Annotated in this window: 102 protein-coding genes, 1 tRNA gene and 5 pseudogenes (2 of these 108 only partly in view); 45 read left to right on the plus strand and 63 right to left on the minus strand. The window is 73.5% G+C overall.

What is annotated here, in order from left to right:
* Positions 1-122 carry the 5' end (the start) of a M20/M25/M40 family metallo-hydrolase gene (locus AC0VYN_RS25020; protein WP_475532777.1) on the minus strand. Its footprint begins 1,204 nt before the window's first position, so only the first 122 of its 1,326 coding nucleotides appear in the window; its start codon is at positions 120-122; the stop codon falls past the left edge of the window.
* A 186-nt stretch (positions 123-308) separates the two neighbouring features.
* Between AC0VYN_RS25020 and AC0VYN_RS25025 the strand changes: the two genes are divergently transcribed.
* A tRNA-Leu gene (locus AC0VYN_RS25025) sits at positions 309-396 on the plus strand.
* A 69-nt stretch (positions 397-465) separates the two neighbouring features.
* The gene (locus AC0VYN_RS25030) at positions 466-840 is read left to right on the plus strand and encodes a YchJ family protein (RefSeq protein WP_475532778.1); all 375 of its coding nucleotides are present in this window, start codon (positions 466-468) and stop codon (positions 838-840) included.
* A 14-nt stretch (positions 841-854) separates the two neighbouring features.
* Here AC0VYN_RS25030 and AC0VYN_RS25035 read toward each other — a convergent pair whose 3' ends face one another.
* The gene (locus AC0VYN_RS25035; protein ID WP_385472687.1) at positions 855-1,556 is read right to left on the minus strand and encodes a FadR/GntR family transcriptional regulator; all 702 of its coding nucleotides are present in this window, start codon (positions 1,554-1,556) and stop codon (positions 855-857) included.
* Between the two features lie 137 nt (positions 1,557-1,693).
* On the opposite strand from AC0VYN_RS25035, the gene AC0VYN_RS25040 reads away from it, so the two are divergent.
* The gene (locus AC0VYN_RS25040) at positions 1,694-2,221 is read left to right on the plus strand and encodes a gluconokinase (protein WP_475532779.1); all 528 of its coding nucleotides are present in this window, start codon (positions 1,694-1,696) and stop codon (positions 2,219-2,221) included.
* A 115-nt stretch (positions 2,222-2,336) separates the two neighbouring features.
* Complete coding sequence (locus tag AC0VYN_RS25045) at positions 2,337-3,734, plus strand: GntP family permease (protein WP_475532780.1); 1,398 nt, start codon at positions 2,337-2,339, stop codon at positions 3,732-3,734.
* Between the two features lie 96 nt (positions 3,735-3,830).
* Here the strand turns inward: AC0VYN_RS25045 and AC0VYN_RS25050 are convergent, their stop codons facing one another.
* Positions 3,831-5,375, minus strand: coding sequence for an APC family permease (locus AC0VYN_RS25050; protein WP_475532781.1), 1,545 nt, complete (start codon positions 5,373-5,375; stop codon positions 3,831-3,833).
* 32 nt (positions 5,376-5,407) lie between these two features.
* Positions 5,408-6,358, minus strand: a complete 951-nt coding sequence (locus AC0VYN_RS25055) for a hypothetical protein (protein ID WP_475532782.1) — start codon at positions 6,356-6,358, stop codon at positions 5,408-5,410.
* A 286-nt stretch (positions 6,359-6,644) separates the two neighbouring features.
* Here AC0VYN_RS25055 and AC0VYN_RS25060 point away from each other — a divergent pair, with 286 nt between their 5' ends.
* The 3 genes from AC0VYN_RS25060 (at position 6,645) to AC0VYN_RS25070 (ending at position 8,175) form a co-directional block, all read left to right on the plus strand.
* Positions 6,645-7,184, plus strand: a complete 540-nt coding sequence (locus tag AC0VYN_RS25060; RefSeq protein WP_475532783.1) for an NUDIX domain-containing protein — start codon at positions 6,645-6,647, stop codon at positions 7,182-7,184.
* Between the two features lie 287 nt (positions 7,185-7,471).
* Entirely contained in the window at positions 7,472-7,864 is a 393-nt protein-coding gene (locus AC0VYN_RS25065) for a YidH family protein (RefSeq protein ID WP_475532784.1), read from the plus strand.
* Positions 7,861-8,175 carry a DUF202 domain-containing protein gene (locus tag AC0VYN_RS25070; RefSeq protein ID WP_475532785.1) on the plus strand — a complete coding sequence of 105 codons (315 nt, stop codon included), beginning with the start codon at positions 7,861-7,863 and terminating at the stop codon, positions 8,173-8,175. Before AC0VYN_RS25065 ends, AC0VYN_RS25070 begins: the two co-directional genes overlap by 4 nt.
* Here the strand turns inward: AC0VYN_RS25070 and AC0VYN_RS25075 are convergent.
* Entirely contained in the window at positions 8,172-9,128 is a 957-nt protein-coding gene (locus AC0VYN_RS25075) for an NADP-dependent oxidoreductase (RefSeq protein ID WP_475532786.1), read from the minus strand. The two genes, AC0VYN_RS25070 and AC0VYN_RS25075, sit on opposite strands and share 4 nt — an antisense overlap.
* 210 nt (positions 9,129-9,338) lie before the next feature.
* Between AC0VYN_RS25075 and AC0VYN_RS25080 the strand changes: the two genes are divergently transcribed.
* The 3 genes from AC0VYN_RS25080 to AC0VYN_RS25090 are packed head-to-tail and all read left to right on the plus strand — an operon-like array spanning position 9,339 to position 11,995.
* A complete protein-coding gene (locus AC0VYN_RS25080; RefSeq protein ID WP_475532787.1) occupies positions 9,339-10,364 on the plus strand; it encodes a phosphotransferase family protein in 1,026 nt (341 codons plus the stop codon).
* A gap of 6 nt (positions 10,365-10,370) precedes the next feature.
* Positions 10,371-11,588: an acyl-CoA dehydrogenase family protein gene (locus AC0VYN_RS25085; RefSeq protein WP_475532788.1), complete on the plus strand. Its 1,218-nt coding sequence runs from the start codon at positions 10,371-10,373 to the stop codon at positions 11,586-11,588.
* 14 nt (positions 11,589-11,602) lie between these two features.
* Positions 11,603-11,995, plus strand: coding sequence for a LysR substrate-binding domain-containing protein (locus AC0VYN_RS25090; RefSeq protein WP_475532789.1), 393 nt, complete (start codon positions 11,603-11,605; stop codon positions 11,993-11,995).
* On the opposite strand, the gene AC0VYN_RS25095 is transcribed toward AC0VYN_RS25090, so the two are convergent.
* Genes AC0VYN_RS25095 through AC0VYN_RS25105 form a run of 3 tightly spaced genes read right to left on the minus strand, consistent with a single transcriptional unit; the run spans position 11,934 to position 14,987 of the window.
* Positions 11,934-12,527 (minus strand): TetR/AcrR family transcriptional regulator, encoded by a 594-nt coding sequence (locus AC0VYN_RS25095; RefSeq protein ID WP_385472760.1) that lies wholly within the window; start codon positions 12,525-12,527, stop codon positions 11,934-11,936. The genes AC0VYN_RS25090 and AC0VYN_RS25095 overlap by 62 nt on opposite strands.
* 25 nt (positions 12,528-12,552) lie before the next feature.
* Positions 12,553-14,223, minus strand: coding sequence for a class I adenylate-forming enzyme family protein (locus tag AC0VYN_RS25100; RefSeq protein WP_475532790.1), 1,671 nt, complete (start codon positions 14,221-14,223; stop codon positions 12,553-12,555).
* A complete protein-coding gene (locus tag AC0VYN_RS25105) occupies positions 14,220-14,987 on the minus strand; it encodes an SDR family oxidoreductase (protein ID WP_475532791.1) in 768 nt (255 codons plus the stop codon). The genes AC0VYN_RS25100 and AC0VYN_RS25105 overlap by 4 nt, the downstream gene beginning before the upstream one ends.
* 160 nt (positions 14,988-15,147) lie before the next feature.
* Here AC0VYN_RS25105 and AC0VYN_RS25110 point away from each other — a divergent pair, with 160 nt between their 5' ends.
* Entirely contained in the window at positions 15,148-16,401 is a 1,254-nt protein-coding gene (locus tag AC0VYN_RS25110) for an exo-beta-N-acetylmuramidase NamZ family protein (RefSeq protein WP_451627817.1), read from the plus strand.
* 16 nt (positions 16,402-16,417) lie between these two features.
* Here AC0VYN_RS25110 and AC0VYN_RS25115 read toward each other — a convergent pair whose 3' ends face one another.
* A complete protein-coding gene (locus tag AC0VYN_RS25115) occupies positions 16,418-19,225 on the minus strand; it encodes a penicillin acylase family protein (RefSeq protein ID WP_475532792.1) in 2,808 nt (935 codons plus the stop codon).
* Positions 19,226-19,460: 235 nt separating this feature from the next.
* On the opposite strand from AC0VYN_RS25115, the gene AC0VYN_RS25120 reads away from it, so the two are divergent.
* Complete coding sequence (locus AC0VYN_RS25120) at positions 19,461-20,063, plus strand: hypothetical protein (RefSeq protein ID WP_475532793.1); 603 nt, start codon at positions 19,461-19,463, stop codon at positions 20,061-20,063.
* 82 nt (positions 20,064-20,145) lie between these two features.
* Positions 20,146-20,880, plus strand: a complete 735-nt coding sequence (locus AC0VYN_RS25125; RefSeq protein ID WP_475536980.1) for a 3-keto-5-aminohexanoate cleavage protein — start codon at positions 20,146-20,148, stop codon at positions 20,878-20,880.
* Between the two features lie 87 nt (positions 20,881-20,967).
* On the opposite strand, the gene soxR is transcribed toward AC0VYN_RS25125, so the two are convergent.
* A complete protein-coding gene (gene soxR, locus AC0VYN_RS25130; RefSeq protein WP_385470733.1) occupies positions 20,968-21,486 on the minus strand; it encodes a redox-sensitive transcriptional activator SoxR in 519 nt (172 codons plus the stop codon).
* A gap of 141 nt (positions 21,487-21,627) precedes the next feature.
* Between soxR and AC0VYN_RS25135 the strand changes: the two genes are divergently transcribed.
* Positions 21,628-22,089, plus strand: a complete 462-nt coding sequence (locus tag AC0VYN_RS25135) for a MaoC family dehydratase (RefSeq protein ID WP_475536981.1) — start codon at positions 21,628-21,630, stop codon at positions 22,087-22,089.
* A gap of 4 nt (positions 22,090-22,093) precedes the next feature.
* On the opposite strand, the gene AC0VYN_RS25140 is transcribed toward AC0VYN_RS25135, so the two are convergent.
* The 3 genes from AC0VYN_RS25140 to AC0VYN_RS25150 all read right to left on the minus strand — a co-directional run bounded on the left by AC0VYN_RS25140 (position 22,094) and on the right by AC0VYN_RS25150 (position 24,328).
* Positions 22,094-22,741 carry a TetR-type transcription factor C-terminal domain-containing protein gene (locus tag AC0VYN_RS25140; RefSeq protein ID WP_475532794.1) on the minus strand — a complete coding sequence of 216 codons (648 nt, stop codon included), beginning with the start codon at positions 22,739-22,741 and terminating at the stop codon, positions 22,094-22,096.
* An 83-nt stretch (positions 22,742-22,824) separates the two neighbouring features.
* On the minus strand, positions 22,825-23,115 hold the full coding sequence (locus AC0VYN_RS25145) for a YiaA/YiaB family inner membrane protein (protein WP_385470729.1): 291 nt from the start codon (positions 23,113-23,115) through the stop codon (positions 22,825-22,827).
* Between the two features lie 61 nt (positions 23,116-23,176).
* Positions 23,177-24,328: an acyl-CoA dehydrogenase family protein gene (locus tag AC0VYN_RS25150; protein ID WP_475532795.1), complete on the minus strand. Its 1,152-nt coding sequence runs from the start codon at positions 24,326-24,328 to the stop codon at positions 23,177-23,179.
* A gap of 103 nt (positions 24,329-24,431) precedes the next feature.
* Here AC0VYN_RS25150 and AC0VYN_RS25155 point away from each other — a divergent pair, with 103 nt between their 5' ends.
* The 3 genes from AC0VYN_RS25155 (at position 24,432) to AC0VYN_RS25165 (ending at position 26,841) form a co-directional block, all read left to right on the plus strand.
* The gene (locus AC0VYN_RS25155; RefSeq protein WP_475532796.1) at positions 24,432-25,073 is read left to right on the plus strand and encodes a TetR/AcrR family transcriptional regulator; all 642 of its coding nucleotides are present in this window, start codon (positions 24,432-24,434) and stop codon (positions 25,071-25,073) included.
* A 46-nt stretch (positions 25,074-25,119) separates the two neighbouring features.
* A complete protein-coding gene (locus tag AC0VYN_RS25160) occupies positions 25,120-25,833 on the plus strand; it encodes an ArsR/SmtB family transcription factor (RefSeq protein ID WP_475532797.1) in 714 nt (237 codons plus the stop codon).
* 63 nt (positions 25,834-25,896) lie between these two features.
* Complete coding sequence (locus AC0VYN_RS25165; protein ID WP_475536982.1) at positions 25,897-26,841, plus strand: DMT family transporter; 945 nt, start codon at positions 25,897-25,899, stop codon at positions 26,839-26,841.
* Here AC0VYN_RS25165 and AC0VYN_RS25170 read toward each other — a convergent pair.
* From AC0VYN_RS25170 to AC0VYN_RS25210, 9 genes are all read right to left on the minus strand, one after another.
* Positions 26,838-27,935 carry a Zn-dependent alcohol dehydrogenase gene (locus AC0VYN_RS25170; protein ID WP_475532798.1) on the minus strand — a complete coding sequence of 366 codons (1,098 nt, stop codon included), beginning with the start codon at positions 27,933-27,935 and terminating at the stop codon, positions 26,838-26,840. The genes AC0VYN_RS25165 and AC0VYN_RS25170 overlap by 4 nt on opposite strands.
* 20 nt (positions 27,936-27,955) lie before the next feature.
* Positions 27,956-29,344: an aldehyde dehydrogenase family protein gene (locus tag AC0VYN_RS25175; RefSeq protein WP_475532799.1), complete on the minus strand. Its 1,389-nt coding sequence runs from the start codon at positions 29,342-29,344 to the stop codon at positions 27,956-27,958.
* Positions 29,345-29,466: 122 nt separating this feature from the next.
* Positions 29,467-30,804: an ABC transporter ATP-binding protein gene (locus AC0VYN_RS25180; RefSeq protein ID WP_475532800.1), complete on the minus strand. Its 1,338-nt coding sequence runs from the start codon at positions 30,802-30,804 to the stop codon at positions 29,467-29,469.
* A gap of 502 nt (positions 30,805-31,306) precedes the next feature.
* A complete protein-coding gene (locus AC0VYN_RS25185; protein WP_475532801.1) occupies positions 31,307-31,498 on the minus strand; it encodes a hypothetical protein in 192 nt (63 codons plus the stop codon).
* Between the two features lie 34 nt (positions 31,499-31,532).
* Positions 31,533-32,822 carry an MFS transporter gene (locus AC0VYN_RS25190; protein WP_475532802.1) on the minus strand — a complete coding sequence of 430 codons (1,290 nt, stop codon included), beginning with the start codon at positions 32,820-32,822 and terminating at the stop codon, positions 31,533-31,535.
* A 60-nt stretch (positions 32,823-32,882) separates the two neighbouring features.
* A complete protein-coding gene (locus AC0VYN_RS25195) occupies positions 32,883-34,337 on the minus strand; it encodes a CitMHS family transporter (protein ID WP_475532803.1) in 1,455 nt (484 codons plus the stop codon).
* A gap of 164 nt (positions 34,338-34,501) precedes the next feature.
* Positions 34,502-36,739, minus strand: a complete 2,238-nt coding sequence (locus AC0VYN_RS25200; RefSeq protein WP_475532804.1) for a molybdopterin oxidoreductase family protein — start codon at positions 36,737-36,739, stop codon at positions 34,502-34,504.
* 121 nt (positions 36,740-36,860) lie between these two features.
* Entirely contained in the window at positions 36,861-37,478 is a 618-nt protein-coding gene (locus AC0VYN_RS25205; protein ID WP_475532805.1) for a TetR/AcrR family transcriptional regulator, read from the minus strand.
* Positions 37,475-38,086 carry a hypothetical protein gene (locus AC0VYN_RS25210; protein ID WP_475532806.1) on the minus strand — a complete coding sequence of 204 codons (612 nt, stop codon included), beginning with the start codon at positions 38,084-38,086 and terminating at the stop codon, positions 37,475-37,477. The genes AC0VYN_RS25205 and AC0VYN_RS25210 overlap by 4 nt, the downstream gene beginning before the upstream one ends.
* Before the next feature lie 161 nt (positions 38,087-38,247).
* Here AC0VYN_RS25210 and hmgA point away from each other — a divergent pair, with 161 nt between their 5' ends.
* From hmgA to AC0VYN_RS25225, 3 genes are read left to right on the plus strand one after another with little or no spacing between them, the layout of a single operon-like run.
* Positions 38,248-39,564 (plus strand): homogentisate 1,2-dioxygenase, encoded by a 1,317-nt coding sequence (hmgA, locus tag AC0VYN_RS25215; protein WP_475532807.1) that lies wholly within the window; start codon positions 38,248-38,250, stop codon positions 39,562-39,564.
* Positions 39,565-39,591: 27 nt separating this feature from the next.
* A complete protein-coding gene (locus tag AC0VYN_RS25220) occupies positions 39,592-40,341 on the plus strand; it encodes a GntR family transcriptional regulator (RefSeq protein ID WP_475532808.1) in 750 nt (249 codons plus the stop codon).
* 22 nt (positions 40,342-40,363) lie between these two features.
* Entirely contained in the window at positions 40,364-41,521 is a 1,158-nt protein-coding gene (locus AC0VYN_RS25225) for a type ISP restriction/modification enzyme (RefSeq protein ID WP_475532809.1), read from the plus strand.
* Positions 41,522-41,528: 7 nt separating this feature from the next.
* Here the strand turns inward: AC0VYN_RS25225 and AC0VYN_RS25230 are convergent, their stop codons facing one another.
* The 3 genes from AC0VYN_RS25230 to AC0VYN_RS25240 all read right to left on the minus strand — a co-directional run bounded on the left by AC0VYN_RS25230 (position 41,529) and on the right by AC0VYN_RS25240 (position 43,524).
* On the minus strand, positions 41,529-42,101 hold the full coding sequence (locus AC0VYN_RS25230) for a hypothetical protein (protein ID WP_475532810.1): 573 nt from the start codon (positions 42,099-42,101) through the stop codon (positions 41,529-41,531).
* Complete coding sequence (locus tag AC0VYN_RS25235; protein WP_475532811.1) at positions 42,098-42,412, minus strand: hypothetical protein; 315 nt, start codon at positions 42,410-42,412, stop codon at positions 42,098-42,100. Before AC0VYN_RS25235 ends, AC0VYN_RS25230 begins: the two co-directional genes overlap by 4 nt.
* 407 nt (positions 42,413-42,819) lie before the next feature.
* Positions 42,820-43,524, minus strand: coding sequence for a TetR/AcrR family transcriptional regulator (locus tag AC0VYN_RS25240; RefSeq protein WP_475532812.1), 705 nt, complete (start codon positions 43,522-43,524; stop codon positions 42,820-42,822).
* Positions 43,525-43,587: 63 nt separating this feature from the next.
* On the opposite strand from AC0VYN_RS25240, the gene AC0VYN_RS25245 reads away from it, so the two are divergent.
* Positions 43,588-44,532, plus strand: a complete 945-nt coding sequence (locus tag AC0VYN_RS25245; protein ID WP_475532813.1) for an ATP-binding cassette domain-containing protein — start codon at positions 43,588-43,590, stop codon at positions 44,530-44,532.
* On the plus strand, positions 44,529-45,338 hold the full coding sequence (locus tag AC0VYN_RS25250) for an ABC transporter permease (RefSeq protein ID WP_475532814.1): 810 nt from the start codon (positions 44,529-44,531) through the stop codon (positions 45,336-45,338). The genes AC0VYN_RS25245 and AC0VYN_RS25250 overlap by 4 nt, the downstream gene beginning before the upstream one ends.
* Positions 45,339-45,495: 157 nt before the next feature.
* Here AC0VYN_RS25250 and AC0VYN_RS25255 read toward each other — a convergent pair whose 3' ends face one another.
* The 3 genes from AC0VYN_RS25255 to AC0VYN_RS25265 all read right to left on the minus strand — a co-directional run bounded on the left by AC0VYN_RS25255 (position 45,496) and on the right by AC0VYN_RS25265 (position 47,229).
* Positions 45,496-45,762, minus strand: a complete 267-nt coding sequence (locus AC0VYN_RS25255) for a hypothetical protein (protein ID WP_475532815.1) — start codon at positions 45,760-45,762, stop codon at positions 45,496-45,498.
* 115 nt (positions 45,763-45,877) lie between these two features.
* Complete coding sequence (locus AC0VYN_RS25260; RefSeq protein WP_475532816.1) at positions 45,878-46,690, minus strand: anti-sigma factor; 813 nt, start codon at positions 46,688-46,690, stop codon at positions 45,878-45,880.
* A complete protein-coding gene (locus AC0VYN_RS25265) occupies positions 46,687-47,229 on the minus strand; it encodes a sigma-70 family RNA polymerase sigma factor (RefSeq protein ID WP_475532817.1) in 543 nt (180 codons plus the stop codon). Before AC0VYN_RS25265 ends, AC0VYN_RS25260 begins: the two co-directional genes overlap by 4 nt.
* A 220-nt stretch (positions 47,230-47,449) precedes the next feature.
* Between AC0VYN_RS25265 and AC0VYN_RS25270 the strand changes: the two genes are divergently transcribed.
* Entirely contained in the window at positions 47,450-49,102 is a 1,653-nt protein-coding gene (locus tag AC0VYN_RS25270) for a serine/threonine-protein kinase (RefSeq protein WP_475532818.1), read from the plus strand.
* Here the strand turns inward: AC0VYN_RS25270 and AC0VYN_RS25275 are convergent.
* Positions 49,072-49,878, minus strand: a complete 807-nt coding sequence (locus AC0VYN_RS25275; RefSeq protein ID WP_475532819.1) for an SGNH/GDSL hydrolase family protein — start codon at positions 49,876-49,878, stop codon at positions 49,072-49,074. The two genes, AC0VYN_RS25270 and AC0VYN_RS25275, sit on opposite strands and share 31 nt — an antisense overlap.
* 619 nt (positions 49,879-50,497) lie before the next feature.
* On the opposite strand from AC0VYN_RS25275, the gene AC0VYN_RS25280 reads away from it, so the two are divergent.
* The 5 genes from AC0VYN_RS25280 (at position 50,498) to AC0VYN_RS25300 (ending at position 55,124) form a co-directional block, all read left to right on the plus strand.
* A complete protein-coding gene (locus AC0VYN_RS25280; protein WP_451686852.1) occupies positions 50,498-51,325 on the plus strand; it encodes a glycosyltransferase family 2 protein in 828 nt (275 codons plus the stop codon).
* Entirely contained in the window at positions 51,322-52,332 is a 1,011-nt protein-coding gene (locus tag AC0VYN_RS25285; protein WP_475532820.1) for a glycosyltransferase family 2 protein, read from the plus strand. Before AC0VYN_RS25280 ends, AC0VYN_RS25285 begins: the two co-directional genes overlap by 4 nt.
* A 7-nt stretch (positions 52,333-52,339) precedes the next feature.
* Positions 52,340-53,140 (plus strand): polysaccharide deacetylase family protein, encoded by an 801-nt coding sequence (locus AC0VYN_RS25290; protein ID WP_475536983.1) that lies wholly within the window; start codon positions 52,340-52,342, stop codon positions 53,138-53,140.
* Between the two features lie 84 nt (positions 53,141-53,224).
* Entirely contained in the window at positions 53,225-54,319 is a 1,095-nt protein-coding gene (locus AC0VYN_RS25295) for a DUF5925 domain-containing protein (protein WP_385468955.1), read from the plus strand.
* Between the two features lie 16 nt (positions 54,320-54,335).
* Entirely contained in the window at positions 54,336-55,124 is a 789-nt protein-coding gene (locus AC0VYN_RS25300; RefSeq protein ID WP_475532821.1) for a DUF72 domain-containing protein, read from the plus strand.
* A gap of 80 nt (positions 55,125-55,204) precedes the next feature.
* On the opposite strand, the gene AC0VYN_RS25305 is transcribed toward AC0VYN_RS25300, so the two are convergent.
* The gene (locus AC0VYN_RS25305; RefSeq protein WP_475532822.1) at positions 55,205-55,573 is read right to left on the minus strand and encodes a GntR family transcriptional regulator; all 369 of its coding nucleotides are present in this window, start codon (positions 55,571-55,573) and stop codon (positions 55,205-55,207) included.
* Between the two features lie 164 nt (positions 55,574-55,737).
* On the opposite strand from AC0VYN_RS25305, the gene AC0VYN_RS25310 reads away from it, so the two are divergent.
* Positions 55,738-56,238, plus strand: a complete 501-nt coding sequence (locus AC0VYN_RS25310; RefSeq protein WP_475536984.1) for a ribonuclease FAU-1 family protein — start codon at positions 55,738-55,740, stop codon at positions 56,236-56,238.
* Here the strand turns inward: AC0VYN_RS25310 and AC0VYN_RS25315 are convergent.
* Positions 56,219-56,866, minus strand: a complete 648-nt coding sequence (locus tag AC0VYN_RS25315) for a class I SAM-dependent methyltransferase (protein WP_475532823.1) — start codon at positions 56,864-56,866, stop codon at positions 56,219-56,221. The two genes, AC0VYN_RS25310 and AC0VYN_RS25315, sit on opposite strands and share 20 nt — an antisense overlap.
* 112 nt (positions 56,867-56,978) lie before the next feature.
* On the opposite strand from AC0VYN_RS25315, the gene AC0VYN_RS25320 reads away from it, so the two are divergent.
* A complete protein-coding gene (locus AC0VYN_RS25320) occupies positions 56,979-57,113 on the plus strand; it encodes a hypothetical protein (RefSeq protein ID WP_385468943.1) in 135 nt (44 codons plus the stop codon).
* Between the two features lie 277 nt (positions 57,114-57,390).
* Entirely contained in the window at positions 57,391-58,401 is a 1,011-nt protein-coding gene (locus tag AC0VYN_RS25325) for a lytic polysaccharide monooxygenase auxiliary activity family 9 protein (RefSeq protein WP_475532824.1), read from the plus strand.
* Between the two features lie 78 nt (positions 58,402-58,479).
* On the opposite strand, the gene AC0VYN_RS25330 is transcribed toward AC0VYN_RS25325, so the two are convergent.
* Both AC0VYN_RS25330 and AC0VYN_RS25335 read right to left on the minus strand, forming a co-directional pair.
* Positions 58,480-59,343 (minus strand): esterase/lipase family protein, encoded by an 864-nt coding sequence (locus AC0VYN_RS25330; RefSeq protein ID WP_475532825.1) that lies wholly within the window; start codon positions 59,341-59,343, stop codon positions 58,480-58,482.
* A gap of 172 nt (positions 59,344-59,515) precedes the next feature.
* Positions 59,516-59,962: a MarR family winged helix-turn-helix transcriptional regulator gene (locus tag AC0VYN_RS25335; protein ID WP_475532826.1), complete on the minus strand. Its 447-nt coding sequence runs from the start codon at positions 59,960-59,962 to the stop codon at positions 59,516-59,518.
* 97 nt (positions 59,963-60,059) lie between these two features.
* Between AC0VYN_RS25335 and AC0VYN_RS25340 the strand changes: the two genes are divergently transcribed.
* On the plus strand, positions 60,060-60,434 hold the full coding sequence (locus AC0VYN_RS25340) for a cupin domain-containing protein (protein ID WP_475532827.1): 375 nt from the start codon (positions 60,060-60,062) through the stop codon (positions 60,432-60,434).
* 12 nt (positions 60,435-60,446) lie between these two features.
* Here the strand turns inward: AC0VYN_RS25340 and AC0VYN_RS25345 are convergent, their stop codons facing one another.
* A complete protein-coding gene (locus AC0VYN_RS25345; protein WP_475532828.1) occupies positions 60,447-61,415 on the minus strand; it encodes a DNA polymerase Y family protein in 969 nt (322 codons plus the stop codon).
* Positions 61,412-64,951: a DNA polymerase III subunit alpha gene (locus AC0VYN_RS25350; protein ID WP_475536985.1), complete on the minus strand. Its 3,540-nt coding sequence runs from the start codon at positions 64,949-64,951 to the stop codon at positions 61,412-61,414. The genes AC0VYN_RS25345 and AC0VYN_RS25350 overlap by 4 nt, the downstream gene beginning before the upstream one ends.
* Positions 64,952-65,116: 165 nt before the next feature.
* Between AC0VYN_RS25350 and AC0VYN_RS25355 the strand changes: the two genes are divergently transcribed.
* Complete coding sequence (locus AC0VYN_RS25355; protein WP_475532829.1) at positions 65,117-66,175, plus strand: ABC-2 transporter permease; 1,059 nt, start codon at positions 65,117-65,119, stop codon at positions 66,173-66,175.
* 66 nt (positions 66,176-66,241) lie between these two features.
* On the opposite strand, the gene AC0VYN_RS25360 is transcribed toward AC0VYN_RS25355, so the two are convergent.
* The 3 genes and pseudogenes from AC0VYN_RS25360 to AC0VYN_RS25370 all read right to left on the minus strand — a co-directional run.
* Positions 66,242-67,324 carry a S1 family peptidase gene (locus AC0VYN_RS25360; RefSeq protein WP_475532830.1) on the minus strand — a complete coding sequence of 361 codons (1,083 nt, stop codon included), beginning with the start codon at positions 67,322-67,324 and terminating at the stop codon, positions 66,242-66,244.
* A gap of 391 nt (positions 67,325-67,715) precedes the next feature.
* A complete protein-coding gene (locus AC0VYN_RS25365; protein WP_385467949.1) occupies positions 67,716-68,627 on the minus strand; it encodes a S1 family peptidase in 912 nt (303 codons plus the stop codon).
* Between the two features lie 210 nt (positions 68,628-68,837).
* A pseudogene (locus AC0VYN_RS25370) lies at positions 68,838-69,209 on the minus strand (DUF1684 domain-containing protein); the annotation flags it as partial.
* 9 nt (positions 69,210-69,218) lie between these two features.
* On the opposite strand from AC0VYN_RS25370, the pseudogene AC0VYN_RS25375 reads away from it, so the two are divergent.
* Positions 69,219-69,971: pseudogene (locus tag AC0VYN_RS25375) on the plus strand (ABC transporter substrate-binding protein).
* A gap of 7 nt (positions 69,972-69,978) precedes the next feature.
* Here the strand turns inward: AC0VYN_RS25375 and AC0VYN_RS25380 are convergent.
* The gene (locus AC0VYN_RS25380) at positions 69,979-71,145 is read right to left on the minus strand and encodes a DUF5685 family protein (protein WP_475532831.1); all 1,167 of its coding nucleotides are present in this window, start codon (positions 71,143-71,145) and stop codon (positions 69,979-69,981) included.
* 293 nt (positions 71,146-71,438) lie between these two features.
* On the opposite strand from AC0VYN_RS25380, the gene AC0VYN_RS25385 reads away from it, so the two are divergent.
* On the plus strand, positions 71,439-71,876 hold the full coding sequence (locus AC0VYN_RS25385; protein ID WP_385467977.1) for a cell division protein SepF: 438 nt from the start codon (positions 71,439-71,441) through the stop codon (positions 71,874-71,876).
* 39 nt (positions 71,877-71,915) lie between these two features.
* On the opposite strand, the gene AC0VYN_RS25390 is transcribed toward AC0VYN_RS25385, so the two are convergent.
* Positions 71,916-73,106, minus strand: a complete 1,191-nt coding sequence (locus AC0VYN_RS25390; protein ID WP_475532832.1) for an acyl-CoA dehydrogenase family protein — start codon at positions 73,104-73,106, stop codon at positions 71,916-71,918.
* A 130-nt stretch (positions 73,107-73,236) separates the two neighbouring features.
* Positions 73,237-74,841 carry an MFS transporter gene (locus tag AC0VYN_RS25395; protein WP_475532833.1) on the minus strand — a complete coding sequence of 535 codons (1,605 nt, stop codon included), beginning with the start codon at positions 74,839-74,841 and terminating at the stop codon, positions 73,237-73,239.
* Between the two features lie 261 nt (positions 74,842-75,102).
* On the opposite strand from AC0VYN_RS25395, the gene AC0VYN_RS25400 reads away from it, so the two are divergent.
* Complete coding sequence (locus tag AC0VYN_RS25400; RefSeq protein ID WP_475532834.1) at positions 75,103-76,293, plus strand: glycosyltransferase family 39 protein; 1,191 nt, start codon at positions 75,103-75,105, stop codon at positions 76,291-76,293.
* A gap of 237 nt (positions 76,294-76,530) precedes the next feature.
* Positions 76,531-77,547: a phosphatase PAP2 family protein gene (locus AC0VYN_RS25405; RefSeq protein WP_475532835.1), complete on the plus strand. Its 1,017-nt coding sequence runs from the start codon at positions 76,531-76,533 to the stop codon at positions 77,545-77,547.
* Between the two features lie 96 nt (positions 77,548-77,643).
* On the opposite strand, the gene AC0VYN_RS25410 is transcribed toward AC0VYN_RS25405, so the two are convergent.
* Complete coding sequence (locus AC0VYN_RS25410; protein WP_475532836.1) at positions 77,644-77,859, minus strand: I78 family peptidase inhibitor; 216 nt, start codon at positions 77,857-77,859, stop codon at positions 77,644-77,646.
* A gap of 698 nt (positions 77,860-78,557) precedes the next feature.
* Here AC0VYN_RS25410 and AC0VYN_RS25415 point away from each other — a divergent pair.
* Both AC0VYN_RS25415 and AC0VYN_RS25420 read left to right on the plus strand, forming a co-directional pair.
* Positions 78,558-79,340, plus strand: coding sequence for a hypothetical protein (locus AC0VYN_RS25415; RefSeq protein WP_475532837.1), 783 nt, complete (start codon positions 78,558-78,560; stop codon positions 79,338-79,340).
* A 65-nt stretch (positions 79,341-79,405) separates the two neighbouring features.
* Positions 79,406-79,720: a hypothetical protein gene (locus tag AC0VYN_RS25420; RefSeq protein WP_385467996.1), complete on the plus strand. Its 315-nt coding sequence runs from the start codon at positions 79,406-79,408 to the stop codon at positions 79,718-79,720.
* 63 nt (positions 79,721-79,783) lie between these two features.
* On the opposite strand, the gene der is transcribed toward AC0VYN_RS25420, so the two are convergent.
* From der to aroH, 5 genes are all read right to left on the minus strand, one after another.
* Complete coding sequence (der, locus tag AC0VYN_RS25425) at positions 79,784-81,262, minus strand: ribosome biogenesis GTPase Der (protein ID WP_475532838.1); 1,479 nt, start codon at positions 81,260-81,262, stop codon at positions 79,784-79,786.
* A gap of 58 nt (positions 81,263-81,320) precedes the next feature.
* A complete protein-coding gene (locus AC0VYN_RS25430) occupies positions 81,321-81,923 on the minus strand; it encodes a lysophospholipid acyltransferase family protein (RefSeq protein WP_451628980.1) in 603 nt (200 codons plus the stop codon).
* Positions 81,924-81,985: 62 nt separating this feature from the next.
* Entirely contained in the window at positions 81,986-82,681 is a 696-nt protein-coding gene (cmk, locus tag AC0VYN_RS25435) for a (d)CMP kinase (RefSeq protein WP_385472144.1), read from the minus strand.
* Between the two features lie 122 nt (positions 82,682-82,803).
* Positions 82,804-83,889, minus strand: coding sequence for a prephenate dehydrogenase (locus AC0VYN_RS25440; protein WP_475532839.1), 1,086 nt, complete (start codon positions 83,887-83,889; stop codon positions 82,804-82,806).
* On the minus strand, positions 83,886-84,248 hold the full coding sequence (gene aroH / locus AC0VYN_RS25445; RefSeq protein ID WP_475532840.1) for a chorismate mutase: 363 nt from the start codon (positions 84,246-84,248) through the stop codon (positions 83,886-83,888). The genes AC0VYN_RS25440 and aroH overlap by 4 nt, the downstream gene beginning before the upstream one ends.
* Before the next feature lie 142 nt (positions 84,249-84,390).
* Here aroH and AC0VYN_RS25450 point away from each other — a divergent pair, with 142 nt between their 5' ends.
* Positions 84,391-84,789: a Rieske (2Fe-2S) protein gene (locus AC0VYN_RS25450; RefSeq protein ID WP_475532841.1), complete on the plus strand. Its 399-nt coding sequence runs from the start codon at positions 84,391-84,393 to the stop codon at positions 84,787-84,789.
* 23 nt (positions 84,790-84,812) lie between these two features.
* Positions 84,813-85,511 (plus strand): nucleotidyltransferase domain-containing protein, encoded by a 699-nt coding sequence (locus AC0VYN_RS25455; protein ID WP_475532842.1) that lies wholly within the window; start codon positions 84,813-84,815, stop codon positions 85,509-85,511.
* A gap of 6 nt (positions 85,512-85,517) precedes the next feature.
* Here AC0VYN_RS25455 and AC0VYN_RS25460 read toward each other — a convergent pair.
* The 11 genes and pseudogenes from AC0VYN_RS25460 to AC0VYN_RS25510 form a co-directional block, all read right to left on the minus strand.
* Positions 85,518-86,331, minus strand: a pseudogene (locus tag AC0VYN_RS25460) (ADP-ribosylglycohydrolase family protein).
* Positions 86,328-87,047 (minus strand): NUDIX hydrolase, encoded by a 720-nt coding sequence (locus tag AC0VYN_RS25465; RefSeq protein WP_475532843.1) that lies wholly within the window; start codon positions 87,045-87,047, stop codon positions 86,328-86,330. Before AC0VYN_RS25465 ends, AC0VYN_RS25460 begins: the two are co-directional and overlap by 4 nt.
* A 71-nt stretch (positions 87,048-87,118) precedes the next feature.
* Positions 87,119-88,234 (minus strand): pseudouridine synthase, encoded by a 1,116-nt coding sequence (locus AC0VYN_RS25470; RefSeq protein ID WP_475532844.1) that lies wholly within the window; start codon positions 88,232-88,234, stop codon positions 87,119-87,121.
* Positions 88,234-88,888: pseudogene (scpB, locus tag AC0VYN_RS25475) on the minus strand (SMC-Scp complex subunit ScpB). Before scpB ends, AC0VYN_RS25470 begins: the two are co-directional and overlap by 1 nt.
* Before the next feature lie 5 nt (positions 88,889-88,893).
* The gene (locus AC0VYN_RS25480) at positions 88,894-89,904 is read right to left on the minus strand and encodes a segregation and condensation protein A (RefSeq protein ID WP_475536986.1); all 1,011 of its coding nucleotides are present in this window, start codon (positions 89,902-89,904) and stop codon (positions 88,894-88,896) included.
* A 417-nt stretch (positions 89,905-90,321) separates the two neighbouring features.
* Positions 90,322-90,891 (minus strand): hypothetical protein, encoded by a 570-nt coding sequence (locus AC0VYN_RS25485; protein ID WP_475532845.1) that lies wholly within the window; start codon positions 90,889-90,891, stop codon positions 90,322-90,324.
* Positions 90,876-92,006, minus strand: a complete 1,131-nt coding sequence (locus AC0VYN_RS25490) for a ParA family protein (protein ID WP_475532846.1) — start codon at positions 92,004-92,006, stop codon at positions 90,876-90,878. The genes AC0VYN_RS25485 and AC0VYN_RS25490 overlap by 16 nt, the downstream gene beginning before the upstream one ends.
* Positions 92,007-92,418: 412 nt before the next feature.
* Positions 92,419-93,535 (minus strand): annotated as a pseudogene (ald, locus tag AC0VYN_RS25495) (alanine dehydrogenase).
* 143 nt (positions 93,536-93,678) lie between these two features.
* Positions 93,679-95,706, minus strand: a complete 2,028-nt coding sequence (locus AC0VYN_RS25500) for a tetratricopeptide repeat protein (RefSeq protein WP_475532847.1) — start codon at positions 95,704-95,706, stop codon at positions 93,679-93,681.
* Positions 95,707-95,881: 175 nt separating this feature from the next.
* Positions 95,882-96,517: an NUDIX domain-containing protein gene (locus tag AC0VYN_RS25505; protein ID WP_475532848.1), complete on the minus strand. Its 636-nt coding sequence runs from the start codon at positions 96,515-96,517 to the stop codon at positions 95,882-95,884.
* An 84-nt stretch (positions 96,518-96,601) separates the two neighbouring features.
* Positions 96,602-98,251 carry a CTP synthase gene (locus tag AC0VYN_RS25510; RefSeq protein ID WP_385468307.1) on the minus strand — a complete coding sequence of 550 codons (1,650 nt, stop codon included), beginning with the start codon at positions 98,249-98,251 and terminating at the stop codon, positions 96,602-96,604.
* 533 nt (positions 98,252-98,784) lie between these two features.
* Between AC0VYN_RS25510 and AC0VYN_RS25515 the strand changes: the two genes are divergently transcribed.
* The 4 genes from AC0VYN_RS25515 to AC0VYN_RS25530 all read left to right on the plus strand — a co-directional run bounded on the left by AC0VYN_RS25515 (position 98,785) and on the right by AC0VYN_RS25530 (position 105,237).
* Positions 98,785-100,587, plus strand: coding sequence for a glycoside hydrolase family 15 protein (locus AC0VYN_RS25515; RefSeq protein ID WP_475536987.1), 1,803 nt, complete (start codon positions 98,785-98,787; stop codon positions 100,585-100,587).
* A 231-nt stretch (positions 100,588-100,818) separates the two neighbouring features.
* On the plus strand, positions 100,819-101,937 hold the full coding sequence (locus AC0VYN_RS25520) for an MFS transporter (protein WP_475536988.1): 1,119 nt from the start codon (positions 100,819-100,821) through the stop codon (positions 101,935-101,937).
* Between the two features lie 153 nt (positions 101,938-102,090).
* Complete coding sequence (locus AC0VYN_RS25525; RefSeq protein ID WP_475532849.1) at positions 102,091-103,473, plus strand: FAD-binding oxidoreductase; 1,383 nt, start codon at positions 102,091-102,093, stop codon at positions 103,471-103,473.
* Positions 103,474-103,539: 66 nt separating this feature from the next.
* Positions 103,540-105,237 (plus strand): PucR family transcriptional regulator, encoded by a 1,698-nt coding sequence (locus tag AC0VYN_RS25530; protein WP_475532850.1) that lies wholly within the window; start codon positions 103,540-103,542, stop codon positions 105,235-105,237.
* Here AC0VYN_RS25530 and AC0VYN_RS25535 read toward each other — a convergent pair.
* The 5 genes from AC0VYN_RS25535 to AC0VYN_RS25555 all read right to left on the minus strand — a co-directional run.
* Entirely contained in the window at positions 105,234-106,382 is a 1,149-nt protein-coding gene (locus AC0VYN_RS25535) for a glycosyltransferase family 4 protein (protein WP_475532851.1), read from the minus strand. The genes AC0VYN_RS25530 and AC0VYN_RS25535 overlap by 4 nt on opposite strands.
* A gap of 185 nt (positions 106,383-106,567) precedes the next feature.
* Complete coding sequence (locus tag AC0VYN_RS25540; RefSeq protein WP_475532852.1) at positions 106,568-107,332, minus strand: hypothetical protein; 765 nt, start codon at positions 107,330-107,332, stop codon at positions 106,568-106,570.
* Between the two features lie 195 nt (positions 107,333-107,527).
* Positions 107,528-109,246, minus strand: coding sequence for a DNA repair protein RecN (recN, locus tag AC0VYN_RS25545; protein WP_475536989.1), 1,719 nt, complete (start codon positions 109,244-109,246; stop codon positions 107,528-107,530).
* A gap of 163 nt (positions 109,247-109,409) precedes the next feature.
* Entirely contained in the window at positions 109,410-110,315 is a 906-nt protein-coding gene (locus AC0VYN_RS25550) for an NAD kinase (RefSeq protein WP_385468327.1), read from the minus strand.
* Positions 110,312-111,102, minus strand: partial view of a hemolysin gene (locus tag AC0VYN_RS25555; protein ID WP_475532853.1) — the 3' portion only. It continues 25 nt past the right edge of the window; 791 of the gene's 816 nt are visible here — the last part of the coding sequence; its start codon lies off the right edge, out of view — the gene reads right to left on this strand; its stop codon occupies positions 110,312-110,314. Before AC0VYN_RS25555 ends, AC0VYN_RS25550 begins: the two co-directional genes overlap by 4 nt.

The following is a 111,102-nucleotide window of genomic DNA, read 5'->3' on the forward strand; positions in this document are numbered from 1 at the left end:
TTGCGCTCGCCGGGGCCCGAGTGGTCGCCGTAGTTGCTGGTGTCGATCCGGATCAGCTCGCGGCAGAGGTCCACGACCTCGTCCTCACCGGTGACGCTCCTGGCCGTGTCCGACTCGCTCACGTGCTTCCTCCCGCTGTCACTGCTGGTGGGTCCCCCTCATCCTCCCCCTCCGGCCGTCCGGGCCCAAGACGGGACCCGGCCCGTCACACGCCGTTCACGCCGGAACGGGGGGTGATCGGACACCTCCGAAAGCCTGGTAATGTTTACGTCGTCGCCACGGGGAACACCCCGCGCGGCAGACACCTTGTCCGGGTGGCGGAATGGCAGACGCGCTAGCTTGAGGTGCTAGTGCCCTTTATCGGGCGTGGGGGTTCAAGTCCCCCCTCGGACACCAGAAAGACCCCTGCTGAGCAGGGGTCTTCTGCTTTTCCGGGAGGGCGCCCGAGCGGGCACAATGGCCGCCATGACCACGCGTTCCTGCCCGTGCGGGCTGCCCGAGGCGTACGAGAAGTGCTGCGGCCGTTTCCATGCCGGGGCGGCGTCCGCGCCGAGTGCCGAGGCGCTGATGCGTTCGCGGTACAGCGCCTTCGTGGTGGGCGACGCGGGATACCTGCTGCGGACGTGGCATCCGCGGACCCGGCCGGCGCGTCTCGACCTGGACCCGGGGACGCGGTGGACCGGGCTGGAGATCCTGGACACGACCGACGGGTCCGCGTTCCACTCCAGTGGCACGGTCATCTTCCGCGCCTCCTACCGCGGCGGCTCACTGCACGAGCGGAGCCGGTTCGAGCGGGTCGACGGGGCGTGGGTGTACGTCGACGGGGAGTTCCTCGCCTGACCCGCCCGGTCCCGCTACGGCGCCAGGATGTCCAGTTCCTCGAGCGCGCCCACGGTGATCTCGCGGGTCAGCCGCTCGGCGCGCTCGGCGTCCCGCGCGCGGACGGCCTCGGCGACCTGGACGTGCAGGGTGACGGCGGCCGGGTCGGGGTCCTCGAACATCACGTCGTGGTGCGTGCGTCCGGCCAGGACCTCGGCCACGACACCGCCGAGCCTGGCGAACATCTCGTTGCCGGACGCGGTGAGGACCACGCGGTGGAAGGCCACGTCGTGGAAGAGGTACCCCTCCAGCTTGTGGCCGCGTGAGTTCGCCACCATGCCGAGCGCGCACTCCGTCAGCTCCGCGCACTGCTCCGGGGTGGCGTGCCGGGCGGCCAGTCCCGCGGCGACCGGCTCGATCGCCGAGCGCAGCACGGTCAGCGAGCGCAGCTGGCGCGGCCGGTCGGCGCCGGCCAGGCGCCAGCGGATGACCTGCGGATCGTAGACGTTCCACTCGCACTCGGGCAGGACGGTCACGCCCACGCGGCGGCGCGACTCGACCAGGTGCATGGACTCCAGCACGCGGACGGCCTCGCGCATCACGGAGCGCGACACCTCGAAGCGCTGTGCCAGCTCGTCGGTGCGCAGGACGCTGCCCGCCGGGTATTCGCCCGCGGTGATCGCGGGGCCGAGGGTGTCCAGTACGCGGCCGTGCAGCCCCCGGCCCGGTGTGCTCATGCACTCAGCGTACGGGGCAGATCACCCGAACAAAAAGTCAGACTTATACGTCACAGACTCTTGAATTTGTCGTACCTAATGGGTTTCAGTTGCGTCGACATCACGTGTCGACGAAGACAGCAGACAGCGAGAGTGCGATGCAGCAACTGCACACCCCCCATGTCGTCGTGGTCATGGGCGTAGCGGGCACCGGGAAGACGACCATCGGCCCCCTGCTCGCGGCCCGGCTCGGCGTGCCCTACGCCGAGGGCGACGACTTCCACCCGCCGGCCAACATCGCCAAGATGACGGCCGGGACCCCGCTCACCGACGAGGACCGTTGGCCCTGGCTCGACGCCATCGGCGGCTGGGCGCACGGGCGGGCCGGGCTCGGCGGGGTGGTGAGCAGTTCGGCACTGAAGCGGTCGTACCGCGACCGGCTGAGGGACGCCGCTCCCGGTGTCGTCTTCGTCCACCTCACGGGCAGCCGCGAGCTGATCGAGGACCGGATGTCGCACCGTGCCGGGCACTTCATGCCGACGGCCCTGCTCGACTCCCAGTTCGCCACGCTCCAGCCGCTGGAGCCGGACGAGGCGGGGGCCGCGGTGGACGTCGCCGGCAGCCCCGAGGAGATCACCGAACGGGCGGCCGACGCCCTGAAGGCCCTCCCCCAGCCGGCTCCGTGACCCGGCGGCCCGGCAGCGGGCCGCTTCCCCCCACGACCTCCCCCGGGGCCGTGCCGCCGCAGGTGCGCACGGCCCCGCCCTCCCCCTGAATCCCCATCACCGCAAGGGAACCACCGTGACCAGACTCAGCGTCGAGATGCTGGCAGCGGACACCGTCGAGCCGATCACCTCGGCCGGCCATGCCCAGCTGGGCATCGCCGTGCTGTTGGGCATCGCCGTCATCGTCCTGCTCATCACCAAGTTCAAGTTGCACGCCTTCCTGTCCCTGACCATCGGGACGCTGGCGCTCGGCGCGTTCGCCGGGGCTCCGCTGGACAAGGTGATAGCCAGCTTCACCACCGGCCTCGGCTCGACGGTCGCGGGCGTCGGCGTCCTGATCGCCCTCGGCGCGATCCTCGGCAAGATGCTCGCCGACTCCGGCGGCGCCGACCAGATCGTGGACACCATCCTCGCCAAGGCGAGCGTCCGGTCGATGCCGTGGGCGATGGTGCTGATCGCCTCCGTCGTCGGGCTGCCGCTGTTCTTCGAGGTCGGCATCGTGCTGCTGATCCCGGTCGTCCTGATGGTCGCCAAGCGCGGCAACTACTCCCTGATGCGCATCGGCATCCCGGCGCTGGCCGGTCTGTCCGTGATGCACGGCCTGGTCCCGCCGCACCCCGGCCCGCTGGTCGCGATCGACGCGGTCGGTGCCAACCTGGGCGTGACCCTGGCGCTCGGTGTCCTGATCGCGATCCCGACGGTGGTCATCGCCGGCCCGGTGTTCTCGAGGTACGCGGCCCGCTGGGTGGACGTCCCCGCCCCCGACCGCATGATCCCGCAGCGCGCCTCCGAGACGCTGGACAAGCGCCCGAGCTTCGGCGCCACCCTCGTCACGATCCTGCTGCCCGTCGTGATGATGCTGGCCAAGGCCCTGGTCGACATCGTCGTCGACGACCCCGACCACCTGGTGCAGCGCGTCTTCGACGTCGTCGGTTCGCCGCTGATCGCCCTGCTCACCGCCGTGATCGTGGGCATCTTCACGCTGCTGCGGCCCGCCGGGTTCGCCAAGGACCGGGTCTCGGGCCTGGTGGAGAAGGGACTCGCGCCCATCGCGGGCATCCTGCTGATCGTCGGCGCGGGCGGCGGCTTCAAGCAGACGCTGATCGACTCCGGCGTGGGCCAGATGATCCTGGAGATCTCCAAGGACTGGTCGATCCCGGCGCTGCTGCTGGCCTGGCTGATCGCGGTGGCGATCCGGCTGGCGACCGGTTCGGCGACGGTGGCGACCGTCTCGGCGGCCGGCCTGGTGGCGCCGCTGGCGGCCGACATGTCGACGACCCACGCGGCCCTGCTGGTCCTGGCCATCGGTGCCGGTTCGCTGTTCTTCAGCCACGTCAACGACGCCGGCTTCTGGCTGGTGAAGGAGTACTTCGGCCTGAACGTCGGCCAGACCATCAAGACCTGGTCCGTCATGGAGACGATCATCTCGGTGGTCGCGGGCGGTCTGGTCCTGCTCCTGTCCCTGATCATCTAGGGGTACGAAGGCCGCGCCCCGCCCGGCCACGACGACGGCGCCCGTTCCCGGTCCACCGGGGCGGGCGCCGTCGTCGTGCCGTGCGGGGCGCGCGGCTCAGGACAGCGTGTCGGCCGCCTTCTCGAGCTGGAACGCCTCGTTGCCCAGGCCGATGCGGGCGTGCCGCTCGGGGGCGCGGGCGCGCAGGACCAGGCCCTGCGCGAGGCCGCCGGCCGCGGCGAGGCCGATGATGCCGGGCAGGGCCCAGCTCAGGGCCGAGCCGGGGCCGGCGCCGACGAGGACGTCGAAGTCCTTCACCGTGTACCCGGCGATCACCAGCAGGGCGAGGCCCGCGACGGCCGAGGTCACGAGGCGCACGCCCTGTGCCCCGGCGGCGCCGCGCCGCACGAAGAAGGCGACCACGGAGAACGAGGCCGCGGCCATCAGCACGATCACCCCGAGGGCGCCGATGTTGCCGCCCCAGGTGAACAGGTGCAGGACCGGCTCGGTCGGATCCCCGGCCGGCTTGTCGTCGGCGATCGCGAAGCCGACGACCACGACGGCGGACACGGCGGTCTGGAGCAGCGAGCCGGTGCCGGGCGCGCCGCTGCTGCCGCTGGTGCGTCCGAAGGCGGCGGGCAGCAGCCCTTCCCGGCCCATGGCGAAGGCGTACCGGGCGACGACGTTGTGGAAGCTGAGCAGGGCCGCGAACATGCCGGTCACGAAGAGCACGTGCAGGACGTCGGTGAAGGTGCCGCCGAGCCGGGACTCGGTGAGGAAGAAGAGCAGCCCCGCGCTCTGCTCCTGCGCGGTGCCGACGATTTCGTCGGGGCCGGTGGCGACGGTCAGGGCCCAGCTGCTGAGCGCGAAGAAGACGGCGACGCCGCCGACGGCGAGGAACATCACGCGCGGCACCAGGACGTGCGGCCGGCTGGTCTCCTCGGCGTACACGGGTGCCTGCTCGAAGCCGAGGAAGGCGGCGATGCAGAAGCAGAGCGCGGTCCCGACGCCGGCCCCGGTCAGAGTGTCCGGGTCGAACGCGTGCAGCGACAGGCCCTGGGCGCCCGGGTCGGCGACGGCGGCGATGTCGAAGACCACGACGAGCACGACCTCGATGAGCAGCAGCACGCCCAGTACCCGCGCGTTGACGTCGATCTTCAGCCAGCCCAGGGTGCCGACCGCGAGCACGGCCAGCAGCGCCGGGATCCACCAGGCGACCTCGAGGTCGGCGTAGGTGGCGAGGAGGCCGGAGACCTCGAAGCCGAAGATGCCGTAGATGCCGACCTGGAGAGCGTTGTAGGCGACCAGCGCGACCAGGGCGGCGCCCGCGCCGGCGGTGCCGCCGAGGCCGCGGGAGATGTACGCGTAGAAGGCGCCCGCGTTGTGGACGTGGCGGCTCATCTCGGCGTAGCCGACGCTGAACAGGATCAGCACCACGCCCAGGATCACGAAGAGCAGCGGCTGCCCGACGATGCCCATCACCGCGAACGTGGTGGGCATGACCCCGGCGACCACCATGAGCGGGGCGGTGGCGGCGAGGACGGACAGGAGCAGGCCCCCGGTGCCCAGCCGGTCCGCGCGCAGCGCCCGCTCCTGCCCCTTGAAGGTGCTGATGCCGCCGTCGCTCGTTGGTCTGCTCGTGCGTGAACTGCCCGTGGTCATGGGGACCGTCCTCACTGTGGGGTGCGGGGATGTCAGGTGGTGCCCAGCGCGTCGGCGCGGGCGGCGCGGAAGGCGGGGTGGGGGTCGCGGTCCGGGTACGACCACGGGGCGGGCGTGGCGTGCTCGCCGATGCGGTGGAACAGGGCGGCGGCCTCGGCGCCGCGGCCCTCGCAGGACTTGGCGTGCGCGAGGAAGTTGAGGTCGACCAGGCGGCGGGGGTGGCCCTCCTGTTCCCACTCCAGCCACCAGTCGAAGGCCGCCTTCATCACCTGCCGGGCGCGCCGGCCGGCCCAGTGGCCGGACGCCCTCGGGTCGGCGGACTCGTGTCCGGCGGCGGCCAGCACGCGGTAGCGCTCGGCGTGCGCGACCACCGGCAGGACGGCGAGCGGGGAGTCGGCCGGGGCCTGTTCGGCGGCCCAGCCGGCGAAGTCGTAGGCCTCGTGGAGCGGGTCCGGGCCGTCGGCGCCGCGGCGTTCGGCGAGCCGGGCCACCATCAGATGGTGGGCGTGGTGGTGGTCGGCGTACCGCCCGCGCACCTGCTCGAAGGCGCGGACGACGTCCTCGTCCGCGCCGAGCGTGCGTTCCAGCAGGAGCAGTCCGAGCCAGGGGGTGGGGTCGCCGGGGACGAGTGCGGCGGTGTCCCGGCATGCCTCCCGGACCCGGCCCGGCTTCTCCTTCCCGCGCAGGGCGCGGTGGACGAGGGCCAGGGAGAGCAGGACGGCGGCGTCGGTGGAGTCGGGCTCGGCGAGCAGCCACTCGCGGGCCCAGGCGGCGCAGTGGCGCTCCTGGGCGAGGACGGTGACCCGGTGTCCGCGGCGGTCCCAGTCGTCACCCGTGTGGACGAGCAGGGAGCGGGCCGACTGCCAGCGCCCCTGGGTCAACGCGGTGCGCGCGGTGACGAGTTCGGCGTCGTCGAGGGCCTCGTCGAAGGACTGTGCCGCGCGTCTGCGGCCTCGGCCGAGGGGAGGCGGGGGTGGGGGCACCGCGGGAACTTCCTCACGCGACCCGGTGGGTCGTGGTAGCCGGTTTGCCATGAACTGATCACGCACAGCAAACCGGCAGCCGAGGCCGGCCGTCAAGGCCCGCAGGTCCGTTACACGCGTCAACTGGCGTTACTGGAGGGGCACTTGTCGCCCCGACCACGGCGTCAGGGCAGCGCGCGCCACCCGGATGCAATGCATCCGGCGATGCGGCAGGGCACCGGCGAGCACGGGCCGGCGCGGGATCCGCGGCGGCGCCGACCCCGACGGCCGCTGCTTGGATGAGGGCATGAGCGCTGCTGACGAGATCCTCGACGTCGTCGACGAGAACGACCGCGTGACCGGACGGGCCCGGCGGGGCGACGTGTACGCCCGGGGGCTGCGGCACCGGTGCGTGTTCGTGCGGGCCCGGGACACGCGGGGCCGCGTCTTCGTCCACCGCCGCACGCCGACGAAGCTGGTCTTCCCGTCCCTGTACGACATGTTCGTCGGCGGGGTGGTGGGCGCGGGTGAGTCGTACGACGACGCGGCGTTGCGGGAGGCGGAGGAGGAGCTGGGGGTGGCGGGGCTCGCGCGGCCGGAGTTCCTCTTCAAGTTCCTGTACGACGACGGGGCCGGGCGGACGTGGTGGTCGGCGGTGTACGACGTGCGCTGCACGTCCCAGGTGTCCCCTCAGGTGGAGGAGGTGGAGTGGTGGGGGTTCCTGGAGGAGGCGGAGGTGGAGCGGCGTCTGCTGGAGTGGGAGTGGGTGCCGGACGGGGTGGCGGCGTATGCGCGGCTGCGGGGTGGGCTTGGGGGTGGGGCACGGGGCTCGGCACTGCCGGGGTGACGGGCGTGGGTGCGGGCGGGTGGGGCGTGGTGCGGGCGGGTGGGGCGTGTGGCCCGGCGCTGCGAGGTGCCTCCCTCACTCTCGGCTTCGCTCGAGCGGGGGGACCCCCACCGCCCACCCGTGCCGCCCTGGGGGCACCTCCCAGGCCGTTCAGGCACTGGGGGAGGCACGACTGCCCGCAGCTGCGCGGGACGGCTGCGTGCAGCTACGCGGGACGGCTGCGTGGGGCGGCTGTCGGCCGTGCCCTTGCGGGATGTCGTGCCGGCGTCGGCCGGTAGGGTCCCCGGGTGATCGCATTCGTACGGAACCTCCGGCTCTGGTTCTCGCCCGAGGAGGTGCGGCAGGAGGGCGTGACGCCCGACTACCGGTTCTCGCTGGCCAACGAGCGCACCTTCCTGGCCTGGCTGCGCACCGCCCTCGCCCTGATCGGCGGCGGCTTCGCGGTGGACCAGTTCCTGCCCGACCTGCGCTGGGGCTGGCGGGTCGGACTCGCCCTCGCGCTCCTCGCGGCCGGCGTCCTGTGCTCCCTGCGGGCCGTCAACCACTGGGTGCGCTGCGAGCGGGCCATGCGCCGCGGCGAGGACCTCCCCGTCTCCCGCTTCCCCACGCTGCTCGGCCTGGTGGTCGCGGTGGTCGCCCTCGTCATGGTCGTCGTGGTCCTCGCCGGGTGGGAAGGATGACCGCACCGGACCGCGACCCCGGGCTCCAGCCCGAGCGCACCCGGCTCGCCTGGCGCCGCACGACCCTGTCCGGCACCGTCGTCGCCGTGCTCGCCGCGAAGGCCGCGCTGCACGACGGCCCGACCCCTTCCTCGGTCGTCGCCACGGCGCTGTGCTGCGCGCTCTGGCTGGTCTTCCTGGCCATCGCGCACCGCCGCATCCGCGCCCTCGCCGCGGCGGGCACCCCCCGGGTCGTCGCCCCCGGCAACGCCGCGGCGGCCGCGCTGTGCACGATGGGACTGGCGGTGTGCGGCGCGTTCCTCGTCCTCTAGGACGCGTCCGGCGCCCCGTCCGCCTCCCAGTCCACCGTCACCACGATCTTCCCCCGCGTCCGCCCCTCCTCGTTCCGCCGGTAGGCGTCCGCCGCCCGCTCCAGCGGGAACGTCTCCGACACGTGCACCGCGACCACCCCCTGCTCCGCCAGCTCGGTCAGCCGCAGCAGGTCCTCGGCGTCGGGGCGTACGAAGAAGTACCGCCCGCCGTAGTCGACGGCGTCCGGGTCGGCGATCGACACCAGGCGGCCCTCGGTGGCCAGCAGGTTCGCCGAGGTCCGCAGCGTCTCGCCGCCGACCGTGTCGAACACCGCGTCCACGCCCTCGGGCGCCAGCCCCCGCACCCGTTCGGCCAGGCCCTCCCCGTACGACACCGGCTCCCCGCCGAGCCCCCGCACGTAGTCGTGGTTGCGCTCACTGGCCGTACCGATGACCCGCGCGCCCAGGTGCCGGCCCAGCTGGACGGCGATCGAGCCGACCCCGCCCGCGGCGGCGTGCACGAGAACGGTCTCGCCGCGCTTGACCCGCAGGGCCTTCACCAGGACCTGGTAGGCGGTCAGGCCGGCCAGCGGGAGACCGGCCGCCTCCTCGTAGGAGAGGTTGCGCGGCTTGCGCGCGAGGGTGCGCACGGGTGCCGCCACGTACTCGGCGAAGGTGCCCCGGGAGAGGAAGTCCTCGCGGACGTAGCCGATCACCTCGTCCCCGACGGCGAACTCGGTGACGGCCGCGCCCGGCTGCACGACGACCCCCGACACGTCCCAGCCCGGGACCACCGGGAACACCGGTTCGAGGAGTGCGTCGAGGTGGCCCTCGCGGCACTTCCAGTCCACCGGGTTGACGGCGGCGGCCCGCACCTTCAGCAGGACCGCGTCCGGACCCACCCGCGGATCGCGGACGTCTCCGTACTCCAGCACCTCGGGGCCGCCGTACCGTGCGTAGCTGATCGCCTTCATGGCTTCGACCCTCCGGGGTGCAGGGACGCCACGCAAGCGGAACGGCCGGATACGCACCGATCACGCGACACCCGTGTGGCGGCCCGCCCGGCGGTGACCGCGGGGACGGCCGCTAGGGTGGCCCCGGTCACGTTCCGCTCGCCCACTGGACGCCATACCGACCGGTCGGCATCATGAGTCGGGTATTCTTCGTCTGCCCGAGGAGCGTCCATGAGCCCCGACCACCCGCCCGGACTCGATCTCGACCGGTTGCGCACCCTGCTCGACCGCGAGCGGCCCGGTCTGGTGACCGGCCCGCTGTCCGGCCGGCTGATCGAGGGCGGACGGTCGAACCTCACCTACGCGGTGTCGGACGGCACCTCCCGGTGGGTCGTGCGGCGCCCCCCGCTGGGCCACGTGCTGGCCACCGCGCACGACATGAGGCGCGAGCACCGGGTGATCAGCGCCCTGCACCCGACGGACGTGCCGGTGCCACGCCCGGTGCTGCTGTGCGAGGACGAGGAGGTGCTCGGAGCGCCCTTCTACGTCATGGAGTTCGTGGACGGCGTCCCCTACCGCACCGCCGAGCAGCTCGCCCCCCTCGGACCCGAGCGCACCCGGGCGGCCGTGCTGAACCTCGTCGACACGCTGGTCGGGCTGCACGCGGTGGACCCCGTCGAGGTGGGCCTAGACGACTTCGGCCGGCCCGAGGGCTTCCTGGACCGCCAACTGCGCCGCTGGGCCAAGCAGCTCGACGCCTCCCGCAACCGCGACCTGGCCGGCATCGACGAACTGCACGCCACGCTCGGCCGGGAACTGCCCCGCTCCCCCGCGCCCACGGTCGTGCACGGCGACTACCGCCTCGACAACGTCCTGATCGGCGGGGAGGGCGACGGGATCCGGGCGATCCTCGACTGGGAGATGTCCACGCTGGGCGACCCGTTGACCGACCTCGGGCTGCTGGTGATGTACAGCAGCCCGCTCGGCCTGCCCGACTCCCCCGTCTCCACCACGGCCCAGGCGCCCGGCCACCCCGCCCCCACCGAGCTGATCGAGCGGTACGCCGCGCGCTCGGGGCGCGACGTGACCGCGGTGGCCTGGTACACGGCGTTCGCCTGGTTCAAGCTCGCCGTGATCCTGGAGGGCATCCACTACCGCTACACGCTGGGCCAGACGGTCGGCCGCGGCTTCGACCGCATCGGCGAACTCGTCCCCGTCTTCATCGAGCACGGCCTGACCACCCTTCAGGAAGGCTGATCCGTCATGGACTTCGCGTTCGACGCACGCACCGACGAACTCCGCGCCAGGCTGCTCGCCTTCATGGACGAGTACGTCTACCCGGCCGAGCGGACCGCCCACGAGCAGCGCGCCCGGCTCGCCTCTCCCTGGGACACCCCGCAGGTCGTGGAGGACCTCAAGGCCGAGGCCCGCCGTCAGGGCCTGTGGAACCTCTTCCTGCCCGACGCCGAGCACGGGGCGGGCCTGACCAACCTCCAGTACGCGCCGCTCGCCGAGATCACCGGCCGCAGCCCGCAGCTGGCGCCGACGGCGACGAACTGCGCGGCGCCCGACACCGGGAACATGGAGGTGCTGGCCCAGTTCGGGGACGAGGCGCAGAAGAAGCAGTGGCTCCAGCCGCTGCTCGCCGGGGAGATCCGCTCGGCGTTCGCGATGACCGAGCCGGACGTGGCCTCCTCGGACGCCACGAACATCACCACGCACATCGAGCGCGACGGCGACGAGTACGTCGTCACGGGCCGCAAGTGGTACATCTCCGGGGCGATGAACCCGGACTGCCGGATCTTCATCGTGATGGGCAAGACGGACCCGGACGGCGAGGACATCCGCCGCGAGCAGTCCATGGTGCTGGTCCCCAGGGACACGCCCGGCGTGACCGTCAACCGGGCGATGCAGGTCTTCGGCTACGAGGACCACTACCACGGCGGCCACGCCGAGGTGACCTTCGACCACGCGCGCGTGCCGGTGTCGAACCTGATCGGCGAGGAGGGCGGCGGCTTCGCCATCGCCCAGGCGCGGCTCGGTCCCGGCCGGATCCACCACTGCATGCGGCTGATCGGCATGGCCGAGCGGGCCATCGAGCTGATGTGCCGGCGGGCGACCTCCCGCACGGCCTTCGGCAAGGCGCTGGCCCAGCAGGGCGTCGTGCAGAACTGGATCGCGGACGCGCGGGTCACCGTCGAGCAGCTGCGGCTGCTGGTGCTCAAGACCGCCTGGCTGATGGACACCGTCGGCAACCGCGGCGCCCACACCGAGATCCAGGCCATCAAGATCGCCACTCCGCGCGCGGTGGTCGGCATCCTCGACCGGGCGATCCAGCTGCACGGCGCGGGCGGCGTGAGCCAGGACTTCCCGCTGGCCGAGCTGTACGCCGGCGCCCGCACGCTGATGCTCGCCGACGGCCCGGACGAGGTGCACCAGCGCTCGCTGGCGCGCCGGGAGATCAAGAAGTACGTCCAGTAGCCGCCGGAGCAGTGGTGGTCCGCGCGCCCAGGGACCTCGCCGAGGAGCCGTTCGTCGACTTCCGCGCGGGCACCGGCCTGGAGACGGCGGTGCGGCGGCTGGCGGCGCACTGCGGCCTGGAGCGCCGTATCACCTGTGATGTCACCCAGATCGGGCTGCTGGTCGATCTGGTGCGGGCCGGGATCGGGGTGGCGTTCGTGCCGCGGCGGATCGGCGAGCGGGCCGGACTGCCGTGCGTGGCCGTCCGGCAGCCGGAGCCGGGCCGTACGGTCGTGCTGGCCGGGCGCGGGCCGCGGCCGCGCAATTCCGCGGCGGCGGCCCTGGCCGATCACCTCACGGGCAGGCTCACGGACGCAGCGCCCGCAGCAGCAGGTCGGCCAGGTGGTCGGCCACTTCCTGCGGGCTGAGCGGGCCGTCGGGGCGGTACCAGGTCGACAGGTGGTGCACGGAGCCGAAGTGGTAGTCCACGACGAGGTCGGCCGGGACCTCCTTGGTGAAGACGCCGGCCCGCTGGCCCTCCTCGATGAGCGCCCGGAAGCGCTCGTGGTAGCGCCGGCGCTCGGCGCGGACCTGCTTGTTCTTCTCCGGGCTGAGCTGGTGCATCGAGCGGAAGAAGATCGACGCGTCGTCGAGGTTGTCGATGGTGGTGACGACCACGTCGGCCGCCGCGTCGCGCACCCGGTCCTCGACCGGCCCGTCGGAGTCCGCGTAGGCGTCCAGGCGCTCCTGCTGGAGGCGCAGCACGCGCGCGTACACCTCGTGCAGGAGGTCGTCCTTGGAGCCGAAGTAGTGGTACAGCGCGCCCTTGGTGACGCCGGCCGCCTCCACGATCTCCTGCACCGAGGTGCGGTCGTAGCCCTGCTCCGCGAAGAGCCGGGTGGCGGCGGCCAGGAGCCGCTGCGGCACCGGAGTGCCGTCCCCGTCCGTGGTCCTGGGCACTGCCGTCACCTGCCTTTCCGTTGTCTCACTGTCCGTCGTCGTGCGTACGGGAACGCAGTTCCCGACGGAGGATCTTCCCACTCGCCGTCTTCGGCAAGTCGGTCAGGATCTCCACCTGACGCGGGTATTTGTAGGCGGCCAGTCTCTCCTTGCAGTACGCGGCCAGCGCATCCGGGTCGGTGTCGGCGCCCGGCCTCAGGCTGATGTAGGCCTTGACCGTCTCCCCGCGGTACCCGTCGGGCACGCCGACGACGGCGGCCTCGCGCACCGCCGGGTGGGTGTAGAGGACGTCCTCGACCTCGCGCGGCCAGACCTTGAAGCCGGACGCGTTGATCATGTCCTTCTTGCGGTCGACGACGTAGAGCCAGCCCCGGTCGTCCATGAAGCCGATGTCGCCGGTGCGCAGCTCGCCGCCGGGGAAGGTCTCGGCGGTGGCGTCGGGACGGCGCCAGTAGCCGGGGACGACCTGCGGGCCGCTGACGACGATCTCGCCCTGCTCGCCGAACGGCACCTCCTCGCCCCGGTCGTCCAGGATCCGGACGACCGTCTCGGGGCCGGGGACGCCCACGGCGAGGGTCCCGGAGACCGGGTCGACGGGTGCCTCGAGGTGGGGCGGTACGGAGGCGCAGGGCGCGGTGCACTCGGTGAGCCCGTAGCCGTTGCGGATGTACGGGCCGAAGCCCGCGCGGAACTTCTCCACCAGTGCGGGCGGCAGGGGGGCGCCGCCGGAGGAGATGTTGGCGAAGGACGCGAAGTGCTCGCGGGTGACGGAGGGGTGGGCGGCCAGCGCCATGAAGGCGGTGGACGGGCCGACCGTGTAGTGCGGCCGGTGCTCGGCGAACGCGTCCAGGACGACGCCCGCCTCGAAGCGGTACGCCAGGACGAGCGTGCCCGCGCTGTTCAGGCAGGCGCCGAGCTGGCAGACCATGCCGGTGATGTGGAACAGCGGAGCCAGCGCGAAGTACACCGGCGCCTCGGGCAGGCCGAGGCCGGTGCGCTGCCGCTCGGCGTTGTACATGATGTTGCGGTGCGTGTTGGTGGCGCCCTTGGGCGTGCCGCTGGTGCCCGAGGTGTAGCTGATGAGCGCGGTGCCGGCGGGCTCGGGGTCGCGGTCCCCGGGCGCCTTGTGGCCGGCGCGGGCCACCTCGGTGAGGTCGTCGGCGTCGGTGGCCGGCGGCAGCCGCTCGAAGGTCAGCACGCGGGCGTCGCCCCTGGTCTGGAAGTCCAGCTCGCAGGCCGTGAGCACCGTCCGCACCGGCGAGCCGGCGGCCGCCTCGCGCAGGTAGCCCTTCCAGGCCCGGTCGGAGCAGACCAGGGCGGCCACCTCGGCGTCGCGCAGGACGTGGCCGACCTCTCCCGACTTGTACATGGGGTTGACGGGCACGACGACCGCGCCCGCCTTCCAGGCGCCGAGGACGGCGAGCACGAAGTGCGGGGAGTTCTGCAGCAGGACCGCCACCCGGTCGCCGCGCTCCAGGCCGCGGGCGGTGAGGTGCCCGGCGACGGAGTCGCTCAGCTCGTCGGCCTCGCGGTAGGTCAGGCGGCCGTCGAAGTAGGCGAGGAAGGCGCGGTCGGGGGCCTCGGCGGCGGCCCGGCGCAGGCTGTGCACCAGGGAGGCGTCCGGGTCGAGCGGGACCTTCTGGACGTCGGTGAGGAGGTCCAGCCACGGCTTGGCCGCGTAACGGGAGCCGGTCATCGTGCCGTCGCCTCCCACTGCCGCTGGAGGCGGTTCATCCCGCGCAGCCAGCGGTCGGGTTCGGCCGCGCGGGCCTGGTAGTACTCGGCGACCTCGGGGTGCGGCAGGATCAGGAAGCGGTCGTCCTCGATGCCCTTGAAGAGGGCGTCCGCCACCTCCCCGGGCTCGATCGCGGTCGGGGCGAGCACCAGCTCGCCCGCGCTGCCGCTCGCGGTCAGCATGTCGGTGCGCACGCCCTGCGGGCAGATCGCGTGGACCTTGACGCCGCGGTGGCGGTACGTGAGGGACAGCCACTCGGCGAAGGCGTAGGCGCCGTGCTTGGTGACGCTGTAGGGGGCGGCGCCGATCATGGTGAGCAGTCCGGCCGCCGAGACGGTCGAGACGAAGCGGCCGGCGCCGCGCTCCAGCCAGCCGGGGAGCAGTGCGTGGGCCGCGCGCACGTGGGCCATGACGTTGACGTCCCAGGCGAGGGCCCAGACGGACTCCTCGGCCGCCTCGGAACCGCCGGATCCGACCCCGGCGTTGGCGCAGTAGACGTCCACCGTGCCGCCCAGCGCGTCGCGGGCCTCGGTGATGATCGCGGATGCGTCCCCGGGGACCGCGATGCCGCCGATCTCCTCGGCGACGGCCTTCGCCCGCCCGGCGTCGAGGTCGTTGACGACGACCCGGGCGCCCTCGGCCGCGAAGCGGCGGGCCAGCGCGGCGCCGATGCCGCCTCCTGCCCCGGTGACGACGACTCCGGCATCCTGCACGGCTTCCACCATCGGTCTCCTTCGACACGGCTCGGGCGCTGCCGGACGCCAGACTAACCAGTCGGTATGCCGGGCGGAAGAGGTGAACCGCGGTTCGCGTCGTTCCCCGGGGCGGGGGGCGCGGGTTAGCGTGCGTGCGCATGACACCCGCCGCGATCACGGAGGTCACCGCATGACGCTGTCCAGACGGAACCTGCTCGCCACCACGGCCGCGGTGGCGGCCACCGCCACGGCCGCCACCGCCGGGCCGGCCCAGGCCGCCCCCTCGGGCGGCGGACGCCGGCTGCGCACCGGGTTCGAACGACTGGCCGACGACGGCTACGCCCTGCTCGAGGGCGAGCGGGTCGGCATCGTCACCAACCCCACCGGCATCACCCGGGACGTGCGCCACATCGTGGACGTGATGCACGCCGACGGGCGGGTGAACCTGACGGCGGTCTTCGGTCCCGAGCACGGCTTCCGCGGCACCGCTCAGGCGGGCGGCTCCGAGGGCCGTTACGACGACCCGGCGACCGGGCTGCCCGTCTACGACACGTACCTGAAGAGCGGGCAGCCGCTCGCCGACGTCTTCACGGCGTCCGGCGTGGACACCGTCGTCTTCGACATCCAGGACGCGGGCGCGCGTTTCTACACGTACATCTGGACGCTGTACGACTGCATGGAGGCGGCGCGGCTCGCGGGCAAGCGGTTCGTGGTGCTGGACCGGCCGAACCCGGTGACCGGGCGGGCGGCCCTGGGGCCCGTCCTGCACGAGGAGTTCGCCACCTTCGTCGGGCGGCGGCCGATCGCCCAGGCGCACGGCATGACCGTCGCCGAGCTGGCGCTCCTGTTCAACGGCGAGTTCCTGCCGTCGCCCGTGCCGCTGGAGACCGTCACGATGACGGGCTGGAAGCGGTCGGAGTTCTACGACGCCTCCGGGCTGCCCTGGGTACCGCCGAGCCCGAACATGCCGACCCCGGAGACGGCTCTGGTCTACTCGGGCACGTGTCTGTTCGAGGGCACGAACCTGTCGGAGGGACGCGGCACCACCCGCCCGTTCGAACTGCTCGGCGCGGAGGGCGTCGACGGGCGCTGGGCCGCCGCGGCGAACGAACTCGGCCTGCCCGGCGTGCGGTTCCGGGAGGCGTACTTCGCGCCCACCTTCTCCAAGTTCCAGGGCAGGACGGTCGGCGGCGTGCAGCTCCACGTGCACGACCGGGCCGCCTTCGACCCGGTACGCACCGGGATCGCGCTGCTGGTGACCGCCAGGCGGAGCTGGGACGGCTTCGCCTGGCGGCCGGACAACTGGATCGACAAGCTCACCGGCTCCACACAGGTGCGCACGATGATCGACGCGGGCGCGGACACCGACGAGGTGGTGGACGGCTGGGAGCGGGAACTGGCGGCGTTCCGCAGGACGCGCCGCCAGTACCTCCTCTACCGCTGACCGCGGTGCCGGCCGGTCACCTGTGGGACGTGAACTCCACGACCTGCTGGTAGGTCGGCCGGTTCTGCCAGCTGATGCCGCCGTGCTTGATGCCGCCGAGGGTACGGTGGATCACCGAGTCGGCACACCACTGGTCGCCCGCGGAGCAGTTGTCGTCGCCCGGGTAGACCTGGGCGGGGGTACGGCCCGCGGCCTCCTTCAGGGTGGAGACCAGGGCGTCCCTGCAGGCGGCGAGGTCGCCCCCGCCGCAGTACCGCCGCGCCAGCGGGCCCTTGACCGGCTCGCCGAGCACCGACCGGACGTCCTTGTCGACGTAGCTCCACCAGCCGTACTGGAAGGCGCTGCCGGCGTGGGCCCCGGTCGGGCCGTGGCCGGCGGACGGCGACTCGTCGACGGGCAGGTTGCGGGTGAAGGCGGTGTAGAGGTCGCTGCCGAGACCCGGCTCGAACTCGGCCTTCACCAGCAGCGGCCACCAGGCGTCCAGGGTGCGGATCGCGTCGGCGTGGGCGTACTTCTTCGCGCCGGCCGAGGTCTCCGTGCGCAGGGCACCCGCCGCCAGCCACCCCTTGAGCCGGTCCACGGCCGTCCTGGCCGCGGGGTCGGTCACCGGCGTGGACTCGATCACCTTCAGCAGGCCGGGCACCACGTCCTCGGCCCGCAGGTCGGCGAGGCCCGCCTCGGCCATGGCCTTCACCAGCGCGGCCCGGGTGACGCCCCCCTGGGCGACCAGTCTCCTCACCCGGTCGTCGAGGAGATCGCCGCGGTGGACCGAGCCGTTGCCCCAGGAGGCGGCCGGGTAGTCCTTGGCCTGCTTGTTGTTCCAGGAGATGTAGTAGTCCTGGTCGACGGAGCGGGGGTGGGCCGACGCGGGCGTGTAGCGGGCGGTGTTGGCCGCCGGGTCCCAGCCCTGCCACTCGTACGCGTCGCGCGCCCAGACCGGGAACTCGGCGTCGACGCCGTTCGCCCGTACCGGGTTGTCGCCGCTGTTGTAGTACGCGGTGTGCTCGGAGTCGGCGTAGAACCAGTTGAAGGTGTAGTTGATGTGCTGCACCGCGCTCTGGAAGCGTTCCGGGCCGTCGACGTAGTCGGGGTCGTTGAGCATCTGGAAGCCGATGATCGAGTCGGCCTCGTGCAGGTAGGACGAGCGCAGCGTGGTGTAGGCGACCTTCTTGCCGCCGACCGTCGCGCGGTGCTCCACGGGTCCGTACTTCGTGCGCCAGACGCGCATCGTGTAGGAGCCGGCCGCGGTGCCGTCGGCGACGGTCGGCTTCCAGGCGTTCCGGCGCTCGATCTTCTCCATCGGCGTGCAGGTTCCGCGGTAGAGGTAGTGGTAGTCGTCCTGGCACAGCTCGACCGCGTAGGTGTCGATGATGTCCTGGCCGGAGGTGGTCGCGCTCCAGGCGTAGTCCTGGCCGCGGCCGAGCTCGACGTACATGCTCAGGCCCGCGAAGGAGGCGCCGCGGGCACTCAGGCCCGGTCCCTGGAGTTCCTGGAGCATGAGCAGCTGGGGCGCGAAGTAGCCGGTCTGCGGGCCGAACACGGCGACCGGGTCGCCGCTCGCGGTGTGCTTCCCGCTGACGACCAGGGCGTTGGACATGCCGCGCCGGGCCGAGGTGACGGCCGCGTCGGCCGCCGTGGCGGTGGCGCCGGTCGCGCTCGCCGCGCCGGCGCTGCCGGTGCGGTCGTACACCAGGGGCTCCGCCCGCACCGAGCCCTCGTCCGGGAGGGCGCGGCCCTGGGGGGCGTCGGGGCGGGGCAGGTACGGGAAGCTGCCGTCCTGCTGGGTGAGGACAGCCTCGGGGTCGTTGCGCTGGCGGAAGGACTCCCAGACCTTGGTGCCCTCGGCGACGCCGTACTTCTCCTGGGCGGCGAGCAGCGAGAGGGCGTTGTTGACCTCGCCGCCGCCTCCGGCGCCGAAGAGGGAGCCGATGACGGAGGCCAGGGCGATCAGGTCGGTGCGCCGGAAGGGCTCGATGGTTCCCGCGTTGGTGATGGCGTCCTTGTGGCCGGTCAGGACGTACTCGCCGGGGAAGTAGCGGCCCTTGTCGGAGGCGTCGATGTAGGCGTTGACGCCGGCGACGTAGGCGTCCACGTCGGCGAGGGCCTGCTCGCCGCGCTCGCCGGCCTTGGCGGCGGCGCTCTCGATCTGCGCCTCCAGGTCGGCCTCGGTGTAGGGGGCGCTGCGCCAGAACTGCTGCTCCAGCCCCTGGTTGGCGGGGGCGCCGCCGGCGAAGGACGTCAACTGGCCGCGTCCGACGTGCCGGAAGAGGTCCATCAGCCAGAGCCGGTCCTGGGCCGCGGCGTAGCCGGCGCCGAACTCGGTGCCGTAGCGGGTGGTGCCGGTGATGTGCGGCACGCCGGTCCTCTTGTCGCGGACGATCGTGACGTCGGCGCGTCCGGCGGGGCGGAGGGTGGAGGCGACCTGGTCGGCGGGGACGCCGAAGGAGGCGTCCCCGAAGAAGGTGTTGATCTTGTCGTTGGTGAGGCCGGAGTAGCCGGAGGCCAGGTTCGCGTAGGGGCCGAGCTGGTCCTCGGCGTGCGCGGGCTGGGTGCCGAAGGCCTGGTTGAGGAGGATCTGGGCGAGGGTGGCGTTGCCGTTCTGGCCGGGCGGCAGGATGTCCGAACACCGTCCGCCGCAGTGGTCGTCGGCCGCCGCCCGCACGGCCGTGGGGGTGGTGGTACCCGTGCCGGCGGCCACCGCGGGGGAAAGCGGCGACAAAAGACCGGCGATGAGGGCGCATAGCGACGCGCTCTTCAGGAACCCGTGGAAGCCGCGGGGAGTTCTCAGTCTGTCAAGGGCGTTACGTGGGGTGCGCCGTTGCATGGCAGCTCCTCCCGACAGGGGTGGGCCCGGACGTTACCGCCGGTATCCCCGAGTTGGAAGATGAACATGCGTCAGTTTTCGAAGAGGTTGCGATCGGCTGGTGGGAGGTGTCGGAAATCGGAGGGAGCCGAATCGCGTGTCGATACGTCTACTCGGTGACGTCGGGAGGGCGACTCCCCACGACGACACCGAAGTGACCGAAGTACAGGTGCAGGTGTGACGGAGGTGCAGGGCGATGGCCGGTTTCCGGAGTCTGGCGAGACAGGTCCGAGATCCACGGTGCGACCTGGCGCTACGGCGCTACTCGCTGCGCAAGTGCCTTGAGCGGTTCGCCCCTTACGGGCACAGGGCGACCTGGGACCATCTGTGCTCGCGGGCCGGCTTCGGCCCCGAGGACCGCTCCCCCGACCCGGCGCGGCTCGTGGCCGCACTGGAGGAACTGGAGGAGGCCCGTTCGGTGTGGCTCGCCTACGAGGTGGAGTTCGCCGAGCGGCGCAGGAAGGAGAAGCACGACGGTCTGCGCAGGCCGGGAAGTGTGGACGACTGGCACCGGCTGACCTGGGGCGGTTTCGGGGTGGCCTGGTGCGACGACCCGAGGCTCCATCCCGACGGGCCGCTGGCGGAGGTGCTGCGCCGGCTCATCTCGGCCCTGGAGCGCGAACCGGGAGTGGTGTGCCCGGTGTGCGACGGGGACCGGCTGGTCTGGAGGTACGACCTGGACCACGAGCCGTCGACGGGCCCGGTCTGCACCGACTGCGGAATCCTGGTGCCGCGGCCGGTGCTGACGCCGGAGGCCCTGGCGGACGCCCGGCGTGAACGGCTGCTGATGTCGGCGTAGTGGCCGAGGGGGTGCGCCGGTGACGCCGCACCCCCTGCGGCCCGCGGGCGCCGTCCGCGGCGCCCGGATTCCTGGGGGAACGGTGCAGGTCTGTGTGAACGGTGCCCGCGGGGCCGCCGACGGCGCGGTGGTGCCGCTGACGCCGGAGGCGATGGCGGACGCCGTGGCCGGGGCGGTGGCCGCCGGGGCCACGGACGTCCACGTCCATCCCAAGACCCCGTGCGGGCAGGACACGTTGTCGCCGCGGGTGCTCGCGGTGACCCTGGAGGCGGTACGGGCGCGGCTGCCGGCACCGGTGCCGGTGGGGGTGACCACGGGGGCCTGGGCCGAGCCCGATCCGGACGCCCGGGCCGCGCGGGTGCGGAGCTGGGAGGCACTGCCCGACCACGCCTCCGTCAACTGGCACGAGCCGGGCGCCGAGACGGTCGCGGCCGCGCTGATCGAGCGGGGGGTGGGCGTCGAGGCGGGCGTCTGGTCCGGCACGGACGGCGCCGAGCGGTTCGCGCGCTCGCCGCTGGGACCGAGGGTGCTGCGGGTACTGGCGGAGGTCACGGACCCCGGCGCCGGGACCGCGGAGGCGTCCGCGCGGGCCCTGCTGTGCGGCCTGGGCACGGCGCACGGCCGCCCGGTGCTGCTGCACGGCGAGGACGGCGGCGCCTGGCCGGTGCTGCGGCTGGCCGGCCGGCTGGGCCTCGCGACCCGCGTCGGCCTGGAGGACACCCTGCTCCTGCCGGACGGCCGGCCCGCCCGTTCGAACGCCGAACTGGTCGGGGCGGGCCTCGCCGAGTGGCGGACGGCCCGGCGCCGCGGGGCGTGAACCGGGCGGGACGCGGCGGACGCGGATGCGGCATCCCGCGGCCGGGCCACCCCCGCGCCGTACCCCGGGAACACGTGTCGGGCGGGGTCAGTCGCAGCACGCCGGGTCGGGCGCCGGCGCCTCGCGGTGGCCGGCCGGCCCCGTTCCGTTCTTCCGTTCCACCAGCAGGCGGGAGCCCGCGCGGCTCACGCCGAAGGCGTCGTCGGGGTTGGACAGGACGCAGGTCTCCAGGGACAGGCAGCCGCAGCCGATGCAGTCGGTGAGGTGGTCGCGCAGCCGGTTCAGCTGCTTGATGCGCTCGTCCAGCTCGGAGCGCCAGGCCTGCGAGAGCCGCGCCCAGTCCTCCTCGGTGGGCGTGCGTCCCTCCGGCAGCTCGGCCAGCGCCTCCCGGATCGTGGCGAGCGGGATGCCGACCCGCTGCGCGGCCCGCACGAAGGCGACCCGGCGCAGCGCGTCGCGGCTGAAGCGGCGCTGGTTGCCCGAGGTGCGGCGACTGCTGATCAGGCCCTTGGACTCGTAGAAGTGCAGGGCGGAGACGGCGGCGCCGCTGCGGGCGGCGAGCTGACCGACCGTGAGCTCGTGGATCTTCTCGGGAATCTGAGGCACTCCCCAGACCCTACCCACCCGCTCACCCGGCGGTCCGTTGACATGGGCGTCACGGACCACCATGCTAAGCAGTTGCTTAGCATGGTCGAGCAGGCACTGGACGAACAGGGCCACGACACCTTTGACGCGGGAGGCCGGGACATGGCAGAGCCGAGGATCTTCACATCCGCCGACGACGTGAAGGCGGCGGTGGGCGAGCGGCTGGGGTACACCGACTGGCTGGAGGTCGACCAGAAGCGGATCGACCTGTTCGCGGAGGCGACCGGCGACCACCAGTGGATCCACGTGGACCCGGAGAAGGCCGCCGCGGGCCCGTTCGGCACCACCATCGCGCACGGGTACCTGACCCTGTCGCTGCTCCCGCTCTTCGGACCGCAGCTGATCAGGGTCGAGGGCGTGAAGATGGGCGTCAACTACGGCACCAACAAGGTCCGTTTCCCCTCCCCCGTCCCGGTCGGCTCACGGCTGCGCGCCACGGCGGCGATCACCGGCGTCGAGGACGTCAAGGGAGGGATCCAGGTGGCCGTCGCCTTCACGGTGGAGCGCGAGGGCGGCGACAAGCCGGTGTGCGTCGCCGAGTCCGTCTCGCGCTACTACCTGTGAGCCGCTACCGCGCCTGAGCGGCGCCGGGCTCCTTGGCCCGCACCATCCGCAGCACGAGGTCGGCGTAGAGCGCGCCGACCTCGTCGGGCGTGCGGGGGCCGTTCACGTTGAACCAGCGGGCGACGTCGATGCACAGGGAGAGCACGGCGAGCGTCGTGCCCTGCACGTCCGCCACCTCGAACTCGCCCGAGGCCACACCCTCCTCGATGATGCCGCGCACCTCGGCGTCGACCTGGCGGCGCAGCGCGACGATCTCGGCACGGGCGTCCGGCCCGAGCGCGTCCAGCTCGTACTGCACCACCCGGGCGGTGGTGCGCCGCCCGGCGTGCCAGCGCACGAAGGAGCTGACGGCGTCGGCGAGCCGTTCCGTGGCGCTGCCCTCGCCCTCGGCCGCCGTGCGCAGGATGCCGAGCGCCCGGTCGTGGCCGATCCGGCTGATGCGGTGGAGCAGCTCTTCCTTGGTCTTGTAGTGGATGTAGAGCGCGGCCGGGCTCATGCCGGCCCGCCCGGCGATGTCGCGGGTCGTGGTCGCGTGGTACCCGCGCTCGGCGAAGGCCTCCACGGCGGCGACCAGCAGTCGCCGGGCCGCGTCGGGCGTGACCTCTTCCCACGGCTCGGTGTCGCCGCCCGCCGTCTCGGCCGCCGTACTCATCGCTTGTTCGCCCCTCTCGGTGACAGGAGCTCCACCATACCGCCGAAGCTGAGCGGGCGCTTAGGGGCGCCCTGCGGCGCACGTCACCCCAGCTTCTCGAAGGGGTCGTGCTCGGCGAGGAGTTTCTCCAGCCGGGCCTGGTCGACCCGGCTGACGATCTGCCCCGCCTCCTGCCGGTCCCGGATGATCTTCGCCAGGGTGAAGGCGGACGTGACGAGGTACAGAACGGCGATGGCGAGGAAGGCGCGCACCCAGGCGTCGGCCTGGAGGTTGTAGATGCCGATGGAGGTGGCGATCATGGCGACCGCGAACGAGGCGACGGCCTGTCCGTAGAAGGCGGCGGTGCTCTGCTGCTTGACCGGTGTGTCACTCATGGGGACAAGCGTCGGCGGATGTGGCCGCGGCCACATCCGCCGACGTACTCAGGTCGGGTACTCAGAAGGCCGAGACGCCCGTCAGCGCGCGCCCGATGACCAGTTTCTGGATCTGGCTGGTGCCCTCGTAGAGGGTCATCACGCGGGCGTCGCGCAGCAGCTTGCCGGCCGGGTACTCGTCGATGTAGCCGTAGCCGCCGAAGACCTGGAGCGCGTTGTTGGCGGCGCGGACGGCGGCCTCCGAGGCGAAGAGCTTGGCCTTGGAGGACTCGAGGGCGAAGGGCCGCCCCCGGTCGATCAGGTCGGCGACCCGCCAGGTCAGCAGCCGGGCCGCGTCCACGTCGAGGGCGATGTCGCTGATCAGTTCCTGCACCAGCTGGTGGTGGGCGATGGTCCTGCCGAACTGCTCGCGTTCGCCCGCGTACCGCACGGCCGCGTCCAGGGCGGCCTGGGCGATGCCGACGCAGCCGGCCGCGACCGACATCCGCCCCTTGGCGAGCGCCGACATCGCGACCGAGAAGCCCTTGCCCTCGGGGGCCAGCATCGCGGAGGCGGGGACGCGGACGTCCTCCAGGACCAGTTCCGCGGTGGCCTGTCCGCGCAGCCCCAGCTTGCCGTGGATGGTGCGGCGGGTCAGGCCGGGGGTGTCGGTGGGCACCAGGAAGGCGGAGACGCCCTTGTGGCCGGGGGCGTCGGTGGAGCGGGCGAAGAGCAGGACGACATCGGCCCAGGTGCCGTTGGTGATGAACATCTTGGTGCCGTTGACGACGTAGTCGTCGCCGTCGCGGACCGCGCGGGTGGACAGGTTCCCGGCGTCCGACCCGGTGCCGGGTTCGGTCAGGCCGAAGCAGCCGACGTACTCGCCGGAGGTCAACCCCGGCAGCCAGCGGCGTTTCTGCTCCTCGTTCCCCCAGGCGGCGATCGTCTTGGCGACCAGCCCGAGGGAGACGGAGACGACCCCGCGCACGGAGCTGTCGCCGCGCCCCAGCTCCTCCGTCACCAGGCAGTACGCGAGGTGGTCGCCGCCGGAGCCGCCGTACTCCTCGTCGACGGTGAGCCCGAGGAAGCCGACCTCGCCGAGTTTCCTGACGATGGACCGGTCCACCTCCTCGGCGCGGTCCCAGGCGACGACGTGGGGGGCGATCTCGCGCTCCACGAAGTCCCGGGCGAGCTGCCGTACGGCGGTCTGCTCCTCGCTGAGCTCCAGGTTCATGACGGGTCACCCCACAGAAGACGGATCCGGGCGGCCGTACCTCGAAAGCCGGACATTTAAATTAGCACTGCTAGTTTACGGCCGCAGCCCTACTATGTGCGCCATGGCCCGACCGCGCAAGCCCCTGCTCAGCACCGACCGGATCGTCGAGACGGCCCGCGCGCTGGTGGACGCGGAGGGCCTCGCCGCCGTCTCCACGCGCCGGCTCGCCGCGGAACTGGGGGTCAGCGGGCCCTCGCTCTACAACCACTTCCGCACCAAGGACGAGATCCTGGAGGCCGTCGCCGACTCGGTCAGCGCGCAGGTCGACCTGTCGATGTTCGAGGACGGCCGGGACTGGCGGACCGCGCTGCACGACTGGGCCGTCTCCTACCGGGCGGCCCTGCGGGACCACCCCAACATCGTCCCGGTGCTGGCCCACGGGCCCGGCCGCCGCCCGGCCGCCCTGCGCCTCGCGGACGCCGTCTACGGGGCGATGGTCGCGGCGGGCTGGCCGCCGGCCCAGGCCACGTCCATCGGCGCGCTCATGCGGTACTTCGTCATGGGCTCCGCGCTCGGCTCCTTCGCGCGGGGGTTCCCGGACGACGCCGGCGCCTACGATCCCGCCGACTATCCCCACCTCGGCAAGGCGCACCTCCTGGCCGAGCAGCAGGAGAAGATCGACGAGCGGGCCTTCGAGACCGGCCTGACGGCCCTGCTGGACGGTCTGGCGCGGCAGTACGAGCAGGCGGCGCCGGACGCGTGAGGACACTTCGGCGCCCGCCGACATGTCCGTGCCGCATCCTGGACGCATGACCGACAAGGACGGCGAGGCGCCCGGACTCGCGCGGCTGGCCGGGCTCATCGCCGACGAGACCCGGGCCGCCTGCCTGCTGGCGCTGCTCGACGGGCGGGCGTGGACCGCGGGCGAGCTGGCCCGGCACGCGGGCGTCGCCCCGTCGACGCTCAGCGAGCACCTCGGCAAGCTCGTCGCCGGCGGCCTGCTCACCGAGGAACGCCAGGGACGGCACCGGTACGTCAGGCTGGCCGACGAGCGGATCGCGCACCTCGTCGAGGACCTGGCCGCGCAGGTCGCGCCCGAGGCGGCGGCCCGGCGTCCGCGCACCCTCCGCGCGTCGAGCGCCGGGTCGGCGATGGCCCGCGGGCGCACCTGCTACGACCACCTCGCCGGGCGGCTCGGGATCACGGTCACCGACGCGCTGACCGGGCGCGGGCTGCTGCGCCAGGACACCGGCTTCGCGCTCACCGACGCGGGACTCGGCTGGTTCGACGCCGCCGGGATCCGCCTCGACCGCACGAAGCGCCGCCCGCTGGCCCGGGCCTGCCTGGACTGGACCGAACGCCGCCCCCACCTCGCGGGCGTCGCGGGCGCGGCCCTGTGCCGGCACGCCCTGGACGCTGGCTGGTGCGTGCGCATCGGCTCGGAGCGGGCGGTCAGGGTGACACCGGCCGGCGAGGACGCGCTGTCCGATCTGCTGGGCATCGACCCGTCGGCGCTGCGCTGAGCGCGCTCCCCGTCCGGAATCCGCCGGTCCCCCGCCTCCCGCCCTCCTAGCCTCTGGAGCATGATGAGCACCGCCCCGTCCCGCCGTGCCGGACTTCTCGCCGCAGGCGCCGCCACGGTCACCGTCGTCCTGTGGGCCTCCGCCTTCGTCTCCATCCGCAGCGCGGGCGAGGCCTACTCGCCTGGCGCGCTGGCGCTCGGGCGGCTGCTGTCGGGCGCGCTGACGCTCGGGGCGATCTGCCTGGTGCGCCGGGAGGGGCTGCCGCCCCGGGCGGCCTGGCGGGGGATCGCGATATCCGGGCTGCTGTGGTTCGGCTTCTACATGGTCGTCCTGAACTGGGGCGAGCAGCAGGTGGACGCCGGTACGGCCGCCCTGGTGGTGAACGTCGGGCCGATCCTCATCGCGCTGCTGGGCGCCCGGCTGCTCGGGGACGCGCTGCCGCCGCGGCTGGTGACGGGGATGGCGGTGTCGTTCGCCGGAGCGGTGACCGTGGGCCTGTCGATGTCCGGCGAGGGCGGTTCCTCGCTCTTCGGGGTGGTGCTGTGCCTGCTGGCGGCCGTGGCGTACGCGGGCGGGGTGGTCGCCCAGAAGCCGGCGCTGGGCCGGGCGAGCGCGCTCCAGGTGACGACGTTCGGGTGCCTGGTCGGGGCGGTGCTCTGCCTGCCGTTCGCCGGACAGCTGGTGCGGGAGGCGGCGACGGCGCCCGCCTCCGCGACGCTCAACGTGGTCTACCTGGGCGTGTTCCCGACCGCCCTGGCGTTCACGACGTGGGCGTACGCCCTGGCCCGGACCACCGCCGGCCGGATGGGGGCGACGACCTATGCGGTGCCCGCCCTCGTCGTCCTGATGTCGTGGCTGGCGCTCCGCGAGGTGCCGGGGCCGCTGACCCTGGCGGGCGGGGCGCTGTGCCTGGCGGGCGTGGCGGTGTCGCGGTCCAGGATGCGCGCGGCGGCGGCTCCGGAGCCGGGCGGGGCCCCGGAGCCGCGCCCCGCGGACGCGAGGCGTTAGAAGATCACCAGCGCCCGGCCGCCCTTGCCCGCCAGCATGTTCTCGAAGGCCGCCGGGATGCCGTCCAGGGCGATGCGTTCCGTCACCAGGGTTCCCAGGTCCAGCCGGCCGGTGCGGATGTGCTCGGCCAGCACCGGGAGGTCCCGGGCCGGGTCGGCGTTGCCGTAGACGCAGCCGGACAGGGTGCGGCCCCAGTGGAAGATCTCCAGGGCGTTGAAGGTGACCTGCTGGTCCTTGCCGCCGATGCCGACGACCGTGGTGCGGCCGCCGCGCCGGGTGGAGTCCCAGGCCGTCCGGATGGTGACCGCGCGGCCGGCGCACTCGACGGCCGCGTCGACGCCCTGCTTGCCGGTGAGGGCGCGGATCTCGCGGGCGGTGTCGTCGGAGGCGACCAGGTAGTCGGTGGCGCCGGCGGCGCGGGCCAGTTCCTCCTTCTCCGGGGAGACGTCGACCGCGACGATCGTCGGGGCGCCCGCGATCCGGGCCGCCTGGAGGGCGGCGAGGCCCACTCCCCCGACGCCGAACACGGCGACCGTCTCGCCCTCCCGGACCCGGGCCGAGTGGTGGACGGCGCCGTACCCGGTGAGCACGGCGCAGCCCAGCAGGGCGGCGTCGGTGAGCGGGACGCCGTCCGGGCTGGGCAGGACGCAGGACGCGGACACCACCGTCTCCTCGGCGAACGCGGCGACGTTCAGGCCGGGGTGCAGGGCGGTGCCGTCGTCGGCGCGGTGGGCGTGCGTGTTCGCGGCGCCGGCCAGGGCGTCGGCGCACAGCCAGACCTCGCCGAGCGAGCAGGGGTGGCAGGTGCCGCAGGACGGGGCCCAGTTGAGGACGACGCCGTCGCCGGGCGCGACCTGTGTGACGCCCTCGCCGACGGCGACGACGGTGCCGGCGCCCTCGTGGCCGAGGACGGCGGGGAGCGGCACGCGCATGGTGCCGTTGGACAGGGACAGGTCGGAGTGGCAGACCCCGGCGGCGGCGAGCCTCACCCGGACCTGGCCGGGGCCCGGCTCCGGCAGCTCGATCTCGGTGACCTCCAGCGGGGAGCCTACGGCGGGTACGACGGCGGCGCGGACAGCGGTACGGACGGTCATGAGGTGGGCAACTCCCCTGACTAGAACTGGAGGGACTTGGTCTGGAGGTACTCGGTGAGGCCGTGCGCGCCCAGTTCGCGGCCGACGCCCGACTGCTTGTAGCCGCCGAAGGGGGCCAGCGGGTTGAAACGGCCGCCGTTGATGTCGACCTGGCCGGTGTCCATGCGACGGGCGAAGGCGACGGCCTCCGCCTCGTCGGCGGCCCAGACGGCCCCGGCGAGGCCGTAGACCGTGCCGTTGGCGATCCGCAGGGCGTCCTCCTCGTCCTCGTAGCGCAGCACGCACAGGACCGGCCCGAAGATCTCCTCCTGGGCGACGGTCATGTCCTCGGTCACATCGGCGAGGACGGTCGGGCGGACGTACCAGCCCTGCTCGCGCGGGGCCTCGGGGCCGCCCGCGACGAGGCGCGCGCCCTCGGCCACGCCCTTCTCGATGTAGCCGCGCACCCGCTCCCACTGCCTGGCGTTGACGACCGGGCCGATCCGGTCGCCGTACTTCGCGGCGGCCTCGGCGGCCAGCTCGACGGCCTCGTCGTACTGGTCGCGGTGGACCAGCATGCGCGTCCAGGCGCTGCACGTCTGACCGGAGTTGGACATGACGTTGGCGACGCCGACGTTCACGGCCTCGGCCAGGTCGGCGCTCGGCAGGATCACGTTGGCGGACTTGCCGCCGAGTTCGAGGGCGACCTTCTTGACGGCGGCGCCGGCGATCGCGCCGATCCGGCGGCCGACGGCGGTGGAGCCGGTGAAGGAGACCAGGTCGACGTCGGGGTGCTCGGCGAGGGCCTGGCCGGCGACCGGGCCGAGGCCGGTGACCAGGTTGAAGACGCCCGCCGGGACGCCCGCCTCGTGCACCGCCTCGGCGAAGAGCCGGGCGGTGAGCGGGGTGTCCTCGGCGGGCTTGAGGACGACGGTGCAGCCGGCCGCGAGCGCCGGGGCGACCTTGGCGACGATCTGGTGGAGGGGGTAGTTCCACGGGGTGATGGCGCCGACCACGCCGATCGGCTCGTGGTGGACGACGGAGTTGCCGACCTTCTCCTCGAAGGCGTACGTCGCCGCCAGCTCGGCGTAGGAGCCCGCGACCGCGATCGGGGCGCCGGCGTGCACGGCCTGCGAGAACTTCAGCGGTGAGCCGAGTTCCGCGGTGACGGTCCCGGCGATCTCGTCCTTGCGGGCCACCAGCACGTCCCGCAGGGCCGCCAGCCGCGCGGCGCGTTCGGCGGGCGGGGTGGCGGCCCAGCCCGGCAGGGCGGCGCGGGCGGCCCGTACGGCGGCGTCCACGTCCAGGGCGGTGCCGGCGGGGACCGTGCCGATCACCTGCTCGTCGGCCGGGTTCACGACGTCGATCGTGTCCCGTCCGTCGGCGGGGCGCCAGGCTCCGTCGATGTACATGCCGTCGTGTGCCTTCATCGCGTTCCTTCCGGGCGGGCCTCGTCGTCCGGCCCCAAACTAGCGCCGATAGTTTTACGGCACCAGAGGCGGCCACCATGGTGGCGCGGCTCACCCTCCTGGAGGGCCGGCAGCGGCCGGAATCACTCCTCCAGGTCCGGCAGCCGGGCCGGGTCGGGGCAGATCCGTTCGCCGTACTGGTCGAAGACGAACAGGTGGGCGAGGTCGACGAGGAGGGGCACCTGCATGCCGTGGCGGAGGTGGATGTCGGGGGTGGTCCGGACGATCAGGTCGCCGGGCAGACGGCCGTCGGGGGCGGTGACCGCGGGTCCGGGTTCCGGCGGCTCGTCCAGGGCGACCACGGGACCGGCGCGCAGAGCGCCCGCCCGCTCCCTCAGCCGGCCGAGGACCGTGCCGTCGCGGCGGCGGCGGCCCGCGGGGCGTGCGGCGGGCCGCGGAGCCTCCAGGTCGGGGACGACGGCGGGCCGGGAACCGGTGTTGAAGTGGACGAGGACCTCGTGGCCCTGGAACTCGACGTGTTCCACCAGGCCGGTGAGCAGCACCTCGCCGGGGCGGGCGGAGGCGGGGTCGGCGATCCGGACGGCCTCCGACCGCAGGCCCACGATGACCTCCCGGCCCTGCTGGACGCGGAGCAACTGGTGGTCCAGGGACAGCGGTTCGGGCAGGCGCAGGAACTGCTTGCCCAGGCTGACGGTCATCGCCCCGTCGAGCGGGGCGCGCACGAGGCCGCGCAGCAGATTGATGCGCGGGGTGCCGATGAAGGCGGCGACGAAGACGTTGCGCGGCAGGGCGTAGACGGTGCGCGGGGCGTCCACCTGCTGGAGCACGCCGCCGCGCAGCACGGCGACCCGGTCCCCGAGGGACATCGCCTCGGACTGGTCGTGGGTGACGTAGACGGTGGTGACGCCCAGTTCGCGGGTCAGCCCGGTGATCTCGGCGCGCAGGTGGTTGCGGAGTTTGGCGTCGAGGTTGGACAGGGGCTCGTCCATCAGGAAGGCGGTGGGCCGGCGGGAGATGGCCCGGCCCATGGCGACGCGCTGGCGTTCACCGCCGGAGAGCTGGGCGGGGAAGCGGTCGAGGAGTTCCTCGATGCCCAGCATCCGGGCGGTGGCGTCCACACGGGGGCCGTGGTCGGCCTGGGGTGCCTCGACGCGCAGCGGGAAGCCGATGTTCCCTCGGGTCGTCATGTTGGGGTACAGGGCGAAGTTCTGGAAGACCATCGCCATGCGCCGTTCGGCGGGGAGCAGGTCGTTGGCGTACGCGCCGTCGAGCAGCAGTCTGCCCTCGGTGATCTCCTCCAGTCCGGCGATCATGCGCAGCAGGGTGGACTTGCCGCAGCCGGAGGGGCCGAGCAGGACGAGGAACTCGCCGGGCGCGATGTCCAGCGACAGCCGGTCCACCACGCGGACGCCTCGCGCGTAGGTCTTGCTCACGTCGTGCAGGGAGATGGCGCGTGTCATGGGGTGCCCCCCGGGGGCTCACTGGCGCTGGGACTTCGTGGACGGACACCCCGTACGGGACGCACGGGGCGTGTGAGTCACGGAAGTTAACGGACTGTGCGCGGCCGGGGAAGACACCGGACCGCATCTCACGCGAGCGTCCGTCCAGTGAGAAAGCGGACGGCCGGATTCGGGGCGGGGGGCGTCTCAGGAAGTGATCAGGGCGGAGCACACGGGGAGTTGTGCCCCGTGGCCGGCCCCACCGGGACCGTGCGCCGCGACGGCGCGACGGCGGGCCATCGGGCCTGGTCCTCCCTGCCCCGTGCGACCGGCGGGCCGGGCCCGCGCCGCGGCGGTGCGCGCCCGGGAGCGGGAGCCGTCCCGGCCCCGCACGGCCGGGCGATCAGCCCACCCCGCGGCTGCGGAGCCGTCCGGCGCGGCGCTGCCGCCAGGGCCTGCCGTTTGGATCATGCCGGCCCGGGCGCACCGTCCGTCCCAGCCGGCCTGATCCAGACGACAGACCCTAGTCGTCCGCGCCGCCGCTCCGGCCCGGGCGGGCGCCCGGGCGCCGCGAGGTGCGGACCAGTTCGCCCGCCGCCAGGGTCGCCGCGGCGACCACCCTGGTCCAGCGGGGGCCTCCCCGCGCGGCCAGGACGACGCAGACGCATCCTCCGGCGACCAGCAGCAGGACGCCGGTCAGGACGAGTACGGCCATGGTTGCTCCCCCGATCCCCTGATGGTGACCGTCATCATCTCCCCCGGTCCGGCGGACCCGCGCACCGGCCACCGCCCCGACCCGCCGTCCGGCGTGCCGTACGGCGCGACGGCCGGCCCCGGGCGGGGCCGTCGGCAGCGGACGTGCGCTCGGGCGCCGGCCCGGCCGGGGAGCGCAGGGCGACACCCGAGGACAGCAGGAGCAGCGCGCCGAGCATCACGAAGGGCGCGGCCACGCCCGCGACACCGGCGATCAGACCGGCCGCTGCCGGCGCGGCGACCTGGCCGAGGCGGTTGCCGGTCAGGCGCAGGGCGAGGGCGGTGGAGCGGGCCCCGTCGGGGGCGGCCTGGACGACGGTCGTCATGGACAGCGGCTGGCCGACGCCCAGACAGAAGCCGAGGACGGCGAGCATCACGCCCAGGGCCCACACCGGCACCGGCAGCGCGACCCCGGCGCACAGCACGGCCGCCAGCAGACAGGTCACCGTGAGCAGGACGGTGCGGCCGAGCCACCGCAGGAGGGGCGTCAGCACCAGCCGGCAGGCGATCGTGGCCGCCGCGCGCAGGCTGAGCAGGACGCCGATCACGGCCGGGGAGATGCCCCGGTGCTCGCCGACCACCGGGAGGTAGGCGGTGAGGATGTCGGTCGCGGACAGCACCGACAGGCTGATCAGGATGCCCGCGGGCACGCCCCGGGCCCGCAGGATGCCTCCCACCGGGACGCGCGGCCCCTGCTCCCGGCGGGACCCGGCGGCCGCCGGGTGCTCGATGCGCCACAGCGACGTGAACGCGACCGCCGCGCCCGCGCCCGCGACGACCAGGGCGAGCGCGCTGCTGCCCGCCATGTCCGGGCCGCCGATCAGGGCGCCGGCCGCGACGGGCCCGACCAGCTGGCCGAGCGAGGCGCCGATGGTGAAGTGGCCGAAGTTGCGGTCCTGTTCGTGCGGCGCGGACTGGCGGGCGACCAGCGACTGCGCGCCGATGACGAAGCAGAGGTGGCCGAGGCCCATGACGCCGCTCCACAGCGCCATCGCCCACAGCGACCCGGCGACACCGCTCAGCGCGCAGCCGCCGGCGATGAGCACCACGCCGGCGGGCAGCAGCGGGGCGCAGCGGCCGTGGTCGGTGCGGCGGCCCAGCGGCACGGCCGCGAACAGCGGCAGCAGCGCGTACACGCCGGCGATGACACCGATCGCCCGCTCGTCCGCGCCCAGGGCGAGGGCCCGGTAGGAGACGGCGGGCCGGGCCATCGACACCGCCCCCTGCGCGAAGCCGAAGGCGATGACGAGGCGGAGCAGCCAGCCGCGGTTCCCACCGGGCGTCATGGTCGTGTCCTTCCTGGGCGTCCGGCCCCCGCACACGGTCGGCGGGAGCCGGGCCGATGATCAGATGATGCCGAACAGGATGCCCGCCGCGAGGATCACCAGGCTGGTCAGGACCGCCCACTTCACGACGAACCGGGTGTGGTCGCCGAACTCGACCTTGGCCATGCCGACCAGGACGTACACGGCGGGGACGAGCGGGCTGGACATGTGCAGCGGCTGGCCGACGATCGAGGCGCGGGCGATCTCCAGCGTCGACACGCCGTGCGCGTGGCCGGCCTCGGCGAGCACCGGCAGGACGCCGAAGTAGAAGCCGTCGTTCGACATGAAGTAGGTCAGGGGCAGGCTCAGCAGGCCGGTGACGAGCCCCATGTGCGGGCCCATGCCGTCGGGGATGGTGTCCACCAGCCAGTTGGCCATGTGGTCGACCATGCCGGTGCCGGTGAGGACGCCGGTGAAGACGGCGGCGGCGAAGACCATGCCGGAGACGTTGAGGACGTTGTCGGCGTGGGCCGCGATCCGGGCCTTCTGGTCGGGGATGTGCGGGAAGTTGACGGTGAGGACGAGTGCCGCGCCGATCAGGAACAGCACCGGGATCGGCAGCAGCTCCATGATCATGGCGGTCAGCAGGGCGACCGTGAGCAGCGCGTTGAACCAGTACAGCTTGGGGCGCAGGGTGGCGCGGTGCGGGTCCAGGCCCTGGAACGTGTCGTCCGCCTCGCCCGCCCCCGCGGCCGGGCCGCCGGCATCCGCGGACGCCCTCCCGACGCCGGTGCCGGTACCGACGCCGGCACCGGCACCGGTGCGGGACGCGCCGTCCGGTCCCGTGCCGGCCGCCGCACCCGCGCCGACCAGCACCGTCTCGCTCTCGTCCTCCCGCACCGGCGCCTCGTCCAGCGTCAGGGTGCCGAGCCGCCGGCGCTCGCGCACACCGAGGACGTAGGCCAGGACGACGACCGCGGCCAGGCCCACGGCCAGGGCCGGGATCATCGGCACGAAGATGTCGGTGGCGTCGACCTTCAGCGCCGTGGCGGCGCGGGCGGTGGGGCCGCCCCAGGGCAGGGTGTTCATCACGCCGTTGGCCATCGCGGCGACACCCGTCATCACGACCAGGCTCATCTTCAGCCGCTTGTACAGCGGGTACATGGCCGAGACCGTGATCATGAAGGTGGTCGAGCCGTCGCCGTCCAGGGAGACGATGGCGGCCAGCAGCGCCGTGCCGACGACGATCCGCATCGGATCGGCCTTGCAGAACTTCAGGATCGCCCGGACGATCGGGTCGAACAGCCCGACGTCGATCATCACTCCGAAGTAGACGATCGCGAACATGAGCATCGCCGCGGTGGGGGCGAGGCTGGACACGCCGTCGATGACGTAGTCGCCCAGATGGGCGCCCTTGCCGACGAACACGCAGAACAGCGCGGGGATCAGCACGAGCGCCGCGATCGGCGACATCTTCTTCATCATGATCAGGACCAGGAAGGTCGCGATCATGGCGAAGCCGAGGATGGTCAGCATGAATGGATACCTAACGTTCGCCCTTGAACATCCCACCGGGGCAGGCGGTGCGAGCGACGTTAGGTGGCGCGAAGCCGCGTTAACAAGACGTTGACATGCGAGCAATAAGCGCAAAACTCCAGGTCACAGCTTTGCTCAGGTCGGGGGTCAGGTCAGGGGTCGGGTCAGGGCCGGGCCGTCGGGGTGAGCTCGACGGGGATGCCGTTGAGGACCGCGTTGCCCGAGAGCGGGTCCAGCAGGCTGCCGTCGAGGAGCTGGTTGACGTTGACGCCGGGGTCGCCGGCGGCGTGGGTGAGGCGGGTGCCGGGCCGGTCGTGGCCCCAGCCGTGCGGGAGGCTGACCACGCCCGGCCGGACCGTGTCGGTGACCTCGGCGGGGGCGGTCACCTCTCCCCCGGCGCCCTTGACGCGGACCGGCTCCCCGTCCCGCAGGCCCAGCCGGCCGGCGTCGTCGGGGTGGACGTGCAGGGTGCAGCGGTTGGAGCCGCCGGTGAGGGCGGGGACGTTGTGCATCCAGCTGTTGTTGGACCTCAGGTGGCGCCGGCCGACCAGGAGGAGCCCCTCGGGGCGCTCGTCCATGGCGCGCCTCAGACGCGGCAGGTCGCCGGCGATCGGCGCGGGGAGCAGCTCCACCTTCCCGCTGCGGGTCCTCAGCGGCTGCGGCAGGCGCGGGCGCAGCGGACCGAGGTCGATGCCGTGCGGGTGGGCGAGCAGCCGGTCCAGCGTCAGCCCGTCGGGGCGGGCGCCGAACCCGTCGCCGTAGGGGCCGAGGCGCAGCATCATGTCCAGCCGCCGCTCGGGGCCGTCGACGCCGGTGAGGCGGGCGGCGAGGTCGCGCGGGTCGCGCCCGTGGACGGGAGAGTGCGGGTCCCGTACGGCCTTGCCGAGGGTCTGCTCGATCACCATGGCGTCGACGGCGGCGGGATCGGCGCCGTGCCCGCCGGAGACGGCGAGCACCAGCCGGGCCAGGATCTCGGTCTCGGCCGTCCGGCCGGGTTCGAGGGGGACGGCGGGCCGGGTGTAGCGGACCTGGTTGCGCACGGCGAGGCCGTTGAAGGCGAAGTCGTGGTGCGGGCTCTGGGCCGGCGGGGGCGGCGGCAGGACGACGTGGGCGTGGCGCGAGGTCTCGTTCAGGTACGGGTCGACGCTCACCATGAAGTCCAGCGAGGCCAGCGCCTTGTCGAGCCGGTCGCCGTCGGGAGCGGACAGCACGGGGTTGGCGGCGACCGTGATCAGTGCGCGGACCGGCTCGCCCTCGCCGGTCGCGGTGTCGATCTCCTCGGCGAGGGCGGACAGCGGCAGCTCGCCCTTCGCCTCGGGGTGTCCGCTCACCCGGGAGTGCCAGCGGCCGAGCGCGAAGCCCCGGCCGGGCCCGGCGGGGCGCGGGGTCCGGTCGGTGGCGGCCTGCGGGAAGAGGGCACCCCCGGGCCGGTCGAGGTTGCCGGTGAGGACGGTGAGGACGTCCACGAGCCAGCTGGCGAGGGTGCCGTGCGGGACGGTGCAGCTGCCGATGCGGCCGTAGACGGCGGCGGTGGGGGCGGCGGCGAGTTCGCGGGCGAGGGCACGTGTCGTCCCGGCGTCCACGTCGCAGGCGGCGGCGACGGACTCCGGAGTGAAGTCCCGTACCGCGTCGGCCAGTTCAGCGACGCCCTCGACGTGCGGCGCGAGGGCGCCGAGATCCACCAGGCCCTCCTCGTACAGGACGTTGGCCATCGCGGCGAGGAGCAGGGCGTCCGTGCCCGGGCGGATCGCCACGTGCCGGTCGGCGAGCTTCGCGGTGCGGGTGCGGCGCGGGTCGACGACGGTGAGGGTGCCGCCGCGGGCCCTGAGGCCTTTCAGCCGGCCGGGAAAGTCGGGCGCCGTGCACAGACTGCCGTTGGACTCCAGCGGGTTGGCGCCGATGAGGAGCAGGTGGTCGGTGCGGTCGAGGTCGGGCACCGGGATGGCGCCCGCGTCACCGTACAGCAGGCCGCTGGAGACGTGCTTGGGCATCTGGTCGAGCGTGGAGGCGGTGAAGAGGCTGCGGGTGCCGAGCGCGCCGAGCAGGACCGGCGGGTAGAGGGCGCCGGCCACGGTGTGCACGTTGGGGTTGCCGAGGACGATGCCGGCGGCGTGCGGTCCGTACCGTTCGACGACGGGGCGGATGCCCGCGGCGACCGCGTCGAACGCCTCCTCCCAGGTGGCCTCGCGCAGCTCGCCGTCCCGGCGCACGAGGGGTGCGCGCAGCCGGTCGGGGTCGGCGTCGAGGGCGCCGAAGGAGGCCCCCTTCGGGCAGATGAACCCGCGGCTGAAGACGTCGTCGCGGTCGCCGCGGGCGGCGGTGACCCTGGTGCCCTCGACGGTCAGGGTCAGGCCGCAGGTGGCCTCGCACAGGGGGCAGATACGCAGGGCGGTGCGGGACACGGGTCCTCCCGGAGGACGGCGGCGGTGACGCGCGGACGTGGAACCTCGGGGCGAGCATACCGACCGGTAGGCATGACGGGGAGACCTTGGCGGAACACGGCGGCGACGGCCTTGCCGCGCGTCAGTCGAGCACGCGCCCCAGATACGCCGCCAGCAGCTCCCGGGCCTCGCCGATGATCGCCTCGTCGCCGTCCGGCGCCATCCGGAAGGCGAGCTGGACGAGGGTGTCGGCGGTCTCCACGGCGACCAGGAAGGCGCGGCGCAGGTCGTCGTCGGGGTGGCGGCCGAGGTAGCCGGCGAGCAGTTCGGTGACCCGGTCGGCGACGCGGTGGTTGGGCTCGGCCTGGCGTCCGCCGACCGGTATCTGGTTGCCGAAGTCGACCAGGGAGAAGCCGGGCGCGGTCCGCTTCATCGCCAGGTACTCGTCGAGCACGGCGTCGAGGGCGTCCCGCCAGCCCCCGTCACCGGCCTCCGTCAGCCGCTCGGTCACGCGTTCGGCGTAGCGCTCGAGGTTGCGCTGCGCCAGAGCGTCGGCCATCTGCCGCTTGTTGCCGAAGAAGCGGTACACCGAGCCGATGGGGACGCCGGCGCGCTGGGCCACGGCCCGGGTGCTCAGCCCGTCGTAGCCGACCTCGTCGAGGAGGGTGGCGCAGGCGTCGAGGATCCGGGTCAGCCGTTCGGCGCTGCGCCGCTGCACGGGGGCACGACGGAGCGGGGTCGCGTGGGGCACGTGCGTCATGATGCCTTTCCGCCACGGTCCGGGGAACCGTGGACTCCGGTACCCGGCCGGACGGCGGCGGGCGGGGCCGCGTCCTCGCGGAGCGCGGGTTCCGTGGCCCCGGTCGGCTCCGCCTCCGAGGCCGTGATGTCCGCCGTGCTCTCCACCGGCTCACCGTCGACGGCCCAGACGGTGCCGTCGTCGGCGTACAGGCGTGCGGTGACGTGGTGGGTGCCGCGCGGGACGAGTTCGGCGGTGAGGCGGTACCGGGGGCCGCGCAGGACGGTGACGAGGTCCCCGTCGACGAAGAGGTGCGCCACACCGCGGCCGGCCACCGCCGCGGCCTCCGTGCCGGGCGGCGAGAACCGGAACTCGCGGACGGTCAGCCGGACGTCCCAGGTGTCGTCCGTGTCGGGCTGCACCTCGATGCCGACCTCGGGCACCCGCCCGGCGTCCGCCTCCCGGTAGCGCCGGCCGCCCTCGTCGGTGTCCTCGAGGAGCCGGCCCGCCGACGTCGGCGACACCCCGGCCTCCGGCCTTTCCCCGCCACTGGAGCCGCAGCCCGCGGATCCGGTCAGCAACAGGACACAGACCGCGAGCGCGGCGGCTGCTTCCCGCGTCCACGACATGCCGGGAGAGTAGAACACCGGTCCGACGGTCCGGATCCCCCAGAGGTCTGGTTCCGGTCATCGTCCCCCAGGAGGAGGACGAAGGTCCGCTCGCCCTCTTGCGCCCGGGAAACCGCAATCCTACGGTGACGCATAGGAATCAGATTGCGAGGGAGCGATCAATGAGCGGGGACGCGCGGAAGACCGCGGAGGGCCTGACCTACCTGTCCGGCTTCGGCAACGAGCACAGTTCGCAGGCCGTTCCGGGGGCCCTCCCCGAGGGCCGGAACTCGCCGCAGCGGGCGCCCCTGGGGCTGTACGCCGAGCAGCTCAGCGGCTCGGCCTTCACGGAGCCGCGGGCGCACAACCGGCGCTCGTGGCTGTACCGCATCCGCCCGTCGGCCGCGCACCCGGCGTTCACCCGGACCGGCAACGGCGCGCTGCGCACCGCGCCGTTCACCCAGTGCGTGCCGGACCCCAACCGGCTGCGGTGGAACCCGCTGCCCGAGCCCGAGGCCGGGACGGACTTCCTGGCGGGCCTGTGGACCCTCGGGGGCAACGGCGACGCGACCCAGCGCACCGGCATGGCCGTCCACCTGTACCGCGCCGACGCCTCCATGGAGCGTGTCTTCAGCGACGCCGACGGCGAGCTGCTGATCGTGCCGGAGCGCGGCGGCCTGCTGCTGCGCACCGAGTTCGGGCTGCTGCACGCCGAGCCGGGCCACGTGGCGCTGATCCCGCGCGGGGTGCGCTTCCGCGTGGAGCTCCTCGACGACGACGCCCGCGGTTACGTCTGCGAGAACTACGGCGCCCCCTTCCGCCTGCCCGACCTCGGCCCGATCGGCGCCAACGGCCTCGCCAACGCCCGGGACTTCCGGGCGCCGGTCGCCGCGTACGAGGACGTGGAGGGCCCGGTGGAGGTGGTCAACAAGTACTGCGGCAACCTCTGGACGGCCGTCTACGACCACTCCCCGCTCGACGTGGTCGCCTGGCACGGCAACCACGTGCCGTACGTCTACGACCTGCGCCGCTTCAACGTGATCGGCACGATCTCCTACGACCACCCCGACCCGTCGATCTTCACGGTGCTCACCTCCCCGTCCGACACCCCGGGTCTCGCGGGCGTCGACTTCGTGGTCTTCGCGCCGCGCTGGCTGGTGGGCGAGGACACCTTCCGGCCGCCGTACTTCCACCGGAACGTGATGAGCGAGTACATGGGCCTCATCGAGGGCGCCTACGACGCCAAGGCCGAGGGGTTCGTGCCGGGCGGCGGCTCGCTGCACAACATGATGTCGGCGCACGGCCCGGACCGGGAGACCTTCGACCGGGCGAGCGCCGCCGAGCTGAGGCCGCAGAAGATCGACGACGGGCTGGCGTTCATGTTCGAGACCCGGTGGCCGGTGAGCCTGACGCCCCAGGCGACCCGCGCCGAGCACCTCCAGCAGCGCTACGACGACGTCTGGCAGGGACTGGAGCGCCACTTCCGCCCCTTGCACTGAGGATTCCCCTAACGGTACGGATGGCCCGTGACCTCCTTCGCCCCGGACTCCATCGTCCTGAACCGCAAGCTGCCGCTCTGGTACCAGGTGTCGCAGTCCCTGCGCGCCTCGATACTCGGCCGCTCGCCCCGGGACCCGCTGCGCCTGCCCACGGAGGAGCAGCTGGCCGGGCACTACGGGGTGAGCGTGCTGACCATGCGGCAGGCGCTCAAGGAGCTGGAGGACGAGGGCCTGATCACCCGCCACCGCCGGCGCGGCACGTTCATCGAGCCGCACGTCCGGCGGGGCGCCCCCGTGCGGCTGCTGGGCTCGGTGGACGCCATCGTGGCCCAGCAGTCCGGCATGAAGGCCGAGCTGCTGGGCCACGGCACCGCTCCCGTGCCGCCCGAACTCGCCGAGTACTTCCCGGACCTGGCCGAGGCGGCGACGTACCACCGGCTGCGCTGCGACGAGAAGACCGGCGAGCCCACCAACCACGCCCGCAACTACATCCGTCCCGAACTGGCCGCCCGCATCGACCCGGACGACCTCGCGCGGTGGCCGATGACCAAGGTGCTGCGGGACGTGGTCGGCATGGACATCAGCCGGATCACGGACACCGTCGAGGCCCGGCTCGCGGACCCGGAGACGGCGCGGCTGCTCGAGGTGCCGCTGCTCAGCCCGATCCTGCACTACACGGGCATCACCTACGACACGGCGGGACGGGTGCTGGACGTGGCCGTCATCCACTACCGGGGGGACCGCTTCTCCTTCACGGTCACCCTGGACGCCACGTGAGGACGCGGCGCGCCGTCGTACGATGCCCGGCGTGACGCACGACGACGCTCCGCCGCCGGCGGACCTCATGCCGTGGTCCGTCGCACCGCCGCGGCTCGGCCGGGGGTGGCCGGCGGCCCCCGACCCGGCGTCCCCGAGGGCCCGCTGGGACGCCCTGGTGAAGGCGGAGGGACCCGCCCGCGAGGCCCTGTTCCAGCCGACGCGCTCGCGCACGCTGCACACGGCGGTCGGGCAGCTGCCGGGCACGTCGGGTGGCACGGAACGGCTGGCGCGCGCCTCGGGCCCCTGCCCGGAGCCCGTACGGGTGCTGCGGGCGCCCTTCGACGAGCAGTGGCTGATTCCCGACCACCGGCTGATCGACGCGGCCCGTCCCGAGCTGTGGCGGGTGGCCGACGAGCGGCAGGTGTTCGTCGTGGAGACGTCCGACGCCGCCGGCCCCCTCCTGCTCGCGACCTCGCTCCTGCCCCTGTTCGGTCCGGCCCGGGTCCGCCCGCTGCACCGGCGTCCCGGCGGGGCCGAGCCGAACCTGGCCCCCGGGCTGCTGGACCACCTGGCCGGCCGGCTCGGGCTGCGCCCCGGCCCGCTGGACGTGCTGGCGTGGATGGTGGCGGCCGTCCGTCCCGGCCCCGTGGTGCCGCTGACCGCCGACCCCGCGCAGTGGGAGCACGGCGTCTCGCTGGGCCGCCGCGCGCTGTGGCTCATGCGCCGCGACGGCGAGCGTCCCAAACTGCCCGGCGGACGCCGCCCCTACGTCCGCGCCCCGCTGCCCGCGCGCCCGCTGACCCTGCGCTACGACCGGGACGAGGAGGCTTTGCACCTCGACGAGGGCCGCGTCTCCCCCGTGCCGTCCGGCGCCTGGGACTTCGAAGTGGGCGGGGTGCGGGTCCTGGAGCAGTGGTTCGCGGCCCGCACCGCCGAGGGCGAACCGGGCACGCTGGCGGCGATCCGCCCGGCCGGCTGGCCGCAGGCCTGGACGTCCGAGCTGCTGGAGCTGATCACGGTCCTCGCCCTGCTCGCCGAGCTGCGCCCGCGCTGTGCGGAGCTGACGGTGACGGATCCGGTCACGGCCACGGAACTGCACGCCGCGGGCGTGCTGCCGGCCCCCGAGTCCTCCCGTGGACCGGCCTCGGTCCTGGACGGCCCGGAGGAGGGCCCGGAGGGTCAGCTGGCGTTGCTGTAGGGATCGGTCACCGCTCCGGCAGGACGGTCTCCTCGTCGGTGAGCCGCTCGAAGCAGGCCTCCTCGGTGACCGTGGCCGTGGAGCGGACGTAGCCCCGGGCATAGGTGTGCCGGGCGTCGAGCACCCACCCCTGCTTCCTGAGCGTGGCCATCGCGTAGGAGCCGCCCCCGCTCAGTGCCGCTTCCTCCGGAGCCGAGGTCTCCTCCCAGCCACGGGCGGTGAGCTGGGCCAGCACGGCGTTCCACCGCGCAAGCGGCCCGTCGCCGGCGTCGTCCCCCGCGCCTTCGGACGACCAGGACACCACGCAGGGCGCCAGTCGTGCCGCGAGGCCGGCCCGCGTCCGTTCCGTCCCGGTGAAGCCCGCCCGCACCTCTCCTCCGGGAAGTCCGGCGGCCACGACGGCCCCGTCCAGGTCCCGCTGCACGGCCCGCTGCCCGAAGGACGCGGGCGAGGAGACGGGGCTCGTGACCGCGGCGGAGCCCGCGGCCCCGCCCCCGCACCCGGTGACGAGCACCAGACCGGCGGCGACCGCCGTCCATCCCGTCCGGCGGGTGCCGGGACGCCCCTTGCGCGGGGTCACCAGTCGTCGCCGATGTCGAAGTTGGCGTCGATCGGCATGCCGTCCTCGGCGAACACCGCCAGGGTGAGCGTGGTTCCGTCGGGGTTGGCGAACACGGTGTCCCGCTCGGTGCGTTCCTCGACCACCTCCACCCGCTCGCCGGTGGCCTCGGCCCTGGCGAGCGCTCTGTCGGACGGGGACAGGGCGGCGGCCTGCGGTGCTGCGCTCGCCGAGCCGGCCGCGAGCGGCATGCCGGGGGCGAGGGTCAGCGTCAGCGCCAGAGCGACGCCGGCACCCGCCAGGTGGGCTGCGCGCCCTCGTATCGGTCTCATGAGGGTCTCCGTGGAGTGGACATGGGTGGCACCAGTTCGCTGAGGGGCCCGGCGAACGGGCGAATCGGACAAAAAAGGGAACAAACGTTCGAGTCAATGGCCGCGGTGATCCGCTGAATGACATGCGGACGGACCGGCCGTTCGTCAGGCCGTGAAACTACGCGCGGCGCGCCACGGGCGCAGGACGATCACCGCGAGGCCGGGAGCGCGGCCGGTCGACGGTTCGCTGCGGAACCTGTTCCCCCCACATGCCGAACACGAGTGACCTCCCCCCTCGCGCACCCCACCCCTGACGTGTTCGAACGCAGATTGCACGGCGAACTCACAGTTGCCGAGACCCCGCCCGAAAGACCCTGATCCGCGACGGGCGAGCCCCGTCGGAGGCCCGGCCGCAGGCCAGTTGGGGTTCACCCGAACCCGTTCAGCACCCGTTCCAGCGCCCGCTCGAACACCGCCTCCATGTCGATGGGGCCGGCGTCCTGGGCGAAGGAGGCGGCCAGGCGCGGGTAGGCGCCGCTGGCCAGCCGGCTGCCCAGGTACGCGATCCGCGCCGCGTTCTCCTGCTCCTGGGACCAGGGCAGCGAGCGGGTGCGCTCGACGGTGGCGAGTTCGCTGCCGACGTAGGTCGTCACGACGCCGTTCACCATCGCCACCAGCTCCATCTTCGTGCCGTAGGGCGCGTCGAAGGGGTCGAGGCAGGCCAGGCAGTGCTCCAGGTAGCGCAGGGCGTTGGGGCTGAAGCCGTAGACCGCGGACATCAGCCGGGGCAGCCAGGGGTGGCGGTGCATCAGCGCGCGGGTCTGGTGGGCGACCCGGAGCATGTCGGCGCGCCAGTCGCCGCTCGGCTCCCACAGCTCGTGCTCGCCGCTGACGGCGTCCATCATCAGCTCGTGCAGGTCCTCCTTACGGGGGACGTAGTTGTACAGCGACATGGTGCCGCAGCCCAGTTCGGAGGCGACGCGGCGCATCGAGACCGCGTCCAGGCCCTCGGCGTCGGCGATCCGCACCGATGCCGCGGCGATGTCGGCACGGGTGTACGCCGGTCTCGGTCCCCGGCCGGTGCGCTCGGGGCGCGCCCAGATCACTTCGGGTTCGGCCGCTCGGCCCGCCATCTGTCATCACCTCGGCCTCCATCGTAGTTACGTACACCGTACGTAGTGCGCTATGGTCGACCCATGACTACTACGTACGCTGTACTTAGTGAAGGTCTGGAGAAGCGCTTCGGCGACGTGCGCGCCCTGCGCGGGCTGGACCTCGCGGTGGCCGAGGGCACCGTGTGCGGACTGCTCGGGCCGAACGGGGCGGGCAAGACCACGGCCGTGCGGCTCCTGACCACGCTGCTGCGGCCGGACGCCGGCTCGGCGCGGGTCGCCGGGCACGACCTCGTGCGGGAGGCCGCGGCCGTCCGGCGCCGGATCGGCGTGACCGGGCAGTACGCCTCGGTCGACGGGGACCTCACCGGACGCCAGAACCTGCGGCTGTTCGCCCGGCTGCACCGGGTGCGCGACGCCTCCGCGCGGACCGCCGAACTGCTCGACCGGTTCGGCCTCGCCGAGGCCGCTGACCGGCCCGCGTCGACCCTGTCGGGCGGCATGCGGCGCCGTCTCGACCTGGCCGCGAGCCTGATCCGCCGGCCCGAGGTGCTCTTCCTGGACGAGCCGACGACCGGGCTGGACCCGGCCAGCCGGAACCAGATCTGGGAAGCGGTGCGCGCCCTGAAGGAGGACGGCACGACCGTGGTGCTGACCACGCAGTACCTGGAGGAGGCCGACCGCATCGCCGACGACATCGCCCTGGTGGACCGGGGCCGGGTGGCGCACACGGGATCGCCTGCCGAGCTGAAGGCGCTGGTCGGGGCGCACGCGGAGGCCGTCGTCGCGGACGCGGACGCCATGGAGAGGGCGGCCGCCGTCCTCGACCGGCTCACCGGGGCGGCGCCGGTGCTCGACCACGAACGCCGGACGGTCGGCGCGGCGAGCACCGATCCGACCCTGACGCTCCCGCGCCTGGTGCGCGAACTCGACGCGGCGGGCGTGCCGCTGGTGGACGCGAGCCTGCGCCCGCCGACCCTGGACGACGTCTTCCTCCGCCTGACCGGCAGCAAGGAGCTCGCGGCATGAGCGCGACGACGGGAACGGCCACGCCGTACGACCTGGCGTACGACGGCACGGCGATGCTGGGCCGGCAGTTGCGGCGGCTCCGGAACAATCCGGGGCTGCTGATCCTCACCCAGTCGATGCCGGTCACGATGCTGCTGTTCTTCGGCTACGTGTTCGGCAGCGCGCTGGCGATGCCGGGCGCGGAGTACCGGTCCTTCCTCGTGCCGGGCCTGCTGGTGGCGACGGCGGCGAACGGGATCATGACGGGCATGTTCCAGGCCGCCCAGGACACGCACCGGGGCGTGACGGACCGGCTGCGCACCCTGCCGGTGAGCCGGGCGGCGGTGCCGCTGGGGCAGTCGGTCGCGGACGTGCTCGTCACGGCCGCCGGGACGGTGCCCCTCCTGCTGGTCGGGCTCGCGGTGGGCTGGCGGGTGGAGGGCGGTGCGCTCGGCGCGGCGGGCGCCGTGGGTCTGCTGCTGCTGTTCCGGTTCGCGACGACGTGGATCGGAATCTTCCTGGGGCTGCTCACCCGCAGCGAGGAGGCCGCCGGCCAGCTGGGCGGGGCGACCTTCGTCCTGCCGCTGCTGTCCAACGCGTACATCCCGACCGAGGGGCTGCCCGGGTGGCTGCGCGCGGTCGCCGAGTGGAATCCGATCAGCGCGGTGACCACGGCGCTGCGCGATCTCTTCGGCAACGCGCCCGTGCCGGAGGGGGCCGCCTGGCCGGTGGCGCACCCCGTCGCCGGATCACTGGCCTGGTGTGCGGTGCTGCTCGCGGTGTTCGCGCCGCTCGCCGTGCGCCGGTACGCGCACGGGGAGCGCTGAGCGGGCGGGTCCCCGGGCCGTCGCCGGGCGGGGACACGGCGGGACAGGGGACGTGCCCGCGCCGCGGATCACACCGGGGGCGCCACCGCGGGCCGTGGGGACGACGGGCGGGTGAGCGGCGCCGCGCCGGGACGGTGTGACCGCCGTGGCGCGGGCCTCAGTTGCCGAACAGCGAGCGGCGCAGCCGGCGCAGTGGCGCGAAGAGCGAGACCCGGCGGACCCGGGCACCCCTGCTGCTGTGCCGGTGCGCGGGCTCACGCGCGGTCAGCTCGCGCATCAGCGACGTCGCCTCCAGCGTCTCCCGCTGCGGAAGCGCGGGGCCTCCGAGCACCGCGAGATGGCGGTCGAGGCGCGAACTGGTCGCGCTGCTCCCGCAGGTGATCGCGGGCACCCTCGCCCTGCTGTGCATCGTTATCTGTTCCATGTCACTCCCCACCCGTACGAGTCCACCCGGCCCGGGCAGGGTAACCCTATCGCCCCGGTGAGGCAGCCGTGTATCGCGGTCACAGGATTCACCTTCCCCGTAAGGGTGTTGACGATCACTCTCCGAATCCGACAGATTCCAGGGCGAGTTGGGCAACAGGCCTGCTCGTCGGCCGGGCCGAGCCCCCGTCGGGCTCGACGGTCACGGCCAGTGACGTCGCGGAGCGCTCCAGGTTCGACGCGATCAAGGGCGTGTCGCCGTCGAGGAGCCCGAGGGAGCGCGGGCCGGCGCCGGGGCGCACGAGCCACAGCTGGTGCACGCGGCCGCGGGACGGCTCGCCGTACCCGAGCAGGGTGACGACCGCGCGCCCCTCGGCGGCCGAGGCGACCACCGCGACGCCCCGGCCCCGGCCGTCCAGGCCGCTCGTGGCGCGGGCGTCCGGAGCCGCGAGGACGTGGGCGATCCCACGCGCCCGGTCCCGCGCGGTGTCCAGCTCGTCCTGGGTACGCCCGGCCTGCACGGCGAAGAGCGCGGCGACGACGAGGGCCGCGGCGGCGGTCACGGTGGCGAACGGCACCGGGAGGCGCGGCCGGGCGGCGCGGGAGCGTGCCGGGGGCGGCCGGACGCCCCGGACGCGCCGCGGCGGCCTGCGCGCGGACCGCCGTACGGGCGCGGGGTCCTGCGGGGTGGCGCGCACGGCGGCCAGGACCCGGTCGCGCAGGGCGGCGGGCGCGGGGGCGGCCGTGGACCGGGCCAGGCGCACGGCGTCCTCGGACAGGTCCCGCACCTCGGCCGCGCAGCGGTCGCAGGTCCCGAGGTGCTTCTCGAAGCGGACCCGCTCGGACCCCTCCAGGGCGTCGAGCGCGTGGGGCGCGGCGAGCGAGTGCAGGTCGCCGCGGCGCGCGGGCATCCGGCCGAGGAGGCTCATGCGGCCCCTCGCAGGCAGTCGCGCAGGCGGTTGAGTCCGTCCCTCATCCGTGTCTTCACCGTGCCCAGGGGGAGGGAGAGCCGTTCGGCCACTTCCCGGTAGGTGTAGCCGTCGTAGTAGGCGAGCGTGACCGACTGGCGCTGGAGGGCGGTCAGCCGGTCCAGGCAACGGCGCACCCACTCGCGTTCGAGACCGGCCTCGACCTCCTCCAGGACCTGGTCGAAGGCGGGGTGGTGGGCACGCCGCGCCTCGCGCTCGTCGCGTTCACCGGCGGCGCGGGCGCTGCGCACGCGGTCGACGGCGCGGCGGTGGGCGAGGGTGAGGACCCAGGACAGGGCGCTGCCCCGGGCCGGGTCGAACCGCGCGGCGGACCGCCACAGTTCGAGCAGCGCCTCCTGGGCCACCTCCTCCGACTGGGCGGGGTCGCGCACCACACGGCGGACGAGTCCGAACACAGGCCCGGACACCAGTCCGTACAGCTCCTCGAACGCCTTCTGGTCACCTTCCGCCACGAGCACCAGCAGCTCGTCCGCCGTCACCCGGCCCCCTCTCCGCGGGCCGCGCCGGCCCGCCCACGTCGGCCGGTCGCGCGCAACGCCCCAGCCCTTCGCAGGAGTTACGGATCAGCGGGCGGAAAACGCGGGTCCGCCGGCGAGCGACGGCACGGGGGGCGGCATCCGCGCCGGGCTGAGCTACTTTGGGAGGAATCTCCGGGATCGGCGCGGGGCGGGTCCGCGCGAGACGTCAGAGGGGGCGCCGGTGTTCGAAGACCCCGGCAGTGAACGTGTGGTCGCCGGCCGCTACCGGCTCCTGTCCCCTCTCGGCGAGGGCGGCATGGGCACGGTGTGGCGGGCGCGTGACGAGGTGCTGCACCGCGAGGTCGCCGTCAAGGAGGTCCGCGCGCCCGCCGGGCTCCCGGACGCCGAGGTGCGGCGGATGTACGCCCGGCTGGAGCGGGAGGCATGGGCCGCCGCCCGCGTCGCCCACCGCAACGTCGTGACGGTGTACGACGTGGCCACCGACGACGGCCGGCCCTGGATCGTGATGGAGCTGGTGCGCGGACTCTCCCTGGCCGATCTGCTGGACGCGGAGGGACCGCTCGCACCGCGGCGGGCCGCCCTCGTCGGGGCCGAGGTGCTGGCCGCGCTGCGGGCCGCGCACGCGGCGGGCGTGCTGCACCGGGACGTGAAGCCGGGCAACGTGCTGCTGGCCAACGACGGCCGGGTGGTGCTCACCGACTTCGGGATCGCCACGGTCGAGGGCGGCTCCGCGCTGACCATGACCGGCGAGGTCGTCGGCTCCCCCGAGTACCTCGCCCCGGAACGGGCCCTGGGCCGCACACCCGGCCCGGAGGCCGATCTGTGGTCGCTGGGCGTGCTGCTGTACGCGGCGGTCGAGGGCGCCTCGCCGTTCCGTCAGGACACCCCGCTGAGCACCCTGCGGGCGGTCGTCGACGAGGAGCTGCCGCCGCCGTACCGGGCCGGTGCGCTCGCGTCCGTCGTCGAGGGCCTGCTGCGCAAGGACCCGGCGGAGCGGCTGCCGGCCGAGCGGGCCGAGCGGGACCTGCGGCTCGTCGCGGCCGGCGGCACGCCTGCCGGGGAAGGTACGACGCGCGTGGACGTGACGACGGCCGGCGCGTACGCCCCGACGGTCGCGGCCCGCTCCGGGCCGCTGCCGCCGACGCCGCCGGTGCCCGTGCCCGCGATGCCGGCGGAACCGGGGCCCGGCGCGCCCGGGCACCGGGAGGGCCGCGCACGGGCCGTACTGGCCGTGGGGCTGGCCGTGCTCGCGCTCGCGCTGGCCGGACTGGCGTACGCGCTGCTGCACCGCTCGGACGGCGGTGGCGGGACGGAGGGTGCGGGCAGGGACCGGCCGCCGGGGACGAGTCCGTCGGCGCCGGGCCGGACGGACGGCGCCTCGGGGCCGAGCCCGTCGGCCGGTTCCGGCAGCCACGGCCCGGGGAGCAGTCCCCCGGCGCAGTCGGTGGACGTGTCCGTGACCGGTGCGCACACCCACTACTCGGGGAGCTGTCCCCCGCCGCACGGCCGGGCGCCCGCCTTCACGGCGACGTTCACGGTGGGGCGGTTGCCGACGCGGGTCGGCTACCGCTGGGTGACGGAGGACGGGACGGTCTCCGATCCGGGGTGGAGGACGCTGTCCTTCCCCGCGGGCGGCGGCCGCTCGCGACAGGACACCCTCGTCGTGACGACGCGTGCGGACAGCGGCGCGTTCGAGAGCGCCGTCCGCGTGGAGGTGCGGGAGCCGGTGACGGCCACGTCGGACGCGGTGGCGTTCTCGGTGACCTGTGCGACGGAGACGGAGACCCCGACGGGCGGGGCCTCCCCCTCCTCCAGCTCTTCCGCTTCTGCTTCCGCTTCGGGTCAGGCGGCGCTGTTGAGGGTCGGCAGGTAGCCGCCCGACTGACCCGACGCGGTCGGGTGGTACGACTCACCGATGTTGAGCCAGTTCACGCTGTGCAGCCAGGAACTGCTGGAGCAGATCTCGTGTCCGGTGAAGGGGCCCCGCACGTCGCCGAAGGTGAAGCCGTAGCCGGCCGCGCGCTTGGCGATGGTCGTGTTGAGCAGGTCGGAGGCGTCGTTGATCGCCTTCCGCTTGGTCTCGGAGAGGCCGACGCAGGTGGTGCCGAGCTTGTAGAAGCGCGGGTAGCCGATGACGACGACACGGGCGTTCGGGGCTTTGCTGCGGATCGCCGAGTAGACGCCGTCGAGGTTGCCGGGCAGGGTCGATTCGACGTACGTCCGCGCGGTGGCGACCCGGGACAGGCAGGAGCTCTCGGACTGGAGCACACAGGTCGTCATGACGTCGGCGAAGCCGGCGTCGTTGCCGCCGATGCTGATCGAGACGAGACCGGTGGAGGAGCTGAGCGGACCGAGCTGTCCGGCGAGAACATCACCCGTACGGGCGCCGGAGCAGGCCGTGAAGTCGAACGACGAGGGTGAGTTGGCGGCAGCCCACAGGTACGGGTAGGCCTTCGTGCTGCGCTTGCAGTCGCCGCTGGAGCCGAGGTAGCTGCCGGCGCCGACGCCGGAGGAGTAGGAGTCGCCGAGGGCCACATAGCCGCCGGTGGCCGCGGTCGTGGACGCCTGGGCCGTCGCTGCCCCGGTGAGGGCGGCGCCGGCAGCCAGGATGACCGAGGCCAGAAAGCCGACAATTCGGGAACGTCTCATGGAACCTCCCTTAGCAGGATCTCCGCTTGGACGTTGGTATCAGCTACGCGTGTTGACCGGAAGTGTTCATGCCAAGAAAGGGACTGACGGTGATTCAAAATCGGACGAAAGTCAGTGGGAACACCAGTGCCGTCTTGACGCTCTCCGGCGGGCTGGGCCACATTGAGCCCGGCATCTTGGGCTTCAGGGGGCAAAGCGGAACGGTCGGGGGACCCATCACCCGCACGGGATCGCCCCCCGAGAAGAACGGATGACGGCAAAACAACAAAAACGTGAGGCCATGTTTCAGGTCTTGCCATAGGGGTTCAATCGTCAATACCGTCATACATCTCCCGCATCGGTACGTCGGCACGCGGCTCAGGGGAGGGCTCGAGGCCGCGGCGGACCGGGCGGGGCGCGGTAGGGGGGTGCCGTGCTCGGTGACCACATCGGTGGCCGGGCCGTGCCGCGCGGTCGGCTGCCGTTTCTCTTTGCCGGCGTCGACAGGCTTTGCCAGCTCGCCTGGCACGTACGGGGGTCCGCTCCGTCGTGCCGTGGGTGAGAACCCCCCTTTCGAACCGGATACAGAGCCGGACCGCCCCCGGGGCGGGCGGTCCGCCGGACGAGAGGGACCAGACTCATGAGCTCAGTTCTGCAGCCGGTGGTGACGGACGACGATCCGTCACCCGCCGGCGCCTACCGGCCCGTTTCCTCGCACCTGGCCATCGCTCCGCCGGTGAGCGTGGTCATTCCCGCCATGAACGAGGCGGAGAACCTTCCCTACGTCTTCAAGACGCTGCCCGACTGGATCCACGAGGTCGTCCTGGTGGACGGCAACTCCACCGACGACACCGTCCGGGTCGCCCGGGAACTGTGGCCGGACGTCAAGGTCGTCGAGCAGCGCGGCAAGGGCAAGGGCGACGCGCTGATCACCGGCTTCAACGCCTGCACCGGCGACATCATCGTCATGGTCGACGCCGACGGCTCGGCCGACGGCCAGGAGATCGTCTCGTACGTCTCGGCGCTCGTCTCGGGCGCCGACTTCGCCAAGGGGTCCCGCTTCGCCAACGGCGGCGGCACCGACGACATGACCTTCGTACGCAAGCTCGGCAACCGCGCCCTGTGCGCGGTCGTCAACCGGAAGTTCGGCGCCCGCTACACCGACCTGTGCTACGGCTACAACGCGTTCTGGCGGCACTGCCTGGACAAGATCGACCTCGACTGCACCGGCTTCGAGGTCGAGACCCTGATGAACATCCGGGTCGTCAAGGCCGGCCTGAAGGTGCAGGAGATACCCAGTCACGAGTACCTGCGCATCCACGGCATGAGCAACCTGCGGGCCGTGCGGGACGGGCTGCGGGTGCTCAGAGTGATCCTCGAGGAGCGTTCCAACCGGCGTGCCCTGCGCAGCCGCAGGCACGCTCCGACGCTCGTGTCGGTCGGCTCGGCCCGGGGGAAGGTGTCTTGAGCACTGCCGGCACCCCGCTCACGGTCTCCGTGGTGGTCTGCGTCTACACCGAGGACCGCTGGGAGGACATCCTCGCTGCGGTCTCCTCGGTGCGGGCGCAGTCCCGTCCGGCCCTGGAGACGCTGCTGGTCGTCGACCACAACGAGGCGCTCCGGTACCGGCTGCTGAAGGAGTACGAGGAGGTCCCCGGCGTGCGGGTGCTCGCGAACGCGGGCCCCCGCGGGCTCTCCGCCGGCCGCAACACCGGCATCGCGGCCTCGCGCGGCGAGGTCGTCGCCTTCCTCGACGACGACGCCGTGGCCGAGCGCGACTGGCTGCGGCACCTCGCCGAGGGGTACGCCGACCCGGCGGTCGTCGCCGTCGGCGGGCGCACCGAGCCGGTCTGGGCCTCGGGGCGCCGGCCCCACTGGTTCCCGGAGGAGTTCGACTGGGTGGTGGGCTGCACGTACCGCGGCCTGCCGCCCGGCCGGGTCCGGGTGCGCAACGTGCTCGGCGGCAACGCCTCCTTCCGGCGCGAGGTGTTCGACGCGGCGGGCGGCTTCGCCACCGGCATCGGACGCGACGGCGACAAGCGTCCGCTGGGCTGCGAGGAGACGGAGCTGTGCATCCGGCTCTCCCGGGCCCGGCCCGACGCGGTGCTGCTGATCGACGACCGGGCGGTGATCCACCACCGGGTGCCCCGGGCGCGCGAGCACTTCGGCTACTTCCGCACCCGCACCTACGCCGAGGGCCTGTCCAAGGCGCTGGTGGCCCGGAGCGTCGGGGCGGACAAGGGGCTGGAGTCCGAACGCCGGTACGCCACCCGCGTGCTGCCGGCCGGGGTGGTGCGGGGTCTGCGCGACGCCGTGCTGGCCCGGCCGGGCGGTGCGCGCCGGGCGGGGGCGATCGTCGCCGGGGTGCTCACGGCGGTGGGCGGCTACGTGGTGGGCAGCGTACGGGCGCGGCGGGGCGGGGCCGCCTTCTCGGTGGGGCCCGTCGGACCGGACGGAGGGGGTGCGCATGGCTGAGGTGTCCGTGGCGGACGCGCGGGTGCCGATCCTCATGTACCACGCGGTCGCGGCCGACCCGGACGAGGCGACCCGCGCCCTGTCCGTGACCCCGCGGGCCTTCGCCGGGCAGATGGCGGCGATCGCCGACCGCGGCCTCACCCCGGTCGGCACCGCGGAGCTGGCCGCGGCCTGGCGCTCCGGCCGGCCGCTGCCGAGGCGGCCGGTCCTCATCACCTTCGACGACGGCTACGAGGGGGTGCACCGGCACGCGCTGCCCGTACTCGCCGAGCACGGGTTCCCGGCCACCCTGTTCGTCTCGACCGGCTGGCTGCGCGGCCCGTACGACACCGGGGGCGCCCTGGGCACCATGCTCGACTGGGACCAGGTCCGCGAACTGGCCGCCGCCGGCGTGGAGATCGGCGGGCACAGCCACACGCATCCGCAGCTCGACCAGCTCGGCGAGGACCGGCTGCGGCACGAGCTGATCCACTGCCGGGAGGTCCTCACCGACCAACTGGGCGCCGTACCGGCCTCGTTCGCCTACCCGTACGGCTACTCGGACCGCCGGGTGCGGCGGGCGGTGCGCGAGACGGGGTACACCCAGGCGCTCGCCGTCGGCAACGGCCTGGCGCGCCGGCGGCAGGGGCCGTACGCCCTGCGGCGGGTGACCGTGCGCCGCGGCACGGGGCCCGACGAGTTCGCCCGGCTGGTCGAGGGGCGCGCGATCGCTCGTACGTTCGTCCGCGACCGCGCCCTCACCAAGGGGTACGCCGTGCTCCGCGGAGCGCGCCGGGCGCGGGCGCGGATGCCGGGGGCCGGTGCCTGAACCACCGGCCGCCAGGTGCCGCGTATGCCGCGTGTGCCCGGGAAACCGGGTGCACGCGGCGTCCGCGTGCCCGATCATGGCGGCATGTCCGTGAACCCGCACGACGCCCTGCCGATCCGGCTCAACGTCGACGACAGCGACTCCCCCTCCGACGTGGTCGACGCGCTGTTCCTCGGCCGTTTCGCCACCGGCGAGCAGCCGTTCGCGCACGCGGCGAACATCGACCGCGTGCGGTCCGGGGCGACGCTGCTGCCGCCCGGCGCGCGCGTGCTGCGCGTGGCCCGCGACGACGACCGCAGCGCGACCCTGGCGGAGGGTGACGGCTGGACCCTGCTCGTCTCCCGCTGGAGCCGGGGCGCCGACATCACGGTGACGGCGACCAGCGCCGGCCTGGCCGAGAAGGTCCTCGGCGACGCGACGGACGGCGCGGCGGACGAGCCGGAACCGCAGCCGGAGAACGTCACGATGGGGTTCTGGTACGTCTCCCCGCGGCGCGGCCCGCACCGCACCACCCGGCAGATCTCGGCCGGCACCTGGGACGAGGTCCGGGCCAACTACACGGCGCCGGTCGCGGAGGCGATGGACGGCCTGATGAAGACGACCCCCGAGGACATCGCGGGCCGGCTGCTGCTCCTGCACGGGCCGCCGGGCACCGGCAAGACGTCGGCGCTGCGGACGCTCGCCCGGTCCTGGCGGGACTGGTGCCAGGTGGATTGCGTGCTGGACCCCGAGCGGCTCTTCTCCGACGTGGGCTATCTGATGGACATCGCCATCGGCGAGGAGGACGCGTCGGGCAGGGACCGCTGGCGCCTGCTGCTGCTGGAGGACTGCGACGAGCTGATCCGCGGCGAGGCCAAGCACACCGCCGGGCAGGCCCTCTCCCGGCTGCTGAACCTCACGGACGGTCTCCTCGGCCAGGGCCGCAACGTCCTGGTCGGGGTGACGACCAACGAGGACCTGGAGCGGCTGCACCCCGCCGTCGTCCGCCCGGGCCGCTGCCTGGCCCGCATCGAGGTGGGCCCGCTCACCCGCCGGGAGGCGGTGAACTGGCTCGGCACCGAGGAGGGCGTCGGCCGGGAGGGCGCGACGCTGGCGGAGCTGTTCGCGCTGCGCCGGGGCACCTCGCCGACGGCCCTGCCGGAGCCGCGGGCCGGCGCGGAGGCGGGGCTGTACCTGTAGCTGTTTTGATGGGGGTATGACCCTGTTCGTGGGTACGTCGGGCTGGCAGTACCGGGACTGGCGGGCCGTCCTGTACCCGCCCGGTCTGCCCGTACGGCTGTGGCTGGAGCGGTACGCGGCCGGCTTCGCGACGGTGGAGATCAACAACGCGTTCTACCGGCTGCCCCCGCGGGAGACCTTCGAGGCGTGGCGCGAGCGGGTGCCGCCGGACTTCGTGGTCGCGGTCAAGGCGAGCCGCTACCTCACCCACATCAAACGCCTGCGGGAGCCGGCGGAGCCGGTCGAGCGCCTGATGACCCACGCGGCCGGCCTGGGTGACCGGCTCGGCCCGGTCCTGCTGCAGCTGCCGCCCACGCTGCGCGGCGACGCGGGCCTGCTGGACGCCTGTCTGGCGTGCTTCCCGTCCGGCACGCGGGTCGCGGTGGAACCCCGGCACGAGTCGTGGTGGACGCCCGAGGTGCGCGGGGTGCTGGAGTCCCGGGGCGCCGCGCTGTGCTGGGCGGACGTCATGGCCCGCCCGGCCACGCCCCTGTGGCGCACCGCCGACTGGGGCTACGTCCGCTTCCACCAGGGCCGGGCCGCCGCCTGGCCGCACTACGGCCGCCGGTCACTGACGACGTGGCTCCACCGCATCGCGACGACGTGGCCGGCCGACCGCGACGTCTACGCCTACTTCAACAACGACCCGAACGCGGCGGCCGTACGGGACGCGGTGGCCTTCGCCCGGCTGGCGCGGAGGCAGGACCTGCCGGTCACGCGCACCCCGGAGACCGGCGGGAGGCGTTCCGGCGGGGCGCGGGACTGAGGACAGAGTGCGGCTCGGGCCGCGTGAGCGCGACCGGCCGCGAGCACCCGTGGGCCGGGACCGTCCTCGCGGGGCGGCGCTCAGTCCTCGTAGGCCGCCCGCAGCGCGTCCCGTACAGCGGCCACCGCGTCGCTCTCCGCGAGCCCGAGCCGACGCGCCCGCGAGGCGTAGGTCTGCGCCGCCGACGCCAGCTCCCGCTCCGCCGCGGAGCCCGCCGCGGCGACGAACGTGCCGTTGCGGCCCCGCGTCTCGATCACCCCGTCCGCCTCCAGGGCCCGGTAGGCCTTGGCGACCGTGTTGGCGGCGAGCCCGAGGGACTCGGCCAGTCCGCGCACGGTCGGCAGCCGGTACCCGACCGGCAGCGCGCCCGACCGCGCCTGTTCGGAGATCTGCGCGCGTACCTGCTCGTAGGGCGGGGCGCCGTCGTCGATGTGGATCTGCAAGGTCACCCGGCGATTGTCCCGCACGCGCCGGAAATTCGGAGGCATCGCACCCGCGGCCCCGCGTAGCGTGCGGCACCGTGAAGGACGGCGGGATCACCGGCACCGGCGACGGCCCGGTGCCCGCCATCGGCAAGGGGCTCGGGTACGAGGTCCGTACAACGGAGGTGCGCATGTCCGCGAACTCGGCCGGATCACCGCGGGCGGTGGACGTCGTCCTGGTCAAGGCGGGCCGCACGAAGCTCCGTTACCCGGGCGGGCTGCTGGGCGACGACGGCACCCGGGTCGTGGTCCGGGCCCCCTGGGCCGGTGACGGCGTCCGTGACTTCGGTTTCGTGCGCTTCGAGGCCGGTGACGTCTTCACCGAGTACTACTGGCGCGACCGCTGGTACTCGGTGAAGGAGGTCCGCACCGCCACGGGCTCGGTGAAGGGCTGGTACTGCGACGTCGCCCGCCCCGCCGTGCTGACGGGGACGGAACTGGTGTCCGAGGACCTCGACCTGGACCTGTGGCGCTCCGCGGACGGCACGGACGTGCACCGGCTGGACGAGGACGAGTTCGCCGCGAGCGGCCTGGCCGAGCGGGACCCGGGGGCCGCCGCCGCGGCCGTGGCCGCACTGGACGAGCTGGAGCGGCTGGCCCGCGGGAACGGCTTCACGGACCTGCTGGCTTAGGCGCCGGGGGGCGTGCGGGCAGCGCGACCACCGCGTACCGCTCGTCGTCGACCTCCTTGCCCCACAGCGACGGGTCGTCCGACAGCCGCTCCACCCGGACCTGCCCGCCGAGCGGGGCGAGGAGTTCCGTGAGCCGGTCCGCCGGTATGCCGACCGGGGTGACGCTCCCCCACACGCCCTCGACGAGGACCAGCCGCCCGCCCGGCCTCAGCAGGTCCCGCCAGCGCGCCAGGACGCGGCCGGGCTCGGGCAGCGTCCACAGCACGTGCCGGACCAGGACGGCGTCGAAGCGCTGCCCGCCCACGGGCGGTGCCCCGGCGTCACCGACGTGGAACACGGCGTCGCGACCGGCGAGTTTGGCCCGGGCCAGCGCAACCATGGCCGGGGACAGGTCCACGCCGGTCACCCGGTGTCCCTGCTCGGCCGCGAGGAGCGACAGGCTGCCGGTGCCGCAGCCGGGGTCGAGGACCTCGCCGGGCCGGCCGGGCAGCCAGGAGCGCAGCCGGGCGGCCCAGGCCCGGCGCACGCCGGGGTCGCGCAGCCCGTGGTCGGACTCCTCGTCGAAGGTGGCGGCCCTGGAGTCCCAGTCGATACGGGGTGGAGTCGTGTTGTCACTGGTGCTCCTCATGTGCTCGAGAGTGACATCCACCACTGACAGCGATGCATCGATGAGCAACTCTCGGGGAAGGGGTCTACCTCCGTGAGAACGCGGAACCCGGTGGATCCGTGAGGAGGCAGCCATGCGCCGTCTGACCGTGCAGAAGCCCCTGAAGAAGACCGACGCCCGCCGAGTCCGCGAGGAGGCCGAGGAGCGCCCCGCCGGGCGCCCGGAGGTCCGCAAGGACATCGCACGCACGTGGTGGCCGGACCACTGACCGGGCAGCTGGCCATGAGACGCCTGAGAACAGTCGCGCACGGTGGTGGACGAGGCCGTCGGGCCCGTCCACGCCGCGCTCCACGCCCCCGTGCCCGTCGCTCCGGGCAGTTCGTCGAGCGCAGCCTGAGCGCAGTCTGAGCACTCCCTTAACGCGAGCATAAGGATCTTCGGTACCCGCTCCGAGCAGGGGATTCCGCGGTTTCCAGGGACTAGCTTGCTGGTCACCCCCACGGGCTCCGGCCCATGTCCCAGTGACCGTTTCCGAGGAGTTCCCCATGCCCGCATCCCGCAGGGCCGCCGTCACCGTCGCCGCCGGCCTCGCTCCGCTCGCCCTGACCGCGCTGGCCGCCGTGCCCGCGTCGGCGCACGGCTCGATGGGCGACCCGGTCAGCCGGGTGTCCCAGTGCTACGCCGAGGGTCCGGAGAGCCCGAAGTCGGCCGCGTGCGCGGCGGCGGTCGCGGCCGGCGGCACCCAGGCGCTCTACGACTGGAACGGCATCCGCATCGGCGACGCCGGCGGACGGCACCAGGAGCTGATCCCGGACGGCAGGCTGTGCAGCGCGAACAGCGAGGAGTTCAAGGGCCTCGACCTGGCCCGCGCCGACTGGCCCGCGACCGCTGTGACCAGCGGTTCGTACACCTTCAAATACCGGGTGACCGCTCCGCACAAGGGCACGTTCAAGGTCTACGTCACCCGGCCCGGCCACGACCCCGCGAAGCCGCTCGGCTGGGGCGACCTGGATCTGTCGGCCCCGGTGGCGACGGTCACCGACCCGGTGGCCTCGGGCGGCTACTACACCTTCTCCGGCACCCTGCCCGAGCGCACCGGCAGGCACCTGCTGTACGCGGTCTGGCAGCGCTCGGACAGCCCGGAGGCGTTCTACTCCTGCTCGGACGTGACCTTCGGCGGTGCCGCGCAGGGCGGGGCCGCCCCGGCCCCGTCGGCCTCCGCACCGTCGGAGGAGCAGCTCGCGGCGGCGGCCGGCAGGTCGACGGTCGAGCACCACGGCCACGGCGACCAGGACGCCGCGACGACGGCGGACCCGACCGGTCCGGCCACCGCCCCGGCGGCTCCGGAGCAGACCCCCAAGGCCGCGGCGGCGGGTGCGGAGCCCAACGAGGTCAGGGCCGCCGGTGCCGGCACCGGGAGCCTCGCCGAGACCGGCGGCGACGGCAGCACCCCGTACCTCGCCGTCGGCGGTGCCGGCGCCCTCGCGCTCGGCACCGCGGCGCTGTTCGCGTCGGTCCGCCGGCGGGCGCCGGTCAGCGGCCGGCCCGGTCGCTGACCGGGACCACAGGGGGAACGCGGGGCTTGTCCGGCGGCTCAGGCCGGGCAAGCCCCGCGTGGTGCGCCGGTGCCGGGGTCAGCCGAAGACCGAGGCGCAGGTGGTGGGGGTGGCGTGCGCCGGGTCGAGCGCGTTGGCCACCTCGTGGAAGGCGATCCGGTCGAGCAGCCCGATCGCCAGGTGCTCGGACAGGTCGAGCGGGCACAGGTCCTGCAGCAGGACGTTGCGGACGCCGGGCCCGCTCAGGTACTGGCTTCGGTACGGCGTGACCACCTCGTCGTACCGGGTGGCGAGGACGGTGTAGCGGACGCCGGGCACGGTGTCGCCGCCCTCGTTGAGCCTGGTGAGGACGTCGGAGCCGGCGATCTGGTCGGCGAGGGCCGGGGTGTGCTCGTTCAGCAGGTCCTCGGCGCCGGGGAAGTACGGCAGCAGGTGCGTGAGGCCGGACAGGGTGGTGCCGTGATTGCTGGGCGCGATGCCCACGAGGGCGTTCACCTTGCCGGCCCCGCCGAGGAACTTCAGGTAGTAGCGGGGCATCATGCCGCCCTGCGAGTGGCCGACGACGTCGGCCTTCGCGGCGCCGGTCGCGGCGAGCACCTTGTCGACGTGGGCGGAGAGCTGCTCGGCCGACTTGTCGACCGGGCCGAGGCCGTGGAAGAGCGGGACGCCGGGCAGTTGCCCGTAGTCCAGGGAGAAGACGCAGTAGCCGCGGACGGTCAGGTAGGGCGCGAGGCCCAGCCAGTTGTCGACGGAGTTCCCGAAGGTGCCGTGGACCAGGACGACGGGGCGGGGGTGGGCGGCGGACGGCTTGCAGGTGTAGTCGTTCCAGCCGCTGCTGGGGCGCGCGTCGGCGGCGTGGGCGGCGGTGGCGGGGACCAGGGCGGCCGCGGCGGTCAGCAGCAGCGCGGCCAGGGGTCTGAGCACTCGCTTCCAGGGCAGCATCGGGTGATCTCCTTGCGGCTCGGGGAGGTGCGACGGCATGACGCCCTGTGATCCGGATCACGGGATGCTGTTCACTCGTCAAGTTACGGGCGAGTAGCGCACGCGTGAAGTTACGCGTCGGTAAAAACTTCCCGGGACGACCGGCACCGGTCGTGCCACAGGTGATAGAGGGTCACCAGGCGGGCCGGACGGGCCCGTTGGGCGCGACGTGGGCCAGCAGGCCGTACAGCGAGCGGACCCCGCCCTCGCCGATCACGTCCGTCCACCCGCGCACGGCCTCGGCCGCCGCCTCCTCGGCGGCCCGCGTGCACGCCCACCCCCGCTCGGTCAGCACGACCAGCCGGGCCCGCGCGTCGGCGGGATGCGGCCGGCGCTCGACGAACCCCTTGCGGACCAGCTCGTCGACGAGCTGACTGGCGGCCTGCTTGGTCACCCTGAGGTGCGCGGCGAGGTCGGTGACCGTCGCGCCGTCCGGGGCGAGCCTGGTGAACGCGAAGCCGTGGGCGGGCCGCACCCCTTCGAAGCCGCGGGCGACGACGCCCTCGTGGATGCGCTGCGTGAGTCCGCCGGCGGCGGCGAGCAGAGCGGCGGTCAGGGCCATGGCGTCGGAGTTCTGCACGGGGCAATGAAACACCCTTGACGAATTGGTCAAGCAGCTTGACCATAGGCGGGTGGAGTTAGTCAAGTTGCTTGACCATTATCACGAGGAGACCGTCATGCCCGTCGTCCGCTCGTCCGAAGGTGTCGTCCACGAGATCCACGGCGCCCGCTTCGTCTCGTACGCCACCCCCCGCACCGGCAGCAGGGAGCTGTGCGCCTGGCGGGGCGAGATCCCCGCGGGCACGAAGGCGCCCGCGCACACCGTCGACCGGGAGGAGATCTTCCACCTGCTCACCGGCGAGCTGCTGATCACCCTCGACGGCCGCACCGAGCCCGTCACCGCGGGCGACACCGTGATCATCGGCGCGGGTGCGACCCTCGCCGTGGAGAACCCCACCGACCGGACCGCGACGTCCTGGGTCACCACCTCCGTCGGCCTGGAGGCCGAGCTCGCCGACGGCAGCCGGATCACTCCCCCGTGGGCCAACTGACCCCCGGGCACCTCAGGCCGCCAGCGACCCCGGCATCAGCGCCCGCGGGCCGAACTTCGCCCGCACGCGGTCCGCGACCTCCTCGATCCGGCGGACCTTCTCGTCCACGGGGTCGAAGGTGAGCTGGTGGGAGGCCTGCTCGGCGGGGGCGAGGCCCTCGGCGCGCAGGGCGAGGGAACGGACCCGGGCGCGCTGGAGGCCGAGCGCCTCGTACATGCCGTACGCGGCACGCGTCAGCGCCGCCGAGTGCGCGGTCGGCTCCTCCAGGGTGCGGGTGCGAGTGGTGGCCGATCGGTCGGTGTAGCGCACGGTGAGGGTCAGGGTGCGGCACACCTTGTCCACGGCACGCAGCCGGGCGCCCAGTTCCTCGGCGGCCGACAGCAGGGCGCGGCGGTGCCGGTCGGGGTCCAGCTCGTCGCGGGTGAAGGGGCGTTCGGCGGCGAGGGAGCGCGAGACGCCGTTCGGGACGACCCGGCCGCGGTCGACGCCCTGCGCCTTCTCGCGCAGCTCGCGGCCGGCCCTCGCGCCGACCAGGCGCTGGAGCGTGGACAGGGGTGCGGCGGCGACCCGGCCGAGGGTGTCGAGGCCGTACTCGCACAGGGTGCGGGCGGTCGCGGTGCCGACGCCGGGCAGGGCGACGACCGGCTTTCCGGCGAGGAACTCCCGCACCTCGTCCTCCGGGACCGCGCGGGTCAGCCCCGGCCGGGCGTCCCGCAGGGCCATGCGGGCCGTCATGGGGCCGGGCCCGGCGCCGATCACGCAGTCGACGCCGTACAGGGCGAGGGCGCGGACACGGATCACCGAGGCCAGCTCCACGGCGTCACGCCCGAAGTACCGCTCGGCGCCGCGCAGGTCGGCCAGCGCCCCGTCCGGCGGCAGCGCCTCGACGACCGGCGTGAACTCCTCCAGCAGCCCCAGCAACGGGGGCAGGGCCGCCTCGCACATCGGCGGCAGCTGGAAACGTACACAGAGAATCGTCATCCCGCACTCCCCGGACTCTGGTGCCACAACTTCCTTCCCACCGCGGGCCCTTCGCCCGCGGGGCGCAGATCGGCCCAGGGGTGCATCTCGTACCCCGTGGACATGCGGATCCTCCGCTGCTCCATCGGGTCCTGGGCCGCGGAGCCGGCCGGCGCGGGCCGCCCGTCCGAACCGGCGAGGCGGCGGCGCGCCGGGCCGTCCTCGGGGTCGTCACCCCGGCTTCCGCCCGCTCCGGCCAGCCGGGCCGCGACGCCCTCCAGCCCTTCCTCCCGGCGTACTTCCAGCAGGTCGGCGAGGTTCCAGGCGGCGGAGCCGACCACACTGAAGCTGCGCGGGCCGCGCCGCTGCACCACCCCGCGCACCAGCAGCAGCCAGGAGTGGAAGACGGCGTGCGCGCAGGTGTCGTGCGAGTCGTCGAAGAAGGCGAGGTCGACCAGGCCGGACCCGTCGTCCAGGGTGGAGAAGATGACCCGGCGCCCGGAGCGGACCGGCGGCGTCTGGGTGGCCGCCTTGGCCCCCGCGACCAGCACCGTCTCCCCGTGCCGGGCCTCGCGCAGCCGCTTGGCCGACACCACGCCCAGCTCGCGCAGGAAGGTGCGGTGGTCGTCCATCAGGTTGCGCGAGGCGTCCATGGACAGCACGCCCAGTTCGGCGCTGAGCTTCTCCGCCGAGGTGAGGTCGGGCAGACCGGCCGACGCCGTCCTCCGTCCGCCGGACAGCGGGAGCTGACCGCCGCGCCCGCTGCGTGCGCCGCGGTGCAGTTCGGTCAGGTGCAGTTGCAGGTCGCGGCGGTTGGCGCCGAAGGCGTCCAGCGCGCCGACCTGGGCGAGCCGTCCGGCCAGCGGCCTGCTGGGGCGGGCCCGTTCCCAGAAGTCGAGCAGGGAGGCGTACGGCTGCCCCTGCGCGATCCGCTCCGCCTCGGCCTCGCTGATGCCGTGCACGTCCGAGAGGGCCAGGCGCAGGCCCCAGGTCTTCCCCTCGGACCGCGATTCAGACACCAGTTCGATCCTGTGTGCGACCCCCGACTCGTTCACGTCCAGCGGCAGGATCGGCACCCCCCGCCGCCGCGCGTCCGCCAGCAGCAGCCGCTTGGGGTACATGCCGGGGTCGTGCGTGAGCAGGCCGGCGTAGAAGGCGGCCGGGTGGTGGGCCTTCAGCCACGCCGACTGGTACGTCGGCACGGCGAAGGCGACCGCGTGCGCCTTGCAGAAGCCGTAGCTGCCGAAGGCCTCGACGATCTCCCAGGTCCGCCGGATCGTCTCCGCGTCGTAGCCGTTCGCCGTCGCGTGCTGTGCGAACCACACCTTGATCCGCCCCTGCGACTCCGGGTCGGACAGCCCGCGCCGCACCCGGTCCGCCTCGCCGCGCCCGCACCCGGTCATGACGGCCACGATGTCGATGATCTGCTCGTGGAAGACGACGACCCCGTAGGTGCCCTTCAGCGGCTCGGACAGGTCCTCGTGCGGGTAGCGCACCGGTGCCCGCCCGTGCCGGGCCTCGATGAACGGCCGCACCATGTCGGCGGCGACCGGGCCGGGGCGGAAGAGCGAGATGTCGACCACGAGGTCGTGGAAGGTCGACGGCTGGAGCCTGCCGACCAGGTCCCGCTGGCCCGGCGACTCGATCTGGAAGCAGCCCAGCGTCTCGGCGGAGCGGATCAGCCGGTACGTCGCCGGGTCCCCCTCCGGTACGGCGTCCAGGTCGACCTCGGCGCCCGTGGCCCGCTTCACCTCGGCGACCGCGTGCGCCATCGCCGACTGCATCCGCACGCCGAGCACGTCCAGCTTGAGCAGCCCGAGGTCCTCCACGTCGTCCTTGTCGAACTGGGCCATGGGGAAGCCCTCGCCACTGGTCGGCATGACCGGCGTGCGGGAGAGCAGGGAGGCGTCCGACAGCAGCACCCCGCAGGGATGCATGGCGATGCCGCGCGGGAGGGCGTCGAGGCCCTCGACCAGTTCCCAGAGCCTCCCGTACTTCCCCCCGCCCTCCCGCCGGGCCTCTCCCGCCAGCTCCCTCAGCTCGGGCAGCTCCTCCAGCGCCGCGCGGGCGTCGCGGGCGCGGATGTGCGGGAAGGACTTGGCGACGCGGTCGATCTCGGCCGGGTCCATGGACAGGGCGGCGCCCACGTCGCGGATGGCGTGGCGCACCCGGTACGTCTCCGGCATGGCGACGGTGGCGACCCGCTCGGTGCCGAACCGGCCGATGATCGCGCGGTAGACCTCCAGCCGGCGCGCCGACTCCACGTCGATGTCGATGTCGGGCAGCACGACCCGCTCCTTGGACAGGAACCGCTCCATGAGCAGCCCGTGCTCGACCGGGTCGGCGTGGGCGATACCGAGGAGGTGGTTGACGAGGGAGCCCGCGCCGGAGCCGCGCGCCGCGACCCGGATGCCCATGTGCCGTACGTCGTCCACGACCTGGGCGACGGTGAGGAAGTAGGAGGCGAAGCCGTGGTGGGCGATGATGTCCAGCTCGTGGTGCATCCGCTCCCAGTACGCGCGCCGCCGGTCGTATCCGCGCAGCACCATGCCCGCCGCCGCCCGGGAGGCGAGCGCGCGCTGGGCGGTGCGGCGGCCGGCGCCGACGAGGTGCGGCTCGGGGAAGTGGACGGCGCCCATGCCGAGGTCGTCCTCGGGGTCGACCAGGCACTCGGCGGCCGTGGCCCGGGTCTGCTCCAGCAGGCGGTGGGCGGTGTCGCGCCGGAAGCCCGCGGCCTCGACGATCCGCTCGGCGGCCTGCCGCATGGCGCCGGCGTCCTTGAGCCAGGCCTCGCCGGAGTCCAGTTCCTTGTTGGCGTGGATCGGGACGAGCCGGCGGGCGGCGTCCAGGACGTCGGCGATCCGGCCCTGGCCGGGGTCGGCGTAGCGGACGGCGTTGCTGAGCACGGGCCGGACGCCCTGCTCGGCGGCGAAGCCGACGGTGCGGGCGGCCAGGCGCAGCGAGCCGGGGCCCGTGCCCTCGCGGCCGTGCCAGACGGCCTCCAGGCGCAGGGTGTCGCCGTAGACCTCCCGCCAGGGGACGAGCAGCCTCGCCGCGCGGTCGGGGCGGCCGGCGGCGAGGGCGCGGCCGACGTCGGAGTCGGGGCCGAGCAGGACGGTCAGGCCGTCGGCGTGGTTGTCGGGCCAGGACAGCAGCGGGGTGGGCTCGGCGGTGTGGGCGGCGGAGACCAGGCGGCACAGGTCGGCCCAGCCGCGGGCGCCGTCCCGGGCGAGGAAGGTCACCCGGGGGGCCGACTCGTCGACGAAGGCGCCTCCGCGCACGGGGGTGCGGCGCCGGTCCCGGCGTACGGAGGTGTCCGTGCGGCCGGTCTCCGGCTCGGGGGCCGCCACCGCCAGCTCCGCGCCGAACAGGGGGCGGACGCCCGCCTTCGCGCAGGCCTTGGCGAAGCGGACCGTGCCCGCGAGGGTGTCCCGGTCGGTGAGGGCGAGGGCGTCCATGCCCCGCTCGACGGCACGCTCGGCCAGCCGCTCCGGGTGGGAGGCGCCGTACCGCAGGGAGAACCCGGAGACGGTGCGCAGATGCGTGAAACCCGGCACGCGCACCTCCCGAATCATGAACCCGACGCATGGCCCGAAAGCCATTATCGAACGTCTGTTCCCAGCTACCTCACCCACCATACCCCCATCCTCGAATATGTGTGCGACACCTGTTCGGCCCCGCCCCACCTGCGCAAACGCCCCCTGCCCCGGACCGTGGGGGACATGTCGCACACACCGGGCACCGGCACGCGGAGCGGCTCCTTCCTCGGGGAGGTGCAGGACGCCGTCACCCCGCGGGCCACCCTGCTCGTGCTCGGCGTGCTCGCGCTCCAGTTGCTGTTCATCGCCTCCTACGTGGGAGCGCTGCACGACCCGAAGCCCAAGGACGTGCCCTTCGGGGTCGTCGCCCCCGGGGCCGCCGCCGAACGGACGGTGACCCGGCTGGAGGGGCTGCCCGGGTCGCCGCTGGACCCGCGCACGGTGGCCGACGCGGCGAGCGCCCGGCAGCGGATCATGGACCGGGAGATCGACGGCGCCCTGATCGTGGATCCGGCCGGCGGCACGGACACCCTGCTGGTCGCCTCCGGCGGCGGCACCGTCCTCGCCACCACCCTGGAGGGCATCGTCGGCAGGGTGGAGGCGGCCGAGCGGCGCACGGTGCGCACCGTCGACGTGGCCCCGGCCTCGCCCCGGGACTTCGACGGGCTGTCGTCCTTCTACCTGGTCGTGGGCTGGTGCGTCGGCGGCTACCTGTGCGCCTCGATCCTGGCGATCAGCAGCGGGGCCCGGCCCGCCGACCCGCGCCGGGCGGCGATCCGCCTGATCGTGATGGCACTGGTCGCGATCGTCGGCGGCCTGGGCGGCGCGGTGATCGTCGGGCCGGTCCTGGGGGCGCTGCCCGGCGGCGTGGTGGACCTGTGGGGGCTGGGCGCCCTGATCACCTTCGCGGTGGGCGCCGCCACGCTCGCGCTCCAGGGTCTCTTCGGGATCGTCGGCATCGGGCTGGCGATCCTGCTGGTGGTGATCGCGGGCAACCCGAGCGCGGGCGGCGCCTTCCCGCTGCCGATGCTGCCGCCGTTCTGGAGGGCGATCGGCCCGGCGCTGCCGCCGGGCGCGGGCACCTGGGCGGCCCGCTCGGTCGCGTACTTCAAGGGCAACGACCAGACCCTCTCCCTGCTGGTGCTGTGGGCGTGGGCGGTCGCGGGAACGGTGATCACGATGCTGGCGGCCGCGCTGCGCCGCGGGCGGCGGGAGGCGGGTCCGCTCCCCCGGGCGGGCTGACCCGCGCGCACGCATGCGGAAGTCCCGCCCCTCGCGCGCGGGACGGGACTCCACAGGTGCGTGTGCTCAGCCGATCTGCGTACCGGTGGCCGACAGGGCCTCCGTCACCGGCTGGAAGAAGGTCTCCCCGCCCGAGGTGCAGTCGCCGCTGCCGCCGGAGGTGAGACCGACGGCCTTGTCGCCCGAGAAGAGCGAGCCGCCGCTGTCGCCGGGCTCGGCGCAGACGTCGGTCTGGATCAGGCCGTTGACGATGTCGCCGTTGCCGTAGTTCACGGTGGCGTCCAGGCCGGTGACCGTGCCGTCGTGCACCTGGGTGGTGGAGCCGCTGCGGGTCACCTCCATGCCGACGGTGGCCTCGGCCGCGCCCGAGATCGCCTGCGCGGAGCCGTTGTAGAGGTTCACCTCGCTCGGGTGGTCCACGCCGGCGCTGTACTTGACCAGGCCGTAGTCGTTGTCCGGGAAGCTGGAGGCCTCGTTCTGGCCGATCACGGTGCCGGAGGAGTCCGACCAGCTCGAGATGGACTCGGTGCAGTGCCCGGCGGTGAGGAAGTACGGCTCGCCGCCCTTGGTCACGTTGAAGCCGAGCGAGCAGCGCCCGCCGCCTCCGGTGATGGCGTCGCCGCCCGCGACGAAGGGCTTGTACTCGCCCTTGGTCCGCTTGAGTTCGGCCTTGGCGCCGAGCCCGTCGACCACCTTGGACAGCTTGGCCCACTCGGCCTCGGAGACCGTGCGGTCGGCGGTGACGACGACCTTGTTGGTGGTCGGGTCGGTCGCCCAGGAGGTGCCCGGGACGGCCGCCTTCTGGGCGAGGGTGGTGCGCGCGCTCTTCAGCTCGGCGAGCGAGTTCTCGACGATTCTCGCCTGGGCGCCGGCCTCCTCGACGGTCTGCGCGGCGGTCTCGTCGAGCACGTTGACGACGAGGCTCTTCGACCGGGCGTCGTAGTACGTGCCCGCCGCGTCGGTGCCGAGGTCGCCGAGCAGCGTCGAGGCGAGCTTTCCGGCCGCCGTGACCGACAGGGTCTCGGGCGCGGGGGCCTTCGGTGCCTCGCTGGCGTTCGCACTCTGGAAGGTGACTCCCGCGGCGACCAGTGCGGTGATGCCCGCACCTACCACGGCTGCACGCCGCCCGGTTATGCGTCGGTGCTTCAACTCACGTCCTCCTGTGGGGGGGTCGGCCCGGGAGGTTGTGGGGACCTCGCGGGCCGGAAGGCTGGTTGACGAGCGCCAACTCTTCCCACTCCCCCGGGAGCACACAAGGTCCACTTCAGGACGTGCGCACGACAACTGCCGCGCGGTCACACGACCTTCACCATTCATGTCCTGTCCAGCAGGATTCGCGCAGCACGTCGATCGCAAATATTACGAGTCAGTAACTGCGGTCCGTGCAGGGGGATTCGGCCCTGTCCGGAATTCGCCCCTTGCGCGACACCCTTCGCCCGTGCTTCCGTCCGTCGCGTCCGCCGGGCGGGCACGACGAAGCCCCCGCACGCGGGGCGCGTGCGGGGGCTCTCGGCGCTGCCGGCTACGCCGTGGGACGGTCTCAGTAGACGCTGACGCCGTAGGCGCTCAGGGCCTCCGTGACCGGCTGGAAGAACGTCGTGCCGCCCGAGGAGCAGTCGCCGCTGCCGCCGGAGGTCAGGCCGTACGCGGTGCCGTTGCTGCCGTAGAGCGGGCCGCCGGAGTCACCGGGCTCGGCGCAGACCGTGGTCTGGATCAGCCCGGAGACGATGTCGCCGCCGCCGTAGTTGACGGTGGCGTTCAGGGCGGTGACCCGGCCGCTGTGGGTGCCGCTGGTGGAGCCGTCACGGATGACGGTGGTGCCCACGCTCGGCGTGGCCGCGCGGGTGATGTCCACCCCGTTCGCGGTACCGGGCTTGCTCACGGACGTGTTGGTGTACCGGACGATGCCGTAGTCGTTGCCCGGGAAGCTGGAGCCGGCCGTGGAGCCGAGGACCGTGCTGTGCCCGGAGTTCGACCACCAGGTGCCGGCCCCGTCGGTGCAGTGGCCGGCGGTCAGGAAGTACTCGGTTCCGTTGCTCGCACGGACGTTGAAGCCGAGGGAGCAGCGCCAGCTGCTCGCGTAGATGGCGTCACCGCCCTGGATGAGCTTGTTGAACGTACCGGGGGTGCGCTCGATCTTGAGGGCGCCGGCCTTGTCGCCGGCCTGTTCCTTGATCTTCGCGATCTCGGCCTGGGTGACCGTGCTGTCGACGGTGACGAGCACCCGGCCGGTCTTGCCGTCGACGGCCCAGGCGGTGCCGGGGACGTCGGCCTTGAGCACAGCGCTGCCGGCGCTCTGGAGCTCCGCCCCGCTGAAGGTGGCAGGGGCGCTGTCGGACGCGTTCGCGCTGGGGACCGCGATCGCGGCGGCGGCCACGAGGCCGGCGGACACGGCGATCAGCCGGGTCCGTCTCGTGATGCCGCTGCGGGGGTTGGTGCGCTTGATCCTCACTTTTCGTTCCTCCACAGGGGAAGTAGGGGGCCCTCTCGTGGGGTTGGGGCCCGTGAGGCGCAGCCAGAGGACGGGCGTCCCGGATTCCGGATACGCCGTGCCCCTGACAAGCGCTGAGGTTGGAGTATTCGGCCGAACGGCCGGTCGGCGCAAGAGTGCCTTTCGGCCTTCAACCATCGACCGGCCGCCACCGCCAACCCCCGGGAGGCGTCAGCGCAGTTCGCGCTCCCCCGCCTCGACGGCGGTCTCCAGCGTGTTCCCCGGTGGCCGGAAGGGGCAGATGAAGTGGTCGGCGAAGGCGCACGGCGGCAGCAGCGCGCGGTTGAAGTCGACCGTCGTGCGCCCCTCGGCGTCCGGCGCGGCCGGGCGCAGGAACCGGAAGCGGTGACTGGTGCTCCCGGCGGTGGTGTCCGCGAACACGGCCCACAGCGAGCCGTCGTCCTCGACGGTCACCTGGAGCGTGTGCCCCCGGCCGCCGAGCTCGAAGGCCAGCTCACCGCCGAGGCCGAGCCCGCGCTCCCGGCCGTCCGCGTTCGGCACCCGCGCACTGCGCCGCCCGGTGCCGTACGGCGTGAAGCGCCCGCGGCCGCGGTGAGGCTGCTGCCGCCCGGCACCGAGGGCGTCGCCGTCAGCGTCGGCGGCACCCCACCCGGCACCACCTACCTGACCGACGGCAAGACGCTGACCGGCCAGGACGTCGACTTCGCGCACGCCGTCGCGCGCGCACTCGGCGTCCGCCTCACCACGCGGCAGGCATCCTTCGAGGCGATCCTGCCCGCCCTGGACAGCGGCAAGTACGACGTCGGCGCCGCCAACTTCGGCGTGACCGAGGAGCGGCGCGGGGCCATCGACTCACGTACATCAACGACGGCCAGGGCTTCGCCGCGCGCGAGGACAGCGACCTGTCCGAGGTCACCGACCTCGCGCAGCTGTGCGGGCTCAAGGTGGCGACCGGCGCCGGCACCACCTTCGAGGCCACCCTGGAGGAGAACAGGCACCGGTGCGCGGACGCCGGGAAGGACGCCTACGAGGTGCAGACCTACAGCGAGCCCGGCGCCCTGTGGTCGTCACTCCAGCAGGGCCGCAGCGACGTCGTGATGTCCACGATCAACGGCCTGCGCTACGCGGTCGCCCACCAGCGGGGCCTGAAGTTTCCTGAACGAGTTCCACCGCCTGGACGTCGGCTTCGCCCTGAAGAAGGGGTCGAAGCCGGCGCCCGCCCTCCGGGCCGCGGTGAACGGGCTCATCGCCGACGGCACGTACGACAGGATCCTCAAGAAGTGGGGGACGACGCAGTCGGCGATCGCACGGTCCGAGATCTCGCCCCCCGAGCTGAAGGACTGACGGCCTCTCAGCAGTCGCATCCGCAGCCGTCGCAGCAGCATCCGTCGCCGCAGCAGTCGCCGCACTTGCCGCAGCAGTCACAACAGTCGCAGCAGTCACCGCAGCTCTGGAACAGCCCTTCCCTGCGCTGCCTGCTCCAGGGGTCCTCGAACGTGCCGCAGCACATCTGGCACGTGCAGGCCAGCCCCAGCCACACGGCGCACCCCGCGAGCAGGCCCCGCCGGTCGCGGCGCGGCGGCTCCGGCGGCATCGGCGCACCGGGGCCGCCCGGGGCGCCGGGCGGCGCGTAGGGGTGGCTGCCGTGCGCGCAGGAGGGGGTGCCGAAGGCGCGGTCGACGGAGGTGCCCAACTCGTGCACCAGCAGCCGGTGCACGAGCCGGCCGTCGGTGAACTCGGCCTCGCGCAGCGCCAGCCGTATCCCGTGCACGGCGTCGTCGGCCAGCCGGCGGGCCTCCGTGCGCGGGGTGCCGGTGGCGGTGAGCGGGTTCCAGGCGCCCGACGCGGCGTCGGCCTCCTGGTCCTCCACGGCGTCCAGGAGGTGGGCCAGCCGTCCGAACAGGCGCCCCGCCTCGGCGAGCGGCACGGCGTTGCCCGGCCGTCCGGCGAGGTGGGCGGTGTGGGCGAAGGCCGCCGCGGTCGCGGTCTCGGTCGGCTCGGTGACGGTGAGGAGAGGCGTCCCGGGCCCGGCGAGCACCTCGAGGCCGACCTGCCGGTCCACGGCGTCGACCAGGACGGTGGTGTCGAACCCGAGGGCACCGCCGCCGCGGTGGCCGGCCGCGTCCCAGCCGGCGGCGACCCGGCGGGCGGCGCGGGCCACCGGCCGCCGGGCCAGCAGTCCGTCCCCGTCGGCCACATGGTCGCGCACCTTGGCCGAGGCCAGCACCAGGGAGACGGCCGCCGCGAGCCGGGCGCCCTCACCGTGCGCGACCGACGCGGTGCGCATCCCGCGCAGCGGGCACGGCCCCGCCGTTCGCCGGCCGGCGCCCGCGCCGCGCCGGTCGGCCTGAGCCTCCGTCAACACCGATATGAGCAGCCCGTCATAGTTCGTCACGATGCGCGCGAACTGTCCGTGGTCCTTGCGCAGCGCGAGGCACAACCCGCACAGATGCGCCATCCACTGACTGGTGAGGCTCTCTCCCAGCCGATGCCTGCATGGCCTGACGATTCCGAACACGACACTCCCCCGTTGGTTCGTACGACACGCTGAGCTGCGGCATCGTACCGGCAGCCGGGTTCACCCGTACGCACCCCCGCTCACCCGTCCGCCGGGAAGAATCATATTTCACTCACGGTCAGCGTCCGTTTGGGAAACGGCCCTTGGGACACACGGACTCTCGACGGATCCGCTGTGCACCAGTACCGTCACAAACCCCCCGCGCGGCGTCTATCCACTTGGCGCGACGTCCGCATCATGGATGACCATAGGGATGCGGAAAGCACGAAAGACCGCTGTGAGAGGAGGCGTCCATGGGATCGGTACGCAAGGCGAGTGCGTGGCTCGGCCTCGTCGACGACAACGATGACGAGCGCTACTACGACGACGACTACTCCGAGGGCACCGAGTCCCCGGACGCCTGGGTCACGGACCCGCGGGTGAAGGTGGCCTCGGACGTCGCCGAGGAGAGAGGCCGCCGCATCGGCACGGTCACCCCGGACAGCTTCCGGGACGCGCGTGCCATCGGCGAGCTGTTCCGGGAGGGTGTCCCGGTCATCATGAACCTGACGGCGATGGAGGCCGGCGACGCCAAGCGCGTCGTGGACTTCGCGGCCGGGCTGATCTTCGGCCTGCGGGGTTCGATCGAGCGGGTCTCCACCCGGGTGTTCCTGCTGAGCCCGGCCGACACCGAGGTGATCAGCGGCGACCCGGCCGCGCACCGGTCGGACGGCTTCTTCAACCAGAGCTGAGGCGGGGCCGCGTTCCACGGCCCCGCCCCCGCCCGTGCCTCACCGGAAGGCGTCGAGTCCGGTGAGCGCCTTGCCCAGCACGAGCTGGTGCATCTCGACGGTGCCCTCGTAGGTGAGCACCGATTCCAGATTCGTCGCGTGCCGCATCACGGGGTATTCGAGGGAGATCCCGTTGGCGCCGAGGATCGTGCGGGACGTGCGGCAGATTTCGATCGCCTCGCGCACGTTGTTGAGCTTGCCGAAGCTGACCTGCTCCGGACGCAGGCGGCCGGCGTCCATGCGCCGCCCGAGGTGGTGGGCGAGCAGGATCCCCTTGTGCAGTTCGACCGCCATGTCGGCGAGCTTGGCCTGGGTCAGCTGGAAGCCGCCGATGGGCCGTCCGAACTGCTCCCGTGACATCGCGTACTCCCGAGCCGCCTCGAAGGAGCTGCGGGCCGCGCCCATCGCACCCCAGACGATGCCGTAGCGGGCGTGGGAGAGACAGCTGAGCGGTCCGCGCAGCCCGGTGGCCTCCGGCAGCACGGCGTCGGCGGGCAGCCGCACGTCGTCGAGGACGAGCTCGCTGGTGACGCTGGCCCGCAGCGACCACTTGTGCTTGATCTCGGGCGCCGAGAAGCCGGGGCAGTCGGTGGGCACGACGAAGCCGCGGATGCCGTCCTCGGTCCGCGCCCAGACGACGGCGACGCCGGCCACCGAACCGTTGGTGATCCACATCTTGCGGCCGTTGAGCACCCAGTCCCCACCGTCGCGCTTGGCGTGGGTGCGCATGTTCGCGGGGTCGGAGCCGTGGTCGGGCTCGGTCAGCCCGAAGCAGCCGATGACCTCGCCGGCGGCCATGCGCGGCAGCCAGGCCTGCTTCTGCTCCTCGCTGCCAAAGCGGTGGATGGCGTACATGGCGAGGGAGCCCTGTACGGAGACCAGGGACCGGATGCCGGAGTCGGCCGCCTCCAGCTCCAGACAGGCCAGCCCGTACTGCACGGCGGTCGCACCGGCGCAGCCGTAGCCCTCCAGCGACATGCCGAGCGCGCCGATGGAGCCGAGCTCGCGGGCGAGGTCCCGGATGCCGGGCAGCTCGCCCCGCTCGTACCAGTCCGCGATGTGCGGCAGCACGCGGTCGGCGGCCCAGCCCCGCACGGTGTCCCGGACCGCCAGGTCCTCCGGCTCCAGCAGGTCGTCGATGCCGAGGGGATCGGCGGGGTCGAACGCGGGCGACTTCGAGGACGAGGCCATGGAACACCCTCCGGGACGGTGAAAACTAGCGCTGCTAGTTACGGTTGCGTTCCGACGTTACGGCGCGGCGCCCCGCACGTCCACCACGGGCGCCGTCCGCCTCCCGGCGGACGGGCGGGGGCCGCGACGGTCACACCGAGACGCGCGACTCCATGGCGTCCCGGGGCCCGGGCACCGCGACGGCGTCCGCCTCGCACTGCATCGCCCGCGGCAACCGCAACGCCATCACGGCGCCCAGCAGCAACAACCCCGCACTCACCAGCAACGTCACGTGCAGCCCGTGCACGAACGCGTCCGCCGCGGCCCGCCGCAGCGCGCTTCCCGCCGGCCCCCCGAGCTGCGCGGCCACCTCGTAGGCCTCCCCCAGCGAATGCCCCGCCGACGACGACGCCGACGCCGGCACTCCGGGCACCCCGCCCGTCAGCCCGGGCGCGTACGCCGCGTTCATCACGCTGCCCAGGAGCGCGATCCCGATCCCGGCGCCCAGCTGGTACGACGTCTCGCCGATCGCCGCGGCCCCGCCGGACTGCTCCGGCGGCGCCTCGCTCAGCATCGACTCGTACGCCCCGAAGAGCGTCGTCTCCAGGCCGAAGCCGAGCAGGACGAACCCGGAGAGCAGCAGCGCGCTGTCGTCCGCCCGGCCCATCGCCGTGAGCAGCACCACCGCCCCCGCCGTCAGGCAGAACCCGGCGCACACCATCCGGCGCGGCCCGAACCGCCGCAGCAGGCGCGCGCCCGCCAGGCCCGCCGCCATCGCCGCGAAGGTCAGCGGCAGCAGCCGCAGCCCGGTCTCCAGCGGTGACAGTCCGAGCACCAGCTGCAGGTACTGTGCCGCGATCAGCTCCAGCCCCACCAGCGCCAGCATGGCCAGCACGATGCAGCCCACCGACGTACTGAACGCGGGCCGCCGGAACATCCGCAGGTCCACCAGCGGGTACGTACGGCGCCGCTGCCGCCGCACGAAGCCGGCCAGCAGGGCGGCGCCCGCCACCAGCGGCAGCACGGTGACCGCACTGGCCACCGGCTCGCCGCCGCCGAGCCGCTTCACGCCCAGCACGACCCCGAACAGCCCGGCCGCCGCCATGAGCGCGCCGACGACGTCCCAGGGGCCGGTGCCGTCGCCCTTCGACTCGGGCAGTAGCAGCCGCCCCACCGGCAGGCTGACCAGCATCAGCGGGATGTTGACGAGGAAGACCGACCCCCACCAGAAGTGCTCCAGCAGGAAGCCGCCGAGCAGCGGTCCGATCGCCGCGCCGACCGCGGCCACGGCACTCCAGATGCCGATGGCCAGCGCCCTCTCCCGCCGGTCGGGGAAGACCTGGCGCAGGATCGACAGCGTCGCCGGCATGATCATCGCCCCGCCGACCCCGAGCAGCGCGCGGGCCGCTATCAGGGCCTGGGCGCCCTCGGCGAGGGCCGCCAGTGCGGAGGCGACGCCGAAGAGCGCGTACCCGAGGAGCAGGATCCGTCTGCGGCCGACCCGGTCGCCCAAAGTGCCGAAGAGGATCAGCAGCGAGGCGCAGACGAGGGGATAGACGTCGACGATCCAGAGCAGCTCTATCGCGCCGGGCCTCAGGTCCTCCGTGACGGCGGGGACCGCCACGTGCAGGACGGTGGCGTCGACGGCGACGAGCAGCAGGCTGACGCAGAGGACGACGAGGACCACCCAGCGGTTGGCGCCGGCCCCGGCAGCCCGGCGGCGCAGCGCGGCGGCAGCCGTGGTCGTCCCGGACATGCACGTACCTCCAAGATGTTCCCTCGCGTCCGGCGGGCCGCGCGGGGCGGGGACTCCCCTGCGGCTCGGCCGGAGAGGAGCGGAGCCTCCGGGCCGTGCAACGGAAAACGCGAGTGGCTGGCCAGCGTACGCGAGTCCGTCCCGTACCCGCGTGGCCGGGCTCACACATCCCGCACGACATGTGTGGCGTGCGCCACCGCGCCGGCCGGGCGGCCGCCCCGGCCGGCCGACGCGCCGGGGACCCGGCGGATAATCGGGCCCGTGACCGATCTTGAAACACGCGTTGCGGCGGACCGCGCCGGTGCCCTGCGCCGGGCCGCCCCGGCGCTCCTCGGCTACGCGGCCGTCCGCGCACTGGGCCTGCTCGTCCTGGTCCTGTGGAGCGTCGCACGCGACAAGAACGCGTACACGCTGCTCACCGCGCGCTGGGACTCCCTCTGGTACGCCAGGGTCGCAGGTCCCGGTTACGGCTACCAGGTGCACCTGCCCAACGGCGACGTGCACTCCGACCTGGCCTTCTTCCCGCTGCTGCCCTGGCTGGAGCGGCTGGGCGCGGCCGTCTTCCCGCTGTCGTACGCCGACGCGGGCTTCGTGGTCAGCCTGCTCGCCTCACTGGCGGCGGCCTGGGGGATCTTCGCGGTGGCGGACCACCTCCACGGCCGCCGGGCCGGGGTCTGCGCGGCGCTGCTGTGGGCCGTGCTTCCGGTGGGGATCGTGCAGTCGATGGCCTACAGCGAGTCACTGTTCACCGCGCTCGCCGCCTGGTCCCTGTACGCGGTGCTCACCGGACGGTGGGTGACGGCGGGGACGCTGGCCGCACTGGCCGGGCTGACCCGGCCGGTGGGGCTCGCGGTGACGGCGGCGGTGTGGGCGGCCGCCGTCGTGGCATTCGGGCGAACCCGGAGCGCCACCGCCGCGGGCGGCGCCCTTCCCGCGGATCGCGCCCCCGCCGAGGGCGTGCGGCGCGCGTGCGGCATGCTGCTCGCGCCCCTGGGCGCCGCCGGGTACGTGCTGTGGGTCGGCCACCACACCGGCCTGGGCCCGCTCGGCTACCTCGACGTCCAGGCCGGCTGGCACAACGGCTTCGACGGCGGCCTGTCCTTCGCCCGGTTCGCCGGCGGGATGCTCACGTCGTTCCCGTCGGCCCTGGCGGGTGCCGGCCTGATCGCCGGGATCGCCCTGCTGCTGTGGCTGTACGTCGTCTGCGTGCGGCGGCGCCAGCCGCTCGCCCTGCTGGTGTACTCGGGGATCGTCACCGCGCTCGCCCTGGGCGCGTCGGGCTACTTCGGCTCGAAGCCGCGACTGCTGCTGCCCGCCTTCCCCCTGCTGCTGCCGCTCGCCGTGGCCCTGGCCCGGCTGCGGACCTCCAGGTCGGCGCCCGTGGTGGCGGCCGTCGCCGTCCTCTCGGCCGGGTACGGCGCGTTCTGGCTCAACGGCTCCGGTCCCCCCTGACCGGCCGCGCCCGCCCGATGAGCGGCGGGGAAATTGCGTACCAGCATTCGGTTAACGAATTAATAAGCACGATAAAACCGCCGACCGGACCGATCAAAGTAATTGAAGCGCGCGACCGGGCGGGATTGCGGATTCCTCGGGAAAAGGCACCCCCTGAGAGGAATCCCACATCACATCGTCATCACAAAGCCGTTGATTCGGCCGGGTCCACTCCTCACTCGCTGTAACGTCGATTGGGTGCGTACCGAACGGAACCTCACCCGTCTGGACCGGGTGTTCGCGAGACTCGACCGGGAGCCGGAACGACCGGCCCACCTAGATGTGCCGGAGATGAGCCGGCACCGCATTGCGCTGTTCTCCGGCACCCTCGCGTTCTATATCGCGATCGTGTGGGCCGTGCTGATCACCTCGTGGCTGGTCCGGCTCGACTGGCAGGTCATGTTCTTCCGGCCCTACCAGCAGTGGCCGGAGATCCACGCGTTCGTCGACTACTACGTGGTCCTCGGCCAGCGCGGCCCCACCGCGGTGATGGTCGCGGCCTGGCTCGGCTGGCGGTCCTGGCGCCAGCACACCCTGCGTCCGCTGCTCGCGCTCGGCGCCTCCCTGCTGCTGCTGAACCTGACCGTCGGCGCCGCCAAGATCGGCATGGGCCGGCTGGGACCGCACTACGCGACCACGATCGGCGCGAACGAGATGTGGCTCGGCGGCGATATATTTCCGAGCGGTCACACCGCGAACGCCGTCGTGACCTGGGGAATCCTGGCCTACCTCGCATCGACGCCGAGGGCGCGGCGCTGGCTGTCGGCGCTGTCGGCGGTCACCTCGCTCGGGGTCGGGATGTCCACCGTCTACCTCGGGACCCACTGGCTGAGCGACGTGGTCCTCGGCTGGACGGCGGGCCTGCTGATCCTGCTGGCGCTGCCGTGGTGCGAGCCGCTGATCGGCCGCACCGAGGCCTGGATCCTCGGCCTGCGGGACCGGTGGTCCGCCCGGCGCGGCCGCAGGGCACCGGCGAGGGAGCCGGTCGCCGCCCCCGTGGTGCTCGCGCATCCCCTCCGCGGCCGGGAGGGGACCCCGGCGCGCGAGCCGGTCACCGCGTCCCGCACCCGGGCCCCGGTGTACCTGGCCCCGGGTCCGCACACGACCCGTTCGGACCGCACGCCGGTCACCCCGGCGGGCACCCGCCGTCCGCCGCACGCCGACCGCCACCCGCGCAGCACGGCCCAGGCGGCACGGCCCCTGTCCGGCGGCTGACCGCCCCGGGGCCCGCGGGGGCCGGTACGCACAGCCTCTCCCGCAGCACGAAGGCCCCGGCCCTCCGCACCGGAGGGCCGGGGCCTTCGGCGTGTGTCAGCCCTTCCAGGCGCGGGACACGCGGCCGTCCTTCACCTCGAAGTTGAGCCGGCCCACGCGGTACTCCATGGTGATGACCGTCCCGGGCTCCAGCGACCGCACCGTCGACCAGCCCCGCTCGCGCGCGAGGCGTTCGGCGGCCCCGGAATCGAGGCCCACGTAGGCGTCCGGACTGTCCTGGGGTTCGGTGGGGGGTGTCGGAATCGGTGCCATGCGGCCACGCTATGCCCTGCTCCACGGACGGGGAAGTCCAGGCCCGTAACACAGGGCACCGAGGCCCCTACGGTCACACTTCTGTCACAGGACCACGGCCTGCGTTTTGACCGAACTCCTTCACTCGAACGGACGCATCCGCGCAACTTCTTCGAGACCGGGGCGACAATTTCGGCGCAGCGCGCCACCCCCTCGAATTCTCGAACGGAAAAAGGCGGCGCCGTGCACCGCGGAGCGCAATTCCTTTCCCGGGAGTAGGACCGAACGGACGTGCGACCATCGGATATCGACACAGGAAACACACTTCTCACCCACAGTTTCCCCGCGCCCGGGCGCCGGCGCCCGGGACCGGGCGAGGGAGCGTCCGGCGGGCCGTGGCCCACCCCGGCCGACCCGGCGGGCGCCGAAGATTTCCGCCACCCGGTTCGTTCGCCGATTTCCTGATTTGTCGACCTGCCGATCCGACGACCTTCCGCGCCCCTCCCCCGACAACTCCCCTATGCTCCAACGCATTTGAGCGTCCGCGAGCGATGACGCCGCCGTTCGGACAGGGCGTCGGGCGGTTCGATTCCGTTCGCCCCGGGGCGTGACTCCCGCCGCGGATCGCCCGTTGTCTTCAGCATGAGCCGGGGACCCGCCCGGACCGCGGGCCGGGAGCCACCCGGTCCGGTCACGCACCGCATCCGAGGGAGCCACCCGTGCCGCGCATGCTCGACGTCAGCGACGACGTACGCGCCGAGATCGGCGACGAAGAAGCCGACCGCCTGCTCGCCGGGGAGTCCGCCCCGGGCAGCTACGACTGCACGTCCTGCCGCACTCCCGGCGACTGCGAGCAGGAGCGCACCAGCACCGTGCTCTTCGTCGGGGACGAGACCGCCGTCCTGGCCTTCGCACACGCGGGCTGCCTGCCTTCGCAGGTCGTCAAGGTCACCGAGGAACAGCTCCAGGGGGCCGTGCGGTCCATCAACGCCGACTCCGCGCGCCCGCAGCCGCAGGCCCCGGCGCCCGAGCAGGCCGTGCTGGGCGTGACCAGCGGCCTCGTCCTGCTCGCCGACGAGCTGCACCCGGCGCTGGTGGTCGAACCGACCGCGCCCATCGTGCGGCCCGGCACCACCGGCACCGGCGACGACTTCCTGCCGCTGCTGATCGAACAGGGCTTCACGCCGGTCGTCGCGCTGTCCACCGCCCCCGCCGTGCTGCACGGCTGGTCGGTGCTGCTCGCCATGGGCCAGCTGCACGCGGTGCTCCAGCCCGGGACCGACGGCGGCCGGCCGGTGGCCTGGTGGCAGGCGCACCAGCCCCTCCAGGTCACCGAGGGCTGGCGCACGGCGGCCCACAAGCAGCAGCAGGTACTGATGTACGCGGCGCCGGTTGGGACGATCGGCCGGCAGCCCAGGGAGGACCTGCTGCGCGACGCCCTGGACAGGGCGGCGGCACACGGGCAGCTGGTCGCCGCCGCGTTGCCGCTGGCGGGGACCTGATCACCGACCGGGGGTGACCGCCGCCCCGGCCGCATCCCTTCCGGCCCGGGGTCGTTTGGACATACGTGCACGCATACGACTCCTCCCACCGCCACGGTGGCCCCTCGGCCACGCCGATCTACGACGCGCTCTACGCCGAGTACGTCAGGTCCTTCCGCTCGCTGCCGGGGGATCGCAGCGGCGAGGAGGAGCTGGAGTTCACCGGGTTCGGGACCATGTCCCGCGGCCGGGCCTACAGCGCCTACGGCGTGGGCGCCCACAGCGCCCGGCTCGCCCAGGAGTCGTCGTGGCAGCGCGTCGGCCAGCTCGGCCCGCACGGCACCGGGACGATGCGCCACGTCCCGGCCGCACTCCCGCCGGCCCCCCGCAGGGGCGCCTGAGCTCGGACGAAGCGGCGAGAGGGGGCGGTCCCGGTCGGGACCGCCCCCTCTCGCCGCTCACCGCTACTTCTTCTTCGCGCCGCGCTTCTCGCGCACCCGCACCGAGATGTGGATCGGCGTCCCCTCGAAGCCGAACTCCTCACGCAGCCGGCGCTCGATGAAGCGCCGGTAGCCCGCCTCGATGAAGCCGGAGGCGAAGAGCACGAACCGCGGGGGCTTGGTGCCGGCCTGCGTGCCGAACAGGATGCGCGGCTGCTTGCCGCCCCGCACCGGATGCGGGTGGGCGGCGACCAGCTCGCCGAGGAAGGCGTTCAGCCGGCCCGTCGGCACGCGCGTCTCCCAGCCGGCCAGGGCCGTCTCGATCGCCGGGACGAGCTTCTCCATGTGCCGCCCGGTCTGCGCCGAGACGTTCACCCGCGGCGCCCACGCCACCTGGCCGAGCTCCGTCTCGATCTCCCGCTCCAGGTAGTAGCGGCGCTCCTCGTCGAGGGTGTCCCACTTGTTGTAGGCGACCACGATCGCGCGGCCCGCCTCGACGGCCATGGTGACGATCCGCTGGTCCTGCACCGAGATGGACTCGGAGGAGTCGATGAGGACGACGGCGACCTCCGCCTTCTCGACGGCGGCCGCGGTGCGCAGCGAGGCGTAGTAGTCGGCGCCCTGCTGGAGGTGGACGCGCTTGCGGATGCCCGCCGTGTCGACGAACTTCCAGGTCTTGCCGCCGAGCTCGATCAGCTCGTCGACCGGGTCACGGGTGGTGCCGGCCAGTTCGTCGACCACGACCCGCTCCTCGCCCGCCACCTTGTTCAACAGGGAGGACTTGCCGACGTTGGGCCGGCCGATCAGGGCCACGCGGCGCGGGCCGCCGACAGCGGTGCCGAAGGTCTGCGCGGGGGCCTCGGGCAGGGCCTCGAGGACCCTGTCGAGCATGTCGCCGGTGCCGCGGCCGTGCAGCGCGGAGACCGGGTGCGGCTCCCCCAGACCCAGCGACCACAGATACGACGCGTCCGCCTCGCCGCTGGGGCCGTCCACCTTGTTGGCGCACAGCACGACGGGCTTGCCGGCCTTGCGCAGCAGCCGTACCACCGCCTCGTCGGTGTCGGTGGCGCCGACCTTGGCGTCCACGACGAAGACGACCGCGTCGGCGGCCTCGATGGCGTACTCGGCCTGGGCGGCGACGGAGGCGTCGATGCCGAGGACGTCCTGCTCCCAGCCGCCGGTGTCGACGACCTTGAAGCGGCGGCCGGCCCACTCGGCCTCGTAGGTGACGCGGTCGCGGGTGACGCCGGGCTTGTCCTCGACGACCGCCTCCCGGCGGCCGATGATGCGGTTCACCAGGGTCGACTTGCCGACATTGGGGCGGCCGACGACGGCGAGGACGGGCAGCGGGCCGTGCCCGGCCTCCTCGATGGCGCCCTCGACCTCCGACAGGTCGAAGCCCTCTTCCGCGGCGAGCTCCATGAACTGCGCGTATTCGGCGTCGCCAAGCGCCCCGTGGTCGTGCTCCTCGCCCGAACCCTCGGAGTGGATGTCGTCGTTCATGAAGTCCGTACCTCGTTCATCGTGGTGATCGGTGGACCGGTCCTGTACCGGTGGCCCACTACTGAAGTGTCGCCTGGCGGCCGGTGAGCCGCCTGGCGTTTTCCAGGTGCGCGGTGAGCTGCTTCTGGATGCGCTCGGTCGCCTCGTCCAGCGCCTTGCGGGTGCGTCGTCCGCTGCCGTCGCCCGCGTCGAAGGGGTCGCCGAAGACGACGTCGACGCGGGAACGCAGGGGTGGCAGCGCCTTTATCAACCGCCCGGGTCTCTCGGAACTTCCCAGGACGGCGACCGGGACGATCGGGGCGCCGCCGCGCACGGCGAAGTAGGCGAGGCCGGCGCGCAGCGAGGCGAAGTCGCCCTCGCCACGGGTGCCCTCCGGGAAGATGCCCAGCACGCCGCCGCTGTCCAGCACGCCGAGCGCCTGTCCGATGGCCGCGCGGTCGGCGGAGTGGCGGTCCACCTTGAGCTGGCCGATGCCGGTCAGGAACTGTCCGAGCGGTCCGACGAACGCCTCCTTCTTGATCAGGAAGTGCGTCGGCCGGGGCGCCACGCCCATGACCATCGGGCCGTCGATGTTGTGCGCGTGGTTGACGGCGAAGATCAGCGGGCCGGTCGTGGGCACCCGCCAGGCGCCCAGCACGCGGGGCTTCCACAGGCCGTACATCAGGCCGACGCCGATGCGCCGCCCGACCTCGGCGCCCTTCTCGGAGGGGACGGAGGGTGAGGTCACTTACCCGCCCGCTTCTCCTCGACGAGGGTGACGACGCACTCGATGACCTGCGGCAGGGTGAGGTCGGTGGTGTCCACCTCGACCGCGTCGTCCGCCTTGGCGAGCGGCGAGGTCTTGCGGCTGGAGTCGGCCGCGTCCCGCTTGATCAGGGCCTCGCGGGTGGCGCGCACGTCGGCGTCCTTGAGCTCGCCGCTGCGCCGGGCGGCGCGGGCCTCGGGCGAGGCGGTCAGGAAGATCTTCAGGTCGGCGTCGGGCAGCACGGTCGTACCGATGTCGCGGCCCTCGACGACGATGCCCCGCTCGGCGGCGGCGGCGATGGTGCGCTGGAGCTCGGTGATCCGGGTCCGCACCTCGGGCACGGCGCTGACCGCGCTCACCTTGGAGGTGACCTCCTGGGTGCGGATCGGGCCGGCCACGTCCACGCCGTCGACCGCGATGGCCGGTGCCGCCGGGTCGGTGCCGGAGACGATCTCCGGCTTGCCGGCCGCGGCCGCGACGGCGTGCGGGTCGGCTATGTCGATGCCGTTGGTCACCATCCACCATGTGATCGCCCGGTACTGGGCGCCGGTGTCCAGGTAGCTCAGGCCGAGCTGCGCGGCGACGGCCTTCGACGTGCTCGACTTGCCCGTGCCGGAGGGGCCGTCGATGGCGACAATCACGGCCGGGGCGGTCGGGGCGGCGCCGTTTTCCACGAGGGGACACCTTCCTGGTGCGGTGCGGTGGGTGGTGTGCGGGACGCGAGCGCGTCCCGCACAAGGTTACTGGGTCGGCGGAGCCCCTCCGACAGGCGCATGACCCCGTGCGGCCGGGCGCCTCACTGCCGGATCGCCCAGCCCCGTTCCCGCAGGGCCGCCGTCAGCACGGCGGCGGACTTGGGTTCGACCAGCAGCTGTACCAGGCCGGCCTGCTGCCCGGTGGCGTGCTCGATCCGCACGTCCTCGATGTTGACGCCGGCCCGTCCCGCGTCCGCGAAGATGCGGGCGAGCTGTCCCGGCTGGTCGTCGATGAGGACGGCCACGGTCTCGTAGACGCGCGGCGCGGAGCCGTGCTTGCCGGGGACCCGGACCTGGCCGGCGTTGCCGCGCCGCAGGACGGCCTCGATGCCGGCGCTGCCCTCGCGGCGCTTGTCGTCGTCGGAGGACTGCAGGGCGCGCAGGGCCCGCACCGTCTCCTCCAGGTCGGTGGCGACGTCGCCGAGCAGGTCGGCGACCGGCCCCGGGTTCGCGGAGAGGATGTCGATCCACATCCGGGGGTCGGAGGCGGCGATCCGGGTCACGTCGCGGATGCCCTGCCCGCACAGGCGTACGGCGGCCTCCTCGGCGTGCTCCAGGCGGGCGGCGACCATGCTGGAGACCAGGTGGGGCATGTGGGAGACGAGCGCCACGGCGCGGTCGTGGGCGTCGGCGTCCATGACGACCGGCACGGCCCGGCAGTGCGAGATCAGTTCGAGCGCGAGGTTGAGCACCTCGGTGTCGGTGTCCCGGGTCGGGGTGAGGACCCACGGGCGGCCCTCGAAGAGGTCGGCCGTGGCGGCCAGCGGGCCGGACTTCTCGCGGCCGGACATGGGGTGGGTGCCGATGTACGCGGACAGGTCGAGTCCGCGCGCCTCCAGTTCGCGCCGGGGGCCGCCCTTGACGCTGGCCACGTCGATGTAGCCGCGGGCGAGGCCGCGCTCCATGGCGTCGGCGAGCACGTCGGCGACCAGGGCCGGCGGGGCGGCGACGACGGCGAGGTCGACGGGTCCCCCGGGGGCCTCGTCGGTTCCGGCGCCGAGGGCCGCGGCGGTGCGGGCCTGCCCGGGGTCGTGGTCGGCGAGGTGCACGACGACGCCCCGCCCGGTCAGGGCGAGGGCGGCGGAGGTGCCGATCAGGCCGGTGCCGATGACGAGTGCGGTTCTCACTGGGCGATGTCCTTGCGCAGGGCCGCGGCGGCGCCGAGGTAGACGTGGGCGATGCCGGCGCGGGGCCGGTCGGACTCGATGTGGGCCAGGATCCGGACGACGCGCGGCATGGCGCCCTCGACGTCCATCTCCTGGGCGCAGATCAGCGGGACGTCGGTGACGCCGAGCTTGCGGGCGGCGGCGGCCGGGAAGTCGCTGTGCAGGTCGGGCGTGGCCGTGAACCAGATGCTGATCAGGTCGTCGGCGGTCAGCTCGTTGCGTTCCAGGACGGCGGTCAGCAGGGCCGCGACCCGCTCGTCCATGTGCCCGGCTTCGTCCCGTTCCAGTTGGACGGCGCCCCGGACCGCTCGTACCGCCACGGCGATGCTCCTTGCTGACGTGCGTTTCGGCTCTTGGTCCGTCCAGCGTAGTCAGGCCGCGCCGGGCCGGTGCGCGGCGCCCGCCTCCTGAGACGCTGGTCCCGGCCTCGGCCACCGCCCTCTCACCTCCCGGAGCGACGACATGACGCACAGCCCCGCCCGCCGTACGGTCCTTCTCTGCGCGGGTGCGGCGACGCTCGCCGCCGGCTGCGGCGACGGGAGCGGCGACAGCGGCTCCCCGGCGGTCTCGCCGGGGCGGGAGCTGGCGGCGACGGGCGACATCCCGGTCGGCGGGGGCAAGGTCTTCGACGCCGAGAAGATCGTGGTGACACAGCCGCGGCAGGGCGAGTTCAAGGCCTTCTCCGCCGTCTGCACCCACCAGGGCTGCATCGTGGCGGACGTGCGCGACGGCACCATCCTCTGTTCCTGCCACGGCAGCAGGTTCGCCATCACCGACGGCGCGGTGGAGCAGGGCCCGGCGACGAAGCCGCTGCCGCAGGAGCGGATCTCCGTGGAGGGAAATTCGGTCCGTCTGGCGTGAGGGGGCGACGTACGCTCCCGGGCATGCACCCCGAGACCCTGGTACGCGACCACACGATCTACGCCTGTGTCATGGGTTCGCGCGCCTTCGGTCTGGCGACGCGGGACAGCGACACGGACCGCCGGGGCGTCTACCTCGCCCCGACGCCGCTGTTCTGGCGCTTCGAGAAGCCGCCGGCCCACGTCGAGAAGCCGGCCGAGGAGCAGTTCAGCTGGGAGCTGGAGCGCTTCTGCGAACTGGCCCTGCGCGCGAACCCGAACATCCTGGAGTGCCTGCACTCCCCGCTCGTGGAGTACGCCGACGCCACCGGCCGTGAACTCCTGGAGCTGCGCGGGGCGTTCCTGTCCCGCCGGGCCCACGGGACGTTCACGCGGTACGCGCACGGCCAGCGCCGCAAGCTGGACGCCGACGTGCGCGCGTACGGCGCCCCGCGCTGGAAGCACGCGATGCACCTGCTGCGGCTGCTGACGTCCGCCCGCGACCTGCTGCGCACGGGCACCCTCACCGTCGACGTCGGCGACCGGCGCGAGGCGCTGCTCGCCGTCAGGCGCGGCGAGGTGCCCTGGCCCGAGGTGGAGTCGCGGATGGCCCGCCTGGCGGAGCAGAACGAGCGGGCCGTCCGCCGCAGCCCCCTCCCCGAGGAGCCGGACCGGCGCCGCGTGGAGGACTTCCTGTTCCGTGCCCGGCAGGCCTCGGCCCGGGAGGACGCCGGGCGGGCCTGACGCCGCTCAGGCGTCCCAGAGCGTGCCGAGGTCGAGGAGGCCCGAGCGGTACTCGATGCGGTCGGACCAGGCGGCCGGCCATGCGTCGGCGCCCAGGTGGGCGCCCGCGAAGGCGCCGGCGAGGCAGGCGATGGAGTCGGAGTCGCCGGAGGTGCAGGCACCGCGGCGCAGGGCCGTCAGCGGCTCGTCGACGAAGAGCAGGAAGCAGAGCAGCCCGGCGGCCATGGCCTCCTCGGCGATCCAGCCCTCGCCGACCGCGAGGCACGGGTCGGTCTCCGGGGAGACGGTGCGCACCGCGTGCTGGAGCCGGTCGAGTATCGCCAGACACTCGTCCCAGCCGCGGGCGATGAAGTGCTCGGGCGTGGGGTCCTGGGCGCGGGTCCACAGGTCACCGAGCCAGCGCGGCGACGCGCATGTTGGCGCCGCAGCCCTTGGAGTGGATCTGGCTGGCGTCCTGCCAGGGGCGGTCCCCTCGCTCCAGCAGGTCGCAGGCCGTGAGGCAGGTGTTGCCCGGGGCCCGGTTGTTCTCCGGCGACCGGTTCCAGGCGATGAACTCCCGCCGTACGGGCTCGGCCATCGCCTCGGGCGTCAGGCTCCCGCGGTCCATGGCCGTGCGCAGCCCCCGTCCCAGGGCCAGCGTCATCTGGGTGTCGTCGGTGACGATCGCCGGCCGGGGCAGCTCCATCTGCCGCCAGGGTCCGCACTTGGCGAGGATCGACGGGACGTCGTTGAACTCGGTGGGGAAGCCCAGCGCGTCCCCGAGGGCGAGTCCGGTGAGCGCCCCGGTGGCAGCGCGCTTGGTGACGGTGGTCGTGGTCATGCGGGGCGTCCTTCCCGAGGGGTGCGGAGCAGGGGCGGGTGCAGGGCGGTGGCCGGGCCGGCGCGGTAGAGAGCGGCCGGTTTGCCGCGGCCTCCGGTCAGCCGGGCGGCCCCGGGGACCGGTTCGACGAAGCCGGGGGTGGCGAGGACCTTGCGGCGGAAGTTGGGCCGGTCCAGGGCCGTGCCCCACACCGTCTCGTAGACCTGCTGGAGCTCGCCGAGGGTGAACTCGGCCGGGCAGAAGGCGGTCGCCAGGCAGGTGTACTCGAGCTTGGCGCCGACGCGTTCCCGGGCGTCGGCCAGGATCCGGTCGTGGTCGAAGGCGAGGCCCTGGGCCTTGTCGTACGGGACCCAGCGGGCCTCGGCCGCGTCGGTGCCCGCGTGCGGCTCGGGAGGGTCGGGCAGCAGCGCCGTGAACGCGACGGAGACGACCCGCATCCGGGGGTCCCGCCCCGGCTCGCTGTAGGTCCGCAGCTGCTCCAGGTGCAGCCCGGTCACGTCCGCCAGGCCGGTCTCCTCGGCCAGCTCGCGGCGGGCCGCCCGCTCCGCCGACTCCTCGGGCAGCAGAAAGCCGCCGGGCAGTGCCCAGCGGCCGGCGTACGGCTCCTGACCCCGCTCGACGAGCAGCACGTGCAGCGCGCCCGCGCGGAGCGTGAGGACGGCGAGATCGACGGTGACGGCGAAGGGCTCGAAGGCGTGCTTGTCGTAGCCGAGCACGGGCGGCCACCCCCTTAATAGTCACTCAGACTATAAAAGGGGGTGGCCGCCCGTCACAACCCTCCGGACCCCTAGAGGTCGACCTCCTGCATCAGCATCCCGACCTCCGTGTTGGACAGCCGGCGCAGCCATCCCGACTTCTGGTCGCCCAGCGTGATCGGACCGAAGGCGGTGCGCACGAGCTTGTCCACGGGGAAGCCCGCCTCCGCCAGCATCCGGCGGACGATGTGCTTGCGGCCCTCGTGGAGGGTGACCTCGACCAGGTAGTTCTTGCCGGTCTGCTCCACGACCCGGAAGTGGTCCGCGCGCGCGTACCCGTCCTCCAGCTGGATGCCGTCCTTCAGGCGCTTGCCGAGGTCGCGCGGGATCGGGCCCACGATGTGCGCGAGATAGGTCTTCTTGACGCCGTACTTCGGGTGGGTCAGGCGGTGCGCCAGCTCGCCGTGGTTGGTGAGCAGGATGACGCCCTCGGTCTCGGTGTCGAGCCGGCCCACGTGGAAGAGGCGGGTCTCGCGGTTGGTGACGTAGTCACCGAGGCACTGCCGGCCCTCCGGGTCCTCCATGGTGGACACGACACCGGCGGGCTTGTTGAGCGAGAAGAACTGGTACGACTGCGTGGCGACGGTCAGACCGTCGACCTTGACCTCGTCCTTCTCCGGGTCTACCCGCTTGCCCTGCTCGAGGACGATCTCGCCGTTGACCTCGACGCGCGCCTGCTCGATCAGCTCCTCGCAGGACCGCCGGGAGCCGTATCCCGCGCGCGCGAGGACCTTCTGCAGGCGCTCGCCCTCCTGCTCGGCGCCCGGGAAGGTCTTGGGCAGCTTGACGTCCTTCTTGCCCGCGTACCGCTCGCGGTTGCGCTCCTCTGCCCGCGTCTCGTACTCGCGGGACGTGGCCGGGACCGAGCGCCCCCGCTGCAGGGGCTTCTTCGGTCCGCCCTTGGCACCGCCGCGGGCCGAGGGGCCGCGGCCCGACTTGGGGCCCTCCTGGGTGGCGCCAGGACCCACGTCGTAGCGCCGCTCCTCCGGGCGCGGCTTCTTGGGACGGCCGTCCTGCTTGTCGTCGCGGTTGTTACCGGCGCCGCGGTGGTTACCGCGGCCACCGCTGCTCCCGCCGCGGCCGCCGCTGTTGCCACCACGGCTCCCGCCGTTGTTTCCGCTGCTGTTCCTGCCGCTGCTGCTTCGCATCAAAGTTCCGTCTTGTCGTCTGCGTCCTCGGAATCCGGGGCGTCCGGATCGAACGACGGGACCCCTTCCAGCGTCTCGGCCTCGATCGCCGCCGCCTCCGGGAGGAAGGGCGCGAAGCTCCGGAAGCTCGTCCAGGCCGCGAAGGCCCATCCGTTCCAGGAAGTAGTTCGTCGTCACGTACAGGATCGCACCTGTTTCGGGTTCCGTGCCCGCCTCCTCCACCAGACCCCGTTGCAGGAGGGTGCGCATCACGCCGTCGCAGTTCACGCCGCGCACCGCGGAGACGCGGCTGCGGCTGACCGGCTGGCGGTAGGCGACCACCGCGAGGGTCTCCAGCGCGGCCTGGGTGAGGCGGGCGTGCTGGCCGTCCAGGACGAAGCCCTCGACGGCCGCGGCGTACTCGGGGCGGGTGTAGAAGCGCCAGCCGCCCGCGACGAGCCTGAGCTCGAAACCGCGGCCCTGGACGGTGTACTCGTCGGCCAGCTCGCGCAGCGCGTCCGCGATCTGCCGCCGGGGCCGCTGGAGGACCTTCGCGAGGTGCTCCTCGGTCGCGGGTTCGTCGACGACCATGAGGACGGCTTCGAGGGCGGGCCTGAGGTCGAGGGCGGCGACGTCACGCGGCCCGTCCGGGAACTCCGTGGTCTCGTCACTCACGTCACTCACGCCTGCTGCTCCTCCTCGGTCTTCTCGTTCTCCTCGGGCTCCCGGTCGAACTCGTCGGTCACCACCGGCTCGGCGTCCCCGTCCCCGCCGGTCCAGCGCACCAGCAGATCGCCGAGCGCGGTCTCCTGGTCGAGCGCGACGGCCTTCTCGCGGTACAGCTCCAGCAGCGCGAGGAAGCGGGCCACGACGGTCAGGGTGTCCTCGGTGTCGTCCACCAGGACACGGAAGCTGGCCTCGCCCAGCTCCCGCAGCCGGGCCACGACGATCTGGGCCTGCTCCTGCACGCTCACCAGGGGCGCGTGGATGTGCTCGACGTACACCTGCGGCTTGGGCTTGGGCTGCATCGCCTTCACGGCGAGCCTGGCGAAGCCCTCCGGACCGATGCTGATGACGACCTCGGGCAGCAGCTCGGCGTGGTGGGGTTCCAGGCCGACGGTGCGGGGGTAGCGGCGGGCCTCGGCCTCCAGACGCCCGTTGAAGATCTCCGCGATCTGCTTGTACGCGCGGTACTGCAGCAGCCGCGCGAAGAGCAGGTCACGGGCCTCCAGCAGCGCGAGATCGGCCTCGTCCTCCACCTCGGCGGCCGGGAGCAGCCGGGCCGCCTTCAGATCGAGCAGGGTGGCCGCGACGACCAGGAACTCGGTCGTCTCGTCGAGGTCCCAGTCCGGCCCGATGGCGCGGATGTGCGCCATGAACTCGTCGGTCACCTTGGACAGCGCGACCTCGGTGACGTCCATCTTGTGCCTGGAGATGAGCTGGAGGAGCAGGTCGAAGGGCCCCTCGAAGTTGGCGAGCCGAACCTTGAAGACCCCGTTCCCCGCGTCCTGGGCCGCCCCTCCCGGAACCGACGGCTCGGGCCCGCCCTGCGGCGAGGCGGCCTGAGCCGCGTGGACGGCCTCCAGGGCCCCCGGTGACGGGCTCGCGTGCTCCTCGGGGCCCTCCCCCGGACCCGGGCCCTCCGGCGCGGCACCGGACGTCGCAGGCGCGGCCGTGGGTGCCGACTGCACGACCCCGGAGGGCTCCGGAGTGCCGTGCGGGGGACGCTCGTGATCCGTGCGTCCGTACTCCGGCCCGGGACCCTCCGGCCCGGCTTCCGGGGCGTCCTGTGGCGTGCGGCCGCGGTCCGTGGGCCCGTACTCCGGCCCGGCCGCCTCGGGGCGGGCACTCGTCGGGGCTTCCGGGTCGTCCGGCGCGGCGGCCTCCGGGCCGGCGGGCCCCGCGTCGGGCTCCGCTGCCGTACCGGGGACCTCCGGGGCCGGCCCCACTTCGGGCAACGCCTCCGCGGACCCGGTGCCCGGCGTCGTCCCCTCGGGCGGCGGGGCCACCCGTGGCATCCCCGGCCCCCTGCCCAGGGCGCGCCGACGGGCGGCGGGGGCGCCGGGGCGGGGAGCGTCGTTCGAGGTCATGGCCCCCGCAGGCTACCGCTACCGCCCGCGCAGCCGCCGTACGAGGATGCTGGCGTCACCGCGGCTCTCCAGGTCGGCGAGGACCACGGCGACCGCCTCGCGGACGATCCGGCCGCGGTCGACGGCCAGCCCGTGCTCGCCCCGGAGCACCAGCCGGGCGTGCTCCAGGTCCATGAGCTCCTCGGCGGAGACGTACACGGTGATCTTCTCGTCGTGCCGTTCACGGCCGCTGGGGCGGCGCGCTGCGGCCCGGCCGCGCTTGCGGGGCTGGGCCGCGGCGGAACCGTCCTGCGCGTCCGTCGCGGCGTCGGGGCGTCGCGCCGAGCGCTCCGCGCCCCGGCTGCGCGACTCGCCGGCCCCGGCCGGTTCCGCGTCCGCCGCCGTGTGCTCCGCGCCCCCGCCGTCGCCACCCTGAGCGGGCACCGACTGCGGCGCGTCCTCGGCGGCCGCCTGGTCGCTCTCCCCCGCCGGAGCCGGTACCCGGGCGTCGCCGCCCGCCGGTCGCCGCGGGGTGGACGCCTGGAGCGCCGTTCCCCCTGTCGTGCGGAAGAGTTCGTCGGCCCCCGGCAGACTCACTCGGCGTGACACCGGGCGAGCACCTCCCTGGCGAGCTGGCGGTAGGCGGCGGCACCGACGGAGTTGGAGGCGTACGTGGTGATCGGCTCACCGGCGACCGTGGTCTCCGGGAAGCGGACCGTGCGCCCGATGACCGTGTGGTAGACGTGGTCGTCGAACGCCTCGACGACCCGTGCGAGCACCTCACGGCTGTGCACCGTGCGGGAGTCGTACATCGTGGCGAGGATGCCGTCGAGCTCCAGGTCGGGGTTGAGCCGCTCCTGGACCTTCTCGATCGTCTCGGTCAGCAGCGCCACACCGCGCAGCGCGAAGAACTCGCACTCCAGCGGCACGATCACCTTGTGCGCGGCCGTCAGCGCGTTGACCGTGAGCAGGCCGAGCGAGGGCTGGCAGTCGATGACGATGTAGTCGTAGTCGTCCATCAGCGGCTTCAGCGCCCGCTGGAGCGTGGACTCGCGCGCGACCTCGCTCACCAGCTGCACCTCGGCCGCCGACAGGTCGATGTTGCTGGGCAGCAGATCCATGTTGGGGACCGCGGTCTTCAGCAGCACCTCGTCGGCCGCCATGCCCCGCTCCATGAGCAGGTTGTAGACGGTGAGGTCGAGTTCCATCGGGTTGACGCCGAGACCGACCGACAGCGCGCCCTGCGGGTCGAAGTCGACGAGCAGCACCCGGCGCCCGTACTCGGCGAGCGCGGCGCCCAGGTTGATGGTCGACGTGGTCTTGCCGACGCCGCCCTTCTGGTTGCACATCGCGATGATCTTCGCGGGACCGTGCTCGGTCAGCGGGCCCGGGATCGGGAAGTAGGGCAGCGGACGTCCGGTCGGGCCGATGCGCTCGCGGCGCTGACGGGCCGCGTCGGGCGCGAGCGTCGCCGCGTACTCGGGATCGGGCTCGTACTCCGCGTCCGGATCGTAGAAGTGCCCCTCGGGCAGTTCGTCGTAGTCGGCGAAGTGGTTGCGGGGCGCGCCACTTCCGTCGCCGGCCATGGCGTTCACGTGTTGGCCATCCATACTCATGTGTGCTGTCTGAGTTGCCTGCGGACTCTGGTGGGCGGCTTCGAAGGTGCGTACAGCGACGGAGCCGACAGCCTCGAGACGCCCTGGGCCGTGGGCCCGTGCAGGCATTCCTGGTTGACCACCCCCGGGAGTAAATGTCGACTCATTCACAAGTCGTCTTACCTCCTTGGTGACCAGGAAACTTCTAGACAGGTCAGCGTGACACCATGCCGACGTTCGGCGACTCTATGGCGTGTCGGCCGTCCGCAGCAACACAATCCGCCGGACCCGGCCGGATGTGTCGGCAATGAAACATCCCTCTGTCAAGGGCGTACGGCCGTCGCACAGCAGGTTTCACCGGTGCGCGAATCGGTTGAAGCGTTACGTTCGAGGCGAGTTGGCCGAGAATCGCAAAGTGACCATACACACACCCGGCCGGACCTTGTCGGGCAAGGTCCGGCCGGGTGTGCGGGGTTGACGGCGACTGTTGACGTATCGCCTTTCCCGGTTGATGACTTAGCCGACTTGACGGCTCCGGGTGTCAGGCGAGCAGCGAGGCCAGGTCGACGTGCTCAAGACCGTGCGCCTCGGCGACCTCCTTGTAAACGACCTTGCCGTCATGGGTGTTGAGACCCTTGGCCAGCGCGGGGTCGCGGCGCAGCGCGTCGGCCCAGCCGCGGTTGGCCAGCTCCACGATGTACGGGAGCGTGGCGTTGGTCAGCGCGTAGGTGGAGGTGTTCGGCACGGCGCCGGGCATGTTGGCGACGCAGTAGAACACCGACCCGTGGACCGGGAAGGTCGGCTCGGCGTGCGTGGTCGGGTGGGAGTCCTCGAAGCAGCCGCCCTGGTCGATCGCGATGTCGACAAGGACACTTCCGGGCTTCATCCGGGACACCAGCTCGTTGGTGACCAGCTTCGGGGCCTTGGCGCCCGGGATCAGCACGGCGCCGATCACGAGGTCGGCCTCCAGGCAGGCCTTCTCCAGCTCGAAGGCGTTGGAGACGACGGTCTGGATCTTCGTGCCGAAGATCTTGTCGGCTTCCTTGAGCTTGTTGATGTCCTTGTCGAGCAGGGTCACGTGGAAGCCCAGGCCGATGGCGATCTGCGCGGCGTTCCAGCCGGAGACGCCGCCGCCGATGACGACGGCCTTGCCGGCCAGCACCCCGGGGACGCCGCCGGGGAGCACGCCGCGTCCGCCGTTGGCGGCCATCAGGTGGTAGGCGCCGACCTGCGGGGCCAGGCGGCCCGCGACCTCGGACATGGGCGCGAGCAGCGGCAGCGCGCGGTTCGGGAAGCTCGACCGTCTCGTAGGCGATCGCGGTGGTGCCGGACTCGATGAGCGCGTCCGTGCACTCCTTGGAGGCGGCCAGGTGCAGGTAGGTGAAGAGCGTCTGGTCCTTGCGGAGGCGGTGGTACTCCTCCGCGACGGGCTCCTTGACCTTGAGCACCAGGTCGGCGGTGGCCCAGACCTCGTCGGCGGTGTCCAGGATCCGCGCACCGGCGGCGACGTACTCCTCGTTGGGGATCGAGGAGCCGACGCCGGCGTCGCGCTCGACGACGACCTGGTGACCGTGGCGCACCAGCTCGTGCACGCCGGCGGGGGTGATGGCCACCCGGAACTCGTTGTTCTTGACCTCGCGGGGAATGCCGACCTTCACGTGGATCACGGTCCTTGGCTCAGAGAATGGGGCTATTACAAGGCATACCCGCTCAGGCTCGGGCACACCGGGGTAGACCGCAGGAGAATGTGCGGCAGAGCCAGTCTAATGAAGGCGTTCCCGCTGTCTAGCCTTTCAAAGCATCAATCTTCATCAGAAGCGCTGCGGATTTCGCAGGCATCAGCCGCTTCTTCCCTCAGCATGCGTTCGGCCGTACTCCGGTGGAGGCCGGCCGCCGTGGGATCGCCTAGGTGGTCGAGCGTGTCGGCGAGCCTGAGGTGCAACGCGGCCTGCAGCCGGACGTCCTCGGCCCGCCGGGCCCACTCGACGGCCTCCTGGCAGGTGCGCAGCGACTCCTCGGGCCGCCCGGCGTACTCCTGGACCCGGGCGAGCTCGCTCAACGCCCGCGCGTGGGCCGGGAGATCACCGCTCCTGCGGTACCCGGCGACCGCCGCACGCCAGGAGCGGGCCGCCTCGCCGTAGCGGCCGGCGTAGGTGTGGGCGGTGGCGATGCGGCCGTAGACGCGGGCGGCGTCGGCGCGCTCGTCCCGGGCGAGCCGCTGGGCGAGGGCCCGGCCGAACCAGTCGGCGGCCCGGTCGTAGTCCCCGAGCTCCAGGTGGGCGCCGCCTACGGATTCCATCGCGCGGCCGGTCGCGTACGGATCGTCCGCCGCCCGGCCGGCGTCCAGCGCGGCCCGGTAGCGCACCAGCGCCTCGGCGGTGCGGCCGGTACGGGCGTCCAGGTCGCCCAGGTTCAGCAGGGCCGCGGCCTTCTCCCGGGGCAGGTCGCGGCGCTCGGCCACGTCGAGGACGAGCCGGTGGACGTCGTACAGGTCGGGCGCCGCCGCCTGGGTGCCGAAGTGCGCCACCATCGCCCGCACGAGCTGGGACATCAGCCTGCGGGCGAGGGTGTCCAGCTCCCCGTCGGCGACCGCGAGGCGGACCGCGGCCAGCAGGGCGGGCCGGCGGACGCGCAGCCAGTCGGCGGCGGCCCGCGGGGAGGGGAAGCGCAGGGCCCGCGGCATGCCGTCGAGCTTCTCGCGGGCCCGGTCGCTGTCGGTCTCGGTGATCGCCCGGCACGACTGGAGCAGCCGCACCGTCCGCTCCAGCATCCGGGCACGGGCCAGCTGGAGCTCGGCGGGCCGGTCGTGCTTCGCGGTGAGGGCCCTCAGCAGGGGGTGCAGGCAGCCGGGCACCTCGTACTGCGGCAGTGCCGAGCCGGCCGGGTGCAGCAGCCCGAGGGCGACGAACTCGTCCAGGGCGGCGCGCGCGTCGCCGACGGAGCAGCCGGCGAGGGCCGACGCGGTGTGCGGGTCGGCCAGTCCGGCCGGGGCGAGGGAGAGCAGGCGCAGCATCCGGGCGGCGGGGCCGGGCAGCGACCCGTAGGCGAGGCGGAAGACGCGGCCGAGCGGGGTCCCCTGGTCGTCCTCCGCGTGCACCTGTCTGGCGAGGTCGGCGACGGCCGCCTTGGGGCGGGCGGCCAGCCAGCCGCCGGCCAGGGTGAGGGCGGCGGGCTGGGCCTGGCAGACCTCGGCCAGCTGCTCGGCGGCCCGGGGGTCGACGGTGATGCGGACCGAGCCGGTGAACCGGGACAGCAGCTCCACGGCCGACTTGGTGTCCAGGCCCCCCAGCGTGCACGGGCGAACGTCCGCGATGCCGGTCAGCGGCCCCTGGGAGACGGCGACGGCCAGGCAGTCCGGAGTGTCCGGGAGCAGGGCGTCGACCTGCTCGGCGTCGGCGGCGTCGTCGAGCAGCAGCAGGACCCGGCGGTCGGCGAGCGCCTCGCGCAGGGCGGCGGTCAGGTCGTCCTCGTGGGCGCCGGGCGGGGTGGGGCGGTCCAGCTCGGCGAGCAGGTCGCGGGCGAGGCGCGTGACGGGGACGCGCCTGCCGTCCGGCTCGCTCAGCCGGGCCCGCAGCACCCCGTCGGGGTACTGGCCGGCGACCTGGGCGGCGAGCTCCTCGGCGAGTGCGGTGCGGCCGGAGCCGGGCCTGCCGGCGATGAGCAGGACGCGCGCGCGAGGGGCCTTGCGGCCGGAGAGGGTGTCCAGACCGGCCCGCTCGATGTCGGCGCGCAGCTGTTTCAGCTCGCGGGTGCGGCCCAGGAACCGAGTCTCCCCGGCAGGGTCGCCCGACAGCCGTACGCCGTCCGTGTCCACCGCCTGATCCGTCACGGGCCACACTCCCGATCCCACCGCACGCCGGCGCCCGCCGGAACTCCGGTTCGGGCGTTTCCCGAGCCTAGTTCACGCTGTGCTACGGACCGTGTGGAGCGCGGCGGGCGCATCCCCCGATCGGATCAACCGATGGTCACACCGCAGAGGTGCGCCCGGGGCGTCGGAGGCCCGCTCAGGCCTCGAAGGGGCGCGCGGGCCAGGGCGCCTCGGCCGGCCGCAGCGCGTCCAGCCCGTCCCCCCGCTCGGCCGCGACCAGCGAGAGCACGCCCACGACGAGGCAGTTGTTGTGCAGGTCCCCCGCGAGCACCCCCCGGACCAGGTCCGCGACCGGCACCCGCGCCAGCTCCATGTCGGCCTCTTCGTCCTCGACCTCGAAGCGCTCGCCCTCGGCCGCGGACAGGTTCCGGGCGAGGAAGATCCGCACGGCCTCGTCGCAGCCGCCGGGGGTGGTGTAGACGTCGGTCAGCACCCGCCAGTCCTCGGCCTTGACGTGTGCCTCCTCGTACAGCTCGCGCTGGGCGGCGTGCAGCGGGTTCTCGCCGGGCACGTCGAGCAGGCCGGCCGGGATCTCCCAGAGCTTCTCGCGCACCGGGTGCCGGTACTGGCGGATCACCAGCACCCGCCCCTCGCCGTCCAGGGCGAGGACGGCGACGGACCCGGGGTGGACCTGGTAGTCACGGCTCGCCACGGAGCCGTCGGGCATGACCACCTCGTCCGTGCGGACGGCGGTCTTCTTGCCCCGGAAGGGGGTCTCCGTCGCCCGGACCTCCCACTCCTCGGGGGTGTCCCTGATGGTCGTGCCCGTCATGCCCTGTTCCTTCCAGACGTACGCGAAGAAGCCGGGACCCGCCCGTTCGCACGGACGCGCCCCGGCCACCGTACAACTGGTCCGCTACTTCGACGTCTTACGCTCGACCGCGGCCTTGACCAGCCCGGCGAACAGCGGGTGCGGGCGGGTCGGGCGCGAGCGCAGCTCCGGGTGCGCCTGCGTGGCGACCAGGTAGGGGTGGACCTCGCGCGGGTACTCGACGTACTCGACGAGCTTGCCGTCCGGGGAGGTGCCCGAGAAGACGATGCCGGCCTTCTTCTCCAGCTCCGCGCGGTAGGCGTTGTTCACCTCGTAGCGGTGGCGGTGCCGCTCCTCGACGTACTCCTTGCCGTCGTACACCTCGCGCGCGATGGAGCCCTCGGCCAGCTTGGCCGGGTACATGCCGAGCCGCATGGTGCCGCCCATGTCGCCCTCGCCGGCCACGATGTCCAGCTGCTCGGCCATCGTGGAGATGACCGGGTGGGCGGTGGCGGGGTCGAACTCGGTGGAGTTGGCGTCCGCGATGCCGGCCAGGTTGCGCGCGGCCTCGACCACGATGCACTGCAGGCCCAGGCACAGGCCGAGCAGCGGGATCCCGTTCTCGCGGGCGTACTTGATCGCGCCGACCTTGCCGAGCACGCCGCGGTCGCCGAAGCCGCCCGGGATGCAGATGGCGTCGACGTCGCCGAGCTGCGCCTCGGCGCCGGCCGGGGTCTTGCAGTCGTCGGACGTGACCCACTTGATCTTCACGCGGGCCCGGTTGGCGAAGCCGCCCGCACGCAGCGCCTCGGTGACCGAGAGGTAGGCGTCGGGCAGGTCGATGTACTTGCCGACCAGGGCCATGACGATCTCGTGCTCGGGGTTGTGGACGCGGTCGAGCAGGTCGTCCCAGGTCGTCCAGTCCACGTCGCGGAACGGGAGGTCCAGCTTGCGCACGACGTAGGCGTCGAGGCCCTCGGTGTGGATCACCTTGGGGATGTCGTAGATCGAGCGGGCGTCGGGGCAGGCCACCACGGCCGCCTCGTCGACGTCGCACATCAGCGAGATCTTGCGCTTGATCGCGGTCGGCACCTCGCGGTCGCACCGCAGCACGATCGCGTCCGGCTGGATGCCGATGTTGCGCAGCGCGGCGACCGAGTGCTGGGTCGGCTTGGTCTTCAGCTCGCCGGAGGGGCCGATGTACGGCAGGAGCGAGATGTGCACCACGAAGACGTTGTCGCGGCCGACCTCGTGGCGGACCTGGCGGACGGTCTCCAGGAACGGCAGCGACTCGATGTCGCCGACCGTGCCGCCGACCTCGGTGATCACGACGTCCACCTCGTCCGTCGCCATGCGGCGGATGCGGTGCTTGATCTCGTTGGTGATGTGCGGGATGACCTGCACCGTGTCGCCCAGGTACTCGCCGCGCCGCTCCTTGGCGATCACCGTCGAGTAGACCTGGCCCGTAGTGACATTGGCGGAGCCGTCCAGGTCTCGGTCGAGGAAGCGCTCGTAGTGTCCGATGTCCAGGTCGGTCTCGGCACCGTCGTTGGTGACGAAGACCTCACCGTGCTGGAAGGGGTTCATCGTGCCGGGGTCGACATTGAGGTACGGGTCGAGCTTCTGCATCACGACGCGCAGACCGCGGGCCTTGAGCAGCATGCCGAGGCTGGAGGCCGTCAGCCCCTTGCCCAGCGAGGAGGCGACACCCCCGGTGACGAAGATGTGCTTGGTCGTCGAAGATTTGGGCGGCATGGCCAAGAGGGGGCTCCCGTGGTCGCGGTCTGGGGTGCGGTGCGTCCGTCGTACGGCCCGGTCGTCCCGGGTTGCCGTCGGCGGCGCCGTCGCTGCGGTTCCGGGGTTTGTCTCCCACCGGTCCACGGGCTACCAGCGTATCAGCGCCGGAGAGCGACGGCTCCCGGCCACGCTCCGCGCTCGCGCGGACACGGACACCCGCGGCTCACCGGGTTCTCACCCGGTGGCCACCCGTTCGGCGCACTCGGGTTGTCCGGAGCGGCACACAGATCATCTACGTGCGTCGTATCCTGCTCGGACGTTCGCTGCCGAGCCCGCCCGGCGACACGGCACCACCCCTCGCCCGTCAGCGCCGGAACAACGCGAGCTCGTCAACGCGTTGAGTGACCATTGTCGATTGCGGCACAGCGTTTGGCTTCACGGCCGGACGGCTGCTTTGCTTCATGGCTCATACAACGCACGACACACCCCCCTTGACCGCAATAGCGACCGCCCCCACGCGGGGTGACGTGGCCGTTCGACTGGAGTTGCACGTGGCCGGGCGCATCGAAGACTACGCACTCATCGGAGACATGCAGACCGCTGCCCTGGTCTGCCGGGACGGCACAGTCGACTGGCTGTGCCTGCCCCGCTTCGACTCGCATGCCATCTTCGCCGGTCTGCTCGGCACCGAGGAACACGGCTTCTGGCGGCTCGGGCCCGCCCACGCGCCCGGTGCCGAGCCGCCCACCGCCGCCCGGCGCGGCTACCGCGGCGACTCGCTCATCCTGGAAACCGAGTGGGACACCCCGCGCGGCACGGTCCGCGTGACCGATTTCATGCCGCCGCGCGACGGCGCCCCGCAGCTGATCCGGATCGTGGAAGGCGTCTCCGGCCGGGTGCCGATGCGCTCGGAGCTGCGGATGCGGTTCAGCTACGGACGGGTCGTGCCGTGGGTGCACAAGCACGAGGGGCGCACGGTGGCCGTCGCGGGCCCCGACTCGGTGTGGTTCGACACGGAGGCCGAGACCTACGGCAAGGACCTCACCACGTACGCGGACTTCACCGTCGCTCCGGGTGACCGGATCGCGTTCACCATCTCCTGGGAGCCCTCGCACAAGGAGCCGCCGGCGCTGCCGGAGCCCGAGCAGTCGCTGGTGGCGACGGAGGACTTCTGGCGCGACTGGGTCGAGCACTGTACGTACCACGGGCCCTACCGCGAGGCCGTGGTCCGTTCCCTGATCACGCTGAAGGCGCTGACGTACGCCCCGACCGGCGGCATCGTCGCCGCGCCGACCACCTCCCTGCCGGAGGAGATCGGCGGCGTCCGCAACTGGGACTACCGCTACACCTGGCTGCGGGACGCGGCGATCACCCTGTCCTCGCTGCTGCGCACCGGCTACCGCGAGGAGGCCCGCGCCTGGCGCGAGTGGCTACTGCGCGCGGTCGCGGGCGACCCGGAGAACCTGCAGATCATGTACGGCATCGCCGGTGAGCGCGAGCTCGGCGAGGCGGAGCTGGACTGGCTGCCCGGCTACGAGAACTCCACGCCGGTCCGGGTCGGCAACGGCGCGGCCCACCAGCTCCAGCTGGACGTGTACGGCGAGGTCACCGAGGCCCTGCACCTGGCCCACATGACGGGCCTGGCCCGCAACGACTACGCCTCGGTGCTCCAGCTCAAGCTGATCCGCTACCTGGAGGACCACTGGCAGGAGCCGGACGAGGGCATCTGGGAGGTGCGCGGCCCGCGCCGCCACTTCGTGCACTCCAAGGTGATGGCCTGGGTCGCCGTCGACCGCACCATCAAGCTGATCGAGTCCGGTGACGCGGACGGCCCGCTGGAGCGCTGGAAGCAGCTGCGTGACGACATCCACCGGGACGTGTGCGAGAAGGGCTACGACGAGGAACGCAACACCTTCACGCAGTCCTACGGCTCCCAGGAGCTGGACGCCTCGCTGCTGCTGATCCCGCAGATGGGCTTCCTGCCGCCGGACGACAAGCGGGTCATCGGCACCATCGAGGCGATCCAGCGGGAGCTGTCCACGTCGGACGGCTTCATCCTGCGCTACCCGACGGACGGCAAGGACGAGGGCGTCGACGGCCTGCCCGGCGACGAGGGCGCCTTCCTCGCGTGCTCGTTCTGGATGGCCGACGACCTGGCGATGATCGGCAGGGTGGACGAGGCGCGCAAGCTCTTCGAGAAGCTGCTGTCCCTGCGCAACGACCTGGGCCTGCTCGCCGAGGAGTGGGACCCGCGCCTCCAGCGCCAGGTCGGCAACTTCCCCCAGGCCTTCAGCCACGTCCCGCTGATCGACACGGCCCTGCGCCTGACGGCGAGCGGCGCGTACGGGGGCTGAGCGCGACGACCAGGAGGGTGACGAGGCCGAGGGCGTGATCGCCCTCGGCCTCGTCACCCTCCGAGCGTCCCGCACGGCGAATGAATACGGTTGCGGCGGGACCGGGCAGCCCGGTGGGCTATCCGCATGGACGGTGTCACGGAGCAGGCGCGACGGGCCGGGTCGGGAAGAGACCGCAAGGTCACGACGCGTCCGCCTGCGTGGCGCAGGGCGGCGGTGCTCGCGGCCCTGATGCTGGCCGCGTTCACCCTCAACACCGCGGAGAACCTGCCGATCGGCCTCCTGGAACTCGTCTCCGAAAGTCTCCGGGTGCCGGTGCCGGCGGTCGGTCTCCTGGTCACCGGTTACGGCGTGACCGTGGCCGTCGCGTCCTTACCGCTCGCCTACGTCATGCGAGCCGTGCCCCGACGCCATGTGCTCACCGGGCTGCTGGCCGCGCTGGTCGTGTCCAGCCTGGTCGCGGCGCTGGCCACCTCCTACGGGACGCTTCTCCTCGCGCGGCTGCTGACGGCGCTCGCCCAGGCGTTGTTCTGGGCCGTGATGGGGCCGGTCGCGGTGGGCCTGTTCGCCACCGAGGTCCGTGGACGTGTGGTCGGAGCGCTGTCCGTCGCCGGGTCCCTCGCCCTCGTGCTCGGTGTTCCCGCCGGGGCCTGGCTGGGCCGGCACAGCGACTGGCGGACGCCCGTCGCCGTGCTCGCGGCTCTGGGGCTCGTCTCACTGGTGACCATCGCCGTTTCGCTGCCCACGTCCCGTCCGGACGAGGAGAACGCCGCCTACGGAACCAGTCCCGACGTCCGCCGGTTCGGGACCGTGCTGGCGGCCGGAACCCTGTCCGCCACCGGGGCCTTCGCGGGATACACCTACATGGTCAAGTTCCTCGGCGACGTGAGCGGGTTCTCCTCGAGCGCGGTCAACGCCCTGCTCGTGGCTTTCGGGGTCGCGTGCCTGGCCGGAGTGAGCATCACCGGGGCCTTGCTGGACCGCTTTCCGCAGGCCGCCCTGACCACTGCCGTTGCCACGCAGGCGGTGGGCATGCTCGGTCTGTACGCGGCCGGCACCGAACCGGTGGCAGCCGTGGTGTTCCTGGCGCTGACGGGCAGTGCGCTCGGACCGGTGTTCATGGCCACCCAGAACGCGATGCTGCACTGCGCACCGGGCCGCACGGACATCGCGCTCGCGGCGAACTCCGGCTCGTACAACGCCGGTATCGCGGCGGGCGCCGCGCTCGGCGGACTGGTCCTGCCGCTCGCCGGCGTGCGGGGCACCTTCCTCGTCGGCGGGCTGCTGACCGTCGGGGCCTGCGCCGTGCTGCTCGGCGGGCGGCTGCTGCGGGGGTCCGGACCGAAGTGAGCCGCTTGGAGCCACCGTGACCGGGCGGCCCGTGCTGCCTTCCGTCTCCGCAGGACACGGCCCCCGGAACCCGCAGGCCACCCGACAGGAAGACCCGTCCGCACCCGCCTAGGCTGAAGACAGACACCATCCCCTTTCCGGAAGGGGGCGGCCATGGCTTCCCTCTCGACGGCGGGTGCGGCGACGGCCGCGCTGCACGAGGAACTCACCGGCGAGGTCTTCACCCCCGGTGACCCGGGCTACGACGAGGCCCGTACCGTCCACAACGCCATGATCGACCGGCGGCCCGCCGTGATCGCCCGGTGCGCGGACGAGGACGACGTGGTGCGGGCCGTGCGCTTCGGCAGAGAACGGGACCTGCCCATCGCGGTGCGCGGCGGCGGTCACAGCGTGTCGGGCCAGGCCCTCAACGACGGCGGTCTGGTGATCGACCTGCGTCTGATGCACGAGGTGACGGTCCACCCCGCGGCCGGGGCGGTACGGGTCGGCGGCGGGGCGACGATGAGCCATCTGGACCGCGCCACCCAGCCGCACGGCCTCGCCACCACCGGCGGTCGCGTCTCCACCACCGGCGTCGGCGGCTTCGTGCTGGGCGGCGGCACGGGCTGGCTGGACCGCTGGTGCGGACTGGCCGTGGACAATCTGCTCGGCGTGGAACTGGTCACCGCCGACGCCCAGCGGATCCGGGCCGACGCCCACGAGAACCCGGACCTCTTCTGGGGGCTGCACGGCGGCGGCGGGAACTTCGGCATCGCCACCGCGCTCACCCTGAGACTGCACGAGCTGCCCGAGTTCTCCATCGCCCTGCTGCTCTACCCGCCGGAGTCCGGCGGGCAGGTCGTCCGCACCTTCCGCGACGTGATCGAGTCGGGTCCGGACGAGGCGGGCGGCGGCGTCATCTACCTCACCGGCCCGCCCGTGGACTTCGTCCCGCCGCACCTGGTGGGCACCCTGCAGTGCGCGGTGCTCCTCACCTACGCCGGCCCGGAGGCGGACCTGCGCAAGATCGCCGAGCCGCTGCTGGCGCTGCCGCACGAGGCCGAGGTCGTCGGCCCGATCCCGTACGCCGACCTGCAGTGCATGATCGACGACCCGCCGGGGATGCGGAACTACTGGTCGGCCGAGTACCTGACGGGGCTCCCCGACGAGGTGGTGGACCTGTACTGCGCCCGCGCGGGCTCCATGCCCGTACCGAGCGGCACTCAGCACGCCCTGTTCCCGCAGGGCGGCGCGATCGCCGCCGGGCCGTCCGCCCACCCGGTGCCCTACCGCGACGCCCCGTGGGCGGTGCACCCCTTCGGGGTGTGGGAGGACCCGGCCGACGACGAACGAGGCGTCCAGTGGGTGCGGGACGTCCGCGCGGACGTCCGGCCGTGGAGCACCGGGGCGGTGTACCTCAACTTCATCGGCGACGAGGGCGCGGACCGGGTGGTGGCCGGGCTGGGCACCGAGAACACCCGCAGGCTCGCGGAGCTGAAGCGGCACTACGACCCGGACAACGTGTTCCGGTTCAACCACAACATCCCGCCCGCGTGAGGCCCACGCGCGGGACGCCTGCCCGCGACGTGCCCGCAGGCGCCCCGCGCGGGTAGCGTCCGGCCCATGGACAGCGGCAACCTCAACAGCGGCGACGGCACCAGGGACGCCGGATACGGGACACGGGGCACCGGGATCACCGTGCAACGCGCCCTGGAACTCCCCGGGTTGCGCAGCGGCCTGCCGGAGGTCCTCGCCGGCGCCGACCGCCTGGACCGCACCGTGCGATGGGTGCACGCGGGCGAGGTGCCCAACATCGCCTCCCTCCTCAAGGGCGGCGAGCTCCTGCTGACCACGGGCTACGGCCTCGGCACCCGCCCCGCCGAGCAGCGGGCGTTCGTCCGCACCCTCGCCGAACGCGGCATCGCGGCGCTGGTCGTGGAGCTGGGCCCGCGCTTCGCCCGGCTGCCCGCGACCCTGGTGGACACCGCCCGCGCGGCCGGGCTGCCGCTGGTCCAGCTGCACCGGGAGGTGCCGTTCGTGACGGTCACCGAGGAGATCCACACCGAGATCGTCAACGGCCACTACGCGCTGCTCCAGCGGGCCGAGGAGTTGCACCGCCGCTGCACGGGGGCCCTGCTGGGCGGCGGCGGGGTGCCTCAGGTGCTCGGCATCCTGGCCGAGTTCGGCGACAACCCGGTCTTCCTGGAGACGAGCGACGGCCGCCTGCTGTACGCCGCCGGTGCCGGCCCCGAGGGCGCCGACCCCCTTCAGGTGTGGGAGGGGCTGCGGGGCCAGCACAAGGAGACCCCGCCCCCGGCGGGCTCGGTCCTGGTCGACGTGCCCGGCGGCGGCCCCGGCGCCGGGTCGGTGCGCGCCCGGCTGGTCCTGCTGCCCGTACGGTCCCCGCTGGCGCCGGTGCACCGGATGGCGGCGGAACGGGCGGCCGGCGTCCTCGCCGTGGTGCTGATGCAGGCCCGGCAGGAGGAGGAGCTGGCGGCGCGCGGGCGCGGCGACTTCCTCACCGACCTCGCCGAGGGCCGGATCACGGCGGAGGACGCCCCGGCGCAGGCCCGCGTCCTGGGCTTCAAGCCGGGCGGCAGCCCGCTGCTGCCGGTGGTGATGCGGCTCGGCGACACCCTCGCCCCCGCCGGCGGCGGCTGGGCGGTGCTGGCCCGCGCGGTCGGTGAGGAACTGGCGTCGGTCGGGGTGCCGGTCCTGCTGGGCGTGCGGCCGGTGGAGGGCCGGGTGCCGCTCCTGCTGGGCCTGCGCTCGGAGGCGGAGCGGGCGGCGGTCGCCGACCGGGTCGCGGCGGCGCTGCGGGCGGGCGTGGAGCGGGCCGGGATGCAGCGGCCGGGAGCGCACCCGCCGGTCGTGGTCGTCGGGGTGGCCGGGGGCTGGGCGGCGGCGTCGGCCGGTCTGCGGCACGCCGCGGAGACGGCGACCGCGGCCCAGGGCCTCGGCGACCGGCCGTGGTACGACGCCCGGCGCCTCGACATCGACCTGCTGCTGTGGCGGCTGCGTGACGATCCGGACCTGGCGGCGTTCGTCGGCCGGGCGATCGGCCCCCTCCAGGACCACGACAACCGCTCCAAGCCGCCGCTGCTGCCCACCCTCCAGACGTACCTGGCGCACGCGGGCCGCAAGGCGGAGACGGCGCGCGAACTCCATCTGAACCGGCAGACGCTGTACAACCGGCTGGCCCGGATAGGCGAGTTGCTGGGCACGGACCTCGACGACCCGCAGACCGTGCTGGCGTTGAGCCTGGCCCTGCGGGCACGCCGCCACGTGCCCTGGCGGAGCACGCCGGACGAAGGGCGCTAGAACAGCGGTGCGGGCCGGGTCAGTTCGTCGTAGACGCTGAGGACCTGGGCGACGGTCTCGTCCTCGGTCGGCCAGCCGGCCGCCTGCCGGGCGCCCCGGTCGCGCAGCGCCTCCCGCCGCTCGGCGTCGCCGAGCAGGCCGACGACGGCGTCGGCGAGTGCCCCGGCGTCCCCGGGCGGCACGAGTTCGGCGGCGTCGCCGACGAGTTCGGGGAGGCCGCCGGTGTCGGCGGCGACGAGCGGCAGGCGCGCGAGGAGTGCCTCCTGGGCGAGGACGGAGCGCCCCGCCCTCCGGTGGTCCGGCAGCAGCGCGAGGTCGGCGGCCGTCAGCAGGTCGGCGACGTCGTCGCGGCGGCCGATGAGGACGACCGGCAGCCCCTCGTCCTCGATCCGCCGCTGCAACTCCCCGCGCAGCGGCCCCTCTCCGGCCACGACGACCAGCGGCGCGGGGTCGAGACGGCGCCACGCCCGCGCGGCGCCGAGCAGGACGTCGTATCCCCGGTGCGGTTCCAGGGAGCCGACCGCGATCAGCAACGGGCGGCCGACGGCTCCCAGTTCGGCCCGGATCTTGGAGCGCGTCCGGTCGGGTTCCTCCGGGCCGGCGACCTGGCGGGGGCGGCCGGGGAGCGCGACGGACCCGAGCCGAGCGTCCCGTGCACCGGTCCGCCGGGCCCGGTCGACCAGGCCCGGGGTGGCGCCGAGCACCACGCCGGCGGACCGCATCACCCGCCGTTCCAGCACCCGCAGCAGGTGGGCGCGCGCCCCCTCGGCGTGGGCCCGGTCGTGCCAGGTGACGACCAGCGGGGTGGGGGTCCGGCGCCCGCCGAGGGCCAGCACGGCGCGGAAGGAGGCGTGCAGCCCGTGCGCGTGCACCAGGTCCGCGTCGGCGCACACCGACCGCAGCGCCGCCACGGAGACGGGGTCGCTGCTGCGCGGTACGTGCACGTGGTCGGCTCCGGCGCCGGTGAAGTCGTAGGTGCGTTCCGCCTCGGCGGGGGCGCACACCGTGACCTTCACGCCCCGCGCGACGAGCCCCGCGGCCAGCGAGCGCACGTGCGCGCTGCTTCCGGCGTTGCCTCCGCCCAGCACCTGCACGGTGCGCAGCGGCGCCGGGCCGAGCGGTGAGTGGCTGCTCACGGGGGTCACGTGAACCGGGACTCCTGGTTCATCGGGGGGGACGGTCACGAAGAACGTACAGAAGGATGGTGCGGCCGGGGCGCGCCGCACGGCTCCCTGCGCGTCACTCCGTCAAGGATGCCAGCACGTACGGGTGTTCCGGGAACGACGATCCCCGCGCGCACGCGACGACGGGGCAACGGAACAGGACCGGTTCACTCACACGAGTGACATGCCAGCGCGCTCACCCGGTCCCCGCACACCGCCGCGGCCACCAGCGCGACGGCGTGCGCGGCGAGTCCCGGCCTGCGGCTGCCCATCACGACTGCGGCGCCCAGGGCCGCGCCCAGCGCGTGCGCCCCCGTGTCGCCGAGCATCGTGCGCGCGGCGAGGTCGTCGGGCAGGACGGCCGCGGCGGCTCCCATCGCGGCGGCGGCCGTCTCGGCTCCGGGCCCCGGCCGCAGCAGGCCCGGCGCTCCGAGCGCGAGGACCACCGCGGCGGCCCTGCCGGGGCGTACGTCCACGAGGTTGACGAGGTGCGCGGCCCCGGCGATCACCACACCGGCGAGCACCTTGTCCAGCGGCCGCGGCTTCATCACCGCACCCGCGAGGAGCCCGGCCCCGCAGATCCCGAACAGCTTCACCGCCCCGCTGGTGACCTCGCCGCCCCGCAGTGCCGCCAGGTGGGCCCGGAACCCGCGCCGGGGGTCCTGGGCCCCCGCGACGTCGTCGTAGGCCCCGCAGGCGCCGGCGGCGAGCACGGCGAGTCCGGCGGCGGGCCGCACCCGGCCGGCGCCTACGGCCGCCGCCACGGCGGACGCGGGTCCGGCGTACAGCCCGACGGCCCGCCCGGCGTGGTTCCCGCGCTCCCAGCGGTCCCGGCCGCCCGGTGCCGTGGTCCGCAGCGCGGTCAGGCCGGTCCGGGCGACGGCGGCGGCGAGCGCGAGGGAGGCACCGGTCCGGCGGCTGCGGTTGATCATCCGGCCACCCTACGGGACCCCCGGCGGGCGCCCCGGGCGGCGCGAAGCCCGCCCGGACCGGCCTCACCGCGCCCGGCGGGGCGGGCGGGGGGCGGTCACCGCGCCCGGACGGACCCGCCGGCGCGGCACCCGCCCACGAGGCCGTCCCCCGCGGCACCGGCGGTCACTCCCGCGCCCGGCGTCCGCGGGTTCGCCCTACGCGTCGTCGCGCGCCGTCGCGAGCAGTTCCTCCGCGTGGGCGCGGGCCGTTTCCGAGTCCTCCTGGCCTGCGAGCATCCGGGACAGCTCCTTGATCCGCTCCTCGCCCTCGAGGACCTTCACCCCGGAGCGGGTCACCGAGCCGTCGTTCGTCTTCTCCACCAGGAGCTGCCGGTCGGCGAACGCCGCCACCTGCGGCAGGTGCGTGACCACGACGACCTGCGCGGTCCTCGCGAGCCGCGCCAGGCGCCGCCCGATCTCCACCGCCGCCTTGCCGCCGACGCCGGCGTCGACCTCGTCGAAGAGGTACGTCGGCACGGGGTCGGTGCCCGCGAAGACGACCTCCACGGCCAGCATCACGCGCGACAGCTCACCGCCGGAGGCGCCCTTGGCGATGGGCCGGGGCGGCGCGCCCGGGTGCGGGGCGAGCAGCAGCTCCACCTCGTCGGCGCCCGACGGCCCGTACGCGACGGTACGACCGCCGACCTCCACGCCCTGCGGGTCCTCGGTCTGCCGGACGTCGAACGACACGCGCGCGTGCGGCATGGCGAGCGAGGCCAGCTCGGCGGTCACCGCGGCGGCGAACCGCTCGGCGGCCTCCGTCCGCGCGTCGGTCAGCGCCTGTGCCAGCCCGCCCAGCTCCGCCCGGAGCGCGTCCCGCTCCGCGGTCAGCTCGCCGATCCGCTCGTCGTCGCCGTCCAGCTCGGTCAGCCGCGCGGCGCTCTGCTCGGCCCAGGTCAGCACGGCGGTCACGTCCTCGCCGTACTTCCTGGTCAGCGCGGTGAGCGCGGCCCGCCGCTCCTCGACCGCCGCCAGCCGCAGCGGGTCGGCGTCCAGATCGTCGGCGTACCCCGCCAGGTCCCCCGCCACGTCCCGCAGCAGGATGCCGACCTCGCCGATCCGCTCGGCGAGCGCGGCGAGCGCCGGGTCGTGCGACCGGACGGCGTCCAGGGCCCGCTGCGCACCCGCGACGAGCGTCGCCGCGTCCACGCCCTCGGGGTCCTCCGGATCGCCCGCCAGCGCGGCGTGCGCGGCCGTCGCGGCCGACGCCAGCGCCTCGGCGTGCCCGAGCCGCTCCGCCTCCTCCGCCAGCTCCGCGTCCTCGCCGGCGCGCGGTTCGACGGCCGCCACCTCGTCGAGGCCGTAGCGCAGCAGGTCGGCTTCCTGGGCGCGCTCACGCGCCCGTGTGGTGATCTCGTTCAGCTCGGACGCGACGGCCCGGAGCCGGCGGTAGGCCTCGGCGTACTTGGCGAGCGGCCCGGCGACCGCGTCCCCCGCGTACCGGTCCAGGGCCTGCCGCTGCCGGGACTGCTTCAGCAGCCCCTGCTGGTCGGTCTGCCCGTGCACGGCCACCAGCTCGTCGGCGAGCTCGGCGAGCATGCCCACGGGCACGGACCGCCCGCCCAGATGCGCGCGTGAACGCCCCTCGGCGGACACGGTACGGCTGATCAGCAGGGCCCCGTCGTCCAGCTCGGCCCCGGCCTCCTCGGCCCGCACGGCCGCCGCGGCGTCACCGGGCACGGCGATCCGCCCCTCGACGACCGCGTTCTTGGCCCCGATCCGTACCAGCGCCGCGTCCGCGCGCCCGCCCAGGAGCAGCCCGAGGCTCGTGACCACCATGGTCTTGCCCGCGCCCGTCTCACCCGTGACAGCGGTGAACCCCGGCGACAGCTCGACAACGGCATCGTCGATGACTCCGAGCGACCGTATCCGCATCTCCTCCAACACGAACACGACCTTACGAGGTCCGGGGCGGGGAGCGCACACAGGCCGCCCGTGTCACCCCGGGCCGGCGCGCCCTCCGGGGCGCGGGGAACTGCGCGATCGGCCGGGAACCACCCGTGGCCGCCGTCGGGCCGGAACCACCCCATCGGGTCCGCTAGTGCGGCGCCCCGCGCCACCCGGACACCGGCAGGGCGAACTTGGCGACCAGCCGGTCCGTGAACGACGCGTGGTGCAGCCGGGCCAGCCGCACCGGCACCGCCCCCCGGCGCACCTCCACGCGGGCCCCGGGCGGCAGCTCCACCGTCCGCCGCCCGTCGCACCACAGCACGCCCGGCGGGATGTGCGGCAGCACCTCCACCGCGAGCACCGAGTCGGGCGAGGTCACCAGCGGCTTCGCGAACAGCGCGTGCGCGCTGATCGGCACCATGAGCAGCGCCTCGACCTCGGGCCACACCACCGGTCCCCCCGCGGAGAAGGCGTATGCCGTCGATCCGGTCGGCGTCGACAGCACGATGCCGTCGCAGCCGAACCCCGTCACCGGCCGCCCGTCGATCTCCAGCACGACCTCGAGCAGCTTCTCGGCACCGGCCTTCTGCACGGCGGCCTCGTTCAGCGCCCAGTCGGTGTGCACGATGTCGCCGTTGCGGTGCACGACGACGTCGACGGTCATGCGCTCCTCGACCTCGTACGCCCGGTTCACCACCCGGTCGACGACCTTGTCGAGGTCGTCCCGCTCGGCTTCGGCGAGGAAGCCGACCCGGCCGAGGTTGACGCCGAGCATCGGCACTCCGGAGGCGCGGGCGAACTCGGCGCCGCGCAGCAGCGTCCCGTCACCGCCCAGGACGATGAGCAGCTCGCACCCGTCGAGGCACTGCGGGGTGGCCTCGCCGACCAGCTCCACCTCGTCCGGCAGCGGCAGGTCGCGCGCCTCGGCCTCCAGGACGCGTACGCCGATCCCGGCGAGCAGCAGGCCCTTGACCACGAGCTCGGCGCTGCGGATGGCCGCGGGCCGCCCGGTGTGGGCGAGCAGGAAAACAGTACGAGCTCGGTTCTCTGTCAACGCGGCCCCTCCGCCACTGCACGGTCAACGTCGGCCGGGTCCAGTTCACCGGCCCCGGCCCGCAGCCACAGAAAGTACTCGACGTTCCCGGAGGGACCCGGCAGCGGACTGGCGGTGACCCCCTTCACACCGAGCCCCAGGTCCCAGGCCCGCCGGGCGACACCCCGTACGGCCTCGGCCCGCAGCTGCGCACTGCGTACCACTCCCCCGCTGCCCAGCCTCTCCTTGCCCACCTCGAACTGCGGCTTCACCATCATCACCAGGTCGGCGTCCGGCCGCGTGCACCGCACCAGGGCGGGCAGCACCAGCCCGAGCGGGATGAAGGACAGATCTCCCACGACCAGATCCACCGGCTCTCCGTCGATCGCGTCCAGCGTCAACTCGCGTACGTTCGTACGGTCCTTGACGGTGACGCGTTCATCCCGTTGGAGAGACCACGCGAGCTGCCCGTACCCGACGTCCACGGCGACGACATGTGCGGCGCCCGCCCGCAGCAGGACGTCGGTGAAGCCGCCGGTGGAGGCGCCGGCGTCGAGCGCGCGCCTCCCCTCGACGGCGAGGCCCCGCGGTACGAACGCCGACAGGGCGCCGGCGAGCTTGTGGCCGCCGCGCGAGACGTAGTCGGGGTCGCCGTCGTCCTGGGTGACGACGATGGCCGCGGCGGTCTCCACCTGGGTGGCGGGCTTGGTCGCGACGGTCCTGCCGACGCTCACCCGCCCGGCGGCGATCAGCTGGCTGGCATGCTCGCGCGAGCGCGCCAGCTTGCGGCGGACCAGCTCCGCGTCGA

The sequence above is a fragment of the Streptomyces sp. 63XJN7_1_ISO-PGPR-S23-121 genome (genome assembly GCF_056173025.1).

Bases quoted from the DNA above. Each gene is read 5' to 3' on its own strand.
- AC0VYN_RS25150 (WP_475532795.1), bottom strand. From the start codon at position 24,328: ATGAACCTGGAGCTCAGCGAGGAGCAGACCGCCGTACGGCAGCTCGCC.
- AC0VYN_RS25170 (WP_475532798.1), bottom strand. From the start codon at position 27,935: ATGACCGTCCGTACCGCTGTCCGCGCCGCCGTCGTACCCGCCGTAGGC.
- AC0VYN_RS25470 (WP_475532844.1), bottom strand. From the start codon at position 88,234: ATGCGAAGCAGCAGCGGCAGGAACAGCAGCGGAAACAACGGCGGGAGC.
- AC0VYN_RS25240 (WP_475532812.1), bottom strand. From the start codon at position 43,524: ATGGCGGGCCGAGCGGCCGAACCCGAAGTGATCTGGGCGCGCCCCGAG.
- AC0VYN_RS25540 (WP_475532852.1), bottom strand. From the start codon at position 107,332: ATGATCAACCGCAGCCGCCGGACCGGTGCCTCCCTCGCGCTCGCCGCC.
- AC0VYN_RS25430 (WP_451628980.1), bottom strand. From the start codon at position 81,923: ATGTACGGCCTGTGGAAGCCCCGCGTGCTGGGCGCCTGGCGGGTGCCC.
- AC0VYN_RS25255 (WP_475532815.1), bottom strand. From the start codon at position 45,762: ATGGAACAGATAACGATGCACAGCAGGGCGAGGGTGCCCGCGATCACC.
- AC0VYN_RS25310 (WP_475536984.1), top strand. From the start codon at position 55,738: ATGTCCGCGAACTCGGCCGGATCACCGCGGGCGGTGGACGTCGTCCTG.
- AC0VYN_RS25040 (WP_475532779.1), top strand. From the start codon at position 1,694: ATGCAGCAACTGCACACCCCCCATGTCGTCGTGGTCATGGGCGTAGCG.
- hmgA (WP_475532807.1), top strand. From the start codon at position 38,248: ATGAGCGGGGACGCGCGGAAGACCGCGGAGGGCCTGACCTACCTGTCC.
- AC0VYN_RS25080 (WP_475532787.1), top strand. From the start codon at position 9,339: ATGAGCCCCGACCACCCGCCCGGACTCGATCTCGACCGGTTGCGCACC.
- AC0VYN_RS25520 (WP_475536988.1), top strand. From the start codon at position 100,819: ATGCTGGCCGCGTTCACCCTCAACACCGCGGAGAACCTGCCGATCGGC.
- AC0VYN_RS25105 (WP_475532791.1), bottom strand. From the start codon at position 14,987: ATGGTGGAAGCCGTGCAGGATGCCGGAGTCGTCGTCACCGGGGCAGGA.
- AC0VYN_RS25180 (WP_475532800.1), bottom strand. From the start codon at position 30,804: ATGACACGCGCCATCTCCCTGCACGACGTGAGCAAGACCTACGCGCGA.
- AC0VYN_RS25320 (WP_385468943.1), top strand. From the start codon at position 56,979: ATGCGCCGTCTGACCGTGCAGAAGCCCCTGAAGAAGACCGACGCCCGC.
- AC0VYN_RS25390 (WP_475532832.1), bottom strand. From the start codon at position 73,106: ATGGCCTCGTCCTCGAAGTCGCCCGCGTTCGACCCCGCCGATCCCCTC.
- AC0VYN_RS25050 (WP_475532781.1), bottom strand. From the start codon at position 5,375: ATGACCACGGGCAGTTCACGCACGAGCAGACCAACGAGCGACGGCGGC.
- AC0VYN_RS25275 (WP_475532819.1), bottom strand. From the start codon at position 49,878: ATGAGACGTTCCCGAATTGTCGGCTTTCTGGCCTCGGTCATCCTGGCT.
- AC0VYN_RS25385 (WP_385467977.1), top strand. From the start codon at position 71,439: ATGGGATCGGTACGCAAGGCGAGTGCGTGGCTCGGCCTCGTCGACGAC.
- AC0VYN_RS25110 (WP_451627817.1), top strand. From the start codon at position 15,148: ATGACGCTGTCCAGACGGAACCTGCTCGCCACCACGGCCGCGGTGGCG.
- AC0VYN_RS25160 (WP_475532797.1), top strand. From the start codon at position 25,120: ATGACCGACAAGGACGGCGAGGCGCCCGGACTCGCGCGGCTGGCCGGG.
- AC0VYN_RS25330 (WP_475532825.1), bottom strand. From the start codon at position 59,343: ATGCTGCCCTGGAAGCGAGTGCTCAGACCCCTGGCCGCGCTGCTGCTG.
- AC0VYN_RS25225 (WP_475532809.1), top strand. From the start codon at position 40,364: ATGCCCGGCGTGACGCACGACGACGCTCCGCCGCCGGCGGACCTCATG.
- AC0VYN_RS25295 (WP_385468955.1), top strand. From the start codon at position 53,225: ATGTCCGTGAACCCGCACGACGCCCTGCCGATCCGGCTCAACGTCGAC.
- AC0VYN_RS25410 (WP_475532836.1), bottom strand. From the start codon at position 77,859: ATGGCACCGATTCCGACACCCCCCACCGAACCCCAGGACAGTCCGGAC.
- AC0VYN_RS25325 (WP_475532824.1), top strand. From the start codon at position 57,391: ATGCCCGCATCCCGCAGGGCCGCCGTCACCGTCGCCGCCGGCCTCGCT.
- AC0VYN_RS25490 (WP_475532846.1), bottom strand. From the start codon at position 92,006: ATGCCTGCACGGGCCCACGGCCCAGGGCGTCTCGAGGCTGTCGGCTCC.
- AC0VYN_RS25075 (WP_475532786.1), bottom strand. From the start codon at position 9,128: ATGAAGGCGATCAGCTACGCACGGTACGGCGGCCCCGAGGTGCTGGAG.
- AC0VYN_RS25525 (WP_475532849.1), top strand. From the start codon at position 102,091: ATGGCTTCCCTCTCGACGGCGGGTGCGGCGACGGCCGCGCTGCACGAG.
- AC0VYN_RS25250 (WP_475532814.1), top strand. From the start codon at position 44,529: ATGAGCGCGACGACGGGAACGGCCACGCCGTACGACCTGGCGTACGAC.
- AC0VYN_RS25205 (WP_475532805.1), bottom strand. From the start codon at position 37,478: ATGACGCACGTGCCCCACGCGACCCCGCTCCGTCGTGCCCCCGTGCAG.
- AC0VYN_RS25260 (WP_475532816.1), bottom strand. From the start codon at position 46,690: ATGAGCCTCCTCGGCCGGATGCCCGCGCGCCGCGGCGACCTGCACTCG.
- der (WP_475532838.1), bottom strand. From the start codon at position 81,262: ATGAACGACGACATCCACTCCGAGGGTTCGGGCGAGGAGCACGACCAC.
- AC0VYN_RS25355 (WP_475532829.1), top strand. From the start codon at position 65,117: ATGTCGCACACACCGGGCACCGGCACGCGGAGCGGCTCCTTCCTCGGG.
- AC0VYN_RS25155 (WP_475532796.1), top strand. From the start codon at position 24,432: ATGGCCCGACCGCGCAAGCCCCTGCTCAGCACCGACCGGATCGTCGAG.
- AC0VYN_RS25395 (WP_475532833.1), bottom strand. From the start codon at position 74,841: ATGTCCGGGACGACCACGGCTGCCGCCGCGCTGCGCCGCCGGGCTGCC.
- recN (WP_475536989.1), bottom strand. From the start codon at position 109,246: ATGCGGATACGGTCGCTCGGAGTCATCGACGATGCCGTTGTCGAGCTG.
- AC0VYN_RS25140 (WP_475532794.1), bottom strand. From the start codon at position 22,741: ATGAGTACGGCGGCCGAGACGGCGGGCGGCGACACCGAGCCGTGGGAA.
- AC0VYN_RS25100 (WP_475532790.1), bottom strand. From the start codon at position 14,223: ATGACCGGCTCCCGTTACGCGGCCAAGCCGTGGCTGGACCTCCTCACC.
- AC0VYN_RS25060 (WP_475532783.1), top strand. From the start codon at position 6,645: ATGAGCGCTGCTGACGAGATCCTCGACGTCGTCGACGAGAACGACCGC.
- AC0VYN_RS25340 (WP_475532827.1), top strand. From the start codon at position 60,060: ATGCCCGTCGTCCGCTCGTCCGAAGGTGTCGTCCACGAGATCCACGGC.
- AC0VYN_RS25030 (WP_475532778.1), top strand. From the start codon at position 466: ATGACCACGCGTTCCTGCCCGTGCGGGCTGCCCGAGGCGTACGAGAAG.
- AC0VYN_RS25190 (WP_475532802.1), bottom strand. From the start codon at position 32,822: ATGACGCCCGGTGGGAACCGCGGCTGGCTGCTCCGCCTCGTCATCGCC.
- AC0VYN_RS25145 (WP_385470729.1), bottom strand. From the start codon at position 23,115: ATGAGTGACACACCGGTCAAGCAGCAGAGCACCGCCGCCTTCTACGGA.
- AC0VYN_RS25165 (WP_475536982.1), top strand. From the start codon at position 25,897: ATGAGCACCGCCCCGTCCCGCCGTGCCGGACTTCTCGCCGCAGGCGCC.
- AC0VYN_RS25280 (WP_451686852.1), top strand. From the start codon at position 50,498: ATGAGCTCAGTTCTGCAGCCGGTGGTGACGGACGACGATCCGTCACCC.
- AC0VYN_RS25120 (WP_475532793.1), top strand. From the start codon at position 19,461: ATGGCCGGTTTCCGGAGTCTGGCGAGACAGGTCCGAGATCCACGGTGC.
- AC0VYN_RS25185 (WP_475532801.1), bottom strand. From the start codon at position 31,498: ATGGCCGTACTCGTCCTGACCGGCGTCCTGCTGCTGGTCGCCGGAGGA.
- AC0VYN_RS25175 (WP_475532799.1), bottom strand. From the start codon at position 29,344: ATGAAGGCACACGACGGCATGTACATCGACGGAGCCTGGCGCCCCGCC.
- AC0VYN_RS25450 (WP_475532841.1), top strand. From the start codon at position 84,391: ATGACGCACAGCCCCGCCCGCCGTACGGTCCTTCTCTGCGCGGGTGCG.
- AC0VYN_RS25210 (WP_475532806.1), bottom strand. From the start codon at position 38,086: ATGTCGTGGACGCGGGAAGCAGCCGCCGCGCTCGCGGTCTGTGTCCTG.
- AC0VYN_RS25510 (WP_385468307.1), bottom strand. From the start codon at position 98,251: ATGCCGCCCAAATCTTCGACGACCAAGCACATCTTCGTCACCGGGGGT.
- AC0VYN_RS25235 (WP_475532811.1), bottom strand. From the start codon at position 42,412: ATGAGACCGATACGAGGGCGCGCAGCCCACCTGGCGGGTGCCGGCGTC.
- AC0VYN_RS25505 (WP_475532848.1), bottom strand. From the start codon at position 96,517: ATGACGGGCACGACCATCAGGGACACCCCCGAGGAGTGGGAGGTCCGG.
- AC0VYN_RS25345 (WP_475532828.1), bottom strand. From the start codon at position 61,415: ATGACGATTCTCTGTGTACGTTTCCAGCTGCCGCCGATGTGCGAGGCG.
- AC0VYN_RS25115 (WP_475532792.1), bottom strand. From the start codon at position 19,225: ATGCAACGGCGCACCCCACGTAACGCCCTTGACAGACTGAGAACTCCC.
- AC0VYN_RS25035 (WP_385472687.1), bottom strand. From the start codon at position 1,556: ATGAGCACACCGGGCCGGGGGCTGCACGGCCGCGTACTGGACACCCTC.
- AC0VYN_RS25085 (WP_475532788.1), top strand. From the start codon at position 10,371: ATGGACTTCGCGTTCGACGCACGCACCGACGAACTCCGCGCCAGGCTG.
- AC0VYN_RS25070 (WP_475532785.1), top strand. From the start codon at position 7,861: ATGACCGCACCGGACCGCGACCCCGGGCTCCAGCCCGAGCGCACCCGG.
- AC0VYN_RS25195 (WP_475532803.1), bottom strand. From the start codon at position 34,337: ATGCTGACCATCCTCGGCTTCGCCATGATCGCGACCTTCCTGGTCCTG.
- AC0VYN_RS25455 (WP_475532842.1), top strand. From the start codon at position 84,813: ATGCACCCCGAGACCCTGGTACGCGACCACACGATCTACGCCTGTGTC.
- AC0VYN_RS25530 (WP_475532850.1), top strand. From the start codon at position 103,540: ATGGACAGCGGCAACCTCAACAGCGGCGACGGCACCAGGGACGCCGGA.
- AC0VYN_RS25135 (WP_475536981.1), top strand. From the start codon at position 21,628: ATGGCAGAGCCGAGGATCTTCACATCCGCCGACGACGTGAAGGCGGCG.
- AC0VYN_RS25245 (WP_475532813.1), top strand. From the start codon at position 43,588: ATGACTACTACGTACGCTGTACTTAGTGAAGGTCTGGAGAAGCGCTTC.
- AC0VYN_RS25315 (WP_475532823.1), bottom strand. From the start codon at position 56,866: ATGAGGAGCACCAGTGACAACACGACTCCACCCCGTATCGACTGGGAC.
- AC0VYN_RS25300 (WP_475532821.1), top strand. From the start codon at position 54,336: ATGACCCTGTTCGTGGGTACGTCGGGCTGGCAGTACCGGGACTGGCGG.